Origin of the sequence: Mesomycoplasma ovipneumoniae ATCC 29419, from assembly GCF_028885435.1 — a bacterium.
Taxonomy (GTDB): Bacteria; Bacillota_I; Bacilli_A; order Mycoplasmatales; family Metamycoplasmataceae; genus Mesomycoplasma; species Mesomycoplasma ovipneumoniae.
In genome coordinates this window covers 1-115,343 of the sequence record NZ_CP118522.1, presented here as the reverse complement: position 1 = coordinate 115,343, position 115,343 = coordinate 1, and the positions used below count along the sequence as shown (strand labels likewise).

The window sequence follows — 115,343 nt, the reverse complement described above, 5'->3', positions numbered from 1 at the left end:
CATTGGCTTTTAGTTCTAATAAATTTTACGGACCAACTGGATTAGGTGTGCTTGCAATAAAAAAATATTTGATGGGGTCACTAGAACCTGTAAAATTTGGAGGGGGCATAATTCGAAAATTTGACAACAAAAATTTGCTTTTTTATAATGATTATCGTAAATTTGAAGCCGGAACACTAAATTTTGCTGCAATTTGGGGCTTAAATGCTGCTATTGATTTTATAAATGAAATCGGAATTGAAACAATTTATAAAAAAATTAAAATTCTGGCCGATTATTTATATGAAAAATTAGAAAAAATTGATGATATTGAAATTTTTTCTAAAAAAGGCGACCATATTATAATTTTCAATATTAAAGGTTTTAGTGCTCAAGATGTTGCATCATACCTAGGAAATAACGATATTTATGTTCGAAGTGGGAATTTTTGTGTTCCTTTACTAAAAAAAGTACTAAAAAATGATAGTTTCATCAGAGTTTCGCTTGGTTTTTACAATGATTTTGCTGATATTGACAACTTGATTGGCAACTTAGAAGAAAAGAGGTTTTTAGATTTTGTATAATGATTTTATTTTTCGACGAAATATTATTGTCGAAGCTAATGAAAAATTCAAAGAAAAGAAACGAATTTGTAAGTCAACAAGCTCTGAAATTAACAATAACTGTGATGATTGGGCTCAGTTAGACTTAGAAATTATTGGTCAAAAAATTAAAAAAATACAATTTTGCGCTTCTGGTTGTGCTCTTTTGCTCGCAAGTTGTTATTTATTTGAAAAAATTTTAATTAATAAAACCATAAGTGAAGCGCAAATTTTGCTTGAAAATTATGAAGAAATGATTAAATCTCAAAAAATTATCCCAATTTTAGGAGATTTAAATGCACTTTTTATGGTTAAAAGTCACCCAAACCGAGTAATTTGTATTAGCCTTCCTTTGTTTTTGTTGCAAAAACAAATTAAAAATCATGAAAACAGTTAGAATTCATAAATTTTTATCGCAAATGGGAATTGCCTCCAGACGAAAAGCCGAAATATTAATCAATGAAAAACGAATAAAAATTAATGGCAAATTTGCACAAATAGGCCAAAAAATTTCTGATCTAGATGTTGTTGAGTTTGACGGTCAAAAAATAAATAAAAAACCAAAAATCGTCTGATATGCGCTAAATAAACCAAAAAATTATATTACAAGTCGAACTGATCCACAAAATAGGCCAATAATAATGGAATTTTTTGATAAAAATTCCTATTTGTTTCCAGTAGGCAGGCTAGATTTTGAAACAACTGGTCTAATTTTGGTAACAAATGATGGCGAAACTAGCAATAAATTACTTCATCCTAGTTCAAAAATCCAGAGAACATATTTAGTCAAAACTGATTTTAATTTAAATGATGAGGAAATCAACTTTTTGAATAACAATGAAATTTATTTAGATAATGTAAAATCTATTCAAAAAGTTCAAAAAGTTGCTTCGCGGACATATATTGTCAAAGTTTGGCAAGGCTCAAACCATCATGTTAAAAAAATTTTTATATCTGTTTCCAAAAAAGTACTTATGCTCCGAAGATTAAGTTTTGCAACTATTGAACTTGGAAATTTAAAGCCAGGTGAAAAACGTAAACTGTCTCAAGCCGAAATTTTGTCACTAAAAAATATTTTTTAACAAATTAAATTTTAGCTAAGCAACTATTATATATAATTATTCCTGTAATACTTAAATGAAAAATGATTCAACTATGGAAAAAAATAATTTTGTAACTGATAAGCCAAAGAAAAAATTTTTTAATAAAAAAACTTTTTTATTTGTTTTGTCAGCTTTAGTCTTTTCAATTGCCCTAACAGTTTTTATTCTTTTTACTTTTATTTTTAGGTTAGTTGATGTTGAAGGTAACTCGATGTTCCCAACTCTTCAACACGGGCAAAAAATTTTTATTAATAGGGTAAAATCACCAAAAAGAAACGATATTGTCGCTTTTAATTACAAAGAAATAGTTTTAATTAAAAGGATTTTAGGTCTGCCAGGTGATAAAATAACTGTTAAAGAAAATGAAATTTACATAAATGATAAAAAAGTTGCAACTTTTATCAAAAGTGCAACTTTTTTGTTCAATGGAGTAGTGCCTGAAAATAAATTTTTTGGTGTTGGTGATAATTTAGAAAACAGTAGCGACAGCAGGGATTTTGGATTTTTTGATCTTGATGATGTCATTGGAATTTTATAGGGATTAGTGCTACTTTATATAAATTTATTAATTTATAAATATAGACAACTGTTAAAATAAAAAAATATAATTTTTTTACAAAATATTATGAAATTATATTTTTTTATTTTTTACTTTCTTGTTTTTGAAGATCATGATATAATTTGTTAAAAATATAAGAACAAATTATAAGGAGAATTTAATGAAGGTAACAACCAATTTTATCTGTTTTGGCAATTTTTGCAGATCATAGTGATTTAACCAAAAACAAAATTGGTTATTTTGAAGATTTGAAAAGCATCGGTCAGGCACTCCTAATTTTAAAAATATGTTAAAAGCTAGCAAAAATACTTACTTTATTGGAAACTAAAAGAAATTAGAAAAAGCAGAAAAAGCAGGTTACTATCAGATTTATGTCAAAAAATTTAAATTTGTAACTTTTGATAATTCTGTTGAAGATAAATTAGCACTTCCTTATTTGGTTAATGATGAAAAATAAACTAATTCTTACTAAATTTTTGGGAACAATTCTTTTAATTCCGGCATTTTTTTTAACTTCCTGTGGAAATTTAATTACTTTTATTACTAAACAGATTTTTAACATAGATGACGGAATTAACAATCCAGAAAATTACAATTCTTACTATTTTTTAAATTTACTAGCAAAACATTATGAAGAATTTAATACAAAAAACGGTACTTTTTCAGCCCTAAATCTGTTTTATAATCAACCCGAAAAACAACGGGACAACATTTGATTCCTTCGCGAACCTGATGATCTAATAATTGAAAACTTAGAACAATTTCAAAAAAATATAGTTGATAGAACTGAAGAAATTATAAAAAATAATCCTAATTTTGCAAATGTTAATACTTCTGGACTCAAGTCAGAATTTGAAGACAAATTTCTAAAAGGAGAACTTCTTGAAAAAGTCTTAGAAAAAAGCAATATTATAATAAACGAACATGGTAGATATTGAAAGCCAAGTCGTGTTAGCTACTATTATTTTGAAGAAAATGGTTCTTCAAACATTATAGCCACAAGATTTATACCAGATTATGTTATAGAAGGAGAATTAGAACAACCCGATGTAGTTTTTAAAGATTCGCCTTTTTTTAATGTTATAGTCTACCCTAAAAATAAAACAATCACCTTTAGGGACATTGACGAAGGAATTTACACCGACGATAATGATAACATTATAGATTATAAAGAACAGAAAAAAAGGAAAATATTAATTGAAACAGAAGCTAGAAAAATTTATAATAAACTCGCAAAAAAGTATAATTTGCCAAAAAACAAGATTAGTACTTCTTCCCCCTTTTTTATGTCTATTATTATCAATTTTAGCCGAAAAATTAATAATATTAAAACTTTAAAGCCAAAAATTCTTGATTTAATTACAAATAAAATCAATCCTTGATCTAATAGTTTTCTACCCAAAAAACACGCAATTATTAAAAATATTGAAGAATTTAAGACAACAATTATTGATCGAATTTTAAAATTGGATCCTAAATTAAAAATTGACCAAAATGATCTAATTTCTGATTTTGAACAGAAATTTCTAAAAGGCGAAAAACTTAATGAATTTCTAAAAAATAATAATATTTTTATTTACGAAACTTGAGAGCGAATTGGTTATGAACCATTTTGAGGAAGTGTTCTCCACCCTATATCGCCCCCTGCTAATTTTTCAAAAAGGACTGAAAGAGAAAAATTGATTCTTAGAAAAACAGAAAATAATAATATTTTTTTGACAGCAATTTTTCAAACGGATTTAACACTAAATTTTGTTAGAAGCCTTGAATCTAGTTTTGAGAAAGTTGCCTTCCAAATCATGGCTTTTCCTAAGAATAAGAATATCGTTTTTGATAAAAACGTTAGCCGACTTGAACTAATCGAGGATTTAAAAAACAATTATTTAGATAAGTATGAAGAAAAAGACAAACAAATAGCAAAAAACTACGTATAAGTTTAAATTAGTAGAAAAAATCAGACAAATAATTTTTTTCTATGATTTTGACTGCACCACTTTTGTTAATTTTTTCTAGCATGCTCATTTTAAAAGATTTGGACGAATAATTTACCTCATATAAAAACTTGTGCTTTTATATGACAAGTAACTTTTAAGGGTTTGGTTTAATTTTATTTTCTTTTATGTGGCAAAAGGTCAATAATTTATTGTGAGAATTTTAAAATTTTTTAGAATATTGAAAATTATTAATAAATAAAGCTCATGATTATTAGTCATAATTCGTTAATAAAAGTATAATGATAAAATATTTATTTAAAAGTAGAGTTTGGGTTTTCAATAAAAAAATTAAAGTGATAATAAAATGAATATAATTAAATTAAAAAGCCAAAAGATGTTATAATTTTTATAAATAATTTTAATTGGGTGTGAAAAATGAAATTAGCGAAATTTAAAAAAATAATTTTATTATTGGTGTTTTGGCCATCAATTTTTTTAATATATCACTCTTTTCTTATAAATTTTGATACTAAAAAATATTGATATTCTTCAAATTTTAGTAATAAAATTGATATAAGAGAGCCTTTTGCAAAACAGTTAAGTAACTCGGCAAAAATTGATGATTTTGATAATCAATTCGAATTAAAACTACTATTAAACCCTAATTTCTTGAGTACTGAGTCTAAAGAAATAAGCAATTTTAATCTTGAATTTATTAAAAAAATAGAAAAATCAGGATTAAAATTCAAAGAAGTGAAGAGTAGTAAAATATTACCAATTGTATGGTTTTATTTTGATACCGAGAATGATAGAGAGTTTTTTGTAAAAAATTCAATAGAAAACTCATTCATTAGTCGTTACATCGTATATAAAAATGAAGGAAATAAAAAAACAAAGCCTTTAAGTTGGTTTCATTATAATGATCAATTTCTAAATGGTTACAACTATTATTTATCTAAATATTTACCTAAAAGTGGATTTGACAAGTTTAAAGAATCAATGTCAAAAAATATTAAGATTGTTAATTTTGAAGAACAGGCTAAAAAGGATAAATCAACTTATAAAACACCACAAACAAAAGTTGGTGCAATTGAAGTTGAGGATGAATTTAACTATAATTTTAAGAGTTATTTTAATGATAATAACATTCATATTAACGACTTGGGATCTACTAATAAGTGAATTAAACCAATTACAACGAAGTATGATGAAAACGAACCATATCATTCAACTTTAGTATCATTAATATTAGGTAGTAAACTAGGCATTGATACCAAGTCAACTTCCTATTTGTCTATATTTACTACTAACAGTCAGTGACAAAAAGCAATTGAATGAATGGTTGAAACCAATAATGTTAGGGTAATAAATCACAGTTATGGGGCCACAGGGAAAGATTTTTACGATTATAAAGAAGACGCCTTTTTTCTTGATTTTTTAGCAAGAAAATATGGTGTTATTAACGTTTTTGCAGCTGGTAACGGTGCAAGGGAATATTCTGATGAGAAATATGAAGACCACCCTTGAATAGATAAGAAAAGTTTATCTTTAAATTCTATAGTTGTTGGCGCACTCGATGATAATTCTGAGCCTTGAAAAATTGCGAAAAACAAAATTGCTGACTATTCAAATTATAAAACTGGCCAAGAATATTATGAATTGGCTAAACCTTTAGTCGTCGCTCCCGGACGGATTTATAATCCTGTTACTAATTTTAAGGATCGTTTTGTTAGAGGAACTAGTTTTGCTGCCCCTATTGTCACTGGTTTAATATCAACATTCCTAAGAGAAAAACCAAATTTAGATAATGATGACAATAGACTAATAGCATTAAAAGCGATTTTATCTGCTTCGGCAATTTCCCCAGATTATAGCGATTTAACTATAAAGCGAAGTGGTTATTTTGAAAAATATGGCTCAGGCACTCCCGATTTTAAAAATATGTTAAAAGCTAGTGAAAATACCTACTTTATTAGTGACCAAAAAAAATCAGACCAGGAAACAATTTTTACTAGCAAACCATTCTGAGTAAATTCAAACGACAAAATTAAGGCTTCTTTGTCTTGAATGTTTAATGCTGGTCTTTTAAAGAATAAAGTAGCTGCGCCTAACGAGAGCAGCTACGTAAGTTGATGATGATTTTTAACACCTTTTACTCCGGTTGGTTTACCAGTTGCAGGCGCCGCTGCTATTTTAGATGCAAAATCTAAGATGAACCAACATAAAAATGACTTTGACAAATGGTCTGAAACACATATTAATTCTGAACGTTTAAAGCTAGAAACTACTAAAAAAAATCAAAATGGCAATTTTGTTTCAGATTATGATTTGTATTTGCAAAAACTTGATTCAAATAATAATTGAGTTGATGTTTCTTGGTCAACAAGCTCTAAAAGCAATGATGAATTAATCAATTTCAAAGCAAAAAAATCAGGCTACTACCGGCTTTATGTCAAAAAATTTAAATCTGTAATTTTCGATAATTCTGTTGAAGATAAATTAGCACTTTCTTATTTGGTTAATAATGAAAAATAAACTAATTCTTAGTAAATTTTTGGGAACAACTCTTTTAATTCCGGCATTTTTTTTAACTTCCTGCGGAAATTTAATTCATTTTATTAATAAACAAATTTTTAACAAAGATGACGGAATTAACAATCCCCAAAATTACAATTCTCACTATTTTTTAAATTTACTAGCAAAGCATTATGAAGAATTTAATGCAAAAAACGGAACTTTTTCAGCCTTAAATCTGTTTTATAATCAACCCGAAAAGCAGCGAGACAAATTTTTATTCCTTGGCGAACAAAGTAGAATAACAATTGAAAACCTCGAACAATTTCAAAAAAATATTGTTGATAGAACTGAAGAAATTATAAAAAATAATCCTAATTTTACCAAAATGAATACTTCTGAACTCAAGTCAGAATTTGAGGACAAATTTCTAAAAGGAGAACTTCTTGAAAAAGTCTTAGAAAAAAATAATATTATAATACGCGAACGTGTCAGATATTCAAGACCAACTCGTGTTACCTACTATTATTTTGAAGAAAATGGTTCTTCAAACATTACAGCCACAAGATTTGTACCAGATTTTGTTATAGATTCGAAATTAATTGAACCCGCTGTAGTTTTTGATGATTCGCCTTTTTTTAATGTTATAGTCTACCCTAAAAATAAAACAATCATCTTTAGGGACATTGATGAAAAAATTTATGCTGGTGATAATGATAAAATTATAGATTATGAAAAGGAGAAAATATTAATTGAAACAGAAGCTAGAAAAATTCATAATAAACTCGCAAAAAAGTACAATTTGTCAAAAAACGAGATTAGCACTTCTTCCCCCTCTTTTATGTCTATTATTATCGATTTTAGCCAAGAAATTAATAATATTAAAACCTTAAAGCCAAAAATTCTTGATTTAATTACAGATAAAATTAATCCTTGATCTAACAGTTTTTTACCCAAAAAACACGCAATTATTAAAAATATTGACGAATTTAAAACAACAATTATTGACCGAATTTCAAAATTGGATCCTAAATTAAAACTTGACCAAAATGATTTAATTTCTGATTTTGAACAAAAATTTCTTGACGGCAAGAAACTTGATGAATTTCTAAAAAATAATAATATTTTTATTTACGAAACTTGGGAACGAATTGGTTATGAATCATTTTGAAGATGGGTTCCCCATAGTATACCGGATCCTAATAATTATCCAAAAAGGGTGGAATGAGAAAAATTACTTCTTAGAAAAACAGAAGATAATAATATTTTTTTGACAACAATTTTTGAAACGGATTTAACACTAAATTTTGTTAGAAGTCCTGAATCTAGTTTTGATAAAGTGGCTTTCCAAATTCTGGCTTTTCCTAAGGATAAGAATATTGTTTTTGATAAAAACCTTAGCCGACTTGAACTAATTGAGGATTTAAAAAACAATTATTTAGATAAGTATGAAGAAAAAGACAAAAAAATAGCAATAAAACACACATAAGTTTAAATTAGTAGAAAAAATCAGACAAATAGTTTTTTTCTATGACTTTGACTGCACCACTTTTGCTAATTTTTTCTCTCATGTTCATTTTAAAGGATTTGGATAAATAATTTACCTAATATAAAACTTGGGCTTTTATATGAAAAGTAACTTTTAAGGGTCTGGTTTAATTTTGTTTTCTTTTTTATGGCAAAAGGTCAATAATTTATTGTGGAATTTTAAAATTTTTTAGAATATTAAAAATTATTAATAAATAAGGGTCATGATTATTAGTAATAATTTGTTAATAAAGTATAATGATAAAATATTTATTTAAAAGTAGAAGTCGGGTTTTCAATAAAAAAATTAAAGTGATAATAAAATGAATATAATTAAATTAAAAACATAAAACATGTTATAATTTTTATAAATAATTTTAATTGGGGGCTTTATGCCAAAAAATTTAAATCTGTAACTTTTGATAATTCTGTTGAAGATAAATTAGCGCTTTCTTATTTGGTTAATAATGAAAAATAAACTAATTCTCACTAAATTTTTGGGAACAACCCTTTTAATTCCGGCATTTTTTTTAACTTCCTGCGGAAATTTAATTCATTTTATTAATAAAGAAATTTTTAACAAAGATGACGGAATTAACAATCCAAAAAATTATAATTCTCACTATTTTTTAAATTTACTAGCAAAGCATTATGAAGAATTTAATGCAAAAAACGGAACTTTTTCAGCCTTAAATCTGTTTTATAATCAACCCGAAAAGCAGCGAGACAAATTTTTATTCCTTGGCGAACAAAGTAGAATAACAATTGAAAACCTCGAACAATTTCAAAAAAATATTGTTGATAGAACTGAAGAAATTATAAAAAATAATCCTAATTTTGCCAAAATGAATACTTCTGAACTCAAGTCAGAATTTGAAGACAAATTTCTAAAAGGAGAACTTCTTGAAAAAGTCTTAGAAAAAAATAATATTATAATACGCGAACGTGTCAGATATTCAAGACCAACTCGTGTTACCTACTATTATTTTGAAAAAAATGGTTCTTCAAACATTATAGCAACAAGATTTGTACCAGATTTTGTTAAAGAAGGAGAATTAGTTCAACCCACTGTAGTTTTTGATGATTCGCCTTTTTTTAATGTTATAGTCTACCCTAAAAATAAAACAATCACCTTTAGGGATATTGATGAAAAAATTTATGCTGGTGATAATGATAAAATTATAGATTATGAAAAGAAGAAAATATTAATTGAAACAGAAGCTAGAAAAATTTATAATAAACTCGCAAAAAAGTACAATTTGTCAAAAAACGAGATTAGCGGTTTATCCCCCTCTTTTATGTTTAAAATTATCGATTTTAGCCAAGAAATTAATAATATTAAAACTTTAAAGCCAAAAATTCTTGATTTAATTACAAATAAAATTAATCCTTGATCTAACAGTTTTTTACCAAAAAAACATGCAATTATTAGAAATATTAACGAATTTAAAACAACAATTATCGACCGAATTTCAAAATTAGATCCTAAATTAAAAATTGACCAAAATGATCTAATTTCTGATTTTGAACAAAAATTTCTAAACGGCGAAAAACTTGATGAATTTCTGAAAAATAATAATATTTTTATTTACGAAACTTGGGAACGAATTGGTTATGAACGATTTTGGGGAACAGTCCTCCAGCCCATATCGCCCCCTACTAATTTTTCAAAAAGGGCTGAATGAGAAAAATTGGTTTTTAGAAAAACAGAAAATAATAATATTTTTTTGACAACAATTTTTGAGACGGATTTAACACTAAATTTTAATACAATTCCTGAATCTAGTTTTGAGAAAGTTGCCTTCCAAATCTTGGCTTTTCCTAAGAATAAAAGCATTGTTTTTGATAAAAACGTTAGTCGACTTGAACTAATGGAAGATTTAAAAAACAATTATTTAGATAAGTATGAAGAAAAATAAAAAGAAAACGCAAAAGAAAAAACCATATATAAGTTTAAATTAGTAGAAAAATCAGACAAATAATTTTTTGTTTATAGTTTGTGGTAAAAACTCATTAGCATTTTAAGCAACCATTTTATAGACTTCTTTTAGTTCTAAAAGTAAAAAACCTAAAAAGCATAAAGTTAAAATCTAAAATAATAAACTTGCTTTTGGGTCACAAAAGCAAGAAAAACGCCCCGTTTTTGTACCTAAATTAACACAATAATTTAGATATTTTTAAAAATTAACTATTCTAAAAAAATTTTTTTAATGAACTTTAATTATCTTAAAAAATTAATCTAGTGTAATTTTTTGTTTGCCAATATGCATTAAAAATCACTTTCGGCAACGAGGCAAATCTAGACCGCTTTTATTTATAAAATTTTTATTTTTGCATAAAATCAACAAGTTTTCTTCAATTTCTGAATCAATTAGCGAGGGTTTTAGTTCTAAATCTGTTATGAAATTTGGATATTGTTCAGAAATTATTTTGTATGCTTCAATAAAAAGGTCACTAATATTTAGAATTTCTCACCTTATCAAACCAATAATAGCTAATTTTACGGCTAAAATTTGATCGTCCATTTTTGGCAATAGGATACCTGGGGTGTCAAGAAAAAGAAATTTATCATAGCTAATTCATTGATTATTTCTCGTTATTCCCGGTTGGTTTCCTACTTTTAATTGTGATTTTGTGATTAAATTTATTAGCGTTGATTTTCCAGTGTTAGGTACTCCGACAACAAAACATTTTAGACTTGGCGAAAAAAATTTAGTTGAATTTTTTTCTTGTTTTATTTTAAAAATTTTATTTAAATATGATATAATTTCTAATCTAGCTGAATAATCTCGCAAATTTACAAAGAGAACAAAAAATTTTTTATCCGTAAAAAATTTTTTTATTTTAGTGAATTTATTTTTATCAGCTAGATCAATTTTTGTTACTATTACTAGTGTCATTTTTTGTTTTGCAATTTGCAAAAAATTCTCATTTAGACTAGAAATAGGGCATCTGCCATCCGCAACTAAAATAAAAAGATCTGCTATTCGCGCTTTATTTTCTATGTCATTTATGCTTTTTGCCATATGGCCTGGAAATCAATTTATTTTCATGCAATAAATTATAAATCTTTTTATTAAAAAAGTGGTATAATTGTAAATTGTGGTCACGTAGCTCAGTAGGATAGAGCACGAGCCTTCTAAGCTTGTGGTCAGAGGTTCGAATCCTCTCGTGATCGCCATTTTTTTTATTTTTAAAAATAAAAAAAATAAATAAAAAAATTTTGCTTTTTCAAAAAATAGTGTATAATTATTAATTGGAGAAGTAGCTCAGCTTGGTAGAGCGCTACGTTTGGGACGTAGTGGTCGCAGGTTCAAATCCTGTCTTCTTCACCATTTGGGGGGGTAGCTCATCTGGCTAGAGCGCCTGTTTTGCACGCAGGAGGTAGAGGGTTCGACTCCCTTCCTCTCCACCATTGGCTCTATAGCTCAGTTGGTTAGAGCGTCCGGTTCATACCCGGAAGGTCATGAGTTCGAATCTCCTTGGAGCCACCAATTTTCATCATATAATATATAACAAAATCGCCTGGATCTATAGCTCAGCGGTTAGAGCATCCGGCTCATAACCGGTTGGTCATTGGTTCGAATCCAGTTAGATCCACCAAAATGGGCAATTACCCAAGTGGCTGAAGGGACTAGTCTTGAAAACTGGCAGGGGTGTGAAAGCCCGCGGGGGTTCGAATCCCTCATTGCCCGCCATTTATTTTAAAAATTTCTTAACACAGCGGAGTAGAGCAGAGGTAGCTCGTTGGGCTCATAACCCAAAGGCCGTAGGTTCGATTCCTACCTCCGCAACCAAGGTCTAGTAGTAAAGTGGTTAATACGCCTCTCTGTCACGGAGGAGATCGCGGGTTCGATCCCCGTCTAGACCGCCATGGCTCCGTAGCTCAGTTGGTAGAGCAACGGTTTGAAGCACCGTGTGTCACTGGTTCGATTCCTGTCGGAGCCACCATACCTAATTGCAACCTCCAATAATTTATAAGTAGTTATAATAAAAATGTCGTAGATTACGGCATTTTTTAATTTTTAATTTTTTTTTAATATTTTTTAGTTAAAAAAAATATTTATCTTGTAAAATTTAGTATTTATTTTTATGTAGAGAGAAGGTATTAACAATTTTTTACCAACATCCGGATTTTTATCTTTCCCTTACTGTAAATTTACTAATTTTCCTTTTAATTATTTTAGCAGTTCCGGTTTTCATCGTATTTTTAATTGCAATTGTTAAACCGCGAATTAAACGAACGTCAAATATTTATCTCTATTCACTCAGCACCGGACTCTTGTTAATGGTTGCAACAGTCGGACTTATGCAAGAAGGATTTAATGGTGCTGAAAATTTCGCTCATAGCTATGGTGATCTAGAAAACTTATTTAAAATTCTAATAATTGGCGGTGGTTCAATTTTAGGTCTGACAAGCGTTTTTATTGCCCGTTGATTTTTTATTCGCATTTTTAAAAAAGATTTGCACTTGGATCACAAACAGCACGATCATAGCGATCATATTGTAAATTTTTCTGACATTGACAGTCCAAAATCTGCTTGACTTGCAATTTTACTTCTACTTTCGCACCGAACAATTGATGGATTTATACTAGGATCTGTCATTGCCAGGGTGACTGCAGGAGAAGAAGTTAATTGATATTTAATTGGAACTTTTGTCGCTCATATGTTAATTGAAATTTTAATTATTCATTATCGGCAAGTTCAATATGGTCAAAGTATTAAAAAGTCCGTAATTTACAACCTTATTACAACCCTAATTTTAATTCCAATTATCGTAATAGGTGCTTTTTTGAATAGATTTTTTATTCAAACTGGTTGACTAATTCCATTTTTCAATGTTTCTGGTGGAGCAATTTTGAGTTTTGTGGTAATAATCGAATTAGTTCCTGAATTTATTCACCTCAGGAATAATTCCTCGAAACAATGGCATATTTCGCTTATTCTTTTTGCAGCCGGAATTGTTTTTGCTTTAATTCTTTTAACTCTTCACCAACACTAGTTTTTGAATAGTGTAACTTAATTTAGCAAGTTTTTTGCAAATTTTTAGAAAATTTCGAGCCTTACAAAGCTCGTTTTTTTATTTTTTAAAGGAATTTTCTTGAATTATTAGGACCAAAATTTTAACTATTACAGTTTTAGTTTTATTATAAAAATGCTGTATTTTACGACACTTTTTTAGTTGAGTGCTGTTTTTTATCTAAGGTTTGAATTTCAACTTTTTGTACAGAATCTTTTTGACACCAAAACTAAATTTATTATTATCTAAATCAAAATAATTTTTTTAATTATGTTGGCATGCATAATTAAAAATTTTCAAAGTTTTTCAACCAAAAATTCAAAAAAAGGCTGAAATTATGGTATAATTTTAAAATTAGTATTGCTTTAAAAGGAAATATATGATTGAGGACAATAAAAACCATAAAGATAACGAAGAAATCAAAGAAATTGATTCTAGCTTAAATAGTGAAGATGACAAATCGGATGACTCAGATAAAATTTACGAAGTTAAACCAACAATTTTAGAAACAGTAACTGACAATATTGTTCCAATTAAAATCGAAGATGAGATGAAAGTTTCATTTCTTGATTATTCAATGTCAGTTATTGTCTCAAGAGCTCTGCCTGATGTTCGCGATGGACTAAAGCCTGTTCATAGACGAATTTTATACACAATGAGCGAACTTGGAATAACTTCAGGAACTAGTTATAAAAAATCAGCTAGAATTGTCGGTGATGTTCTTGGAAAATATCACCCACATGGTGATGCTTCTGTTTATGATTCAATGGTTCGAATGGCTCAACCTTTTTCACTACGCTACCCACTTATTGATGGACACGGTAATTTTGGTTCAATTGATGGCGATGAAGCTGCGGCAATGCGTTATACTGAGGCGCGACTGTCAAAAATTTCTAATAAAATGATTGAAGGTATTAAAAAAAATACTGTAAATTTCAGACCTAATTATGATGCAAGTGAAATGGAACCCGAAATTTTACCAGCACGATTTCCAAATTTATTAGTTTCAGGGGTTTCTGGGATTGCTGTTGGGATGACCACCAAAATTCCTCCGCACAACTTAGGTGAAATTATTGAAACTTTCATTACTTTTGCAAGAAATCCAAATATTGACATTAATGAATTAATCGAAACTCTTCCTGGTCCAGATTTTCCAACAGGTGCAATAATTTCGGGAAAAAAAGGCATAAATCAAGCATATTTAACCGGAAAAGGTACTTTTTGAATTAGATCAAAAGCAAAAATTGAACATTTAAATTCAAGTAGATCGCGAATTATTTTTTACGAAATTCCTTATGAAGTTAAAAAACCTTCTATTATCGAAAAGGTTGCTTTTTTAGTAAAAAATAAGAAAATTCTTGGAATTAAAGATATTCGTGATGAAAGTACTCGTCACGGAATTCGTGTTGTTTTTGATATTAAAAAAGGATTTAATCCTGAAGTTATTTTAAATAAACTTTATCACAGCACCGATTTACAAATTAGTTATTCAATAAATATGCTTGCGCTTGTAAAAGGTGTGCCAAAATTAATGAATTTAAAGGAAATTTTATCTCATTATCTTGAACACCAAAAAGAAATTAATCTTCGAGCGCTGAACTTTGACCTGGAAAAAGCTAGCGAAAGACTTAATATTTTAAGCGGTTTAAAAATTGCTATTGAAAATATTGATAATGTAATTGCTATAATAAAATCTTCAAGTTCAGACCAAATTGCTCAAGAAAGATTAGCTCAAACTTATAATTTAAATCCTGTCCAAACAAAAGCAATAATTGACATGCGTCTTGGTCGGCTAACTAGTTTGGCAATCGAAAAATTAATTAGCGACATTGAAAGTCTAAAAATCGAAATTGACGAAATTAAGTCAATAATTGAATCTCCTGAAAAACTAATTGAATTGATTATTACCCAACACAAAGCAACCGCTGAACAATTCAGTGATCCACGAAGATCTGAAATTATTACCGAAATTATACGACTTAATGAAGAAGATTTTATCCCTAATGAAAAAGTAATTATTTCTCTGACGCAAAATAACTATGTAAAAAGGTTAAATTTAGAAGAATATCGTCTACAAAATCGTGGTGGTTTTGGTGCTTCAGTTTCAAATTTATACAAAGATGACGAGCTAAAATCTGTTTGCATTACAAACACCCACAGCGATCTTTTAATTATTTCTTCACGGGCTAAAATTTTCAAACTTCGGGCTCACCAAATTCCTGATAGTTCAAAACAAGGAAAAGGTCTCCCTTTCTTAAATCTTGTACAAGTGCAAAAAGATGAAAATATTAGCGCTTTAATTCCTTGAGATCAACAATACAATGATCATTGACTTATCACAGTTTCTGCTTTTGGTTATATTAAAAAAACGGAACTTTCAGAGTTTAGTTATATTCCAAAAAATGGAAAAATAGCTCTAAAACTTGTTGAGGGAGATTATTTAAAATCAGCCTTTATTGTACCAGCAAGTTCTGAAATCAATATTATTTTAGCCTCATCCCAAGGACTTGTAAATCGTTGGCCAATTAAATTATTACGAAATACCGGTCGGGCTTCAATCGGAGTTAAAGGAATCGCTCTTGAAGAAGGACACAAAATAGTTGGCGCTTGTTACACTTTTGGTAATGATTTTGTCTTTAATTTAAGTAAACATGGTTACGGGAAAAAAACTCCTGTTGAAGAATATCGATTAACTGGGAGAGCAACTAAAGGACTAAAAGGTCTAGACGACGAAAAGGCCGGAGATCTTATTTTTGTCGGCACAATTGGTCCAGATCAGGAAGCAATAATTATCACTAAAAGAGGTTTTGCAATTAGAATTGATCTTGATAGCGTTCCAATAATTAGTCGTAGGACAAAAGGGGTAAAATTAATTAAACTCAAAGGTGAAGACGAAATAAGTTTTGTTACTTTAATTAAAAAAGAGACAAATTAATCTATCAATTTTAGACAAATCACCAACAAATTCACAGTTAAAGAAAATTTAAGTGCATTAAAATTACAAAATCTAAAAACTTTAAAATCCTAATTTTGCATTTTACAGTGTAATTTAGACGCTGATTTAAGGTGTTAAATTCATCCCTTTGACATAATTTTCACCATCAAACTGGCAAACCCAGGAAAAATAACTATCAACCCAAACCCAAAAACACTAAATTTTAAATCTGACCATCACGAAAAAAAATACAACTACTATTTAAACTCAATGCAAATAGAAAGCTCGTTTTTACTTACATTGAGCCTAAAAAAAATATATGAAGTTTTGAAAGAACAATAATTAAAAGCCATAAATTTGTAGATTTCTAAACGGTCAAATTTATGGCATTCCATCATATTTAAAAATATAATGGAAAATTCGCATTTTCTGATTTTTTTATGGCAAAAACATAATTAATCCCCTTAATTCAATATCAAAATTTATTAATACATTCTTAGTTAGGATTATTATAACATAATTTTATTTTAGACCAAGCATTTTTTTAAAATTTTTTTGCAAAAGGTTAATTTCAAAACTATAAAAATTAAGATTTTAGCCTCAAAAACCCGTATTTACTGGTATTTTTGCGTATTTGTATTCAATAAAAATGAATTTTTGCCATCAAACTATCAAACTCAGGAATAAAATACTGAAAAATCAACTAAAACAATACAATCAAAATCATAGATAAAATGCAATAATCTGAATTTTTTGAACTAATTTAGAGCATTTAGATAAATTCCTTAAAAAACAGTTATATTGAATCTTGTTTTTCAGACTTAATTAGATTAGCATCAAAAAATCGCTTTTTGATGCGGCGATATGTTCACTCAATAAATATACGTTTTTGGATATCAACGAATTCAAAAATGACAAAAATAACAACTGCCATTGATGAAATTTTTCAGAAAAATGTCGGGTTATCAAGAAGAAAATGATTAAGGAATGCAAAAATTGTTGACAAAAGAAAAATTCAAATTGTTAAAATATAAAAAAATAAAATTTTAAATAAGTAGTAGTAAAACTTTTTTCTATTAAAATTTTTTTCCTTTTTATTAAAAATTGAAGCAAAAACAAACGTATAGAATCAATAATAGTTTTGTACATCAGTTACAACCCAGTCAAATTCACTAATTTCCTTGCGGTTCCTTAACTTAATATAATAATATTTAACAAAACGTCTAGTAAATAAAACATGTTTAGGGGACGGAATTTTTTCTCTTAAATTACTAATTCTTGTTTCCCAAGGTTGATATTTTCAGCAAATTTTTCTTGATTTCTTCCTCTTTTTTTTACAATTTTCAGTGTCAACAAGAACGGAATTTACAAAAGATTCTAAATTAAAATTTTGCAAAAATTCAAAAGTTGTAGCTTTATTTTTCAAATCATATTTTCGGTATAAAAATTTCTTAAAAAAGTAAATAACAAGTTTTGCTCAAAAAGCATTTAAAAAAAATCCAAAAAATGCAATGAAAGAATATATCACAACATTCATAATATTCGGAAATCAAATATTATAGTCATAAAAAAAATTATCTTTATTTTCCAAGCTAAAAACAAAATTTTTGCCTAAAGAAAAAAAATGAACTCTATAAACAAAAATTAACACAAATAATAAAATAGTTAAAATAATTGAAAATAAATTAAGAATTAAATAGAAAAGTCACGAAATTAACTTGGTTTTATAGTAAAAAATCGGCTCAAAACTGTTGTATTCTACAAGTAAATCAAATAATTTATAATAGCTATTAGTACCAAAAAATGGGATAAAAAAAATCCAATTATTGAATTTTAAATTGAAAAATTTTTCTAAACTTTCTTTATTAAACATTATCTAATTAAATTGATTAAACTCTATTTTTATACAAATTTCAAGTTGCAATTTGAATTATATCAATTATACTAAGTGTCCTTTAAATTTATTTGAAATATATAAAATTATAAATTGGGAGTGTTCATAATTTTGTGTTTTAGATTATTATGGATTTTTCAAATAGAAATCTAATTTGTGGCATTTAGATAATGTCCTTAAAAAAAACAATTATATTGAATCTTGCTCTTCAGACTTAATTAGATTAGCATCAAAAAATCGCTTTTTAATGCGGCGATATGACCACTCAATAAATATAGATTCTAGCATAACAACGGATATAAAAATGACAATAATAACAGATCCTAATGCTGAAATTTTTAACCAAAATGTTTGTTCATCAAGAAGAAAATGATTAAAGAATACAAAAATTACTGACAAAAGAAGAATTCATATTGATAAAATATAAAAAAATAAAATTTTAAATAAATAGTAGAAAAACTTTTTTCTATTAAAATTTTTTTCATTTTTATTAAAAATTGAAGCAAAAATAAATGTATAAAATCAATAATAGTTTTGAACCACAGTTACAACCCAGTTAAATTCACTAATTTCCTTGCGGTTCCTTAACTTAATATAATGATATTTAAAAGAACGTCTAGTACGCTTAGGGGAGTTGATTACTTCTGTGAAAAGGCTAATTATTGGGTAGTTATGTTGATATTTTCAACAAATTTTTCTTGATTTCTTCCTCTTTTTTTTACAATTTTCAGTGTCAACAAGAACGGAATTTACAAAAGATTCTAAATTAAAATTTTGTAAAAATTCAAAGGTTGTGGTTTTATTTTTCAAATCATATTTTCGGTATAAAAATTTCTTAAAAAAGTAAATAACAAATTTTGCTCAAAAAGCATTTAAAAAAAACCCAAAAAACGCAATGAAAGAATATATCGCCACATTCATAATATTCGGAAATCAAATATTATAGTCGTAAAAATAATTATGTTTATTTTCTAGGCTAAAAACAAAATTTTCACCAAAAGAAAAAAAATGAACTCTGTAAACAAAAATTAACACAAATAATGAAATGGTCAAAATGATTGAAAATAAATGAAGAATTAAATAGAAAAGTCTCGAAATTAGTCTGGTTTTATAGTATAAAATCCCCTCAAAACTGTTGTATTCTACAAGTAAATCAAATAATTTATAATAGCTATTAGTACCAAAAAATGGAATAAAAAAAATTCAATTATTAAATTTTAGATTAAAAAATTTTTCTAAACTTTTTTTATCAAACATTATCTAATTAAATTAGTTGTCCTATATTTTTATAATACAAATCTTCAAATTATATTTTGAATAACATCAATTACAGCAAGGGCAAGTTTAATTTTCCAATTCACTCAACTAGCAGAAACTAAAATTGGTCTAGTTTTTAATACTATTTTTCTTAAGACGTCAATTGTTTTAAGTATTGAATAAATACGCGTCTTAGCCTTTCTTACTTCTGGGATAAATACCCTCTTGTTTCAATCTTCAAATTCCTTAATTTTTTGATACCTAATCCTTAGTCATTCAGAATCATTAGTCATGTCGTTATAAGCTCGCTTATATTCAATAGCTAAATAAGTTAAGGTTCCAGCAGCTGTTGCTGATGCGGCGACAGCAAAAAAATTTCAAGAAAAGGCATAAGCGATTGTAAGAGCATAATTGATAGCAGCAAAAACTGATGATTTTACATGACCATTTCAAATCTCATTTGCTAATTGTTCAAAGGTCATAGAATCACTACTTGAATAAGAAGAAAAGTTAACCGAATTAATCTTGGTGTTTTTGGAAGATTCAGTTTTGAGATTTTTAGAGTTTTCTTTAATAATTTTGTCTAAATCCAACCCTTTTGTTTTTAACTGTGTTTTTGCTAATTGTTCTAAATCTGCACTAGGATTTTTTTCAATTTTATCAATGAAAGAATTAAAATCATTTTCAAATTTTGTAAAATCAGCGATTTTTATGGGATTGTTTTCCTCAGAATTAGCGCTAAAGTTTTCAGCATCTAATTTTCTAATATGATCTAATGTTTTTTTTGCTTCTTCGCGTAATAAAGAAACGTTTACTTTATCTTTTTTCGAATTCATATTAGCATATGAATTATAATTTTGTGTGTTTGGCTTGTTAATTGAAGCTGCTATAATGATTGGGCTTGCACTCAAGAGCATTAGCATCCCATAAGGTAATATTTTTTTCATAATTATCCTTTAAATTTGTTTAAACTATATAAAATTATTAAATTAATTTTAACATAATTTACTAATTTTAAAAAGAATAAATTGCAATTTAAAATAAATTAATAAAAAAAATAGACACACCTTTTTTGATGCGTCTAAATTAATGTGTTTGTTTCTTTATTTTTTAAGGTAGTTTTATTCTATTTAAAATTTCAGATTTTAAATTTTTCCTCATTTTTGTAAGGTTTTTTTGGTTTTAGCTGAAACTTTAATACGAACTTTTTGCCCTGAGGCAGTTTTTAGTACTATTTGTTGTAAATTTAAATTAAATTTACGTTTTGTTGCATTTAGGGCGTGAGAACGGTTATTTCCGCTCATTGGTCCACGTTGTGAAATTGGGTCTTTTCTTGCCATTTTTTTCCTCCTGTGATAAGAAAGGGATTATTTTTGACCTTTTTCTAAAGCAATTTTAATGATATTATCAAATTCAGTTTTGCGACTAATTGCCATTTCAGCAAGCATTTTACGATTAATTTCAATGTTAGCAAGTTTGATTTTATGCATTAATTGCGAATATGAAATTCCTTGGTCACGAGCTGCAGCATTTATTCTACTAATTCATAATTTTCGAAATTCACGTTTACGCTGTTTTCGATCACGAAAAGCATAGGTTCAAGATTTAATTACTGCTTGTTTTGCAACTTTAAATCCGATTGATTTATGCCCTCAATAACCTTTTGCTAATTTTAATCAACGACGGCGACGCTGGCGCGTTACACTTCCACCTTTGACTCTCATAATAAAATTTCTCCTTTTATATAATGTAGTTTCAAAAAATTTAGTGAATTCTTTGAATTAATTAAATTAGTTTTTTTATTCTTTTGTAATCTGAAGGATCGATTAAAGTAGCTTTTCTTGATTGACGCTTTTGTTTTGTAGATTTATTTTGCGCTAAATGTGAGCGATATGCATGTCCGTGTTTAATTTTTCCGGTTGCAGTAACCTTAATTCTTTTTTTCAAAGCTGACTTTGTTTTTAATTTGATTTTAGGCATTTTTTTCCTTATTTTGAATTTCTTCGTATTCTAAAAGTTCTTTTAGCTGTTTTGAAGAAGTGAATTTAGGTAGTTTTTTGCGATCACGTTCAAGATGCATAACTAAAAAATTACCGTTTTGTGAAATTTCCTTGCTTTTTTTGGCAATGTATTTCAATTGATCAAAAAATATCTCAAGTGTTATTTTACCTTGATCAATTCGGGTAATTTCACGACCACGAAAACGAAGAGCAATTTTTACACGGTCGCCATCAAGAATAAACTCTCTAGCTTTTTTTGATTTTACAAGAATATCTTGCTTGTTAATATTAAAACTAACCCGTATTTCGCGGTTATTAGTAAAGGATTGCTTTTCCTTTTCTTCCTTTTTTTTCTTTTTTATGTCGTATCGAAACTTACCATAATCAAGAATTTTCGCTATTGGAACTTTTTGAACTTTTTCATCTTTAGTTTTTACTTCTTTAATTGAAATTAAAACTAAGTCAAGTCCTTTGGATTTTGCAAGTTCAAGCGCTTCTTTAGTCGGAGTTTTTCCAATTTTTTCATTGTCAGATCCAACTAAAAAAACGTTAGGAAACATGATATTTTCGTTAATTTGGTGATCTTGTTGTGGCTTTCTTTGAAAAAGATTTTTAGGATTCAAAATTTAAATTTATCTCCATTTTCAATGGTTTTTACTATGTTTATACAAAAATCTTAAAAAGTATTAAATTATAATTTAAACAAAAAAATAATAATCTTTGTTTGCTAGGTAAACCCAAGATCCTGCGATCTTCAGGTGAGAGCAAATCTACTTTCTGCAAATAAAAATTTGCATTATAATTATACTTAATTTTTAAATTTTCAAAAGCAAATTTTTAAAAATTTAAAAATTAATAAACAAATTGCACCATTTTTTCGTTTTCAACTACTAAAAAGGTGTCTCCCTTTTCAGCTCCAAATGGTTTTAAAACATTACGCGCTAAATTAAAATCGCTTTTTATCGCGTTAAATTCAGAAATAGAATTAATTGAAACAAAAACTGAAGATGTTATTCCAAATCCTGAAATTAATTTTTCATTATTTACAACACCAATAACGGCGGTATTTGGACGAAACTTAGCTATTGCTTTTAAAAGTTCGCCAGTTCTTGATAAAACAACAGTATATTTTATTTCATTTTCATAAGCAAGGTGAGCTAATTTGTGAGCAATTTTTGCTCGAGGACCTTTTGAATTTTTAGTAATTACTGCCAACTGTTTTGTATAAAAAAGCTTATTATAGAACTCTTTTTCGGCTCTTTTATTAATTACGGCCATAACTTGAACTGACTCAACAGGAAATTGTCCTTGGGCTGATTCACCAGATAACATTGTCGCATCAGCACCTAATTCAGTTGCTCAATAAACATCAGAAACCTCAGCACGAGTTGGTTGAGAAGATTTTTCCATTGAATCAAGCATTTGTGTTGCCACAACAACAGTTTTACCTGCAAAACGACATTTTCTAATTATTCTTTTTTGTTGATAAGGAACTTCTTCATAAGGAACTTCGAGTCCTAAATCACCACGGGCTACCATAATTCCATCAGATAACTCGATGATTTCATCGATATTTTCAAGACCTAATGTTGATTCTATTTTTGAAATTATTTGAATGTGAGAACCACCGTTTTCATCTAAAAGTTTACGTAATTCCTTAACATTTTCAGCTGAATTTACAAAGGATGCAGCAACATAATTAATATTTTCTGAAATCCCAAAAAGCACGTCGTTAATGTCTTTTTGAGATAAAAAAGGTAATGAAAAAGGAACCCCAGGCATATTTAGGCGCTTGTTTGGTTTTAAAATGTGGGAATTTTTTGTCTTTACAACAACTTTTCCATCTTCAATTTCAACAACTTCTGATTGTAATTTTCCATCATCAAAAAGAACTCTGTCGCCAACTTTTAAGTCTTTATCAATTTCGTGTGAAACAGTTATTACTTGGTCAGTTCCTTCAAAATTTTCATAAGAATCTTTATCAGTTAGGACAGTTAAATGTTGATTTGCAAGAATTTTTTGCGAACCATTAAGAATTTTACCTACACGGATTTCAGGTCCTTTTGTGTCAAGCATAATTGAAATTGGAATTTGAAGTTCTTGAGAAGCTTTGCGAGCATTTTCGAATTTTTGACGTTGCTCTTCGTATGTTCCGTGAGAAAAATTAGCCCGAATTACGCTAACTCCAGCTAAAACTAATTGTTTTAAAACTTCATAATCTTGGGTTGATGGGCCGATTGTCGCAATTATTTTCGTTCTTTTTGAAATATAATTTTTCATTGCATTCATGATTTTGTTTGTGTCCTTGTTTTTAGTTTTCGAATTGTTGAAAATATATAAAAAATTATTTATAATTATAATATCAAACTAAAAAAATATTAGCAAATTTTTAATGTTTTTTTCAAAAAATCAGGCCCTGAACCTTCAAAATGAAGATTTTTATCTATTTTTGACTTGTTAATAAAAATTTCAAGCTCTTTTTCAGTTTGAAAATGAGACGAAATTAAGTTTATAGTCTCCAAATTTTCTCAGTTGAATGATAAGAAAATTTGGCTAACTTCAAAATTCTCAACAATAATTTTGAAGTTATTTTCAAATTTGTCAAAATTTTTAAAAAAATCAAATTTGACTTTATAGAAATTCAACAATTTACTATCATTTTTAAAAGAAAACTCACCAAAAATATCAATTTTTTTTGGTGAGTTTCCAACAAAAGAGTAAATATCAACATTAATTTTGTTTGAATTAAATTTAATGGTTTGGATCGCATTGTCGGCAAATGAATCAGATTTAATTTGGCTAACTCATTCAGGAATTAGGAGGTTTTCAATTTGATTATTTGCAAAAACTGAGCTATTTAATACAGTTACTTTTTCAGGAATTTTAATATTTTTTATTAAATTAGATTCAAAAGCTGAGTCTAAAATAATTTCAACATTTGGGCCAAAAACTACTTCCTCAATTTTATTTAACATGAAAGCAGACTCGCCAATTTTTAAAAGTGAATTTGGCAAAATTAGTTTTTTTATTTCTAAATTCATTCCTGAAAAAGCAAAATCACCAATTTCTTGAAAATTAAAGGATGATAAATTCAGAATTTTTCCTTGCAAAAATTCTGAATTTTTAATTATTTTTAATGCTTCATCGCGGGATAATATGAAAACTTGCACTTTTTTCCTAAATTTTTCCTTTTTTAGACCTATTTTGGACTTTTGACTAACTTTGGGTGAAAGGAGATACAAATAATGAAAAAACAACCAAACCAAAATTTCGTTAAATTAAGCGAAAAAGATAAACATGAAACTAGCGGAGCTGGTGCTTTTGCTGTTATTTCAAATGTAGCAACTGCAGTTGGAAAAATAGCACCTGCTTTACTCGGAATCGCCGCTGTTTATCGAACTTTTACAACAGGATCTGGTGAAATTAAAAGTGACGGTCATACTGTAAAATGAGATGACTCAAAACTTGCTAAAGCAGAAGCAGAAAAAGCACTAAAACAACCAATTTATTTTATTTATTAACTTAATTACTGTTAAATTTTAAATATAACAAAAAGAATTTTAAACTATTATTTATAAATTAATTGTTCATTTTCTTCTTGGCCAAATTCTAAAATAAAAGCCTCGATTAAATCAGTTGCAGCCTTAATGTCAGAAATACTAATTAGGCCATATGTTGAATGTAAATAGCGCTGTGGAATCGAGATGCTAACTGTCGGAGTTCCATATCCTGAATATTGGAGTTCTTCTGCATCAGTCCCTCCACCTTGAGAAACATATCGGTAAATTGGTATGTTTCTTTCTTTGGCAATTTTAAAAATAATGTCAACAAGTCTTGGATCCATGAGTGCGCCACCATCGGCAATATCAATAGCAACTCCGGCTCCTAATTTTTGCACGCCAGGGATTGCATCCTCAGTATCATGGGCAGCACCTGTATCAATTGCAAAAGCAACATCAGCTTTAATCATTTTTGCAACCATTTTTGCACCACGTGAACCGACTTCTTCTTGAACAGTTCCGACTAAAATTGGATTAGATTTTAAATTTTTATTATGCAAACGATGAGCAAGTTCGTCAATTACAACAACTCCAGCACGGTTATCTATCGCTTTTGATGCAAAATAATCTTGATTATGCATCAAAAAACTAGGGTTATTAAAGTAAATTCTGTTTCCTATTTCAACGGAAAGATCTTGGGCTTCTTTTTTTGATCTAAAGCCAAAATCAAAATAAAGATCTTTTACCATCAAAGCTTTTTCAATTTTCTGGCGTTCCATAATGTGAATCGAAGTATGACCAGCAACACCGTAAAATTCTTGGCCTAAAGAGTTTATTAACTTAAATTTAGCACCAATTACAGCGTTTCCTCAAATACCACCAACAGATTTTACTTTTATATAACCTTTTTCGGTAATGTCTAAAACGATGAAGCCAACCTCATCCATATGTGCTGCAACAACTATTTTAGGTCCAGAATTTTGCTTTTTTTGTTGCATAATTAATGACCCAAAACCGTCACGAGAATAATTTAGATCAAGATTAGCAGTTGACCTTTTTAATTCAGCAACAATTTCATCCTCATAACGGGACATTCCATCAATATCGCAATATTTTTTTAATTTTTCTAATATTTGCATAACAAATTCCTTTAAACGTTTTTGATATAAAATTATACACTTTTTTCTATAAATTCCAATTAATTTGCTCTTTATTTTTTAGTTTTAAAAAATCATTGATTTTTTCAAAAACTCTTGAATTTTCTAGCGACCTTCAAAAACCCAGAGGCGAAGGATGTGAATAAAAAAACACTTTTTGAACAGAAAAGTCCACATTTTTAAGGCAAGTTTTAGCCTTTTGACCTAAAATTAAAAAAACAATGTCTTTTTTGTTGGCCACAATAAAATTTATTAAATTAAGACTAAAAGTTTGTCATCCTATTTTTTCATGTGAATTAGGACTTGATTCTCTGACAGAAAGAACTGTATTTAATAAAAGAACACCTTGTTTTGCTCAATTTTGCAGATTTCCGTCTGTTTTTGAAAAGTTTGGATATGATTTTTTTATTTCAGAAAAAATATTTTTAAGCGATGGTGGTAAAATTTTTGCGCGACTGGAAAAAGCGAGTCCATCTGCTTGTCCTTTTTGATGATAAGGGTCTTGGCCGACAATTACTATTTTTAACTTTTCAAGACTTGTTAGCTCGATGGCACGAAATAAGTCTTGTTTTTGCGGGTATATTTGATAATTTTTGTATTCAATTTCTAGTGTTTTTTCAAGCTGTTGGAAATAAGTTTTGTTTCTTTCTTGTTCTAAAAAAGTGGAAAAAGTTAGGCTAGATTTCATAGGTCAAATTATAACAAACTAAAAAAATAATTTTTTTGCTTTTTTAATAAAAGTGGTATAATTTCTTTGTTTATTTTGTTAAACCATCCCATACCAAAAAGGTTAAAATCTAAATAATATCAGTATTTAGTGCCTTTAGGATGATTATTCATAGGAGCATCTTATGTTTGCAATTATTAAAACCGGTGGTAAACAGCTTTTAGTTGAAAAGGATCAAACAATTTTTATTGAAAAAATTGATAAAAATGAAGGTGAAAATGTAATTTTCACAGATGTTCTTTTTATTAATGGAAAAATTGGAACTCCTTTTGTTGAAAATGCAACTGTTGTTGGCGTTGTCGAAAAACAAGGCCGTGGTAAAAAAATTGTCGTTTACCGTCACAATCCAAAATCAACTCACAAACGTAAATTAGGGCACAGACAACCCTTTACCCGCGTAAAAATAACAGAATTGAAGGGATAATTTAGAAATGGCAAAGACCAAAGCTGGTGGTTCTACCAAGAATGGCCGTGATTCGATAGGTCGTAGACTCGGTCAAAAAATCGCTGATGGACAATTTGCGCTAACTGGTTCAATAATTTACCGCCAAAGGGGAACTAAAATTTACCCTGGATTAAATGTTGGAATTGGTGGCGATGATACTTTATTTGCACTTGCTGATGGAATTGTAAAATTTCATAAAACTAGAAAGCGCAAATATGCAACAGTTATTGTTAGCGATTAAAATTTAAAAAAGCTGACACTTCGGGTGTTAGCTTTTTTAAATTTTCAAATGCAACAAAAAGGAGAATACTAATGTCAAGACACTTTATAAAAGACGAGTTTGATATGATTTATAAAATTAACAGTGAATTTGGATTAAAACAAACAATAAATTATATAAATGATATTTCGCCAGATACAAATTTTATAACCAGAAAACATCTAGATCTAAGAATCGAAAAAAATATTCGATGCTATAATAATGGTATGCAAGATCAATTATTAAATAAAAAGGGTGCCAACAAAAAGCCGGGCAGTCGCAAACCTAAAAAACAAATTGAACCTGATTGAAACGAATTTACAATAGAAGAATTAATAGAAATAGCTAAGAGATATTACGAAATAACTAAAGATAAATCAGAATAAGGAAAACTTAGCGAACCAAAAAAACTAAATATTCCCAGAATTTCTTAAATAGAGATTATCTAAAATATCATCAGTAATTTTTTCTTTTGGAAGATCGGTAATTTTTTTAGATATATGCTCGCATGTTTGTGGTGAGTTGCAACACTTAACCACCAATTTTCCATTTTTGGAATCTCATGTAAATTTATTTCTATCAAACTGAGTATGTGAGTTTTTATCTAAAGCTATTAAATTATGAGCTTCTGTGATTTTTTTAACAAAGCGTTGTACTTCATGACTGGCAAGTTTATAGCTTTCCCTATTTACTAGTTTTACTATTTCATCTTTAATTCTTTCAACTGGGAAAATATGTGCCCTGTCTAAATAAAATTGTTTATCCAAATCAAGAATATTAATAGAATCTATCTTAATTTTTTGAATTTTTGTTCTTTCTTTTTCTACTAAAGAATTAATTTGATCTAATGATAAATACTTTTTAATTTCTGCTAAAACTTTCTTGCCACTTTCTTTACTGGATTTTTTGCTAGTGAGTTTTACTAATGATTGATAAACTTTATGAAGTTTTGAATTTTTAGGAGCATCTTTAAATCTATCAAAATAATTTTCACCATCTTCGAATAAATCATCATCCTTATAAATACCATAATATTCATCATATTCATAATTATTATTTTTAAAATCAGAATAATATGTGAAAAAGAGTGCAAAATAACTGATATTTTTATCAAAATTTTCCTCATCATCTAAAATAATAGGAGCATTTTCAGGTATAAATAATTCACCACCTGGGTTGGAACCATAGATAAATTTATATAAATTTTTAATTGTGGTTAAAAAATTTGGTTTTGATAATAGTTTATTTAACTCTGCAATTTCATCTTTATTTAAGATTTGTAAATCATCTTGATTATAAATTTTAGATCTAGGTGGTCTATCTTTTTGAACAACTTTTTGCTCAAGACTATTAAAAAAATCTTCCCTTTTTTTATAATAGCAACAACTTGTTTCATTAATATCGTGTTGTTCATGTTTTTCTCTATGACTTTTAGTTACTAATTTAGACATGACACAGCTATTAATTTTAATATAAAAATGATGAATTACTAAAGTTTCAATATCATAAACAAAAAATATTTCCCCTTTAAATTGTGGTTTATCTTTGTTTTCTGAAAAGTGTTTGCTTTTAATTTTTAATTTACTCCATCTCAAAGTTGCGCTCATCTATTACTCCTTTTCTAAAAGCAAAACAATTTTTTCAAATAGTGCTTTTAGAACTTCGATAGATATTGAATTACCAGCTAAAAATATTATAGATTTTGGTGGAACTAAATTTGTTTTATAAATTTTATGAGCATCACACGCTGTAAAACCCATATATTTAAAGGACTCATAGAAATTTATTTCTCTTATGTAGTTTTCTTGAATCAAAAATTTAAGTCTAGAGTTAGCCCCTGATGCTGTAAGTGTTGGCCCGAAAAAGTCAGGATAATAAATATAGTTTTCAGAATTAAATTTAGTAAAATTAATAATTTCCCTTTTCTTAATACTTGAGTTTGTTATTCTAGGGGTTGTTAGTTGATATTTAGAAATTTTGCTAGCTAGATTTTCTTCATTTGGTACATGAGTAAAATCTAAAATCTTCTTTAAATTATTGTTATGTTTTATTGGGGTTGGTCATTCAAATTTTTTATTAGTCAACCAAGAAACCATGAAAACTCTTTGTCTATTTTGAGATGAACCAAAATCAGTAGAGTTTAAAATTTTTCATTTACTTTTGTAGCCTAAAGTTTTTAAAAAATTAATTCAATTATTAAATTCAGCACGAAATTTTTGACTAGCTAAATTTTTTACATTTTCCATCAACAAAACTTTAGGTAAATTATCTAAATTATTTTCTAAAATTCTTTTGATTTGCCAAAGTAGCCCGCTTCTTGTTGAAGGATTAAGACCTTTTTGTAATCCTTGTGTCGATAAGTCTTGGCAAGGGAAAGAATAAGTAAAAATATCTATATTTTTAGGTATTTGATTAACTTGATGAATATCTGAATATCAAGGATAATAATTATTTTTATTATTCTTAGAAGGAGAGAGAGAGAGAGAGAGAGAGTGAGTGAGTGAGAGACGGATTATTGAGCATTTTTAAAAAATAAGGATAAATTTTACGCAATTTATCTTCCTTCATTTTTTGAAAATAATTTTTAGACACTAAATTTTTGCTATCTATTGAAAGGCTTAATGAAGAAAGTTGATCAATAATTACTTCTATTGGCGTTTTTGTATCTGCTGGTAAGACTTCATAATTAATAATTTGATAAGAAATAATAGCGTGAATATATCACTCAATAATTCCTAATGATTCAACTTCAAAATTTAGAGTTTTTCCTACCAATTTGAGCGCACGTAATTGTGATCCTAGACCAGCAAAAGCTTCAAAAATAGTTATTTTTTTCATAAATAACCTTTCTTCAAAAATTACTTTATATTATAACGCGTAATAAAAACTTAAAGTAAATTCAAAGACTATAGAAATCGTAAATTTTACAAAAAGTGTATAAATTTATAGAAAATTTTTGAAAAAACCAGGCAAAAATAAACCAAGACAAAAAAGTTAACAGTAAGGTGTTGGCTTTTTTTCCGAGTTTATTTTTTAATTTTGTTTATTTTTTAGAGCAAAAATCTAAAAAAATTAGTTAGATCAGCCTAAATTTTTAACTCCTGAGTTTGACAGTTTGATGGCAAAAATTCGCTTTTAGTGAATGTGAATTTGCAAAAAATACCCGTAAATGCTTGTTTTTTTTAGGCTAAAACCTTAATTTTTATAGTTTAGAAATTAACCTTTTGAAAAAAATGTTTGGCCTAAAATAAAATTATGTTATAATAAGACTCACTAAGAATAAATTAATAAATTTTGATATTGAATTAAGGGGAAATTAGTTATGTTTTTGTCATAAAAAAATTAGAAAATGCGAATTATCCATTATGTTTTTAAATATGATGGAATGCCTTAAATTTACCCGTTTAGAAATCTTTGAATTTATGGCTTTTGGTTATTGTTCTTTCAAAACTTCATATATTTTTTTAGGCTCACTGTAAATAAAAATGAGTTTTCTATTCGCATTGAGTTTAAATAGTAGTTGTATTTTTTCTTTCGTGATGGTCAGATTTAAAATTTAGTGTTTTTGCTTTGTAGTTATTCCCGAGTTTCCCAGTTTGAAGGCAAAAATTCACTTTTTAGTGAATATAAATATGAAAAAGACCCGTAAATCGGTGCTTTTTGAATGTAAAACCTTAATTTTAATTGGTAGCATTTGGTAGCATTTTAAGTAATTTTATGGTATAATTATACATTATGAAAAAACAAAATTTGTTTTTATTTAGTGTTTGAGGATCTTCAAAAGATAAACCATATAAATATGTTGGCTGAACACAAGGTTATTCCAAAGATCCAAAACGTTGATTTAGTTTAGGAAATGAGCGGAATTTGGAAAAAATTAATCCAAATGCTGTTCAAATTATCAAAGAAAAATTGAAATTGTTTTCAAATTTAGATGACAAAGATAAAGTCAAGGCTATTTTACTTGATTCTATTAAAAATTCAAGCATAATCGAAGGTTCGGTTTTTGTTGGCGGGGAATTAATTGAAAAACTTATTGAAAAGCACAATATTTTTGAATCACTTCCTAAAAGTAGACATAAAAATATGAAGGAAATTTTTAACTACTTAATTTCAAAACGGATCACTGATCCTGGCAGCATTATTAATGCTTTTGATAAAAAGGATGACTACTCAAATCAAATAAATACTTCCAAAAATAGCTTTTATAGACTTTTAGATCTTGTCTATGAGTCACAAAATCAACTTTTAAATAGTGTCAACAAAATGGTTATAAGCGAACTTGGAAAAAGGGACAGTGAATTTTATTTTGATTCATCAACAGTCTATTTTGAGACATTTGAAAGAAATGGATTAAGAATTCCTGGTTATTCTAAAGATGCTAAATTCAAAGAAGACCAAATTGTCATTGGCTTAGCGTGTGATAAAAATGGTATTCCTTTTCATATTAAAGTTTTTAAAGGAAATACCGGCGATTCTAGTACATTAATCCCTTTTGTATTAGATGTTGAATCCAAATATAATATCAAAAATATGACAATAATCGCTGATCGTGGCATGTCAACTGCCGCAAATATTCGATTTCTTGAATCAAGAAACTATAATTTCATTATTTCTTATCGTGCAAAGGTAGGAACTCAAAAATTCAAAAATTATTTACTAGATCCAAGCGATTATGTTAATGTAAGTGCGGATTTTAAGTATAAAAAGAAGAATTTTATTCATCTTATAAGAATAAAAGATACACCGAAAATATTAGAAGAAGAATTATTACTTACAGTGCAAAAAAGAGCGATAAAAGACAGCAAAGCTCGCGAAGAGCAAATCGAAAGTTTTATTAAAAAGCAAAATAAAGATGGTTTTATTGAAGTAAACAAATTGTTTGGCAAAAAACCTAAATATTTTAAGGAAATTTCAAACATGAAATTTGAATTAGATCAAAGTAAAATTGACAAAGACAAACAATTTGATGGTTACTATGTTTATGAAACAAATATACTAAATTCAAATGTCTTAGACATAGTTGAAAAATACCAAAAACAGTGGAATATTGAAGCTAATTTTAGAAGTCTAAAAGGTTTGTTGAATATTCTACTCGTATTTTTAAGAATTGACGAGCACATTCTAGCTCATACACTTTTGTGTTTTATCTCACTAGTTATTTTAAAAACTATAATATTTAAAATCAACAAACATATTAGTGATAACAAGTTATTTCAAAACAATCAATTAACTGAGGTTAGTTTAGTAACGATGTTGCAAAAATTAAGACAAAGGGTCGAATTTAACACTTTAGATCAGCAAATGATATTTAAAAATCGAGATGGTGTTCCTAGTGATCCGAATATTTGAAATAGGTATGATTTTTACTATGATGTGTTAATAAATCAGTAAAAAAATTGTTATTAACTTTTACCGAAAAACTTAAAAAAGTACCTAAAACCAGATGCTTTTTTAAAATTACCTTATGAAACTGGGAAACTCAGGAGATTTAAAATTTAGTGTTTTTGCTTTGTAGTTATTATTCCTGAATTTGCCAAAAAAGTTAAAAAAGTGCCCAAAAAATCGGACACTTTTTTAAGATTATCTCACCAAACTGGGAAGATCAGGAAAACGCTAAAAAATTACTTAGATCAGCCTAAATTTTTCACTAACTCTTTTTTGTAATCTTCAACGCCAGGTTGATTAAATGGATTAACACCGAGCAAATAAGCCGACATTGCGCATGCTTTTTCAAAAAACATTACTAAATGACCGAATGTTTTTGGCGAGCTGTCTTCAACTTGAATTACAAAATTAGGGTTATTTCCTTGTTCTGAATGCGCTAGTGTTGTTGCTAAAAATGCTTGATAATTAATTTCATTTAAGGTTTTTCCTGAAAGTGTGTTAATTTTTGTTTCAAAAGTTGGTAACTTCTGAATTTCAATGTCAAATTTTGGTTTCTTTATATAAATAACGGTTTGGAAAAAATTTTTAGTTCCAGATTGAATAAATTGACCAAGTGAATGCAAATCTGTAGTAAAAATTGCAGAAGCTGGAAAAATTCCTTTTAAATCTTTTCCTTCAGATTCACCAAAAAGTTGTTTTCACCACTCATTAAAATACATTAAAAATGGCTCATATGAAACTAAAATTTCAGTTTTATAGTCGTGATTTTTGTAAAGCAAAAAACGAGAAAGTGCGTATTTATAGGCTAAATTTTCTTCAACAAGCTCTTTTGAATAACTCTTGTGCGCTTGTTTTGCTCCTTCAATTACCTCAAAAACATCAATTCCAGCAAATATCATTGGAAAAAATCCAACAGATGAAAGAACGCTAAAACGGCCACCAATTGAGTCAATAACTTCAAATGTTTCAAAATTATTTGCTTTCGCTATTTCTAAAAGTTCGCCAGATTTAAAACCTGTTGTAATAAAAGTCCTATTTTTTGCTTCTTTTTCACCAACTTGATCAACTAAAAATTGGTATAAAATTTGAAATGTTACTGCTGGCTCGATTGTTGATCCAGATTTGGAAATAACATTAATTGCGAATTTTTTTGTCTTTAAATATTCAAGTTTTTGGGCTAAATCTGTTGATGATAGCGAATTCCCTAAAAAAATAACCTCAGGTTTATTATCAAAAGGGCCAAGACCAGCTGTAAAATCAATAGCAGCTTTTGCACCCAAATATGAACCACCAATTCCAATTACAACTAAAATATTAATAGAGTCTTCATGTAATTTTTGGATTTTTTGCTGCATTTTTTTGATTTCATCAAAATTAACAGCGGAATTAGGAAAATCATTTCACCCTAAAAAATTAATATCAGGACTAGATTTTGAATTAATTTTTTCGTGAATTTCAGCAACTTTTTGCTGAAATTCACTATAATTCAGGTTTATTTTTGACTTTATTTCTAAACTTAGACTCATAATTTATTTGCTCCTCGCATAATTTTTGTAGATTTTTAAATCCTGATTGAGTTTCTAAAAGATGTTCGGCTTCATTGTAGTAAATTACTCTACGGGTATCTAAAAGTGATGCTTTTTTGTTAAAATGAGAAATTGTCTCAATTTTTAGAATAAGTTGTTGGCCTATTTGGTAATAATTATCAATTTTTCGACCATTTGTTAGTTGTTTTGCATCTAAAAAAACAACGCCATCATAGCCATCAGGCATTGAAACCCAAAAATATTTTTTATGTAGAGATTTGATTTTACATAGCACTTTGTCACCGATATCCATATTTTACTCGCTTTTTGTTGTTTTTGTTTAATCAAATAATTTTACTTGTGTTATTTTAGAAATTTTACCAAAAACTCCAAGTTATATTAATTTTTTTAGTGTTATATTGTTTGTTTCTGTCCTGGTTTGAAAATCTTCAATTGGCAAAAAAGGCCGTAAATTACAGGCTTGAATGATTTTTCGGGCGTTAATATCACCAATTCCATCAACTGAAATAAATAGTGAAATTAATGAATTATTTTTTTCCATGGCTTTGCCAGTTTGATTGCAAAAAATAAGACAAAGGGTTGAATTTAACACATAGAATTAGCGATGATATTTAAAAATCGCGATGGTGTTCCTAGTAATCAAAATATTTGAAATAGCCATGATTTCTACTTTGATATCTTAATAAATCACTAATAAAATTTGTAATTAACTTTTGGCAAAAAAATTAAAAAAGCATAGAAAGCCCGAGACTTTTTTAAAATTATCTCATCAAACTCGTAAACTCGGGAAGACTCAAAACAAAATAAATTAGTAGAAAAATTAGCAAAAGTGGCACAATCAAAATCATAGATAAAAACTAGTTATCTGAATTTTTTCTGCTAATTTTAATAATTTTTACCCTTCAAAAAGTCAAAATGTCAGCGATGTTTTTGGGAAATAAAGAACCACAGGAATAATGACATAACCTAGAAAAAGAAATAAGAGTGGTAGTAATCAAACAGCAACATCTTCTCGAAAAAGTTCTTTATATAGATTCGCATTTAATTGGTCTCAATAATGATATCCAGCAACTAATCAAAGTGGATATCATGTAAATATAAAATGCAATGCTGTAAAAATGAAATAAAATATTAAAAAATATTTTCATTTTTTTGGATTGATTTTTGATTCTGAATTATTAGAATTATCAGAATTAAATAAAAACACTTCCAAAATTATATGAGCATAATATCTTGGTAGATAAGTATCTGTATATCATCCAGAATTATTTATTGACTTAATAATATTTTCAACAATTTGGTCATATTTATGTCAATCATTCATGTCAAAAAAACGTGAATAAAGTTTTCTTTGACACGCAAATTTATAATATCTATCATAATCAAAGCTAGTTAAAAAACCGAATTTATTTTCTGGATTTAGTCGACCTAATTTTTGTTTCACTTTTTTTATTAAATAAAAACGGAATATTTTTTGTAAAAAACTACAAACATATGAATAAGGGAAATAAAAAATTAAGTAAGTAATTATTTCAAACAAATGCAAAATAAAAAAATTGTTAAAAATTTTTGAATAAAAATGTCTTAAAAAATCTCCATTATGACTCAAACTTAGCATTGAAACAATTGCAAAATAAGGAAATGGATAGCTTATTAAAAAAAACAAAATAAGCAAAAAATAGTGCTTTTTTTGCTTATAAGGATTAAACAGAAAAACTAAAAAGAAAAAAAGTCTAAAATACAAAACATTAGACAAAAACGGGATTATTGAAAATTTTTTTGGTATTTTAAGGTTTAGAAATTTTTCAACTCTTGATCAAAAGTTCATTTTTTTAATTAATTAACCTAAGGAAGCCATTGATTGGAAAAAATCTATTGCAGATAACACAATAACAATTTGGGGATTAACCCATTTTACCGAATTTAGAATAACCATCACTGCTTTTTGTCCTAATCTTAATTTTTTCCACATTTCTAAAATTTTGAGTGGTGTTGATACGATACTATAACGAGATAATGCTTTAGATGCTTCTTTAGTATAATAAATAGCGTCTGTTTCTTTAATAGCATCTCAATTTTTGTCATACACAAGAGAATTATAAGCATCTTTGTATAGAACTGAAAGGTATGTTGAGACACCGCCAGCAATAGTGCTAGCAAATGCTGATCCCAACATTCAAATAACTCCATAAGCCACTGCAAGACCGTAATTTATTGCGGCAAATGCGGCATTGAAAACGTGTTGCTGCCAAAGTTTATCCGCAAATTCTTTCATTTTTAAATTAGGAGCACTCTTAGAAGAAAAGGATTGAGGCTTAATAAGTAATTCTTGATTTTGAATTTTATCATTTTTTAAATTTTTTGAAGCAAATATTTTTTCAATATTATCAGCGGTAACACCTTTTTTTAGTAATTTTTCTTTAGCAATTTTTTCCAAGTTTAAATTCGGGTTTTGTGAAACTTCATCGATAAAATCTTGAAAATCTTTTTCAAATTTTGAAAAATCCTTAATCCGTGCTTCAGTATTTTCGTTAGTAGAAGAAAAGGACTCGGCATTTTTTTGTTTTAAAGCTGAAATTACTTTCAGAGATTCGGATTTTAATGTTTTAGAGAAAGTTGTCTCAGATATATTTTTATCATTTTTGACAGTTTTTTGATTAATACTTAATATTAAAAAAGGCAAAGTAACAGCTGTCGCAAAAGTTGTTATTCCAAAAATGATTTTAAATTTGGATAATTTAAGCATTTAAAGCCTCCTTAAATTTATCATTAGATATAAAAAGTAGCTAATTATATTATACTATATTATATTAAAAAGCCATGATCAACTCGATGTTACTTGGGTTAGATTTAAAATTTAGTGTTTTTGCTTTTATAGTTATTTTCCGGGTTTGCCAGTTTGATTACAAAAATTAAGACAAAGGGTTGAATTTAACACTTTAGATAAGCAAATGATATTTAAAAATCACTTGGTATTCCTAGTGATCCGAATATTTGACATAGATATAATTTTTACTTTGATTTCTTAATAAATCGGTAAATTAGGTAAAAAGGTCAGAAATAAACTTTTGCCAAAATAGTTAAAAAATTGCGTAAAACACGAGACTTTTTTAAGATTATCTCATTAAACTGGGAAAGTCGGGTGATTTTATTTCTAAACTTAGACTCAGAATTTATTTGCTCCTGGCATAATTTTTGTAGATTTTTAAATCCCGATTGAGTTTCTAAAAGATATTCGGCATCATTGTAGTAAATTACTCTACGGCTATCTGAAAGTGATGCTTTCTTGTTAAAATGAGAAATTGTTTCAATTTTTAGAATAAGTTGTTGGCCAATTTGGTAATAATTATCAATTTTTCGGCCTTTTGTTAGTTGTTTTGCATCTAAAAAAACAACACCAACATAGTCTTTAGGCATTGAAACCCAAAAATATGTTTTGTGTAAAGATTTGACTTTGCATAAAACTTTGCCACCGATATTCATAATTTTACTCGCTTTTTGTTGTTTTTACTTAATCAAATAAATTTACTTGTGTTGTCTTAGAAATTTTATCAAAAACTCCCAATTGTATTAATTTTTTTAGCGCTGTATTATTTGTGTCTGTCCTGGTTTGAAAATCTTCAATTGACGAAAAAGGTCGTAAATTACGGGCTTGAATGATTTTTCGGGCATTAATATCACCAATTCCATCAACTGAAATAAATGGTGGAATTAATGAATTATTTTCTTTATTAACAATTCAATTTTGAGCATCTGACATTAAAAGATTAACATTTTCAATTTCAAATCCTCGTAGTTTTAGTTCAAGACTGATTTCTAAAAAGGGAATTAAATCCTTTTCTTTTGGGGTTAAAGCTTGGCCTGATCCGTTTTGATTTGTTTGCTTTTGTTGTAGTGTCAGAATTTTAGCCTCAATTTTGTCCGCCGGTTGAATTAATGTATCAATATCTTTAACATCAGGTCTGATAGAAAAATATGATGAATAAAATGCAAGTGGGTGATATAGTTTAAAATATGCAATTTTTCAAGCTTTCATTGCATAAGCAACCGCGTGGGCTTTTGGAAACATATAGCCAATTTTTTGCAATGAGTCAATATACCAAGTTGGCACCTTTTTTTCAGTTAAAATATCAATTTCGCCTTGTGTAAGTCCTTTTCCTTTTCGAACTTTTTCCATAATATTAAAAGCATCAAGATGATCTAGTTTCATTCTTAAAAGATAAATCATAATATCGTCACGACAGGAAATTACCTCGTTAATTGCGTGGTTTTTTTTGGAAATTAGCACTTCAGCATTATTTTGCCAGACTCCACCTCCGTGGGCAAGACCACAAACTGCAACAATATCAGCAAAAGATTTTACCTTTGCAACTTGAAGCATTCTTCTAACAAAAGGAGTCCCAAATTCTGGAATTCCAATTGTTCCTGTCTGCTCGCCAAGCATTTGACCTGGTTGTATACCTAATTCTTTTGCTGAGGTAAAAAGTGATAAGATTTTATGGTCACTTTTTGGAATTTGATCCGATTTTACTCCAGTAATTTCCTCTAAATGAAGCAAAATTGTCGGATCATCATGACCTAAAATATCTAGTTTTAAAAGGTTATCATGAAGCGCATTATAATCAAAATGCGTTGTTTTTCAGTCAGATTTTTCATTATTTGCCGGAAAATTAATAGGGGTAAAATCTTCTATTTCACGGTTTTGAGGGATGACTATAATTCCACCAGCGTGTTTTCCTGATGTTCGTTTTACACCTTGGGCTTTTGTGGCTAGAAAATCGAGAAATGTATTTGTAAAATATGAAACTTCACGGTTAAGATCAAATTTTGAATCATACATTGCCTTAAATTCGCCAAGTTTTCTCCCTAGACCAAAAACAGTTTTTTCGGCATTTGTCAAAATAGTTCCAGCACGAAATGTTTTATCTTTTCCAAAAAGGTCACGAACAAAATCATGCATTTTAAGTTGCGTTTCACCTGAAAAATTTAGATCAATGTCAGGAACTTTTTCGGCATTAAATCCTAAAAAAGTCTCAAAAGGGATGTTATGACCGTCTTTATCCATAAGTTGACCACAATTTTGACATTCTTTGTCTAGTAAATCATATCCTGATAAAAATTCTTGTGAGTCAAAAAATTCCACTTTAGAGCATTTTTGGCACAAATAATGCGGTAAAAGTGGGTTTACATCTGTAATTCCAGTCAAATATGCTACAATAGAAGAACCTACCGACCCACGAGAATCGACAATTGCACCTTGAGATTTGGCTTCATCGACTATTCGCTTTGAAATTCAATAAACAACGTGAAAACCGTGCTGAATGATTGGAATAAGTTCCTTTTCTATTCTAGTTTTGATTATTTCTGGCAATGGATTTCCGTATTTTTTATATGCATTTTTGTAAACAGTTTCTTTTAAATTAACTTCAGAATTATCAAATTCTGGCGGGTGAAGGCCAGGTTTGATAATTTCAATACTATCTGAAATTGAATTAGCAATTAAATTAGAGTTTTTTACCACAAATTCATCAACTAATTCAGGATTTTGCAAAAATTCAAACTGTTTTTTTAACTCATCAGTTGTAAAAAAATGTTTATCAGGAAAAATATGACTGTTTTTAGGGTCTTTTCGTTCTTTTTCTTGATGATCGAACAAATGATGGTTGACTCCGCCAACACCTTTTGCATAAATATAAAGTTCATGAAAAATTTTTTCACGAGACTGGCAATAACGAACATCACCAATTGCAACAGCTGGAATTTTTAATTTTTTTGCCAAATTCAACAGGTTTTTTATCAAATCTTCAATCTGATTTTGTGTAAAAATTTCGCGTTTTACTAAATGAACAAACGCAGTTGGAGGTGGAACTTCGATAAAATCGAATATTTTTTCAAATTTTTCAACACTGTCAGGTCCAAAATAGAGTAAATTCTGGATCAAAAGCGAATCGATTCCTCCTGAACCTACCAATAAATCAGGGTCTTTTTCCATTTTGTCATAAAAAATTAGCGGACGAGAAATTAAATTTTCTGTGTTTGCTAGCGATACTAATTTATAAAGTTTTTTTAGCCCGATTTGATTTTTGGCTAATATTGTCAACTGTTTTGGGAAAACTTTTTCTGGACGAATATCAAAAATTGAGTTTTTTACTGATGAAAGTTGCTCTAAATCATGAATATTTTGGTTTTGTAATGTATTAAGAAAATTTCTCCAAACATTGGATAAAATTTGAGCATCATAATCTGCCCGGTGAGCTACCTCATCATCATAGTAAATTTCAAATCTTTTTGCAACATTTTTAAGACTATGACTTTTTTCAGAAGGATTCAAAAAACGACTTACTTCGAGCGTATCAATAATCGGATTTTCTACTGATTTTTGTGCATGTTTTTTAAAAAATTGATTTAAAAAATTAAAGTCAAAATTTGCATTATGGGCCACTAGAACAGAATTTTTAATAATTTTTTCTATTTTCTCAACAGCATCACCTGGCAAAATCGCGAATTCATCAATCATTTCCTGGGTAATTCCAGTAATTTTCGTAATTAAATGTGGTATTTTTTGTGATGGTTTAATAAAAAACTGATGTTTTTCAATTTCAATTCCATCTTGAAAAACAAGCACACCAAATTCAATAATTTCATTATAATATGATGAAAGTCCGGTTGTTTCTAAGTCGAAAATGACAAATCTTGCTGAATTTAGTTGCTGATTTTTACCATTAAAATTTAAAACTTTTTCAATTTTTGATGGATATGTTGAAAAAGTTGAACCGTAAATAGGCTTAATATTTGTCGATTTAATAGCAGCATAAAACTCAGGAAAAGCTTGGACTGAATCTAAATCAGCTATTCCAACTGCCGAATATCCATTTTTTAATGCATGACGAACATATGCACTTGCACTTGCGATTCCGTCCATAGTTGATTTTCAAGTTCTAGCGGCAATTTCAACTCTTTTTTCATTAGCAGTATCAATATTTTGGTCAGGGAAAAAGTCAGATGTTTCTATTTTAGTAATGTCACACAAAGTTAGATCAATATTTGATTTATATCGCGAAGTTGTGTCTTTAATTTCAGCACGAATTTTTACTAAATCGCCAACTTTTAGGTCAACATTTTGATTTGCTCGCAAAAATTTATCAACAACAACTGCTTCTGTGTATTCATAGTCATTTACATAAATTTTTAAAATTTGACCACCGTTTTTTGATTTTATTGTTGAAATTTTATAAATTTCACCGTGGAATTCAACATTAGGATTCTTATGTGAGCGAATGAATTTTAAATTAATAAGCTCAAAATTACTATGTTTTTTAGAGGTTTTTTTCTTGCGAATAGAAGTTTGAGGTGGTGAAGTGTCCAAAACACTTTCTATAGGTATATTCAATTCTTTTTGAGGTGGTAATTGCCTGTTTTCAAGTATAAAAATTAGATCTAAATGAATTAGACCAATTTTTTTTATTATTTTCAGCAATTTATTTTCATGCTCTTTAAAAGAATTAAAGCTTTCTGGATCTGAAAAGAAAATTTTAAATTTAGCTGGACCGGCTATTACGATTTCTTTATCTGTAAAAAAATTCTTAGATTTTGAAATCTTTTCCATTAAACCATTTAGATACTCTAATAACTCATGTTCATGAAAATAATTCTGTTCAATTTCATAATCAAAATTAATTTTACAACTTGAAATTGAGGATTTTTTATTAATTGTCGAAATTAACTTAATAAATGAATATAAGTCAAAAAATTTTGGTAGGGTAGTTTTTTTAAATATTGCCGAAAATTCATTTGAGGTATTATCTTGGTTTGAATTTTCTTTTTGAATTATTCAAACATCATCTCAATCTGGCGGTATTTGCCAATTAACTCACTCACAAAATTTTTTGAATCGTACATTCATAGCCACCCTCATTCTTTTTTAAAAAAGAAAAAAATTAAATTATTAGAATAATTGTAAAAAATGATAAAAAAACAAAACTAATAGAGTCAAGACGGTCAAAAATTCCACCATGGCCCTTAATAATTTGTGAAAAATCCTTTATATTCAAATATCTTTTTATAACAGAAAAAAATATGTCACCAAAAATAGCTATAATTGGTAGAAAAATTATTGCCAAAATTTTAAACAGTAGTCAATTATTCAAACTAATTCCGAAATTTAGATGTAAAAAAATTAATAAAGTAAAAATTAAGGAAAAAATGAAGGAAAAAATGAATCCTTCCATTGATTTTTTGGGAGAAAAATCAAATTTTCAAGCAAATATTTTTCTTCCAAAGATTGAACCAAAAATATAACCAAAAATGTCGGAAATTACGGCAATTAAAGCCAAAGAAATAACTAAAAATACATTAAATGTGTTTAATATTCACAAAAATTTAAAAAATAATGTAACTATAAAAATAATTATAAATTTAAGTAAAATATCAGAGAAAAAACGAGAATTAGTTTTTTGTTTAGAATCCATAAATCTAATAACTATTAAAAAAGGTAAGGCAAAGAAAATATGATAATCTAAAACTTGTTCTCTTGCAAAAAATTCTACTGAACTTCAACTAAACTCGACGTCTTTAGAAAAATAGATCTGATTTAAATTAAAATTTGAAGGTAATAAAAACAGTAAAAAACCTAATGATGCAGATATTGCAGCAAAAATTTTTCTGGATTGAAAGTGAAAAAAAATTTCGTATAAACTATAAAATAAAATAAATGCTAAAACACCAAAGGAAATTATTCGTCCCCAAAAATGTCAATAATAACCTACAAATAAAATTGGAGCAATTATTGCGATAATAAAAACTGAGGATAAAAAGCGATATAAAAATTCCTTAGATGTAAAATTTGGGAAAAATGCCCGCATTTTTTAAATAGTTTGAATTTCTTTTACTTTTTTTTCATAAATTTCATCAATTTTTTCTATTTGTGAATTGATTGTTTTTTGAACCTGGTTGAGATAGTCTTTTTCTTGATCCTCGGAAAGCTCTTCTTTTTTTATTAATTTATTAACATCTTGACGAATTAGACGTATTTTAACTTTGGCTTCTTCGTGAATTTTCTTTAATAAATGAACGCTTTCCTGGCGTTTTTGCTGTGTTGGTTCAGGAAAAATTATACGGACTTGGTTAGCTTCTTTTTGAACTTGAGCATCAATTTTTGATGCAACTATTGCGGTTGCAATTTCCTTTACAAGTGACATTTCATACGGTCTTACTAAAAGTTGTAAAGGTACAGGGGTTGAAATTGATGCAATTTCATTAATTGGGGTTAATGTCCCGTAAAAACTAACTTTAATATGGGAAATTAATTGGGGGTTTGGTGCACCAACGCTTACTTTTTGGAAACTTTTCTCCAAATAGGAATAAACATCTTGCGCTTTTTGTTCTAGAATTTCTTTATAAAAATTGAATTCAATTTCAGATTTCATTTTAATAGACCTCCGTATGTTTGATTTGACCTTTTATTAATTTAACAATGCTGTTTTCTTCTTTAATGTCGAAAATTAATAATCTAATCTTGTTATCGCGCGCCATCGAAAAGGCTGTTGAATCCATTACTTTTAGATTTTTTTCAATAACTTGATCATAAGTAATTTTATCATATCTAATCGCATTTGGATTAATTTTAGGATCAGAATCAAAAACCCCGTTTACATTATTTTTTCCAACTAGAATTAAATTTGCATCCATTTCAGAGGCAAAAAGGGTAGCGGCACTGTCTGTTGTAAAAAATGGACGACCAGTTCCACCGACAAGAATTAAAACATGACCATCTGAGAGATATTTAATAGCTTTTTCTCGAACAAAATACTCACAAATTCGAGGATCCAAACTCATTGAAGACAAAACGCGAGTTTTAATTTGCAAATCGCGAAAGACTGAATCAAGTGCCAGTCCATTCATTACTGTCCCAAGCATGCCAATATAATCGGCAGTATTTCGATTTATTCCATTTTTTGCAGCGGAAGTTCCACGCCAAAAATTTCCACCGCCAATCACAATTAAAATTTTATAACCCAATGCTTGAATTTCTTTAAGTTGATGGCCAATTCGACCGACAAGTTCATAATCAATTGCGAGTGATTTTTGTTTGTTAGCTAGACTTTCACCCGAAAGTTTAATTAGAATAGTTGACTTCATGTTATCTCAAAAAATTTTATTTAATTATACTTTATTTTAATCGATTATTTACAAAAAAGGAAAAATTTAGGAAAAAAGTGTCGATTTTACTTTTTTTAGTCAAAAAGTAGCTTGATTATTTAATTATGTGTGAAGAAAAAGAAGAAGGAGATCATGATGAAAATTAAGGGAATTTTTAAGCGACTTATTTTGCCTAGTTTAACAATATTAAGTCCTTTTTTGCTTTTTAGCCAAAAATCTGGTAATTTTCACCAGTATCAAAACTCAAGTTTTGATTTTAAAAAGCTTGCCTCAAACTTAAATTTTGATGCAAATTTAAATAAAGTAAATAGAAATGTTAAAGTTGGAGTTTTTATTGAAGAAAACGGGGACGAAAATAACAATGATTTTAACAATTTACAGGCAATTTTTCAGTTTTTTGCCCCTAATTCAAATTTAATTATTTACCGTTTTAAAACTCAAGAACAATGAGCAAAAGGGCTTTCACATTTTGAAACCGTAGGGGTCGAGATGGTTTTACACTTGTATAAAGAAAAAAGAACTTTTTTAAATGAATATTTTTCAAATGGGAGAGACTTAATAAAATTAGGAGATTTTCTTGATTATTGAAGTGGTAAAACTGGAATAATAAATTTTTTTGACGGAAGCAGAACTCTAGGCGATGAAATTAACAGTAATTTCAGCTTTTTTGCAAAACAAGACGACAGATTCAAGAAAGATTCGCGACTTTTTAATTATGTCAAAAATTTTGGCAACAGTTCTGGAGTGGTAAAATCAAACCACTTTATACTTCCGGAATTAAAATTTGCCTATCAATTAAATATTCGTGATTCAAACATAAAATTTTACTCAGCTTTCCTAATTTCGGCTATTTTTAGCGCACTTTCATCTAGTTTTGACTCTTATGAAAGTTTAAAAGAAAGGAATCTAAAAATAATTTCAGCTTTATCATTAACGGCTCAACCCTCAGAAAATAGCAATTTAGGATTTAACGGTGCGCATTCAAGTGAAGGTTTTGGATTTATAAATTACAAAGATGCCTATTTTACCCTAGAACAAGACAATTATTTATACAATAATTATGACGGAAATGATTATGTAAGCGAGCCTGTTGAACTTCTAAAAGGTCAAAAATTTTCAGCACTTGTTTTTAGTGATAGATTTTCTGAGAAAGAAGTTGTGGGGGAATACTTATCGGGATTCAGCGGTTTTTTTTATAATTTTGGTAAAACACTCCGTGATGGAGCGAGTAATTTGATTTACGGCCAACCAAATTATAAAACAAATGATTTTGATATTTCAATCGAAATTTTTCACGGAAGTTGAGAAAAAATTATTGAAGCAAACTCAGATATAAGCCCGTTTGACAAAATTAGCTTTAAAGCTTTTGAAGACGGCAAATACCGAATTAGAGTTTCTAATGTAAATTTTCAACCTGATAAGCCAAGAAAATACTTTTTGACATGAAAAAGATACCCCGCAGAATTTCGTTCTAATGTTTATAGTTAAAATCAAAATTTTGTATTAAAATATACTTTTAATTATGAAATTTTTTATTGATAGTGTAAGTAAAGACCTAGTTTTAGCAATTTTTGACAAAAATTTTGAGCTTGTTGATTCTAATATAGTTGAAATTAAAAATAAAGCTGATTTGCTTCCTGAATTAGTTCGAAATATTTTGTCAAAAAATAATCTAAAAATTACAGATTTTAGCGATTTTTACATTAATTTAGGGCCAGGAACATTTACAGGATGTAGGGTTGGACTGACATTTTTTAGAACTCTTGCCCAATTAGGCGATATAAATCTTTGAACTTGTTCAACTTTTAGCCTTTTATCCTTTGAAAAAAAGGAAAAAAGACAATATTTTATTAGTTATAGTAAAAATTCACAGTTTAGTGCCTTTGCTCATGACGGCCAATTAATCTCTGAAATTTCAGATATTAAGAGCAAAAATGTGTCAGATGATCAAGTTGATTATCAAATAATTTTAAATAATTTTGCTCAAGCCCAAAAATTATTTAAAAAAGAAGAAAACTTAGTTAATGTTTTCCCTTTATATAACAATTAGTTTAAAAAAATTAATTAAATGGTGACTTAAGAGAGCTTAATTCAGGAAGGTTCTCGAAATTTTCGTTATTTTTTATAACGTTTTCTTTAAAAGCTGATGTTCCAATTGTAACTGGTTTTGCACTTTTGTTGAATTTTACGGTTTCAATTTTGTTAGATTCAAAAGCGCTAGTGAAAATCTCGATTAATTTAACATTTTGACTAAAATCAAGATTTTTAATTTTATTATCAAAAAAAGCGCCAGTTTGAATAATCTCTAAATTCTTAGAGTTTGAAAAATCGACCTGTTCTAAATTATTTTTAGCAAAAGCTTGCTTACCGATTGAAACTAAAGATGAAGGTAAAACTAATTTTGTGATGTTATTTCCTTGAAAAGCAAAATCACCAATTTTTTTCAAATTTGTAGCCTTTGAAAAATCAAGTTCCTGAATTTTTTCTTTATCAGTCAAATTTGCACTATCGGCATAAAATGCATAATCTTCAATTTCAGTTAGCGTTTCTGGAAAAATTATTTTTGACAAAAAATAAAAATTTACCTTTGTTTCTTGTGGTTTTTGAGTGTTTACACCATTAGTTTGATTAGTTTGATTATGATTTTGAAGAGTAGTTTTTTGATAAATCCGTGATTTTAGACTAAAAAATGCAGATTTGTCAATTTTTGTTAGCCCAGAATCTGTCAGGTCAAGCACAAAAGAATTTGTTGACTCATCAATTTTTACATATTTTGAATCAGTTTTATCTATCGAAGCAAGAAGTTGTTCTGCCTGAGATGGGGTTTGGCCGCATGCAGAAAGTGCAATCACTGGTGATAAAAGCGTTAGTGTTTTTAATATTTTTTTAAACTTGAACATAAGGTAAATTTTACAATAATATTTAGTAAAAATGTTAAATTAGAAACTTTTATCGATAAAAGTACTAATTTTTTGTCTTTAAATTATAGTAAGTGCGAATTTGAGAAGCAAGTCTTTCGTCCAAGGGCATTAAAAAAGTGTAATTTATCTGATATCTACCCTCGTCAGTGTTATTTTCAGTTGGCATATTCCCATAAAGAGTTTGTTCAGGTTGTTGAGAAAGGTACATATTTAAAGCTCGAAGCGATCTGTTTGATGAAGTTTCAGATTTTATATTGTTGTAATTTAAGTTTTTCTCATCATCAATAATTTCATCATTAAGGTCAACAAAAACTGATTGGTCTTCGCCATCAAGAGTTTCGCGAACAGTTTCAACTGCATCATTAAAGTAGAATTTCTTAAAGAATTCAAAGGATTTTTTAAATGTTGGGGTGTAATTTATATAGTCAAAATTTGCTAAAAAAGGAATAGATTCATAGTCAAAATAGAAACCTTTTCCCTTTTTAGGTTCAAATTTTTCTGTGTCACTATTTTGGACAAAAGCAAAATCAACCTCGACTTTTGCTTTTTGGACAATTTCTTCTAAGTCAAAATCTTCGCCTTTATAAATTCCTTCATAAAGTGAATTATAAATCTTGTCAGTCAATTCAGGCGAGGTGTCTTTCAAAATAATTCAGCCATCAAGCAAAGTTAAATTATTTTTTGGGCGGATAATTGCAATTGTATTTTCCTCTTCGAGTTCTTCATAATTATCTTTAGAATAATGAGCATCAAGAGAATCGCCATTATATAAAAAGCCAACATCTTGATTCAAAGAAGGATCAATTACTGAATTGGCCAAGTCAAGTCCTGAAGTTTTAAAAACATTGTGTCGCAAATTAAAATAGTCAAAACCGGAAATTTCACCGATATAGTCAATAAAGCCATCAACAAAAGATTTATAGTTATTTTCAGTTAATACTTGTCCATATTGATTAGTTTTTTCAGCCCCAATTAACAAATTATCTCTCATAGCTTCGGTTCACTCAAAAAAACTGTAGCCATTTTTTCGCAAAGTTTTGCCAATTCCGCTAAGGCTTTGATCTTCAAATTTAAGGCCTTTTTCTTGAATTTTTTCTTTTTGCTTAGCAGTTCAATTGTTCTGGAATTTACGGAGATTTTTTCTTTTACCATTAACATCATAATCACCAATTGTGTAGGCAATTACTTTGTCTTGGGTGTAATAAGGTATGAAAAATTCTCAAAAACGGTCCTGAATTCCGTCATTATCAGTGTCAAGATCTTTTTGGGGATCATAGGCATCTTTCATGAATTGGTCATATTTATCAATATGCTCAACAATTTCAGGGCGGAACATTTCTTCAAAAGCGGCCCTTTTTTTATTGATAAATTCTTGTCTTTGGGCCAAAGAAAAAGTGGCATAATTTTGCGGTTTTTGAAAAACTTTAGTTAGCTCTCAATTTGGAAAAAGTTTTGAATAGTCTATTTTTTGTAAAAGACCTTTTTGAGCCAAACGCGCAATTTGAAAATCTGAACCTACGCCAGCAATTGTGCGATTATCTTCAATTGCTTTAGTAAATTCGCTAACATCGCCAAACTCGCGATAATTAAAATCTTTGTTAATTACATCGCGACCAAAATCAGAAATGTAAGCTTCAAAATTGTAGACAACTGGTTTAAAAGGGAAGCTTGATTTTGAAAAAGATGCAATAAAAACAACACTAACTACCGAAAGAGCAAGTGCTATTTTGGCAAAAAAATTGACTAAATTCTTTTTCATGTTTTTTCCTTTTTATTTTTATAATAAAGTCAAATTAAATTAGAAATCACGGAAATAAAGAGCATAATTGTTCCCAACATTAGCGCTCAAGTTTTAAAAGTTCCTTGATACAAAAGCGTTCCAACTGTTTGGGTGTTTGATGTAATTTTTGTGATTATAAAATCATCAAAAGAAAGAAAAACAACAACTGGAAAAACCGAAATTATCGCTGGCAACATGTGTTTTAAATAAACCAAAAATCATGCCTTCATTTTTGAGTAGCCTAAATCTTGGGCAGCTTCATATAAACTCAGCGAAAATTTTTCACTTCTTGGATACATTATCAAAATTCCGTAAGGTAAAGTCATGACAATATGGGAAATAATTGCCCGATACAGACCTTCATAAGCCGCTGAAAGTGAACCAAATATGAAACCTAAAATAATTGCAAGTGAAACTGCAGTGATAGCATCTGGATTAATTAAAGGAATATTTGAGGTGACATTTACATAAATTTTTACTGATTTATTTTTTTGTCTTCAGAGGGCAAAAACTGTTAAAAGTGAAAGGAAAACAACGGTTACTGCAGCAAAAAATGCAATAATTAATGAGTTAATTAGCGCTGATGCAAAAGTATCTTTTGCAAATTCGTCAAATGCTTGCAGACTAAATTTGTTCCATGTTGAAGAGACAAAACCTTTTTTTGACGGACTGTTAAATGAAAAAATAGAACCAAAAATTATTGGAATATAAAAAATAATTATCAAAAATCAAACGTAAGTTTTTTTCAAAATCTCGTGTTTTTGAAAAAAATCAATAATTTTAGTCATATTTAAATCCTTTAAGTTTCATAATAACAATCGGCGTAAAATGAATTAGTGTATAAATTCCAATAAAAACTAAAAGTGTGACTAAAACAAGCGAGGAAACTCTAGCTAGATCAAAAGGGTTTGTTGTGTTTGCGGAATTATTAATTAAATTTCCAATTAGTTGATTTTGTGATCCGTTTGGTAACAATTTATCTGAGACAACTATTGAGGTTGCTGCCATTAAAAAAACAATCGCAAATCCAGAGCTAATTGCCCGAAAACTATAAGGAAGAACCACCTTAATCAAAACTCAAAATTTTGAGTATCCTAAATCTGTGCCAGCTTCAATTAAGTTTTTAGGCATATCTCTGAAAATTGTATAAAGTGGAATTACCATAAAAGGAAAATTGAGAAAAATTAGACCAAGAATCATAAAAGAGTTATTATTTAGCGATCCTTCGTCAAACATTGCCAAAAATAAAGCCCTTAATGAGAAGACTTTTGCAATTGTAAAAATAATTAAGGGGGTAATTATCAGTGATAAAGAATAAATTTTAAAAATACGTGATTTTGAATTTGCAACAATAAAAGCATAAGGAAAAGCTAAAATTAAGCAAATAAAGGCGCTGACTAAACCAACAAAAATTGAACGGGCAATAATTTGCCAAGTTGTCTGCTCTTTTACTAAAAGATGATTGTCAAATGGACTGCCGTTTGTCGAAAGTGGACTTACAGATTTAACAAAAAGTAAAATAAGTGGAATAACTATTAAAATTAGGGCAAATACAAAATAAGGGAGGACAAGACTGATGCGTGGATTTAAATTTTTTTTGAAATTTTGTCAAAATTTATCAAAAAAGCTAAGAGTTTCCACTTTCAATCTCCATTAAGTGAATTGCATCATCGTCTCATTTTAGATAAACTTCGGTATTAAGATCGTAAAAATCGTTAGTTTCAACGTAAATAATTTTTGATCCAACTTGAATATCTAGTCAGTAATATGAGCCTTTATAAATATTTTGAACCACTTTTCCCTTAAAATATCCAGAATTTAAGTCAATATCGATGTCTTCAGGACGAATAAGTGCATCCAGTTTTTGGCCATAATTAAATTCTGTGTGAATTGTATAGAGCTCAGTTCCAAGAATTTCAACCTTATTTTTCCCAATAAATTTTGCTTCAAAAAAATTTGAATCACCGATGAAATTAGCAACTCATTTATTGGCAGGATAGTCATAAATTTTCTTTGGCACGTCATATTGAGCGATTTTTCCGTTGCGAATTACGGCAATTTTATCTGATAATTGAAGGGCTTCATCTTGATCGTGAGTTACAAAAATGAAAGTTAGACCTAATTTTTGCTGAATTTTTTTGAGAAAAACTTGCATTTTTTGTCTAATTTTTGCATCTAAAGCTGATAATGGCTCATCTAATAAAACTATTTCAGGCTCAATAACAAGCGATCTAGCTAGTGCAACTCGCTGTTTCATTCCACCAGATAACTCTGAAATCGCACGGTTTTCGTTGCCACTTAGACCGACAAGTTCGATAATATCTTTAATTTCGTTATCAATTTCTGTCTTTGTTATTTTACGAGTAAGGTATTTTTTTTCAAAAGTTACAGATTTGTAAAAAACATAATTTTCCCAGTTAGAATATTTAAAATCTGAATCATCAAGTTTATCCTGTAATTTTTTACGGGTTTTGCTGTCTAAATTAGGATTTTCAAGCTGTTTTTCTAGGTTTGCTTGCAAATTATTAAGTTCTGTGATTTTTTTGTCCTGTTTTGCTTGCCATTTTTGCTTTAAATCTTCGAATTTTTTCCAAATTGACTGTGGAATTTCAGAGTCACTTTTCTTAATTCTTTTTAATTTTAGGCCAAATTCAATATTTCCTCTAACTGACAAATGTGGAAAAAGTGCATAATCTTGAAAAATAGTCGCTGTATCACGTTTATGGGCTGGAACATCTTTAATATCAACCCCATTAAATTTAATTTCGCCTCGGGTTGTTCATTCAAAACCACCAATTAGGCGTAAAATTGTAGTTTTCCCAGATCCAGATGGGCCTAAAAGAGTGACAAAATCACCTTTTTTGATGTCCAAATTTATTTGATTTAAAACTTTCTTATCACCAAATTCCTTATCAACATCAACAAGCGAGATTATTGTTTCACTTTTGTGAAATTTTTGCATTTTATAATTCCCTCTTGAGTAGATAAAATTAAAAACAATATCTAATTTAAATAAAAAAATGTAATTTTATTCTAAAAAAAATATGAAAACTTCATCTTTGAAGAAAAAAATCTTCTCTAATGAAGAGTGGTGGGGAATTTATCGAAAATATCTTCTGATGCAGATTCATGGAAAAAAGCAGCATCATCAAAGAGAGATGCCGCAAACATGTAATATTTTAGTAAATATAAATAGTATTTTCCAAAATCCATGATTATTGAAAAATTATACTATATTTTTAACTTTTCACAAGAATTTAGCAAAAATAAAATTTTATGCTGTTACTCCGGAAACTTTTAAAGCACTTTTTCCTAAAATTTTCCAATTTTGGTTCTTTATAGGCGCCGTTTTTTGCAAAACTGTTGTAATATAACCAGTTTTTGCGAATTTAGCAAAAATAAAATTTTGTACCGTTGTTCCAGGAACTTTTAAAGCACTTTTTCCTAAAATTTTCCAATTTTAGCTCTTTATAGACTCCATTTTTTGCAAAACTGTTGTAACATCGCCGATTTTTCCGATTATTGTTATCTCATCATTTTGGTGAATTATTGTCTCTGCTGCCGGCAAAATTGTTTCTTTATTTCTTTTAATTAAGACAACGTTGACATTATACTGACGTAAATTAGCGTTTTTTATACTTTTATTAATGTAGTTTGGTGATTTTACATTAACACTTCCAGCAAATATTCCATTTGCTATTTCTTTAAGATTATCTGCATAATTCAGGAAATTTTTATCAACACTTAAAAGCGCCATTTTAATTCCCGCTTCTTCTTCAGGACTAATAATTCAGTCGACACCGATCTGTTTTAAAACACGAGCATGTCTTTTATTAACAGCACGCGCGGCTATTTTTAAGTTGTTAAAAAAATTAATTTCTGTCTGTAATTCTAATAAAGTCGCAATAATTTCAATATTATCTGAAGTAGCAACGATTATTGTGTCTATATCTTCAAGTCCAACTTCATTACGAATTGCATTTATGTCGCTAGCGTCCATTATAATTGGTTCTACAGTTGCAAATTCACGAATAAATTTTAAATTTTCAGCTCTTTTATCAATGACAATAATATTGTGGCCTGATTCTGCTAGTTGGGTTATTGCTGCTCTACCTAGTCGTCCGGCACCAATTATACAAATATTTGCTCGTTTCATTTGCTTAAATTTTATCTAAAAAACAATAAATTAGTTCAAAAATCAGAAAATTTTTGAAGGTTTCTAAATGGAAATGTTTTATAGGGTAGTTTTTCTGTCTGTTTTTAAGTTTTTTTGTTTTTACTTGGTTTTTTTGAAAAAAAATGTATAATATAATAATTTAGCTTTTTTGTTTGTTTTATATAAGTAAATTACTAACTATTTTTAGTTTAGTCACCATTAAAACGAGGAATAATGAACTTGAAAATTAATATCAAAAATTTTCTGCGGTCCATTTTTTCTCTTAAAAAGATACATATTATTTTTACTTTTTACACGTTAGTTATTCTTCTTGGGGCCGGAATTCTAACAGGATCGTTTTCACACTCTGAAAATTCAGAAAAAATTAATTTTTTTTCGGCTCTTTTTACTTCAGTTTCTGCCTTTAGTGATACTGGACTTAGTTTGGTTGACACTGGCACAAGTTTTAATGTTTTTGGCCAAGCTATTATTGCAATTTTGATTTCTATGGGTGGAATTGGAATTTTTGCAATAAAATTCTACATTTTTAACCATTTATTTGGAAAAAAACTAAGCATTTTGTCACGTGAAATTTTAAAAATCGAAAGAGGTTCAAGTAAATTAAGCGAACTAAAGGGCGTAATTAAGGTTTCTATTAATTTTTTTATGATTCTTGTTTTGATTAGTAGCCTTACTCTTAGTCTTTATTTTTATTTTTATGATGCTGATCCACAAAAGTTTTCATTTCAAAAATCACCTTATAAAAATATATCTTTGTCACTAAGATTTGCTGTTTTTCATAGCATTTCTGCAATTAATAATGCTGGTTTTGATATAATCGGACCAAATAGTTTTGAACCTTATTATCACGCTTATTTTTTGCAAATTATGATAATAATTCTGACAATAATAGGAGGAATTGGCTACCCGGTAATTTATGACTTTTTTAGCTTTTTTAAACTTAAACTTTCTAAACAGAAAATAAAAAGATTTAGATTTTCTTTATTTACTAAAGTTTCAATTTTGAGCTATTTTGTTATTGCCCTAATTGGTTTTATTCTTTTAATTACTTTTGAGGCTAGTTCAAATTCTCCTTTTACTTTTTGAAATCAAAAGCAAAATGGCAACTGATTTGATAAATCATTTGCATTATTATTTCATAATTTTATGACTCGCTCAACCGGTTTTTTCACATTTGACTTAAAACAACTAACTCAACCAAGCACATTTTTAACAAGTTTATTAATGTTTATTGGATCTGTGCCTTCTTCTACAGGTGGAGGAATTCGCGTTACAACTTTTTGAATTTTTATAGCTGTGGTTCTGTCAAAACTTAGGGGAACTAGTGATGTTAATATATTTAAGCGAAAAATCACAACTGATAAAATTGTTTCAGCCGCGACTGTGTTTTTTATATCATTTATTTTAGTAATAGCGGTAGTTTTTCTCTCGAGTTTTTCGCTAGATAGTATTTCAAACCAGGAAAAAACTGGTGATTATAGAATTTATCATTTAATTTTTGAGGTCATGTCGGCCTTTGGAACTTCGGGTCTGTCGACCGGTTTGATTCGAGATTTATCTGTTGTTTCTCAAATTGGATTTATGATTATTATGCTAATTGGTCAGCTCGGAATTACTTCATTTATTTACGTTTGACAAGGTGATAATATCGGCAAACAGAATAAAACATACATAACTGAAGATATTTTAATCGGATAATTTTTTACTTAAAGTGTTTAATTTGAAATTTATTCTTTTTTAGATCAATTTTTTTTGCTATAATTTAAGAAAAATATAAATAAAAGAGGGGTGGAAAATGATTTATGACAAATTAGAAAATTTTAGCAAATATAGTTGTTTAAATGAAAATTTTGCAAAATTAGCAAAATATCTAAAAGAAACTGACCTAGCAAAATTACCACTAGGTAAAACTGTAATTGATGAAGACAGAATTTTTGTTATACATGTTGATTTTGAAAGTTTCGATGATACAAACGCTCTCTATGAATATCACAAACGATACGCAGATGTTCATGTAGTAATTGACGAAAAAGAACAATATTTCTTTGATTTTTCAGAGAAATTAGTCAATAAAGTAACTGATTATTCTGAAGAAAATGATGTAGCTCTTTATAAAAAAGATTCGACCCGAAATTTAATTAGACCGTTAAAAGGCGAATTTTTAATTTTTCTACCTGGCGATGCTCATTTACCAAAATATACTGGACAAATTGGTACAGTTAGAAAAATAATTTTTAAAGTTGAATATTAGTCTTATTAAGTTTAAATTTTTTTATTAAGTCTAGAGATTAAAAATTCATTTTTTAAGTATAAATAACATATTTTTATGGTATAATTTTTAGTACCGTTTTTTAAAGGGCTGAAATAAACTATTATATATAAATATAGGAAAAAAATGGCAAATATAAAATCCAAAATTAAATCAATCACCAAAATGCAAAAAGCAAGAGCAAGAAATAATGCAATTAAATCTCGTGTAAAAACAGCAATCAAAAAGGCTAAACTAGCTGTTACAAGTCATGCAGAAAATCAAAATGAATTAGTTGCAAAAGCTCATAAAGAAATTGCAAAGGCAAAATCAAAAGGTGTTTTCCACAAAGGAAAAGCATCACGAAAAATTTCTAGACTTCATTTGTTTGTTAATAAACATCAAAAAACAACAGTTTAATCTCTTTCCTGTTTTAATAATAAATTTTTGAAAATTTTTCGAAGCTCAAAAATAAAAAAACCCCTTAAATTTAAAGGGTTTTTTTATTTTATAGATTATTTTTTATTACAAATTGTCAAAGCGAATTTTAATTGAAGGACCCATAGAAGCTGAAACTGTTAAGTTTTTAAAATAATTTCCTTTAACTGAATTTGGTTTCAATTTACGGATTAACTGTAAAAGAGTTTTAGCATTTTGGACTAAATGATCGGCTTCCATGTTGGTTTTTCCAATTAATGAGTGGATAATTCCGTATTTATCAGCGCGATAATTTGCTTTACCTTTTTTAATTTCAGCAACAGCTTTTTCTGGTGTAGGGGTAACTGTTCCTGTTTTTGGGTTAGGCATAAGTCCTTTTGGCCCTAATTTTTTCCCATATCTTCCTAAAACTGGCATTAATTTAGGCTCAACAACAATAACATCAAAGTCAAAATTATCAATTTTTAAATTTTGCTCAAGTTCAGCTGTTGAATAAATTAAATCAGCACCTGCTTCTTTAGCTTTAGTTGCTACCTCTGAAGAATCAGTTGCAACAAGCACACGCACAGATTTCCCGGTTCCATAAGGTAAAACAACAGAACCTCTTAATTGTTGGTCAGCTTTTCGAGTATCTAAATTAAGTCGAATAGCTAAATCAACAGAGCCAGAAAATTTAGTATATGATGTTTTTTTAACCAATTCCATCGCTTCTTCAAGTGAATAATAATGATTTTTATCAACTAATTCACGAGACTGAGCTAATTTACGTGAAATTTTTTTCATTATTTAACTCCTTGTAAAAATTCTTCGATACCTTCAACTTCAACACCCATTTGTTTGGCGGTTCCATAAACTGTAAGAATTGCTTTTTCAATATTATCAGTATTTAAATCTGGTAATTTATATTCTGCAATTTCTTTAAGTTGTGCAAGAGTAATTTTAGCTACTTTTTCAGCTTTAGATTTTTTAGATCCAGATTCGATTTTTGCAGCTTGTTTAATTTTGTAAGAAGTTGGGCTTGTATATAACTGAAATTCAAAGCTTTTATCTTTAAAAACAGTAATTTTTACAGGAACTGGTTCGCTTCCACGATTTTTTGTTTCATCGTTAAATTTTCTTGTAAATTCAGGCATTACAATACCAAGACCTGCAAGAGCTGGTCCGGGTTTTGCTTGGCCGGCATTGAATTGCAATTTTGCAACTCTAACTACATTTTTTTTTACCATTTCGAGCATCCTTTTATTTTTTAGTTCTCTTAGTGGTTAACGGTTTTAAACCTTCCACAAAAATTTATTTAAAATTATACCACAAAAATTATTTATCTGATAATTTTTTGGACTAAAAAACCACGACGTGTGGCTTTTATTTCTTTAAATTAGTGTTCAGCGACAAAAAGATGTAATATTTTTATAAATAAAACAACAATTTCGTCAACCTTGACCACTGAAGACCATCAATTTAAAATTTTAATTTTAACTCAATTTAAGATGTTCCTCGATCTCATTGTTTCTAACCTCCGTAAATTTTTACCATTAAATTTTACCATAAAACTATTAAAAATCCAAAAATCAGTAAAATTTGCATGTTTTTAAAAATCATGATTTTGTATGATGTGCAAATTTATTTTGTGATAAATAAGATTTTAGAAGTCTAAACAAAATGAGCAAAAAATTACAAAAGTGTACATTTAAATAAAAAACAGCGAATTTTCGCTGTTTTTTGCACTAATAAGCCGCGTTCTGTATTAGTCAACCATTTATCTAGGTCTTTTACAACCTTCCAATTTAAGTTCGTTTCCCAAATTGGATTCCCCTACCAAAATTTAGGTTTCTAGCTCATGGAGTTTACCGCGTTTCACTTTATTTGTTAGGATTTTTTAGGAGTGAACAATGATTATGAAAAATTTATAAAATAATAAACAAATAAACTCGTCTCTGTGGCACTTGTCGTCTAGGCTTGGATTTCTTAGATCCAACATGAACACTACTACCATCGCAGGTAGTGCTAGCGCGGACTTTCCTCAAGTATTTTTAAATTAAAAACTTAAAAATACCAGCGGTTGACTTGTGCAAAATTAAATTATACCATACTTTAAAAATATTTGGTATAAAAATTTAAAAATTATTTACGTATATTTAAAGCTTCGATTGTCTCTTTGTAAGTTTCAAAACTTTTTTGTTTTAAATAAGAAAGTAATTTTTTACGTTTATTAACTTTTGCAATAAAACCTCGCATTGAGTGTTTGTCCTTTTTATTATTTTCAAAATGAACTTTTAATTTTTCAATATCTTCAGTTAATATTGCAATTTGAACGGCTGTATCACCGGTGTTTTTAGCGTTTTTTCCAAACTTTAAAATTAATTCTTGTTTTTTCGCTTTTGAAATCATTTCAATTCCTTTAAAAAATAAATTAATAACAAATTTAAACCTAGCAATAATTCGCGAAACTATTAAAACCAAGCATAAATTTAACTAATAAAACAGGCAAATTATTCGTCTAGATCGATATCATTACATCCACAATGACTATCGTCTTCTAAAATGCCAGAATTTAGTGGATCTGTTGGGCATGCATCAGAAAATTTTACCATTTCATAAAATTGTTTAGGATCTAATGATGCGCCACCAACAAGTATACCATCAATAAGTTCTGAATTTAAAAAATCTGCATAATTTTTCGAGTTAACAGAACCTCCGTAAATAACTCTAACATTTTTGCCAAATTCTTCTTTAATTAAGGACGAAATTTCATTGGCGATTGTAGCAGATGCAGTTTTACCGGTTCCAATTGCTCAAATTGGTTCATAAGCTATTATCGCTTTTTCGAAATTTAGCACGTCTTTTACGGCATTTATTTGTGAAATTATAACTTCCTTAGTTAATTTATTTTCATATTGCTCTAATGTTTCACCAACACAAAACACGGGAGTCATGCTGTATTTTTGTGCTTGTCAAATTTTTTGAGCTAAAACTTCATCAGTTTCATTAAAAAACATTCTTCGCTCAGAATGACCAATTATTATGTAACTAACACCTAAATCCTTTAACATTTTAGCGCTAATTTCACCTGTGTAAGCCCCAGATTCGAACTGGCTAACGTTTTGAGCAGCTATTTTTAATGTTTTAACCTCAGATTCAGAAATTTCACTTAATAAAGTAAAAGGAGGAGCAATTGCAAACTCCATTGATTTAGCAACTTTTCCTGGATTTTTTTTAAAAAGCTTCTCAAATTCATAAAGGAAATAATAAAATTCCTTTCTGATTTGATTCATTTTTCAATTCCCGATAACAATTTTTTTCATGATATAACTAAAAATTATAACATAAATTAACCAAAATAATAGCGTTATTTTTTTAAGTTTCTACTTTAAATAAAAAAAAATTGGCACTTAATTGCCACGAGTGACAAAAATATGTTATAATTATTTTTGCATTAATGTAAAAAATAAAAATAAGGAAGAAAAAAATGGAAATTAAACTCGAAAATCTTGAAAAATATGCAAGAAATTTAACTAAATTAGCAAAAGAAAACAAAATCGAGCCTGTAATTGGGCGAGATTCTGAAATTAGAAGAATTATAAAAATTTTGTCAAGAAAAACAAAAAATAACCCTGTTCTAGTTGGTGATCCCGGTGTTGGAAAAACAGCAATTGTTGAAGGAATGGCGCTAAAAATAATTGCAGGACAAGTTCCTGATAATTTAAAAAATAAGCAAATTTTTGAACTTGACCTTACAAGTATTCTCGCTGGAGCTTCATATAAGGGTGAATTTGAGCGAAGAATTAAGGCAATTTTAACTGAAATTGAACAAAAATCTGATGAACTTATTATTTTTATTGACGAAATTCACTTACTAATCGGAACAGGTTCATCTGGATCTGACTCAATGGATTTTGCAAATATTTTAAAACCAATAATGGCTCGAGGTGGAATTAAATTAATTGGCGCAACAACAAATTCTGAATATCGACTTTATATCGAAAAAGATGGAGCGCTCGAGCGAAGAATGCAAAAAGTTGAGGTTTCAGAGCCTTCAGTTATTGATACCATCAATATTTTGCGCGGAATTAAGGAGCGATTTGAAAATTTTCACCAGGTAAAAATTCTTGACTCAGCTTTAATTTTTGCAGCAAAAATGGCAAATAGATATATTTTTGACCGTTTTTTACCAGATAAAGCCATCGACTTGGTTGACGAAGCGGCTGCTTCTTTAAAAGTAGAAATTAATTACCAACCAGAAAAACTTGAAAAAGCAAAGCGCAAGTTAATTAATTTGAAAATGATGGAAATTAATTCGACAAATTCGGACAATAAAGATCTCAAAAAACAAATAGCTGAGGTTGAAAATCAGGTTGACCAAATGCAAAAAGAATGAAATGACTCGCGAAATTTAGCTTCAAAAATTGCAAATTTGTCAACAAAAGTTGAAGAATTAAAACACAAACAAAACACACTAATGGACCAAGGTGATTATCAGGGTGCTTCGCAAATAAAGTATGTAAAAATTCCTAAAATTATGGAAGAATTGGAAAAATTAAAGGAAAAACAGACTGAATTTTCAAACGTTCTTGATGAGAATCATATTGCAAAAGTTGTCTCAAATTGAACTAAAATTCCAATTGGCAAACTTTTAGAATCCGAAAGTCAAAAATATATTAATTTAGAGGAAAATCTTAGAAAAGTCATTAAGGGACAAAATCAAGCTTTAAAATCAGTTTCAGAAGCCATTTTAAGATTTAAAGCAAAAATTAATGACGAACAGAGACCAATTGCATCCTTTTTATTTGTAGGTCCTACTGGTGTTGGAAAAACTGAAGTTGCTCGTGCGCTTGCCCAAAATTTATTTGACAATAAAAATCAAATTATTCGACTTGATATGTCAGAATATATGGAAAAACATAGTATTTCTAAGCTAATTGGGTCTCCTCCAGGTTATATTGGTTTTGAACAAGGTGGAATTTTAACTAACAAAATTAGACAAAATCCATATTCAATTGTTCTGGTTGATGAAATTGAAAAGGCTCATCCTGAAGTTATTAATATTTTCTTACAAATTCTTGATAACGGTGAGCTTCTTGATAGCAAATCTATAAAAGTAAACTTTCGCAACACAATTATTATTTTAACTTCAAATATTGGCGCTAACAAAATTCTTGAAGGTAAAAAAATTGACGAATCTAACATCAAAAATGAATTATTAGTATATTTAAAACCTGAATTTATCAATAGAATTGACGAAATTATTGTCTTTAACCCTTTAAATCACGAGGTAATTTCTGAAATTATCCACCTAGAACTTGATACTTTCAAAAAAAGATTAATAGAAAATAATTTTGAGATAGATTTTAATGATTCTGTTGTTGACTGAATTATTCACTCTGGTTATGATAAAAATTTTGGTGCTCGTCCTATCAAAAGATTTATCAAAAAAAATATAGAAAGTTTTATTGCTCAAAAAATAGTTACAAAGGAAATAACAGAAAATTCAAAATATAGATTGTCTTATAAACAAAATAATCTATATTTGGAAAAAGAAAAATAGTTCCGAGTTTTCCTGTTTGATGAAATAATCTTGAAAAGTGTCCAGTTTTGGGCACTTTTTAACTTTTTTGGTAAAAGTTAATTACCTATTTTAAATCACTAGCAAAAATCAATTTATGGATAAAATAACAAAAATCATAAAAAATACAACTACTATTCAAACTCAATGCAAATACAAAACTCGTTTTTATCTGCATTGAGCCTAAAAAAACATATGAAGTTTTGAAAGAACAATAAACAAAACCCTAAATTTATAGATTTCTAAACGGGTAAATTTAAGGCATTCCATCATATCTAAAAATATAATGGATAATTCGCATTTTCTGATTTTTTCTATGCAAAAAACATAGCTAATTCCCCTTAATTCTAAAATCCAAATTTATTAATTATTCTTAAGTGAAACTAATTATAACAGAATTTTCTCCTAGACCAAGCATTTTTTTTCCCGAGTTTCCCAGTTTGAAGGCAAAAATTCACTTTTTAGTGAATATAAATATGAAAAAGACCCGTAAATCGGTGCTTTTTGAATGTAAAACCTTAATTTTAATTGGTAGCATTTGGTAGCATTTTAAGTAATTTTATGGTATAATTATACATTATGAAAAAACAAAATTTGTTTTTATTTAGTGTTTGAGGATCTTCAAAAGATAAACCATATAAATATGTTGGCTGAACACAAGGTTATTCCAAAGGTCCAAAACGTTGATTTAGTTTAGGAAATGAGCGGAATTTGGAAAAAATTAATCCAAATGCTGTTCAAATTATCAAAGAAAAATTGAAATTGTTTTCAAATTTAGATGACAAAGATAAAGTCAAGGCTATTTTACTTGATTCTATTAAAAATTCAAGCATAATCGAAGCGTTCGGTTTTTGTTGGCGGGAATTAATTGAAAAACTTATTGAAAAGCACAATATTTTTGAATCACTTCCTAAAAGTAGACATAAAAATATGAAGGAAATTTTTAACTACTTAATTTCAAAACGGATCACTGATCCTGGCAGCATTATTAATGCTTTTGATAAAAAGGATGACTACTCAAATCAAATAAATACTTCCAAAAATAGCTTTTATAGACTTTTAGATCTTGTCTATGAGTCACAAAATCAACTTTTAAATAGTGTCAACAAAATGGTTATAAGCGAACTTGGAAAAAGGGACAGTGAATTTTATTTTGACTCATCAACAGTCTATTTTGAGACATTTGAAAGAAATGGATTAAGAATTCCTGGTTATTCTAAAGATGCTAAATTCAAAGAAGACCAAATTGTCATTGGCTTAGCGTGTGATAAAAATGGTATTCCTTTTCATATTAAAGTTTTTAAAGGGAATACCGGCGATTCTAGTACATTAATCCCTTTTGTATTAGATGTTGAATCCAAATATAATATCAAAAATATGACAATAATCGCTGATCGCGGCATGTCAACTGCTGCAAATATTCGATTTCTTGAATCAAGAAACTATAATTTCATTATTTCTTATCGTGCAAAGGTAGGGACTCAAAAATTTAAAAATTATTTACTAGATCCAAGCGATTATGTTAATGTAAGTGCGGATTTTAAGTATAAAAAGAAGAATTTTATTCATCTTATAAGAATAAAACATACACCGAAAATATTAGAAGAAGAATTATTACTTACAGTACAAAAAAGAGCAATAAAAGACAGAAAAGCTCGTGAAGAGCAAATCCAAAGTTTTATTAAAAAACAAAATAAAGACGGTTTTATTGAGGTAAACAAATTGTTTGGTAAAAAACCTAAATATTTTAAGGAAATTTCAAACATGAAATTTGAATTAGATCAAAATAAAATTGACAAAGACAAACAATTTGATGGTTACTATGTTTATGAAACAAATATATTAAATTTAAATGTCTTAGACATAGTTGAAAAATACCAAAAACAGTGGAATATTGAAGCTAATTTTAGAAGTCTAAAAGGTTTGTTGAATATTCTACTCGTATTTTTAAGAATTGACGAGCACATTCTAGCTCATACACTTTTGTGTTTTATCTCACTAGTTATTTTAAAAACTATAATATTTAAAATCAACAAACATATTAGTGATAACAAGTTATTTGAAAACAATCAATTAACTGAAATTGGTTTAGTAACGATGTTGCAAAAATTAAGGCAAAGGGTTGAATTTAACACTTTAGATCAGCAAATAACATTTAAAAATCGAGATGGTGTTCCTAGTGATCCGAATATTTGAAATAGGTATGATTTTTTACTATGATGTGTTAATAAATCAGTAAAAAAATTGTTATTAACTTTTACCGAAAAACTTAAAAAGTACCTAAAACCAGATGCTTTTTTAAAATTACCTTATGAAACTGGGAAACTCAGGATATCTAAAAATATAATGGATAATTCGCATTTTCTGATTTTTCTATGCAAAAAACATAGCTAATTCCCCTTAATTCTAAAATCCAAATTTATTAATTATTCTTAAGTGAAACTAATTATAACAGAATTTTCTCCTAGACCAAGCATTTTTTTTTTTTTTTTTGCAAAAGGTTAATTTCAAAACTATAAAAATTAAGGTTTTAGCGTCAAAAAACCTGGATTTACCGGTATTTTTGCATATTTTTATTATCTAAAAAGTGAATTTTGCATCAAACTGGGAGACTGATGAATAACAAAAAATTCCAAATATAGATTGTTTTATAAACAAAATAATCTATATTTGGAAAAAGAAAAATAGTTTTATTTTAATGCTGTTGCAAAGGCTTTTTCAAAATCTTCTTTTTTGGAAAATTGGTTATTAAATTGTATAAAATATCTAAACAAAACCTCTGATTTATCGGAGTTTTTGTTGTTTTCTTCATCTCCAAAATGAAGGGTTAAAGTTTTTGCTGGGGTTGTAGGGGTTGTTGAAGAAGCGGGTGAAGAAGTTGTTGTTGTTGTTGTTGTTGTGGAAGCAGATGTTGTTGAGGCAGTTGGAACTGTTGTTGATGTTGAAGCTGGACCTGTTGAGGTTGTCAAAGAACCTGAAGTTGTTGAAGAACCTGAAGTTGTTGAAGAAGCATTTTGGGTGGATCAAAAGTTTTTTTCTAGTTCAATTTGAGGTTGATCTTTGGATTTTGAAGTTGCAATTTTTACAATTATCTTTTGAGGATTTTGAGTTTGAGTTCCCCCAGAATTTGAAGATAAATTCTCATTAAGAGCATTGTAAGAAAGAACAAAATTAGTAAATTGACCTTCATCAACAGGCAAAATACCAATAATTTTTCCATTTTGGTTTGTATTTGTACTACTTGTTTCGATTTCTGCCTTTTTTGAAACACCTATTAGCCAAACTGGCGTATTATCAGGAATTGAATCTGAATTTAAGTTTGTTAAATCACTTTTTTTAGATAGTTTTTTAACTCAAATTAAATTAGGATCTTGATTTGTTTGTTGATCAGAAGCCCCGTTTTGTTCTGTAATAAATTTAAGGACAATTTTAGATTGGTTAGGTTCTAAGTTATTTTGGACTGAGAATGAATAAAAAAATGGAGTATTTTCTTCAAAAGCTACAGTTCTTTCAAAATTTTCGTCACTTTTATAAAATAATTTTAAATAATTGTCGTTTAGACTTGGATATAAAATCCCTGAATTTCTGACAAGTTTAACTTTTTTATCACGCCTTTTTGAAGAGTCAAGGCCAAGCGAAACTTGAGGGTTTGTGATTGATTTTAGGCCTTTAATTTCTGAGTGAAATAAATTACTTTCATCAGATTCGCCAACATTATATCCGCCAGATCCGTCAATAAAAAAATTTGCTTGATTTTCTTTGGCTAATAATAATTGAGGATTTGTTGGTGACAGACCACTTATTTTTATATCTTTTTGACCTAAAATTTTATTAAATCTGTCATAAATACTAATTGTTATTGTTAATTGGCCAGTAGAACTTTCAAAAAATAAATTATATTTAACACCGTAAGAAAAAATTTGCTTAGAGTTAATTATGTCATTCATTTTAGCAAAAATTTTTGATAAAACTTCTTCAGGTTTCTCATTTTCATCAGTTTTTTTTCAGGACGGAAATGTTAATGAATCTTTAAAAAAGTCTTTAAATCACGTCACAATTGCTCTTTGACTAGTTAAACTATCATAAGTTGGACTGCTTTCTAAATTAACAATTTCCAAGCCCTTACTTGTGTTTCTATTTTCCTGAAAAGAATAAAAACTAGCATTAATTGACCTTAAATTATTAATAATTTCTGCGCCATCTAAATAATTAAACTTTTGTCTTACAATGTAGAGATCATTATCCTTAATCACAGAATCCAAATATCTTTGTGCTAAGTTTTTGAAAGGTTTTAAAGTGTAAATAAAATTAAATTTACGGTAATTTTCCTGAGTTTGAGCATCATTTAGATTTTCTTGACTTGAGTTTTGAGAATTATTTTCGCCAACATCTTGAAATAAAGATACCTGATTTTGAGCTAGTTTTTCAATTTCTTTAGCCTTAAAATCGATTTGAACCATAAGTTCAACTTCACCAATTCGGTCCATTTGAATATTTGTTCCAAACAGTCTTACATTAAAATTTGGTAAGGAATTTGTGAATAAATTTTGTAATTTTGATATATCAAAGAGATTGCTATGATCAGTTTGGGACACTAAAAAGGTAGATAAAGATACATTTTGTGTAACAATTTCTTGAATTTTTTCGTCTTTCAAGATGATAAGTTCATCATTAGTTTTAATTAAATTATTAAGATAATTAGTAACTTGTGCGTAATCTAGTAAATTTGAAACCTTTAAATCAAAAGTCCGAATTTTAGTTTTATTTGAGTCAAAAATCCCAAAGGAAATTCACAAATTACCACTTGAGTCGTCGATATTTTTAAAAATTATGTTTCCAGATGAGTCTGTTTCAAAATCAAAATAGGTGCCCGCAGGAAAATTTACTAAATTATCATTTGAGTCTAAAAATAAAAAAGAACCAAATTTTTCAAGGGTTTTTTTAGCATCTTTTGTATTTTTATACTCAGAATTTAGCACTTGAATAAACGAAAGTGCATTTCATTTTTGGTTTATTTGTGCTGTTTGTAAAATAAAAGCGGACTTTTGTTGGTCAATATTAAAGCTTATAAATGGAATATCACCTTTGCCATTGAAGCCACGAATTGAATGAACTTTTGAATAAGTTTTATTTGTAAATTGATCATGCGCCGAAAAAACAACGTTAATTAAATTATTATTAACAACTTTTGTAACTAGATCATCATTTTCAACATCAGATTTATTGATAGGGTTGATATTAAGTTTTAAAAAAGGATATTTTGAACTAAAATTGGTAAGGTTAAAAATTGTGGTAAGATGAAAATTAGACGCTGAATCACGAGATAAATCGAGAATTTGTTCGGCTGAATATTTGGAAAAATTCTCGTCAATTTGCATTTGATCAACAATTTTTCCAAATTCTTCATTTGAAAGTTGAATCCCTCTCTGATTAACTTCAGTTTTTTCTAAATTTCGCTGATCAACAACATCAAAATACTTTGACTCAACCAGCGAATAAGTTAAATAAGAAAAACCTAAAATTGCACCAATTGCAATAGGCCAAGTCGCCATAATCATTAAAGATCTGGTGTGTGAAACTTTTTTTACTTTTCTTACTATTTTAGTTTTTTTCATTTTTTCCTAATTTCGATTTAACTGCCTTTTTGGTCTGATTACTGTAAAAATAAGCGGATATTTTGCTTCATTGTCTTGTGGTATGAAAGGATCTAGATTATTTTTAAGTTGCGGCTGCGTGCTCTGAGTTGCAGGTTGTTGAGTTTGTTGCGGTTGAGTTGGTTGTGCTGGCGGGGTCGAAGGTGAAGCTGGAACTGACGGGGTTGGTGCTGGTTGTGAAGGTGAATCTTGAGGAGTAGAAGGATTTTGCACTGAATTATCAGGATTATTTTGCTCATTATTCACAGTGTTTGGAATGAAAATTTGAGATTTTTCAGTAGAATTTAGATTTTTTACGGCAAATCTAATTTTCAAATTTCCAAATTTATCTTTAAAAACACTATCTTTTTTATATATAAGGCCATGTCCGTTTAATAAAGGATAAATTTGAACAAAAGTAGAAAAACCAAAAAGTTTTTTCATACTCTCTAGTGTTTCTTTAAAATCTTTATCTTTATTATTAAACTCAGAATTTAGAACCTCTTCGGCGGTTTTAGAAAATGTAAGCGCGGTTGCAAAATTAGACTCATCAAGCTCTAATTTTAAAAGATTTTGTGGAAAATTTAGAACAACATTGGACAAGACTTCAATTTCACTTTGAGGATTTTGATCTGCAAAAACATCTAATTTTAGTGAATTAATTGGGGTTCTAAAAACAATTTTATTATTTGTAGCAGAAGTGAAAATATAATAATAACCTAGTGTAAAAATCTCTTTTTTGGGACTACTATCATTTTCAGAAGTTTCTTGATCAGCGACCTCAACTGGTTTTGGAGTTGAAGGTTGACCCTCAGAATCAAGTTGTTCTGATTGTTGATTGGCTAGAAAAACTATTTTATAAGAAAGATTTTCGCCAAGTGTTTCAAACTGCTTGACTAAACTATTATTTTTATAAGTTTCTATAAATAATTCAGAAAATGTTTGAGCATTTAGTTCCGCTTGTGACTGTCCATTTTTTTGGTTTAAGGCCTCAATTTTAGAAATTAAATCGCTAAATTCCGTAATTAGATATTGATTTTGAAGATTTGAAACAATTTTCTCATTAATAGTCTTAATTTTTGGGGCAAAATTAGTATCAGGAGTTTGACTTTCTGAGTTTTGTTGTTGATTTCCTTGATTTTCGGGTTGCTGAGAACCTTGAGAATTTGTGTTGTTTGTAGAATTTTCAGTTTCTGTTTCCTGAAATTGTGTTGCTTGTGCGGCAACAGTTTCATTTTTTGGGTTTGAATCAAGACTTTGAGTTTCAGAAGTTTGCTGATTTTCGTCAAATGTGTCAGATTTTAATTCTGCAAGGGAATTAAAAAGAATTCTAAGATATTTTTGAGCTTCTTCTTTAGGTAAGGTCAAAATATTTTTTACAAAATATATAAATTCTTGATTATTTTCAAAAAAAGCACGCGTATTTGTGCTATTTTCTAGTGTTTGTGGAGTTAATGTTCTTTTGGAAAACTCAGAAAGAGTTGGAAAATCGTACTTAAAAGTTCAGGAATTTAAAATCTGAGTTTCCGGAAAGTTAAGATTAAATTTTGAAGAGTTTATTAAAATATTATAAATTTCTTCGTGTGCATTTGAGTCAATTAATCTTTGAATTTCATCTTTTGAAACATAATCAAAAGATGAAAAGACTTCATCTTTTTTATTTTTATCGGTAGGATAATCTAAATTAACAACTGGAATTTGGCTAAAATTTTTAGGGTCAAATGTAGAAACATCTTGGGATTCAGAATTTTTAAAATTTCTTAAAACAAGTTCGGAACTTTTAGTTAATTTTTCTGAACCTTCATCATTAAGGGGATAAAAAATTTCAAACGGTATGCGAACTAGCGATGACTGCTCGTCTGAATCAAGTTGAATTTTTTCAACTATAATATTAAAACCAAATTTTTGCTTGATTTTTGGATCTAAGTCATCATAATCGGTAAAATCAAGTTGTAAATCTGAATTAATAAAAGAATTAAGAGCTATTTTTGCTTCTTCAGGTGTTTTTAATGCTTTTGTTTCTTCGTTGTATTTAAGGAAGTTATAAACTCAAGATATTGATTTTTGTGAAATATCAACTTTGTTTTCTTGATTTTCGTGTGAAAATTGATCAACTTTTAGATCTGTTAGTTTTGGAATTTGTATAAAAACTTTAGGATCAACGAAAGCAGACTTATTTTTAGCTGAATCAAAAAGTAAAAAAGTAAAATTTTTAGTTATATTTGTATTAAAATTTTTTGGAAATACTTGCTTAGCTTCCTCTGTGAAGCTAATTTTACCCTGTATTTCTAAAAAATCTGAGTTCAATTGTGAAGGTTGAACTCAAGTGTTTTTATTATTTTTTATAATTTCAATTTTGTAAGGAAAAACTAACTTATTTTCGTGTTTAATAGCAAAGTTTTTGTTAGTTAAAATTGACTCAAAGTCAAAGTCGAAAAAATCATGAACCTTTTTAATAAAACTTTCTGCACTTTGCTCAGAATTTGCTTCCGCTAAAAAGTCGCTTGCAAGCCAAATTTTAGGAGAGATTTTATTTTGCTCACCTCTAGAAAATGGTCTAATATTTTGAAGATTTATTTGTAGTGCTTGGTAAAAATTTTCCAGAAAAAAAGTTGAATTAGGACTTATAGAAATTTTGTCAGTTCTTATGTCAGATTTTATAATTCTCGAGTGATTATGAGTTTTGAGTAAAAATTCAACATTAAATTGTTGATTGGCATCATCTGGTTTTACATCTACAAACTCAAGTCAAATTCCGTTTGGTAACTTATATGGTTGCAATCTTTTATTTTCAAGGCTAAAAAGATCGAAAAAATCACCTTGGTTTGGTGAGTTTTGAATTTTTTTTCACTCTTCTTTTAGTGAGGCGTAAGTTGAAAAAGGAGAAACTTTTTGAGCATTAAAACTAAGAGCATTAATTTTAGTTATTGTTCTATTTAAATCCTCAACAGTTGTTTGATAAGAATTTTTTTTAATTAAGCCAAAACCATAAGAAATACCGACTGAAATTCCTAAAACACCAAGAAATGATGCGGATAAAGTAAGCCCTAGTAAAATTTTTGATTTTTTTGTTAAAAATTTCGTTTTGGAAAATTTCTTAACTATTTTCACTATATAGGAACCTTTTTTACTTAATTCGATTAGTTAAAATTTTACCAACAATTGCACCATCATTTGCGGCAGTAACAATTTGTCTAATTTCTTTTGTAACAACATCACCAACAGCATAAACGCCAGGAATTTTTGACTGTCCGTATTTGTCAACAGAAATAAAATTAAATTTATCAAGAATTTCTTTATGGTTTTTTTGCAAAAAGCTAGTAGCAGGCAAAAACCCAATGTATGGGAAAAGTGACTTAATTTCAAGTGTTTTTTGCTCACCGTTGTGATCAATAATTGCTGACTCAAGTGCACCGTCTCCACGGAGTTCTAAAACTTTAGCGTTAAATAAAATTTCAACATTTTTGTTTTTTTTGAGTTCTTCTATTAAAAGTGGCTCGGCAATAAATTTGTCATCACGAACTAAAACATAAACTTTTGAGGCTATTGAAGCTAAAAAACTTGATTCCTCAACAGCAGAATTTCCTCCTCCAATAACAATTGAAGGTTGATTGGCATAAAAAGGGCCATCGCAAACAACACAATAAGAAACACCTTTACCTTCAAAATCAAGGTAATTTTTAATATCTAACGGTTTTCTTTCGACCATTCCTGAAGCTACAACAACGGATTTTCCTGTGAAAGTTTTACCGTCTTTACAAATAACTTTATGGTCAAAAGGTGAGTTAGATTCAATATAATCAACTTCACAATAACGGTGTTTTGTTCCGAATTTTAGTGAGTGTTTATACATTCTTAGTGCTAAAGATGCACCATCAATAAACTCATCTCCAGGTCAATTTTCAATTTTAGATTGTGAAACAAGCTTCCCACCTGGCGCTCCTTTTTCCAAAATTAGAACTTTTAAATTACCACGAGAAGCATAAAGAGCGGTTGTTAGACCAGCCGGACCTGCTCCGATTATTATAACATCATAATTTTCCATGACTAGACCCCTTAAGAATAAAATTTTAACGATTATAAATAATTATATAATATTAAATTATAAAAAACATTAAAAACTAATGTTTTTCGTTGTAAAATTTCAATTTTGACTAAGCCTCTATGGTTTTTGGTTCTGATTTTGCAAGATCAGAAACATTACGATTCCATCTAATTCAAGGCAAACCAATATAGCGTCTGTTTTCTTTTGTGTATCTTTCAGAAAATGCTAATTTTAACTTTTTGTTTTCAATTTTTACATAGTAATTTGTGAAAAATTGAAAGCGGATGAACAACAAAATTCCCAGAATTATCATCAAAATTGCAATTACAAAATAATAAACATATGATTCTTGCCGTAAAAATTCCATAGAAGCCCGAACAATTCCGTAATATAAAATGTATAGCGCCCCTGTTGAACCTGGTTTGAGTCATGAAAAAAGATTTAAAACTCATACAATTACCAAGTAACCAAATAGCGAAGTTAGTGATTCATAGAAAAATAATGGAACACGGAGTTGACCATTTGGCGCATGTTTATCGGCAATAAACATATTTTTTCGAATAAAATCACCTAATCAATTTACGGTTTTACCTTCAGGATCAAGAAATCCATAGACTTCGTGATTTGTAAAGTTTCCTCATCTTCCTAAAAATTGGCCAATTAAAACCGCTGGCAAGATAAAAGAAAAGCCTTTTCGTCAGTCAAAACTAGCCCGTTTTCGATAAGCATAAATTAAATTTGCAACAGTTGGAAAAATAACACCTCATTGAATTGAAAGTCCACCTTGGCGAATATTTCATCACTGTTGTAATGATGTTAAATCCCCTACCACTAAACGCTCAAGAATATATCCAAAACGAGCTCCAACAATAGAAATAGGAATTGTGATAAAAATCAGCGCGGCTAAATGATCAAATTTGTAACCTTCGCGCTTTCAGAAAAAATAAATTGTGATAATTGACGCAACCATACCCAGAACGACTGTGAGGGCATAAATTGGAATTCAATCCTGAATTAACCAAAAAGCCTCACCTTCTTTAAAAGGGCGTTCATTTATTAGGTCAGCGGGAATTTTTGTAAGGTCATTCATTGTTATTCCTATTTTATTTTGTCTTATAAATTATACCACTTTTTTTATTTTTAAAAAATAAATAAAAAATACACAATTAAATGTGCATTTCTTGAATATGTAAATAAAAATTAATTTTTAAGTTTTTAGCAAAATTATGAAAGGTTTTGAAGATGTTTTTCTAATTGTTCAAAATTAATTTGATCGTGAACATCAGAATTAGGTTCAACAACTAAAACTTTTCCTTCAGAGTCAACAATAATATAACCACGATTTAATAAAAATACATCATCAATTAAAAATCCAGTAGCTAGTCCAAAACTACGCAAACGATAGTCAGAATATATCTCCATATTTTCGGATAAATTTGCATTTTTTCACTGAGCAATCGCAGAAGGAAGATCTAGTGAAACTGAAATAAATCTAAATTGTGAATATTTCCTTGATAAATCACGGATGGATGTTGTTTGTTCATCACAAATTTTGGTGTTAATTGACGGAAAAATCGAGATTAGTGTTGTTTTTCCAAAATTTTTAAAGTCAACAACATCAAAATTTATATCACTAACGGTAAATTCTAGTTTTTCTCCTGGTTGTATTAATGATGAAACTAAATTATATGCTTTGTTCTTGAATTTTGTTTGCATCTTGTCACCTTTCGTATTTTAAAAATAATTTTTTGGCGGGGGTTAAAGGATTCGAACCTTCACTGATGGGTTTGGAGTCCATGGTACTGCCATTATACTAAACCCCCTTGTTGCACAAACTAATTAAATTATACCCTAAAAAGTTATAAATAAAAACTAAATGCTAAATAAAAAATGTTTATGTTTACAGAAAAAATTTATATCCTAACCTACTAAATTTTTTAGCTAAATTAATAGAAAAATTCAGACAATTACTTTTTTATGTATGATTTTGATTCTGCCACTTTCGTTAATTTTTTCTTCTAATTTATTGATGGAAAAATTTTTTATAAATAAGTAGAAAAATCTCAGACAATTAGTTTTTTACCTATGATTTTGATTGCACCACTTTTGTTAATTTTTTCTAGCATGTTCATTTTAAAAAATTTGGACAAATAATTTACCTCATATAATAGCTTGGAGTTTTATATGATAAGCAACTTTGAGGCCTTTCATAGTTATACCAATCAATAAATTCACTTATTTTTTGATAAGCAATAGCTACATTTTCAAAATTTTCGCCCTCAATATTAAGCAATTCTCGTTGAAAAACTGCATAAAAATATTCAATAGGTCTGTTTGCAAGGGCATTGCCTTTTGGTGACATTGATTGTTGGATATTGTTTTGTTTTAAAAAATTAGCAAATTTGTAGTTCGCATATTCCACGCCATGATCTGAATGGAAAAATTTTGGTTTAATATTATACTTTTTGATTGTTTGTTTTACTAAGTTTATAGTTTCTTCTGAAAATCTTGTTTTAGAAATCGAAAAATTGAGCAAGTAATTGGATTTTGTTTCAATAATTGAGTGTAGGTAAAATCATTCGTTGTTAATTTTGATAAATTTAATATCAGCAAATCATTTTTCACCAAAATTTTCTGAGCTAAATTCACCTTTGATATGATCTTCAGTCCAAATTCGTGTAAACTTTTTCTCTTTTGGTGCCGGTTTTCCTTGCTTTTTATAAGCAATTGATTTTAATCCTAAAAATTCGTAGTGTTTTTGAAACACGTACGTGCTTACATAATTTCCCTGATTTATGTAAATATTATATAGGATGTCGCGGCCTTTTACCTTTCGATATAAATAGAAATTTTCACGAATTCACTCAAGTAAGTCTTCATCATAAATCATTTTCTTTGGTGGTTTTTTCACCCTTATTTTCTCATAAATAGAAGTGCGATTAACGTTAAAAACGCTACAAATTCTAGTGCAATTTTCGATTTTATCTTTATCTTTCTCTTGTTCTTGTTTTAATTTTTTGAGCTCCTCAAGAATAATTGCGGGGTCAATTCCGGATCTTTTAAGAACCCTCTCCACTATTTCTTGATAAATTCCACGATCATTTTCGGAAAGATCGTTAATTGTATATTTCTTTTTTGGTTTGCGTGGAGATTTGATTTTTCCACGAGTACTAATTAAACTTTTCATATCATTATTATAAAACTTTTTTGCCAATTTCTTATCAAATTATTAGCGTATATATGCAACATTCATTCTTTATCCGCTTTTTTACTTTTAGATTTGTTTTTGTAAATTTCTCTAAATTCTTCTGCAAAATCCAAAATTGCGTTTTTTAGCCCTTTAGATTCGGCAATTTTAATGTATTTAAATTTGTCTTCAACTGTAAATTTGTATTGTTTCATTTTAACACACCTTTTTTGAATGTGTCTGAAATTAATATATTAACTTAGGAAAAATTTTTTATTATTTTTTTTAAACTTGTACTTAATATTATAATATATAATAAGGTTTAATTATAGAAATAGTAAATGTAGAGGTGAAATGAAAAATTTAGAATTAATAAATATTTTAGCTGCAGGAAGGGCTTTAGAAAATGATCTTAAAGAAAAAATTAGAAAAATTATAGCTAATATAAATAAATTATCAGGAAATATAATAAATTTTCAAAATTTGATATTGAGGAAATACTTGCTTGAGGATATTAATTTTTCATGAAAGCAATAACTCTTCTTTTTAAATATCTTTTTTTTAACTGGGCAGTTAAATTGTTTTTCTTTTTAATTGTTTTTTTAGAAACATTTTTTTTAACACTCACTGCCGGTTACAACGATTTCCTTATTAATTATCCAACGTTATGAGGTAAAATTATTATTTGGGGTGTAATTTCAGCATTACTTATTTTATTTTTATATTATTTAATAAAATATGTTTGATTTATAAAGAAATATAAAAAAGAAGCGTTAAATTTAACTAACAATCAATTTGAAGAAAAATATGAAAAATGATCGTTAGAACCTCGCTGATGAATTATTATTCGTGATATGTGGAATTATCCTGATGAGATTGAATTCAAGAAGGAGAAAAAAATCTTTTTATTTCACGTTCATTATAGAATCTTTATTTTACAAATAATTTATATATTTATTTCATTTATTTCCTTGCCAATATTAACAATAATTATTGCAGTTCTTCCTATTAAAACTGGTTATTTCTCTATTCACTTTGCGATATTTGGGTTAGGTTTAATCATTATTGTTATAAGTCAATTGTTTTTGCATAAAATATCAGCTCTACTTATTAAAAACACAATTGAAGCAGTTTATAATAAATACAAAAATTCAATTGCAAGGTTTTTTATGCCGAAAGTAAATATCAAACCGTAGTTTTTAATGTTTAGTTGTTTGCTTGAAACGGGAGTGTTCATAATTTGATGAGATAATCTTAAAAAGTGTCCGGCTTGGACACTTTTTAACTTTTTTGGCAAAAGTTAATTACCTTTTTTATTAGTGATTTAATAAGAAGTAAAAGTAAAAATCACACCTATTTCAAATATTTGAGTAAATAGGAACACCACCAAAATGGCAAACTCAGGAAAAATAACTATCAAAGCAAAAACACTGAATTTTAAAACTAAACACTCATGAATGCAAAATCACTTATTAATCAAATAAAGCAAACTAAAAAAGCTAAATTTTTAACTTGAAAAGCTAAATTATGAAATTTTTAAACTGCTTTTTTAGTTTGAAACAGTAGCAAAAATTAATTTATGGATAAAATAACAAAAACATAAAAAAATACAACTACTATTTAAACTCAATGTAAATAGAAAACTCGTTTTTATTTAAATTGAGCCTAAAAAAATATGTGAAGTTTTGAAAGAGCCATAATCAAAAGCCATAAATTTGTAGATTTCTAAACGGTTAAATTTAAGGCATTCCATCATATTTAAAAACATGATGGATATTTCGCATTTTCTGATTTTTTTATGACAAAAACATAACTAATTTCTCCTTAATTCAATATCTAAATTTATTAATTCATTCTTAGTGACACTTATTATAACACAATTTTATTTTAGACCAAGCGTTTTTTTTTTTTTTTTTGCAAAACCTTAATTTCAAAGTAATAAAAATTAAGATTTTAGGTCAAAAACACGGATTTAGGGTATTTTTACATATTTGTACTCACTAAAAAGTGAATTTTTACCTTCAAACTAGCAAAGTCAGGTATTTGCTTAGACTTTAACAAAAGAAGTTATAAATTTTGACAAAAGGACTTGATAAATTTCCTATTAAAAGTTAATTGTATATTTTAGTCAAATAAAACTAATTTAAAACAAAAACCGCGAGGTTAATCGCGGTTTTTTACAAAAATATTCTAAAATTTAGAGACCAATTTTATTGTTTTTTGGTTGGTAATGATTGACCAACTAGCATTGGGAGTTGATTAATGTTTTGTAAAGGAACTTTAAATTCGAATTCCTTTTTATCTGACTCGTGAAGAATAACAACGATAATATCGGTATTTTTTATTCCTGATTGAGTTAAATAATCAAGATCAACGCTAGCAACTTTATCTCCAACACTAATATCTTGGCCAGCTTCAACAAAAACCTCAATACCTTGACCATGAAGTTCAACAGTATCAATTCCGATGTGAATTAAAACTTGGGTTTTATTGTCTTTAGAAGCAAATCCAATTGCGTGTTTGGTATTAAAGACCATTTTAATTTGACCATTAATTGGTGAAAAAATGTCTTTTTTACCGGTGCTTCCAACACGAATAGCAAAACCTTTTCCTAATTTTTCTTCAGAAAAAACGCCGTCTTTTACTTGTGCTAATTCAATTAATTCACCTGTTGCTGGAGAATAAATTTCTTCTGGCAAGTGGCAAGTTTTGTTTTCACACTTAGTCATTTCAACTTTTTCTGGCATAGGTTTAGCTGGTTTGTTTTTCAAAATTGCGTCAATTTCGTCTTGAGACATAGCTTTAATTAAATCACGTTGAGAATTAATTTTTGCATTCATTTGCTCAGCGATTGGCCCTAAAATTGCCTGAACATGGTGTTGTCCTTCAACTTTTATAGCAACAACGCCGGCAGCTTTTAATTTTTGTTCGTCAACAAGTGATAAATCTTTAATGTCATAACGAAGACGTGATGCACAGTTATTAAAATTGGTAATATTATCAATTCCACCATATCCATCAACGATCGCAAGAACTTGTGGGTCAACTGATGTGGCAGATTTTGAACTATCTTTACGTGCTAAATAATCAGATTTTGTAAATAATTTGGTGTTTGTTCCTCTTCCTGGAGTTTCAAGGTTTTTCCATTTGATAACAAAAAGGAAAACAAAGTAGTAAATTGGTGCATAAGCAAGTCCTACTACTAAAACTCACCAGAAATTAGTACCTTTTTGGACAGGAACGGCTCCATAAATTAAAAGGTCAAGAACTCCACCTGAGAATACCATTGGAATGTGAACTCCGGCTAAATTCGCAAACATGAAGGAAAGGGCCATCATAAATGCGTGGAATCCTCAGAAAAGTAGTGGAGATAAGAATAGGAATGTAAATTCAATCGGTTCTGTAACACCAGTTACAAATGAAGTTCCTGCTGCTGGAATAACAGTTCCTGCAGTAACTTTTCGATTTTCTTTTGGCGCTGCCATAATCATGGCTGCTGCAGCTGCTGGAAGACCGAACATCATTCCTGAGAATTTACCGTCAGCAAATCTACCAACTTTGAATCCATGGTTTTCTAAAAAGGTAAATAATGGGATTGAAACTGCTTTTCCATCTTCGGTGTAATCGATTGTGTTAGCAAATTTCAATAAATAAATTGATGCTGTTGAGTCACCAACAAATTTATCTTTATTTTGAGCATGGTCAAGTAAAATTTCTTTAAGTGAATCACCAGGAATTACTTTACCATTAGCAACTACTTCATAAATTACTTGTGTTGAATTTGCAGCTTCTGCAGTTTTTTGGATAACTTCAATTCCTTGATCTTTTGCTCAGTCAGCGATAGTTGCACCTGCGTCTCCTCCGGCTGATGAAAATCAAAGTGGTGCGTAGAAAACGTGGTGTAGACCAAAAGGAATTAGAGATCTTTCGATGTAACCAAAAATAAATGACTCAAATCCATAAGGAACTTTTGCAAGTGAAGCACCAAAGAGGTTAAGCCCAATTCCTATTCATGGTCAGAAAATTAGGAAAACAAAAGCTAAAAGCCCCATTACTGGAATTGTAATTAATGCAACAAATCTTTTACCACCATAAAATGAAATCATTTGTGGTAATTGAATTGTATGAAAGCGATTATATAGATATTGAACGACAAGTCCAACAGCTATTCCGCCAAAAACTGAGGTTTGAAGCGCCCTAAATCCGAGAGCGCCACCAACAAGCCTTGTTAATCCGGCTGGATCACGTCCTGCACCAGAGAATAAAATAGAAACCCCTTTACCAATGCTTTTTTTAGCATCAGCAGGATCAGGAATATCAACATCAGTGATAAAGACTGTTTGGACTGATGAGAAAACAAGATATCCAATTAATGTTGCAAAAACAGCCACACCGGACTCATCAGTAAAGGCAATAACAAAGGCAATCGCAAATAAAACTGGTAAACCGGCAAAAACAGCATCACCTAGGGCTTGGATAAATTGCCCAAATTGTTTAAGTGAGTCGGAATTGGCGTTGTTTGCAATCGCAGCACCTACTCCTAAGAGCAGACCAGCAATGGACATAACTGAGATTGGAAGCATAAAAGCGCCCGATAATTTGGACAAAATTTTACGCAATTTCCCAGCGCCAGAGTTGTTGGTGCTCTTTCTTGTTTTTTCACTAAAAATTGATTTAAGTGAAATGGACATTTTTCTCCTTTCTTTTTTTAATATAAAATAATTAATTTGATAAATTGGTAACGCAAAAATCAAATTAATTACCATAATTTTACATTATTTTATAGTTTTTGCTAGAAAATAATTGAAAAATATATTTTTTTTCAATTATGGCTAAGATTTGGCAAAATCTGTCAAAAAATAAAATAAGCCGACGTTTTGTCGGCTTATTTTATGCACGGTTTTTGCTGTTTATACAGTGTTTTTCTGATTTATTCAAGAATTAATTTTTCAGCAATAATTAGTTCTTTGATTGCTTTTGCAGCGTCAATTTCGTCTTCACCTGAAACTTCAATGGTAAAATCTGATCCCATTTTAATTCCAAGAGCCATTATATTCATGATTGATTTGGCATTACCTGATTTTTCACCAGATATGATTTTAATTTGTGATTTGAATGTTGTTGCTAATTTTGCAACTTTTGAGGCAGGGCGGGCATGAAAACCAAGTTTGTCTATTACTGTTCCTGAAATTATTTCCATTTTGTTCCTTTTTAAGAAATTAAATCTTTTTTAAATTATACATTATTTTGAAAAAATAATGTATAAAATGTTAATAAAAAAAGCGCCTTCGCGCTTTTTGTGAGAATTTGGACAACCTGATATGGAGCAAGTGAAGGGAATCGAACCCTCACAGTCAGCTTGGAAGGCTGAAGTTCTACCATTAAACTACACTTGCGCTTGCAAAAAATAATTTTACCACAAAAATTTGAAATAGTAGAAAAAATATTTTTTTTTTTTTTTTTTACAAGTTATGGCAGGCACGACAGCGCGCCTCGTATTCGGCGCTATCACCAATTAAGTTTTGTTTTTCTGATTTAACCAGGCGAGCCGTTGTTGTTGCAGCGCGCTTGCAAATTGTGCAAACTGCTTGTAATTTTGTCACATTTTCGGCAATTGCCATTAAATTTGGCAAAACTCCAAAGGGTTTGCGGCGAAAATCCTGGTCAAGGCCGCTGACAATCACCCGGATTCCTTTGTTTGCAATTTTATCCAAAAAGGGGATAATATCTTCGTTAAAAAATTGAATCTCGTCAATTGCAATTGCCCCGTATTTTTCTTTTGCAAATAGATCTTTTATTTCTTGAGTTGTCTTAGCGCTAAAAGTTGGAATTCTCAGACCTGAGCGCGAAACAATTTCGCAGTCAGAAAAACGGTTGTCAATTAAAGGTTTTATTACTAAAATCTTAATATTTGCATAAGTTAGAATTTTTATTCTTTTAATTAGTTCGTCAGATTTGCCTGAAAACATCGGGCCGGTAATAACTTCAATAATACCTTCGAAAAATTTTTTGTACATAATAAAACCTTGAAATATTTTTTCGTGAATGCTGTTTTTATTTTTTAATAAGGATTTAGAATTATACTATAAATTTTTAAGTTTTATTTTAAAGATTTATCATAAGGTATTCCAAGTGCTTTTGGCGCTAAGTCTTTTCTTGAAGTAAGGCCTAGAATTAAAATTGTAACTAAATATGGTGCTGCTTCAATAATTGCTAAAAAGTCACCAAAATTTCCGGCTAGACTAATTGAAATTGTGTATAAAAATGAGAAAATTAAGCCATAAATCACAATTAAAATTATTTTCCAACGGCCCATTATTAAAATTGTTAGTGATAAAAATCCTAGCCCCTGAACATCGCCTGTAAAAGAAGAGCCTAAATACTGGAAATAAAAAGCGCCTGCAATTCCGGCAATTAAACCTGAAAGAAAAACTCCAAGCCATTTCATTCTATTGACATTAATTCCGGCAGCAGCAACAGCATGTGGATTTTCACCGACAGCTGAAAATCTAAGTCCAAATTTTGTTTTGGAAAAAACAAACCAAGTTACAAAAATTAGCGCTGTTACAATTAGTAATTTTAGTGAAAAAATGTTTAAAAATGTTCTGTGCGGACCAAAGGCAAGTTCATTTACTGGTGACTCAAAGCGGCTACTGTTTCCATAAATTTTAAGCAGTGCAAATGCAATTGCTGGCGCCAAAATGTTAAGCGCTACCCCTGAAATAATATGATTTCCTTTCAGTTTTATCGTTAAAAACCCATGCAGTAGCGAAAATAATCCTGAAAAAAGCGCTGCAAGTGGGATTAAAATCAGTTGCATCGCCATGTTTGAAACATCAAAAAGAATTGAAAAAAGACCATAAACTGTAGCCCCAATAATCATAACTCCGTTGATTGCAATGTTTACAACCCCAGCTTTTTCACTATAGAGCCCAGCTATCGATCCGGTTGTTATTATTGAGAAAAAAACAAAGAAAAGTGCTAAAATTGGAATAATTGTTTCTCAGGTCATTATTTTTCCTCCGTTTTTAAAGGTTTTTTAGCTTTTTGGTCTAATTTAAAATTTTGAATAATTTCAGATTTTAGACTACGAAACTGCAAGTGATGTTCAATAATTTGCTGTCAAAAGGCATTAAAATTATTTTTAGCATCAAAGTAACCTAACTCATTTAGTTCGATATTTAATTTACGCCTTTTTTGGTTAATTTGCTCAAAAAAGGCTAATTTTTCCTCAACGTTTTTTGACTTAAGTGCAGAATCTAGTCCAGATTTGTTTTTTAATTCTTTCTTTTTTTGCTTTCAAATTTTAGTGTTGTCATAATTCTTAATTTTTAAGTATGCTCTTTTTAACAGAAAAAGTTTAATGTTTATTTTTTGAATTTTTCGGTAAATTCAAAAAATATTAACTTTTTGGTCTAAAAATAAAGTTAAAAGTTCTGCTTTAATATTTTCAAATTTAGTAATTTCTGTTTGCAAATTATTAAATTTTTCCTTTTTTTCAGGTTTTATGAACAATAAACTTAAATTACTGTGAACAGGGCTTGTTGGCTTAATGTTTATATTTTTTGCATTTTTAGCACTGAAAAATCGGCCCGTTCTGGATAAGTATCAAACATTCATCATTCATTTTAGAGGTTTAAAATGAATGAAAATAACGGATATAGCAGATAAATACACTATAATTCCAATAATAATTTGTGTTGTTTGTTGATTTAGGGCGATTGAATGAGCCTCAAGTGCATTTGTTCCAATTAGAAGAACTGAGTAAAAAAATGATATTGGGATTATTCCAAAAGGTGAATTAAAGGCTAAAAGTGCTAATAAAATAGCATCAAAACCTTCTCGTGGCATTCCGGCCTGAATTGTAAAGGATCTTCTGTAAAAAACATATCAGGCAAAACCGGCAATTCCGCCGACAATTCCGGAAAAAGTCATCACGGCTATAGTTGTTTTTTTGTTATTAATTCCGGCATAATTTGCAGCATCTTTATTTTGTCCAGTAATTTTTATTGAAAGGCCAATTGAAGTCTTTTGCAAAACAAATCAAATTAAAAATGCAAATAATAATGCTAAAAATAACATTATTATTGAAAAATTACGGGTTAAAAATATTGATGTTAAAAATGCCGGCTCGTTTATAGTTTGAGATGTTAGTGTTGTAGTTTTAAATCCAATGTCAAGACTTGTTGAAGTAAGGAAAAATTTACCAATATAAAAAATGATTCAATTTAATAAAATTGTTGAAATAACTTCATTTATTTTCAAATAAGATTTAAGAATACCAACTAGCGCACCCAGAATTCCACTTGTTAAAATACCTAAAAGCGCGGCTATTAATAGTCGAGCATAAATATTAATTGATGTCAAATTTAAAACAATCATCAAGGAAACTATCCCTGAAATCATCATTTGTGCCGGAAGACCGATGTTAAATAACCCTGATTTAAAAGGAATTGCAATTGCAATACTAGCAAAAATGAAAATTGATGTAATTAATAGCAAATTTCTAACTTCATTTCAGGCAAAAGCGATCTTAAAAACAATAGTATAATAAACTTTTAGCGGATTGTATCCAAATGATCAAATAAAAATAAAAGAAACTAAAATTCCAAAGAAAATTGCCCAAAAAGTAGACAAAATCTTTTCAGATAAGCTTTTAGAGGTGTTTTTTTCTAATTTTTTAAAGAAAAAATTAGAAAAAATAGAAAAATTAATTTTTTTCTTAATCATGATTTAAACCTGCCATTAGTCTACCTATTTTATAACGGTCAATTTCATTTGCAAAATATTTTTTAGAAATTTGCCCTTTGTTGATAACGCAAATTGTGTCAGCTAGAGCCAAAACTTCATCAAGCTCATATGAAATGAGTAAAATTGTTTTATTTTTGCTTTTTTCTTCAAGAATTTTTTGATGAACTAAATTTATTGCCCCTATATCAAGTCCACGAGTTGGCTGAACTATTAAAAGTACTTCGTGATCAGTTAAAATTTCGCGGCCTAGAACAAATTTTTGTTGGTTACCCCCAGATAAAAGTCGGGAATTTTTTTGGCCAGTTTTATCACCTCTTACATCAAAAAGTTCAACAATTTTATCGTATAATTCTTGAACTTTTTGAGTTTTTATATATTTTTTTGAAACATATTTTTCATTTCTCATGTTTCTTATTATTGAATTATCTAAATTTGGCAAATCTAAAACTATTCCGTATTTATGACGGTCACTAGGAACATAAGAAATTAAACCAAAACGAGAAGCAACACTTGAATTTTCTAAGTTTATAGGTTCGTTCTTTTGGTTATAAACCAAAATTTTACCTGTTGAATGAATTAGACCTGAAATTGCAAGCTCAACCTCAAGTTGACCGTTGCCTTCAATACCTGCAATTGCAAAAATTTCGCCTTTGTGAATTTCAAAGTTTAAATTTTCGATTTTTTTATCAAAAGAAGCGCTAAGATTTTCAACTTTTAGCCCAACTTGAGTGAAATCTTTTTTGAGTAAATTTTTTGAGCTAACAACTTTTTTACCAACCATTGCCGCAGTCATCTCGGAAATACTGATGTTTTCGAGATTTTCAAAATTAGCAACGACTTCTCCATGACGCAAAACGGTTGCAGAATTTGCAACCTGTTTAACTTCAGATAATTTATGTGATATAAAAATTATTGTTTTACCGGTTTTAATAAAAAATCTTAAAATATCTAAAAAGGAATCAATTTCTTGTGGCGATAGAATTGCTGTTGGCTCGTCAAAAATTAAGATATCTGAGTCGCGATATAAAATTTTTATAATTTCAATTTTCTGTTTTACAACCACAGAGGCATCGCCAGTTTTTTGGTCTAAATCAAATTCAATACTGTAAATTTGCTGTATTTTTTTAATTTTTTCACGGGCAGATTGTCGATTTAGAACACCGCGATGGGTAAATTCCTGTCCTAAAATAATGTTTTCAAAATTAGTATAAGCATCAACTAGTTTAAAATGTTGATGAACCATTCCTATTCCCAAGTCGCTTGCACGGTTAGGATTGTCAATAAACGATTGCTTTCCGTTTACTTTTATTTGTCCCTCATCTGGTGTATAAATTCCAAAAAGAGTGGACATAAGTGTTGATTTTCCGGCACCATTTTCCCCAATTAGTGCATGGATTGTGTTTTTTTTAACTTTAAAGCTAATGTTTTTATTAGCAAAAAAGTTGCCAAATTTTTTTGAAACGCCAATAAACTCAATTACATTTTCTTCTCTGTCCATTTAATTAAATTTTAGCAAAAAAATTTAAAAAATCCAGACAAAATAGCCTGGATTTTTTCTTGGTTTTAAAAAGGTCTGAAATTACTTATTAATTTCAGAAACAAGCTTATTAATTCGAGCTTGTTGATCTTTGTCCATTTCTGGAATTTCTAATGTTTTACGAACATCAGTGGAGTTTGCTGTTTTTTCCTCAAAATGTTTTTTTGCATCTTCGATTGCTTTATTGGCTAAAGTTTTATCTGAATCTGGTAGGGTTGAATCGGCAATGTCGACAAATTTATCCTTATATCCAAGTTTTACAAATGCATTTTTTTGAGATTGAACAAATCCGCCTAAATATTTTGAACTTGATTTTTTAGTATATAGATCGGCAAGAACTGAAAAAAGCGAATATCCTAAATTTTTCAAAATTGATGTGAAAAATCTTCTTGTTGCATTTGTATAAACAAGTGACTGATCAGTATCAACCCCTATTAAAAAACGATCATGATCTCCTGCGGCAATATCTGCAAAAACACCCGTTAGTGGACCGGCCACTGCTAGCAATGTTGAAGGAGAACCATTTGCCGCTAAACCTTCAAGTGTTTGTTTGCTTGTTGCATTGACAGCAAAATTTGTATCTAATTTGATTGTATTAGCGGTAATTTTAGTTTTTTTGGTAGGATTTGCGGCATTATATGCCTTAATTCCGGCCAAATATCCAGCAATAAAGTCAGTAACAGCGGCAAAAGCTCCACCACCTACAGTTATTGCAGAACGTTTATTTGCATCATTTGGATATTTAGCAGCTAAAAACGCTGCATTTGCATAACCTGCAAGATATCCTGCTTCTTCAGATTTATAATTTAAACGGATGTATTGACCTTGTGGAATTACATCATCCAAACCAGGTAAGTCAATTCCAATAACAATTATTTTTTTACTAGTAAATGATTGTTTATTTTCTGGAATAGCAAGTCAAGATTGTAAAGCTTCATTATGTTGAAATCCAGAAAGAACTCAAATGTTTTTATTTGTGTTAATTAAGGAATTATATTTTTGTGATAAACTATCAGTACTGCTATCAATGGAGGTGATTTCTCCGCCTGTTATTGCAGCCATTTGTTGAATCGCCTCTCAACTTGACTGATTAAAAGACTTGTCAGTAACAGTTCCATCAGCTGTTACAATTGCCATATTCATTGCAAAATGTTTGGAAGGATCTGCTTTTGCTGCACTTATTTCAGCTTTACGGGATGAAACTAATTCAGAAATCTTGGAAACATCGCTAATGCTTTGTGTTTGGCCTGAACCTGGGTTTGTTGGTGTTTCAGGAGTTTTTTTAGTTCCCTCATCATTTGAGTGACCATTACCGCAACTAGCAATAACTCCAATTACAGAAATTGGCATAACTAAACCTAGTTTTAAAAACTTGTTTCACTTAGTTTTCATATTCTCCTCTTGGGTTTAAATAATGTTTTTTGTTGTTTTTTTATTATATCATAAAAAAACACATTTTTTTGCTTTGCTAACAAAAAAATGTGTTTGGGTTATTTTTGATATTTTTCTGGGAATTTTTCTTGCATTGTTTTAAGAAAATCTTCTTTTGAATAATGGTGAAAATCTTCATAAAGTTTAGTGCAAGTTTCAAATTCTTTAATTGCCTCATCAAGAGAGATAAATTTTGAGACTTTTGTAATTCCGGGGCGTTTTCAATTTTTATAATTGCTAAAAAAATAATGAATTGAATCTAATCACTCCTGAGGTAGATCGTCCATTGAATTAATATGATCTAAACGATAGTCATCATGATGAACTGCAATTAATTTTGTGTCAATTTCACCGTCATCTATCATTTCAAGGGCGGCTAAAACTCTAGCATTTAATTGTGATCCAGGTAAAAATTTTTGGCTAGAATAAACTAAAACATCTAATGGATCGCCGTCTCAATCTAGTGTCTCAGGAATGCTTCCATAGTTAGCTGGGTAAACAAAATCACCACGAAGAATTCTATCAACAACTAATTTTTTAGTTTTGGGGTCAATTTCATATTTAATGTTCGAACCTTTGTCAATCTCAATATCAACTAAAATTACTTTTTTTTGCATAAAATCCTTAAAAAATATTTGAAAATAGAGCTAAATTATATATTTTAACGTCTGTTCAAAAATCTTAATATGTGCAATACTAAACGAAGGAAAGAAATATATAAACTAAGTGCATTTCAGATTGCTAATCTTAAAAAAACACGTTTAATTTCTGTATGACTATTGTAACTGGCTAAAATTGTAGATGCTTGATTTCTGATGCTTCAAAACTCATATCCGATCATTCCTAATGTAACTGTAATACCAACAAATGAGTATAAGGTGTCTACGAATGAAGAAAAAACAAAATAGGAAACAATTAAAAGAATTAATTCAATAAAAAGACCAATGAAAATTAAAGGTAGTAATTTACCAAAATTAATAACTTGGAAATAACCTAAAATTCCAATTAGGGCCATTAAACCACCAGCACCACCAACTGCAATCATTATATAGCTACCTTGTCCTAAGGCTATTTGATAAGCGAAGATCATTGGAATAAGGAAAGAATTAGCCATTACAAAAACAAAAAAGAGCAAAACAAGAACGATTGTTGGCGGGTTATCGGCTAATGCTCATTTACCTATATAATATGACAGTCCAAAATTTACTGCAATAAGTAAAAGAAAAAATAGTAAAAGACCAGTAAACCTTGATGTAATACTGTGAAGCATTCTTACATAAGCACCAAATAATGAGTCTATTGATAAAATTGCAAACGTAATTAAGCCAACAAGTAAAATTGCAACCCCTAATCACATAATGGAAAAAGACAACAATTTATTTGTTAGTTTTTTTGTAGCTTCGTCTGCTCGGCTATAAGCACGTCAGTCTTTGCGGTCAAAAATAATTCTATTGAGCATTTTTCACTCCTTTTTCTAAAATTTTATTAGACTTGACAAGCCAATAGTTTAGGCCTGCTTTTGTTCTAATAATATTATACTCTTTTTTTAGAATTTTACAAATTTCTTGCAAACTTAATTCAGGATTTTTTTGCCGGATTTCAAAGAAAATTAATTCTTGGTCGCTAAATTGCGATGTTAGATTGTATTTTTTAATTAAATTTCATTTTTTAATAAAGTTTGTTGATGATTCACTTATCTTTTTGGCATTTTTTATGTCAAAATTTGTGATTCTGTTAGCGTTAAGGTAATGATCGCGTTCAATTCTCAAAATTTCTAGTTTTGAAGCTTGTTCAAGTGCGCCGATAGCCATTAAAAAATAAATTATTTCGTTAACTTTTTTTAAGTAAATTTTTAAGCGGTTCTGATAAAAAATTTGCTTAAAAGTGAACTCTAATTGATTCTGGCGCAAAATATTTAAAACTTTTTCACATTTTGATTTATCCAAAAATGAAATTTCAAGGTGGTAAGATTTTGACCCTAGCGGTGAAATCGATCCTCCTCCTATGAAAAGTCCGGCAAAAAAATATTGAATATTCTCAGGTGTTTTATCAATTTTAATTAATTTTTTCTCAATACAGATCCAATTTTTGTTTTTTCTAGTTTCTGAAAAAAACAATTGAAATTTTTGAAAAATATCAATTAATCGAGAATTAATTTCATTTTTGTTGATTCTTAGTATAAAAAAGTTTGGATCATCATCGAGTGATGATGAAAAAATTAAACCTTTAACTAAGGAATTAAATTTTGGTCGAGTTAGTCGATTTGCTAAAATTTCAAGTTTTGCTTGTTGACTGAAAGTCATAATTTAACTCTTTTTGGGCTATTTTTAAGCGTTTTTTGGCTTATTTTAACTATTTTTTGTTATTTTACTGTTTTTTTATTTATTCAAGAAAATAAAAAAAACAGTAACTCCCTATTTTCCTATTTCTAGTATCGTCGGCGTAAAAAGGCTTAACTACTGAGTTCGGAATGGGTTCAGGTGATCCCTTTTGCTATTGTTACTGTTATGTTTATAATTATATCACAAAAAAAATTTTTTTGCAAAATATTTTTTTTTTTTTTTTTTACAGACAGGAAAACTATCTAGTTAGTTCCTTAATAAATGCATTTGTGAGTTCTTGAGAGATTGATTCTTGGTTTGCAGAATCTACAGAATCATAAATTGCTAGACCACGAACAGTTACTGTAGATTCATTTTTTGGGTTTGGACCTAAATAGCTTCAATCAAGGTGACCATTATATGTATCACGGAATGTGTCTTCTAAATTTAAATTAGATACAATTTTTTGAGACAATGGGTTACGAAATGAACTTAAAGTAAATGTGTAATTAGCATCTTTTTTAGAGATAGTTAAGAATAATAAGTCATCTTCTTTAAGTAAATCAAAATTAGCACTTTGATTAGTTAAATTGATGTTTTTTTGTGAAAAAATATCAAAACTTAGCGGTGCTGTGGTGCTTTTTTCAAGTTTAGACTGTTTAATTTCAAAAAGTCCAGCTGCATTACCTTGAACACCAGAAATTAAACCAACTACTGGGTGGGCGGCTTCACCTGAGGCAGCATTAGAACCGTTTTGGTCTAGACCAATTACTAAAGTCTCTTTATTATTAGAATCAACTTTTGAAATAAATAAGCCTTTACCTTCTTTAGATGAAAGTAAATGAGTTTTTTTGTTTTTAGCAATGTTTTTTAGGCTAAAAGCTAACATTACAACACCATTTTTAAGCGCGGGTTGATTATCTTTTCCTAAAATTACAGCCTTGTTTAGTATAATTCCATCTTCTGGGGTAGCGGTATTTTGAACTGGAGTTGAAGGAGCGGCGGCGGCAGTTTCGCTAGTTTGAGTAGTTTCCGCAACCGGCATTGAGGCTGGCATTGAAACTTCTTCCTCTTGCTCTTCAGGCTCTTCTGTTTCTTCACTTGTTTTACTATTTAGTTCAATTTCAACGTCAGTTCGATTTAATGATGAAATTTTTGAAACTTCTCCATTTTCAGTTTTTTGATTTTTTCTAAAATCAAAAAGAAGTAGCGGATTATGTTTAACTAAGTAATCATAAGATTGATTGTCTTCAAGATTTTGAATTGAAAAAATTAATTTTGCTGGTTTTGATGTAGTTTCTCCAGTTGTTTTTGGAGTAAAACTCATAACTACATCAATTTGGCTGTTAGAATTTTTAACAACATCATAAGAAATATCAGAATTTTCTGATTGTGGATAGTTAGATTTTTGTAAAAATGACCAGAGTTTAATACCTAAACCATCTGTAACTTCAGTTTTTTCTGGTGTTTTATCTTTTTCAGGTGTTGTGGTTGTTGTTTCTTGAGGTGGATCTTGAAGAGCAGATGCTTGTACAGGGGTTGCAGCAGTAGTTACTGCAGGAGCCGTTGTAGAAGTGGCAGCACCTGTTGATGCACCAGTTGTTGCTTGGGAATTTCCTTCAGTTGAAGTTGAACCTTGAGCTGGAGTTGAATTTGAAGCCGGAGGTGTAGTTGAAGTTTGATCTTGTGTTGATTTTTCTTCTTTTTTATCTTTTTCTTCAGATTTTTTCTCACTTTGAGAAAACATTGCTGAATATTTTTTATTGTATTCTTCTAATTTAGCAACATCTTCTGGTTGGTATCCGTGATCTAAGAAATAAAGTTTTCTAGCTACTTGATCAAATGTTTTTTGATTTTTAGCATCTTCAACAACTTCTGAAACTAGAGATTTAACATATTCTAAAGTTAATTTTGGGCCATTAGGATTTTCCTTGAATTCAAAAGTTTTAGCTAGAGGATTAAAATTTTGAATTTTTGGATCTTGAAAGTCAATTTTGTCAAGATTTGAAAAGTCAATTTGTGAATTTTGTTTTAGAGCGGAATTTAGAAGTTTTCGCTGATTTTCATCATAATCAAGTTGAACTTCAAGAGTAGATTTTGAAGAACCAAGATCAACTAAAACAAATTTAGAGTCATTTCCTTTTCCTAAACTGGCAAGTGAAGATTTAAGAACTTCCGGATAATTTGACTTAACAAATTCACTTTCAAGGTAAGGTGCTTGAATATTTAGTTGTTTTTTTATTTGAAAATCAACATCAAAAGAAACCTTATTTTCTTTTAAAAGTTTATCTTTTTGCTCTTGGGATAAATTTTTTGCTAAATCAATTTTGTTAATTTCAACAAAATAACCATCAAGTTCAGGAATTTGGATTCTATCAGACTTTGAATTGAAAAAAGTACTAAAATCTTGGCGGTTTATTTCAACTTTGTCATCATTAGCTTGTGAATTTTGCCCTGGATCTTGGAAAAGTTGGGTTGAAACTTGATTATGTCGTCCAATTTGTTGAGAGTTTTGCGTAATTTTACTCAAGAGTGCTGCGAGATTAACGGGCTTATTATCGGTGTAAATAGTTTGAGCCAAACTTTGATTATCTTTGACAAGCGCTAGTTGAACCAAAGGTTTTAATTGAACTAAATCACTAAATTGTGAAAGAATTTGTTTTTCAACATCTTTTACATCAACGCTTAATTTTTTAATTCCTAAAATTGGGAAGTCAAATTCCTTGACAATTTTCCCGGTTGGGTCAATTAGCTCAAAAGAAATTGAAAGAGTACCAACTTTATCGTCATGATTTTTGAAAACCAAGTTTTTAACATTCATTAAGCTATCAACTCTTTTGGTGTCTGAATCACCTATCATAACCATTTTTTCTTGTTTAGCTTTTTGGTTTTCAACTGTTTTTGGAGACAAAACATAACCTTTTTCCAAAATTGTTGGCAAACCTAATGTGTTAACTAAATTATAAGTTAAGCCATTTTGGAATAAAGCATCAGAAAATGCTTGAGATTTTGAGCGTGATATTTTGTATGAAGCTTGAAAATCATTGTCAAGTTTAAAAGCAACTTCTGAAGCTGTCAATTTAGAACTTTTTGCTGCAGAAAGTTCTAAATTTGATTTTTCAAGATCAATTTGGAATCCAACTAAATCACCATCAGACTTATCACTTTGAGCAAAACCTTTAAGGTCAACTTGTTTTGAATAAGTAAGTTTAAGTGGATCTGAATGAGCATAAACTACAACATTTTTCACTTCAGTGCCTGATGGATTTGCTTTTTCAATGTCTAAAACTACCCGGAAATTATGTTTTGTTATTGGACTAAAGTCATATGCATTTAAAAAATTAAATGCATATGAAGGATTTTTAGCCAGTGCAAGGGCTGTTTTTGCTGATAAATTTTTGTACTCATCGTGCAATTTTAGATTATTAAGGGCATTAATAAAATCTTCCTCGCTAAAAGTTGTCTGAGTTTTTAGACTAACAACCTCATTTTTATCAACATTACCAAAAATTTGTGAACTATATGAACGCTCAAAAATTGTTAGACCAATTGGAACTGCAACAATCGTTGTAAGAATTGCTGTAATCGAAAAACCTGTTGAAATTATTGTTTTTGCATTTTTTATTTTGTTTATTTTATTAAGCATGTCTTTCTACTTTCTAAAAATTATGTGGTTGTATTGGGTTATTTAGCTTGTTGAGCTTGTTTCTGAAGTTGTTGAACTTGTTTGGGTTGCTGAAGTTGTTGAGTTTGCTTCGGTTGTTGCGGCTGTTGCTTCTGAACCGCTTGGATTAGTCATTTCTGAAGCCTCTGGTTTAGCTGGTTCTGGAAGTTTTTGAATTCTAATTTGGAAATTAAGTTGAGATTTTTCACTACTTTGAGTTGAATTTTCGGTAGATTCAGTTTCACTTTGAACTTTTTTTGTAACTTCAAGGAGAACTATTTTTGTTGTGTCAGGATGGAAAATATCTTTTGTTTCAGATTTAACACTAAGGACTAAATTTGGATCTTGTTTTTTAATAATTTCTTGAATTTCTTTAAATTCTTTTGTTTCTTCAAAAGCTTTTTTTGAAGCTTGATCACCACTAGTTTGGGTAGCTATTTTTTCAAATTCAGCTTTTTCATATTGAATCAAAGAATAAGAAGGTGGAATACTCAAAACTGCTTGATTTAGGGTCTTTTTTTCTTCAGATTGTTTTTGATCTATTTTAGAAACTAATATTTTTAAAGCTGTTTTTGGACTTTGATATTCTTCAACCTTAGTTTCTTTATTGAAAATTTTGTAATAATAAGTAAGATTGTACCCTTCAGATCCGTCCGGAATATCGGTTCCTGTTGAATAATTTGCTGCTCCAGTTTGTTTTTCAAAAACTATTTGATAATCTAAACCTGAACTAACTTTTGCTCAAGCTCTAAAATTATTAAGTTCTTTAGCCTTAACATAAAATGCAAGTAATAAATCTTTTAAATTTGTCAGTTTTTCTGTTTTTGTTGAATAAAAATCTTTCACTAATTCTTCAACAGGTTTAGCGGCTTGTTGAGTTTGGGTAGTGTCGGTTGAAACTAATGCTAAGACTCCACCGCCTGAACTTGAATTGTTATTAGCTTGATTAATTTTTTTAGTGTTTTCGCGAATATCTTTGTAGATATCTTCGGCTGTGCTTGTGTTTGTTGAAGAATCTTGTTGAATTTTTGCTGGACTTATTTTGTTAAGTTCTTCAAAAATTTTGTCATCATCACGGTTGTCTTTGAATTTATCAGCGATAGTTTTTGGTAAAAATAAGTTAGAAATTCAACCTCTTTTATCGAAAGTTTTAACATGACCGTTAAAATCCAGACCCATAATGTTAGACTTAGATTTAAATTTTATACCTTCTGCAGTTCTAAAAATGTTACCTTCTTTAATATCATTTACATTTATTTTTTCATTAGGATCAATTAAGTTTGCTGATTTTGCAATCTCAAAAAGATATTCTAAAATTTCAGTTGGCTCCATACTTAATAAATAAGCATAAAAAGCAGCAACATCATGCTCGTTTGTGAAAAATTTCTTAGACTTTAAAGATTTAATTCCAAAGTGTGTGCTTGTTTGATCATCAGATTGAAAATCAGAAAAATCATGTAATTTAGGGAACTTTTGATTTCCTGTTCATGATTTTAGCATTGATTCATGAGGATTAAAGTCATATCCATACTGGAACTGATTTGATAAAATTTGCTTTAATTCTTCAGATTTTTGATTATCGTTTTCAATTAATTTTTCTAACTCAGTTTTGGAAATAAATGAAGTTGCGGTTACAATTTTTTCTTCATGAATTTTAGGTTGAGTTGATGAAGTGGTAGTAGAAGAAGTTTGTTCTGGTAAAGAATTAATAAAGTAAAAATCTTGACGATTTTTGTCAAGTTGATGAGTTGTACCAGTTGTTCCATCATTTTGTTTGAAATATTTTATTTCAAAAGTTTCTTTTTTTGATTTTAATAGTCTAGGATTTTTATCACCAAAAAAACTTGAATAAAGGTTAATATTTACCGGAATTTCAAGAGTACTTGATGTTGCTTTTGCACGATTAATATCAAGCTGAAAATCAACTCCTGACACTTTTTTTTGTGAAAAATATGGAGAAAATTCGCCAAAATCAAGAGAAATCGGATTTATTAAAAGATTATCTTCGATGGCTTTTACAACAGATTTAGATTGATCTTGATTTGATTTATATAGATCTTTATTTATTTTTTCTAAAAATTCTATCGAAGTAGTCGAATTAACGGTAAGTTTGTTAGCAAATTGTTCAAAACTGTCGGTTTTTGTTTCAGGAGCGGGAACTTGTTCTGAGGATTCGGGTTGGGGTTGACCACCTTCAGCTCCTTGTGCTTGAACTCCATCTTGTGCTTGAGCTTGCCCTCCATTTTGTGCTTGGTCTCCGTTTTGTGTTTGTGTTCCTGTTTGCCCTTGTCCTTCTTGTTGTCCTTGCACTTGCTCTTGAAATAATTGGACTGAATTTACTTGCTGAAGTTGTGCTAATGGCTCAGAAGTTGATGAAGAAAGTGAACTAGCCGCAACAGTTGTAGAGGTTTGTGCAATTTGCCCAGGAGCAACTTTAAAATCAAGAAAATTTAATTTTCTGAGTGAAATTTTAGATAAAATGTCATCTAAATCAGCAAAATAAGTTGCTTTTTTTACTTGTTTTTCGCCAGATTCATCGGTTTTTCCTTCATTATTTGCATCTTGACTTGATTCAGAACCTGAACTAACTTGGGGAACTAAGTCAATTTTTTCAATTAACTGAGCGTCCTCAATGTTGAAATTTTTAAGCTCAAATTTTGCATCATCAGTCAATTCAGCTTTAACTAAAAAACTTGGAACTGAGTTTGAATCAACTGAAATAAAATTATTTGTTCCAGGATGTTTTTCTAAACTAAAATTGTAAATTGTTCCTTGTTTAAAAGGGAAAGAATTATTTTGATCAAAATTTAACTCGTTAATTATTTTTTGAAAATCCGGGAAATATTGAGATATTTTTTCAACTGCCTCAAGTTGAGTTCCAGCTTTATTAACATCAGCGGCAAAATCCTCAACACGGGTTAAGGATGCGATTTTTTGATCAATTAAATTAGGACTTGAAAAATTGGAGCTAAATCCTGTTCTTCTTAAATTTTGGATGTTTTCTTTGAAGCTTTTAGTAATTTTTTCTAAATTGGAATTAAATTCGGCAAGAGCAAATTGTGAACGTTGTGCAAATGAAACTTTTTTAGAAATAATTGTTGAAAATGCTGTGTGATTATTGTCAATTTGGTGTTTTGCGCGGAAACGAAGCTCAAAACTTTGATCATTATCGTTTGGAATTAAGTCAACAAACTCTAAAAATGGTTTATTTGGTGCAAAAGTTGGCTCAAATTTGCGTAGTTTGGAGTTAACTTGTGTGTAAAAAGATATAAATTTATTTAAATCTGTGCCTGCTAATAATTTTCCACTGTCGTCAAAAAGTTGTGCTTTTATTTGACTATATGTTGTAGAATCATCAAAGACGTCGGATTTAAAGGCAACATTTTGGATTCGAGAAACTAAATTTTCTAACTCAGCTCGCGGATTTTCTCCTGTATAGCGAATTCGAGTTACAAGTCCAATCGTTGTCGCAAAAATAGCAACACCACCAACAGCGGTCAGTGCTAATATTAATGAATTTTTGTTTTTTTCGTGCATCCTTTCTCCTTATTTATTTTTGTTTATAGATACATAATTATATCATAAATCGCTGTTTTTTATATGTTTATATGTAATTTTAGGCAAAAAAATTCATTTAAAAATGATTTTATTCTTAAAGATTTTTTAACCATTCAGTCAAAATCAAATTTACTTTTTTAGGATCAGCATTACCTTTTGTTTTTTTGATTAATTTACCTATCAAAATTTTAAATAATTTTTCTTTATTGTTTTTATTTTGCTCAATTTGACTAGTTTCCTGACTAATAAGTTCAGCCAAAAGACTTTTAATCTCGTCATCAGATAATTTTTTGTCCAAAATTGTTTTAATAATGCTATCAAGTTCTAGGTTAGGTTCGTTATTTTTTATTTCAATTATTTGTCGAAAATCACTGTTAGTTATTTGATTTTCTAACAGTTTTTTGACTGAATTTCCAAAAAAATCAGAGTCAATATTAAGTTGGTCAAAGCCGTTTTTGTTAATAATTGGAACTATTTCAGCAAAAAATAATTTAACACTTTGGGATCAATTTTCTGGATTTGAATTTTTTAAAAAAGTTCAAAATTCAAAATTATTCAAAATTTGATTAATATAAAATGTAGAAACACCGTGTTTTTCAAGGTTTTTTTGGATTTCTAAAGGACTAAGCGGGACTTGGATAGAGTCAATAAATTCTTTTGTCAATTCAATATAAGGTAAATTTGGCTCAGGAAAATATTTATAATCTATGGCATCCGTTTTGGTTCTCAATGTTTGATTTTTTATTAGTTTATCATTAAATTTTTTAGTAACTTGAGAAACTTTTTGACCTTTTTCATAAGTATTAATTTGCTCTTCAATTTCAAGTTGGGCGGCTTTTTGGATGTTAGAAATTGAATTTATGTTTTTAATTTCAACTTTTGGGTTAAAAAATTCTTGATTTTTTTCACGAACTGAAATGTTTATGTCAGCCCGAAGTGAACCATTTTCTAGTTTTGCATCAGAAATACCTAAAAATAAAGCTAATTTTCTGATTTCATCAACATATTGAGCAGCTTTTTCGGCCGAATCTAGCACCGGATAAGTAACTATTTCAATCAAAGGAACACCACAGCGATTATAGTCAAAAAATGTCTGATTTTCTTTATGAATTTGCTTGGCCGTGTCTTCTTCAAGGTGAATTCTTTCAATCAAAACACTAAAATCGCCAACATTTATTGAACCATTTTTTCCAATTGGATAAAATTGCTGGGTAATTTGAAAACCTTTTGGCAAATCAGGGTAAAAATAATTTTTCCGGTCAAAAGCTAAAACTGACGGAATTTCCATTTTTAAGGATTTTGCTAAAATTATTGCTTTTTCGACAGCTTTTTTGTTTATTTTTGGCAATGTTCCAAGATAACCTAAGTCAAAAAGATTAAAAAATTTATTAGGTTGACCACTTGAATTTGGCGAATTTGAGAACATTTTGGCCTTTGTATTAAGTTCTAAGTGAATTTCGACCCCAATAGTTACTAAATATTTATTATTCAACATTAATGTCACCTATTTTTTCTTCAATATAAAGTGAAAAACCTAATAAACTTGCATCAGAATTAATTTTTGAATCAATGGCTAGATTAAAAGGTAAATTTTTGTGTTTTCCTAATGGGATTGTTATCGAAGGATTTCCGACTAAATTAGAAATTGCAAGTATAAAATTGGTAATTTGGTCACTTTTTTCACTGTTTTTTCCAAAAACATCAGGTGCAACGCCATAAAAAGCAGGGAAAAGCACTATATCAAACTGATTTAAAAGTGATTCATAATAATTTTTAATTAGGGTTCTAATTTTTTTTGCCTTAATGAAAAAATGTTCTTGATTTTTCTGCTCAAGGAAAAAAGATCCTCAAATCAGTCTTTTTTGAAGCATAAAGCCAAATCCGTCTGTCCTTGTTTTTAAGAAAATATCTTCTCATTTTAGATTTTTGTCTGTATTTCCAAAAGTTAAACCGTTTATTGCTGACAAATTTGAAGTAGCCTCTGAATAAGAAATAATTTCATAAACTGGTAAAATTGTTTTTAGTAAATTTAAATCAGGGATGATGTTTTCAACCAAAACGCCCTCAGATTGTAAAATATGCTGTAATTTATAGAGTTTTTCTTTAACATAAGATTCAATTTCGTCATCAAAATTCAAGAATAAAACTTTTTTTGGCTTAGTTTTTTCAACTTTTTGAATCTCAACTTCAACAGAAGTTAAGTCATTTTCATCTTGGTCAAAAACAGTTTGAGAAACCAAAATCGAATCACTAACATTGTGGGTAAGTCAAGCGACTGTGTCAAGAGAAGTTGCATAAGCAAACAAACCGTGACGAGAAACGGCTCCATACGAAGGCTTAAAACCGACTTTTCCGACAAAACTAGCCGGTCTTCTTATTGAATCACCAGTGTCTGAGCCAATTGCAAAATGGACAGAGTCAATTGTTGCCGCACTTCCTGAAGATGAACCACCAACTAACTTGGTTTTGTCAAGTGGATTTAAAATTTTACCAAAAAAAGAAAAAAGACCTTTCCCACCCAGACCTAATTCGTCGTTATAAACTTTAATTAATGGCTGAGCTCCTTGATCAATTAATTTTTGAAAAACTGTTGAATTATATCCAGGTCTAAAATTAATAAGCGAATTTGATGAACCATGTGAGACTCCTTCAACGGTGGCAAAATTTGATTTTATGCTAAAAAACATGCCTGACAATATTCCCTTTTTTTGATTTTTTAGCTCAAAAAAAGAAAAAACAGCATTATTTTCATCTTTTTTTAATTTTTCAGTCGCTTGGTCTATATTTAGTTCAAATTTAGTCATCAATCACCTTTTTGGTTATAATTTCATTTTGATTTGCATGGACTGAATTTGTAAAAAGTTGAGATCTAAAATCAGAAAAATTTGGCTCATCATCGAATAAAATTTCAATTCCTTTTGGAAAAGAGTTAATTTTTTCCAAACTAGGAACGTCTTTTGTATCAAAAGTATGCAAAAAATTAATTCGTTCTAGCATTTGATCTTTTTCTTGTAAAACGGTTTCAATTACTTTTTCACTAGGAACAAAATAAAGCGATTTTGCAAGTTTGATTATTTTTTCTCTATCCATTTTACCTCCAATTTTGTTATTTTAATTTATGTTAAATTTAAAATTATACTAGAAATTAGGGTTTAATTTGAATTTTAAATAAAAAATGATGAAAGTCTATGGTTTTCATCATTCTGGTTTTGAGACAAATTTTTTGCCGTTTAAATAAGATAAAAAGCCGTCTAAATTATCGAATTTTAAAGAAAATGAATGCAAAAATAAGCGATTTTTTTGCTCGCCATTGTATTTTTCATCGCCAAAAATTGGAAAACCTAAGTGTGATAAAGTTACTCGGATTTGATGTTTTTTGCCAGTATGTAAAATCGCAAAATTTCTGTTATTTTTAGAAAAAAATGTCGTAGAAATAAGCTGACATCCTGCTTCATTTTTGCAAACTTCCATTTTTTTATTAAGGTCATTTTTCCTTATAAAAAGATCGGTTTTTATAGGTTTTTTTAGCTTTATCTTTGATTCGAAGGTATAAATTTTCTCAAAAAATTTCTGCTTTTTATTAAGTTCAACAACACTTTTATAGTTAAGTCCGTATAAAATAATTCCAGATGTTTTTTTATCAAGCCGACCAACATGTGAAGGCATAAAAACGTCGGTTTTCTCTAATTTTAAATAATTTCAAACGGCTAAATCAAGGTTTCTGTCACCACCATGAACCTGTAAACCCTTAGGTTTTTCAACAATCAAAATATTTGAATCTTGATGAATTATTTTTAAATTTGTCTTTATTTTAGGCAACTTTTTTTGATTTTGAACTTCTTTTTTAGAGTTAAAAATCAAAACTCTGTCACCTAAAGCCAGCAAATATTTTTGTGATTCAGGCTTATTATTAACTTTAATTTTTTTATTACGAAAAAGCTTTTGAATTTCGTTGTAATTGAAATTCAAAAGCAATTTTTTGACTAATTGAATAAGTTTTTGGCCTACTTGATTTTCAGATACGCTAAATTCTATCATCCAAATTATGCTTGATTTTCTGAACCAAATTCGACAATTTTAGCCTCAACAAGTTCTTGGATCGCTTTTGTTCCTGGGGCTAATAATTTTCGAGGGTCAAAATTTTTGCCTTCTTTAATTTTTCCAGAAACAACAAAATCTGTTACAGCAGCCGCGTTGGCCTGTTGAAGTTCAGTGTTTACGTTAATTTTTGCAATTCCTAATTTGATTGCTTTTTGAATTTGATCTTTTGGAAGACCGCTACCACCATGTAAAACAAGTGGAAGTTGAGTTTTTTCAGAAATTTTGTCTAAAACATCAAAGTCTAACGATTTTCAACTAGGTGGATAAACACCGTGAATATTACCAATTCCGGCAGCCAGGCAAGTAATTCCAGTTTTGGAAATTTCGTATGCTTGATCAACGTCAGCAATCTCGCCATTTCCGACAATTCCGTCTTCTTCACCACCAATTTGGCCAACTTCAGCTTCAACTGTTGCATTTTTTGAATTTGCAAGTTCAACAATTTCTCTTGCTAGTTCTAAATTTTTTGAAAATTCTTCTCTTGAGCCATCATACATAACTGAAGTAAATCCTGTCTCAAGCGCTTTTTTGCAAGTTTCAAAACTTCCATGATCCAAATGAAGCGCAACAGGGACTGTTATTTCTAAAAATTCAATTAAATTTGTCACTAAATTATAAACGGTTTTTAAACCTCCCATATATTTTAGCGCACCTTCTGAAGTCGCGATTATTAAAGGAGATTTTTTAGCTTGCGCACCAAGAAGTGCGGCTTTTGTTCATTCAAGATTATTTATGTTAATATGTGGAATTGCGTATTTGTTTTTACGGGCTTTTTCCAACATTGCTTTTGTATTTTGTAGATTCATTTTACACCTTTAAAAAAATAAATTAAATTAAAATATCACTTCTAAGGGCTCAGTAATTATTGCCCAAAGCAACAAAACTACCATCAATTGTTAATAATTTATAGAGCTCACCTCTTTTTAAAGTTAAAATTTTATCTGTGGATAAGTTAGGTAATTGATTTTCTCATTTTGACATCAAGGCCACCTGAACTTCAAGAAAAATGTCGCTAAAATGGGCAGATTCTCGGTTTTTTAGAAAATTTATTGCTATTGAAATTATAGTTTTCATCTTTTAAATCCTTTCTTTTGCCTTTATTCCAAGTAATTTTAATCCATTTTTTAAAACAATTGAGACAGCTTTTGTTAAACATAAAAGATTATTTGTGTCTGAATTATTCAATATTTTTGTGTTAGAATAAAAAGAATTAAAGAGGTTAGCTAGTTCTAGTAAATATTTTGGTAGCAAATTAATTTTATAATTTTTTGCTATTTTTAAAACAATTTCCTCAAATTGGTTTAATTTTGAAATTAAATTAGTTTCATTTTCTAATTTAAATGTGCCTAAATTTTCGACATTTAAATTAGATTTAGCCAGCAAATTAACTGCACGAGCATGGGCATATTGGATTAAAAACAACGGATTCTGTGAATCTATGCTACTCGCTAAGTCTACATCAAATTCTACAAGCGAATTATACCCCCGTTCAGCAATAAAATAACGAATTGCATCAGCATTTGCAACTTGAAGAAGGTCTTTGATTGTAAAAGTTTGCCCTTTTCTTTTGGACATTTTGAATTCTTTGCCGTTTTTTACTAATTTTACAAGTTGATATAGCAAAATTTGCAATTTATTTTCTTGATTAGCAATTTTTAGGGCAGCTTTTACACGGTCAACATAACCAATATGGTCTGCTCCTCAAATATTTATTAAAATATCAGGCTTAAATTCTGAATTAATTTTGTGTAAATGATAGGCAATATCACTTGAAAAATAAGTGTAATTTCCGCCATTTTTTATCAAAACGCGATCTTTTTGATCGCCAAAATCTGATGTTTTTAGTCAAAGTGCGTTGTCTTTTTTATAGGTAAAACCTATATTTTCAAGGGTTTTTTGAACATTTCCGGATAAAAATAAATCACTTTCGGACGTGAATTTATCAAATTTAATTGATAAATTTGATAAATCTTTTTTTATTTCAGTGAGAAAAAAATCAAGAGCTTTTTGGCGAAAAATGCTGTAAATTTCAGGGGTTTCAAGACTTGATGACTCAAATTTATTACCATATTCGTCAAAAAAATTTTTGGCCATTAAAATAATTTCTTCACCAAGATAAGCTTCTTCTGGAAGAGGAATGTCTTTAAAAATTTGCTGATAACGGGCAAAAACTGAAGATACTAATTTGTCAATTTGAGACCCAAAATCATTTACATAATACTCACGAAGAACAGAATTACCTGAAAATTCAAGAATATTTGACAAAATATCACCAATAACAGCGCTTCTGAGATGGCCAAGGTGTAAAAATCCAGTCGGGTTAGCCGAAACAAACTCGACATTTATTTTTTTTGATAAAAAACTTCGACCAAAATTTTCATTTTGATCGATTATTTTTTTAACAATTTTTGAATATTCTGTTTTGGAAACAAAAAAATTCAAAAATCCAGGTGCGGCTATCTCGATTTTTTCAAGCCCTAATTCTTGCTGGTTCAATCAGTTTTTAATTTTTTCTGCAAGTTCCAAGGGCTTTAACTTGTTTTGTTTTGAAAAAATTAAAGCTACATTTGTGCTAAAGTCACCAAAATTCTTCGATTTTTCAACTATTATCTTGGTTTTATCAAAAATTAAATTATTTTTGATAAAAAATTCGGATATTTGGTTACTAATTTTTTTGTTCATTTGTGTTTCCAACAACTACAAGCGCTGTTTTTACAACTCGATCATGAAGTTTATATCCAATTGAAATTATGTCAGAAATTTTATCTTTTTCTCCATCAGAAACTTCATAAACTTCGTGTACTGAGGAATCAAAAAAACCTCCTATTTCAGGCGCTATTTTTGTTATTCCAAAATTTTCCATAACATTTTCAATTTGGCCAACAAGCATCTCAAATCCTTTTACATATGAAGAAGTTTCGGGATTTTCTGCGTTTAGACCATATGAAATTGCTTTTTTAAGGTTTAAAAATGGCGAAATAAACTCTTCAAAAAAGGGTTGTAAACTGTATTTTTTTATGTGATTTTGGTCGTTTTCAAATTTAGCTTGAAGTTCGGCTTTAATATCTTTAACTTTTTGAGCGGCTTTTTCCTCGAAAATTTTGACTTGAGATTTAAAGTCATCCTCAATTTTTTTGATTTTGTCTTTTAATTTTAAGGAATCAATTTCAAGACTAATGTTTTTTGTGGTTAGTGATTGGATTTGATTTTCAAGGTCTTTTAATTTAGATTCTTTTTTTAAAAAACGACGTGATTTTTTGCCGTTTTTTTCATTATTTTCTGTTTCAGTTTCTATTTTTTGGGCTGAATTTTCAAGGTTATTTTCGACTGACTCACTAGAAATTTTTTCAGATTCTTGTTGTTCACTGTTGTTTAGATTAGTTTTTTTATCTTCAGAATTCTCAAAAATCATTATTATTCCTTTCTATTTTTGTTTTTATTTGATAGAAAATCTTCTAAAAGTTTTATGCCTGTTCGCGCTGCAGAATAATTAATTTTTTTCGTTGATCCTATCATGCTAATTTCCTTGATTGCAAACGATTTTTCAAGTTTTTTCGAGATAAATGAGGTTTCAGGCGATTCAATACTGATTTTTAAGGTTTCATCTTCGGTGGTAGTTTTTTCGTCTAGCATTTCTCAAATCGACTTTTTTTCAATCAAATTAAGCAAATCAACAAGTCTAGTTCTAGAAATTTCGCTATCTAAGATTAACATATTTTTATTATAAACGTCTGATTTATTTTGGATTTGGAAGTTAAAAATTTTATGTATAAAATGATGCAAAAGTTCGTCACTATGTTTAATTTGTTTTTCTAATTCTTGTTTTAAAATGATTAATTTTGATGAAACTTCTGACAGTGGAGTATTTATTAGCCTTTGTTGAAATAGGCGAATTGCAATTTTGACATCCTGCAGTGAAATTGAAGGTGAAAATGTGATTTTTTTATTTTCAACGCTGCCGCTAGAGCTAACAACGACAACAATTCCTTCATTTTGTGATATTTGCGTCAAATTTATTGACATTAAACGGTCATTTTCGTTGCTTGTTGTGGTAATTATTGTAGTGCCAACAGATTCAGAAATCAAATTAAAGGCTTCAGAAATTGTATTTTCAATGCTGACACGTCGGCGGGCAAACAAGTCTTTTAGTTTATTTGCTAAAATTTCATTTTCGTCGAATGACAAAAATTCAGCATAATACTGAAACCCTCTTAGTGTTGGGATTCTACCACTTGAAATGTGAGGTTTTTCCAAAAAACCTTCTTTTTCAAGTTGATTCATTACCATTCTAAGGTGTGAAGAGGATTTTTTTATGCTGTAATTTTGTTTTAAAGCGTTTGAACCGATTGATTCTCCGGTTTTAATAAAATTTTCAACTATCTGCTTTAAATATTTTTCTTTTTTAGCATCTAACCTTGACATTGTTGTTAAATTATAACAAAAAAACTAAAAAATAATTAATTTTAGTAGTGTGAAAATTTAAATTTTGTTATTTATTTTTTTAAGGCTTCTTCAATTGTTTCAATCAGTAATTCTGCTGGAGCGTATTCAAATTTTTTGAAAATTGGCTTACCGTCTTTGAAAACGAAGTGAGTTGGCACGAAAAGAACTTCGTATTCAGTGTCTTTTTTTCTAAATAATTGCGCTTCTTCTGCATTAACTTGGATTAATTTTACGTCAGTTCTATTTTTAAAATACTCAGAAAGTTCTTCATTAACAGGCTCTTGCATTTTGCAATCACCACACCAGTCAACCGCAAATTCTAAGTAAACAACACCAGTTTTAATTTCTTCCTGGGCGTCTTTTCATAGCATTTTTTTCATTTTTAGCTCCTTTTCTTCTGGATAAATGTTATGAATTATAACAGAAACATTGGGTTCTTTATCAAAAATACGGAAAATCTTTTTTTTGATATTTTTTTGAGTTTTTTGTTGTAATTCTTTTAATATTTTATCATTTGTTTTTTTAATATTCGAAAAATTATCAAAAATAATTTTTCGAATTATTTCGTGATATGACTCGCGGTTTTCACGGCTTAAAATTCCGTGATCAGTTATTTCAACTTTTGAGACAATCTTTTTTAAAATAGGATTGAACAAAAAGGAAACAATTATTAGTCCATCTTGAGATAATGATTCGCGTTCTTTTAGCACTTCAAAAGAAACATCGCCAATTCCATAGCCTGAAATATAAATTTCATCTTGTCCTTTTGTCAGTTTTTTACGTGAAAATAAATTTCCGTCAATAAAATTAGCTATTCTTTTGTTTTGTAAAATAATTGTGTTTTGCCTATTTATTTTATTATTAGCCGCAATATTTGAAGCAACAACTAAATATCGATAAAGTCCTTGAATTGGAATAAAATATTTTGGCTTAAGAAGGTCAATCATATCAGAAATATCTTCTTTGTATGGGCGTGCTAGTCCAAAATCTGATTCAGAAATATCGACTATATTTGTTACAGATTTAGCAATTTGGTCTAAAACTTTAGCATAAAGTTGCTCCATCCCGTTAATTGGAGGGGTTAGCATAATTACATAATCTGACTTTTTTAGCTTAAAATAGGCATCATCATTCTGAAGAACACGGTTAAATCGGTGACAAATTCTTTCAGGACTAGATGTTATTAAAACAACAGAATTTTTTTGCTTATTTGCAAATTTATAGTCAAAAAAAGTTGGCAAACTCTTTATTTTATTTGTTGTTAATTTATCAAGCTTATAAATCATGTCGTATAATTTGTCATATTTTTTTCCATAAGCTGTAATTTGCCTGTTAAATTTCAAGGCAAGATCTATGATTTCCTGAATTGAAACCATTTCTTCATCATAAGCTGAAACGACAATTCGCGAATTTTTATCGGCTTGCAGGAAACTTTTTTCAAGAAAAGATTTAGCAAAAAGCTTGTTCATTGCTTTTCCAGGCACATTAGATTTACCTGAATCAGAGATAAACATTAAAACACCTTTTGGGTTCTGGCTAACTTTTTTGATTAAGTCAAAATTGGTTTCACCATAAACACCTAAATTTCCAACGACATAATTGGACATAAAAACAATCGATCCATCCTCGGTTTGAAAGCAAAAACCAATTGAACCAGGCATCGAACCTGCAACCGAAAAGGGAATTATAGTTATTTTTTCACTAATTTTTAGCTCAGATATTATTGGTTTTATCTCAAAAGTAGCATCTTCAATATTATATTTGCTCATTCGGTCAAGAATTAGCGCTTTAGTGAAAAAAGAGCTATAAATCGTTACGTTTTTTAGTTTCATAACTAGCCAAGGGATTCCTGAAAATGATTCATTTTTGGCGTCAGTTATAAAAACACCTTTTATTTTATGCTTGTTTTCTTCAATATAAGTGTAGTCTGGAATAATTGTATCAACACCAACTGAACTATCAAGCGGAATTTTAGCACCTGCGTTTATGACAAAAATATCGTCATCGATTTCTAAAATATAGCAATTTTTTCCGTTTTCATCTTGGCCGCCTAGTGCAAAAAAACTAATTTTAGCCATAATTTCCTTTTAATTTTTATTTTATTTATGTGAACTTTTCACATAAGGTTTATCTATTTTTTAACATTTTTAATTATTATTTTTGCAAGGGCTACAAATCTAAAGATTTGTCAAAATCCTTAGATTTGATATTGATTTTTTACTCCCTTAGTGATTGCAAAAATAAATAAATCTAGATCAAACGGCTGTAAGTCATCCATTCCTTCGCCTAGACCAACTAATTTTACACTGATATTAAGTTGATCTTTGATTGAAAAAACGATTCCTCCTTTACTTGTGCCGTCCATTTTTGTTAAAATTATACCAGAAATTGGAGTTGCTTTTGTAAATATTTCAGCTTGAGAGATCCCGTTTTGACCAGTTGTTGCATCAATTACCAAAAGTGATTCATGAGGTCCGCCTGGTATTTTTTGAGAAATTATTTTGTTAATTTTTGCTAATTCTTGCATTAAATTGACGTTATTTTGCAATCTTCCGGCTGTGTCAATTAAGACTAAATCCATTTTTTCTCGTATTGCAAAATCCAGACCGCGAAAAACTACAGAGCCTGGGTCTTTTTCGTTAGTTGCTGGTTTTACAATTGAAGCACCAACTCTTTTAGCCCATATTTCAAGTTGCTCAACAGCGGCCGCGCGGAAAGTATCTGCTGCAATAATTAAAACTTTTTTACCTTCAAGCACAAATTTACGGGCTATTTTAGAAATTGAAGTTGTTTTTCCAGAACCATTAACGCCAGAAATTAAAAAAACATTAATTCTATCGGGTTTTACGTTCAAATTTATGTTAACAATTGACCGGTTTGAATAAATTGTGTACATTTTATCCATAATAATTTCGGTAATTAATTCAGGATTGTCGATGTTGTGAAAACGAACTTCATCTTTTAGCGCATTTATTATTGTGTTTACAAAATTTGGAGAAATATCTGACATTATTAGTATTTCTTCAAGTTCATCAAAAAAATCATCATCAATCTTGATGTGTTTTTTTTGAAGTTGAACAATTTGATTCAAAAAAGAAAGTCTAGATTTAGACAAACCAGCCACGTATTTATCTAAATTAGCAGCTTTTTTTTCTTTTGAACCAAAAATTTTTTCTTTGATTTTTTGAAAAAAAGACATTTTGTGGTTCCTATAATTTTTAATAAATATATTATAAATTATAAGGGGTTTTAATTTTTTATTAAATGTTAAAAAAATTAAAAATCGGTTTTTAGCACATCTATTTCGCTGTCTTCAAGTATTGTTTCGTTAAGAATAATTTTGCTTGTTGGATTTGACAAGGCGGTTTTGTATGATTTTTGCTTGTAAGACAAATTCATTAATTCATTTGGACGCATTTTTTTCAACCGTTCAAAAACAAAGACAAAACAATCTCACCGTTTTTCTTGAGCCTCTATTTTTTGTTCTTCAGTAAAAGTTTCGCCATAATCGTGACTAAAGTCTTTCAAAAAATCGTTTTTTAATATGCCCTTGAATTCATCAATTATATCGTTTCTGTGATAATCTAAAATATCCTCAAGATTATAAGAGGTATTTTTAGGTGTCTGAAGGCTAAAAAACTGAGTTTTTAAAACTGTTCATGAAACAGGGCCGTATTTGTATGACTCAAAATCATCAGAAAAAAACGGTTCATTATAAAGTCTATAAAATTTTCAGTGCGTAAATCATAGTATTTTTTGAACTCAAGTTCGATAAAGTTCGGTTTCTCCGCTGTCAACGTGATAAAGCGCAAATAAATAATTTAAAAATTTTTTAATATCAATCCCATTCATAACAACCTCCATGGTGTGTTTGTGAATATTAATTTTTTTATGATTTTTAGCCAAAAAATGGAAAAATTTAGTATTTTTGTCTTACTTTTTCCTTTTTAAGCCAAAGAATTAGCTTTTCATTCTTCGTATTCTGCTTGACAATCCTGAACTAATAAATCTAATTTTTCAAGGTTTTCAAGAATAGTTCCTGAAGCATTAAGGTGACCACCCCCGCCTCATTTTAGGGCGATTTTTTGAACATTTGGACCTGCTGATCGAAATTCAACACGCCATGAATTTTGAGTTTCTTGAACTAAACAGAGTCAAATTTTATAATCATCGATGTTTGCTAATAAATTTGGTTTAACTGAATTTTGTGAATTTTTTTGTAGTTTTTGCTGTTCTTCGATGGATAAAATGTAATAAATTACATTTTTGTAAGTTTTTTTATTAGCAAAAATGTAACTATCAAATTCAAGGTCAGATAATCTTTTTGCATTTAATTTTTCATGAATTTTTGAAAAATTAAATCCAGTTTCAAATAAAACTGCTGTTAAAAAGTGGGTTCGCGCTGATGTATTTTTATATAAAAAGCGTCCTGAATCTGTGTAAATTCCTAGATAAATGAGTTCGGCTGATCTTTTTGAAATTTTTCAGTTTAATTCATGTGCTAAATCTGCAATTTGTTCACAAGCAGCAATATAAGTCGGGTCAACTCAGCGATAAGCTTCGCCTAAATCATCCTCATTTGGGTGATGATCAATTCTCAAAATTGATTTGAATCGAATTTGCTCAAATAAATGAGCAAATTCGATTCGATTTTTAAAGTTTGCATCAACAATTATTGCCAAAGATTTTTCCAAAATTTCTTTTTCAGGCACTAAATCCTCTTTTAAATCTAAAAACGAGAATGATTTCTTAAAATCTCCGATTGCAAAAACTTGCTTATCTGGAAAGTTTTCTAAAATAAGTGATTTCAAACCGTTTTGAGCACCAAGGCAGTCTCCATCAGGTCTAATGTGGTGAAAAATAACGATCGAGTCGTGATTTTCGATGAGATTTTTAATTTCTGTTGCTATTTTTTTATCCATTACGTGTAAAACCTTCGGCTAATTTTTCTAGTTTTTCTAGTATTTCGCTAATATTTTGATTAATTTTTTCGTTATTTTCTAAATTAATTCCAGCGGCAAAAGGGTGACCGCCCCCACCATATTCGGCCGCAATTTTATTAATAACTGGGCCATTTGAGCGAATTCTAACCCTAATTTGGTTTTCGTATTCAATCAAAAACAGCCAAATCAAGGCGTCACCTATATTTGACAAAAGATTAACTGCTGAAACCTGACTTGAGGACAAGTTGAATTTTTCCTGTTCACTTTTTGAGACATAATGTCATAAAACTTTGCCTTTTTTGTTGTAATTTCCTAAAACATGCGCTTGAAAAGCGACTTCATTTTCAGTTCTCTGAGCTAAAAGGCGATTTAATTCGCTGAAATTAAAATTGGTTTTCATTAAAAAAGCTACAATTTCAAAGGTTCTTGCTGTTGTTGAAGGAAAAGCAAAACGACCTGAATCTGTTAAAATTCCTAAATAAACAAAAAGTGCAATTTCCTCGTCAATGTGTCATTTTTCTTCTTTCAAAATAAAGCCAATCATTTCAGAAGCGGCACAAAAAGTTGGATCAATTCAAGTTTGATCGTAAATTTCTTCCTCTTTTTCAGGGTGGTGGTCAATTTTAACTCTTGTTTTGAATTTAGAATTCAAGAAAAAGTCTAATTCTTGAATTCTGTTAATATCAGCTGTATCAACTGTAATTGCAAGTGAATTTTGAAAAAATTCACTTGCAATTGAATCTTTATTATCAAAGTGAAAATTTAAAAAATCAAATTCTTTGTTGTTGTTTCCAATTAAAAAAACATTTTTTTGGGGGAAATTTTTTTTAATTGCTTTTGCAAAACCTTGTTGAGCTCCAAGACAGTCGCCGTCAGGTCTAATGTGGTGAAAAACAAAAATATTGTCGTGTTTTTCAATGTTTTTTATTATTTCTAAGTGTGGTTTTGAGTTCATTTTTTCCTTTTTTTAGTCATCATGGTGGTACTTTCGATTATATTTTATAGAAAGTCCGCGATAAATTTGTTCTAGAAGTACAAGTTTGAAAATTTTATGGGGGAAAGTTATTTTACCAAATGATAAAAGCCTAATATTTGGTACTTTTTCAAGAATCAAGGCTTCATCAACACCCCTTGAACCGCCGATTATGAGGCAAATATTTGCTGAATTTAATAGATGTGAAAATTCTGGGCTAGAAATCGTTTGACCACGCTCAGTAAAAAGAAAACAGCTGTAATTTTTCGGTATTTTTTCTAAAATTAGCTTAGTTTCAATAGTTTTTTTTAAACTTATGTTTTCATTTTGACTTTCACTAAGATTAATTAAATCAACTTGGTATTTAAATTCTTTAATTTTATTGATTTCTTTTTGATATAAAACTGAAAAATCTCTAGAATTGCTTCCAAAGCCAATTATTAAAATTTTCATTATGTTTTTGCTTCTTTTTGCATTTTTAAAAGATTAAGATGAAATAAAAGCATTTGAATATCTGCCGGATTTACGCCACTAATTCTACTTGCCTGGCCAATAGTTTTTGGTCTAACTTTTGAAAATTTATCGAGCGCTTCAGTTGATAAATTAGCGACTTTTTGATAATTTATATCTGTTGGAATGAGTAAATTTTCAAGTCTAATCATTTTTTCGGCCTCAGAATTTTGCTTTTGAATGTAGCCTTTTAAACGAGAAATGACCATTAATTCATAGCCATATTCAAAATCGGGCAAAATATCTTTAAAATCAACATCAGGTCGAGAAATTAATTTTAACTTTGAAATTCCAGTTTTTATACCGTATTTTTTTGCCAACGGATTTTTTGGCGACAAAAAATCTTTAGAAAGTTTTTCTATTTTTTTATCGATTTTTTTGTATTTTTCTTTAACTTTTAGGTAATAGTCTCTTGAAATCATACCAGAAACAAAAGCATATTTTAACATTCTGATATCAGCATTATCATTTCGAAGAATAAGTCGATATTCTGCTCTTGAAGTTAGCATTCGATAGGGTTCTTTTGTCCCTTTTGTTACTAAATCATCAATTAAAACGCCGATATAGCCGTCATTTCGCAAAATTTCAATTGGTTTTTTCTTTAAAATAAATTGTCCAGCATTAATTCCAGCAACCAAACCTTGGGCCGCAGCCTCTTCATATCCGCTAGTTCCGTTAATTTGACCGGCCATAAAAAGGCCTTTTATTTTTTTAGTTTCTAAACTTTTTTTCAATTCAAGTGGATTAATTGCATCATATTCAATTGCATAGCCGTATTTTGCGATTTTTGCATTTTCTAGACCCGGGATTGTTTTAATAATTTGGTCTTGGACTTCTTCGGGCATTGAGGTCGAAAGGCCGTTTATGTACATTATGTCTTGTTTTTTTGTTTCTGGTTCAAAAAATATTTGGTGTCTAGGTTTGTCTAAAAAACGGACAATTTTATCTTCAATTGAAGGGCAATAACGAGGCCCAACTCCCGAAATTAAGCCTGAATACATTGAAGATTTGTCCAAATTTTCGTTTATTATTTGGTGTGTTTTTGAGTTAGTGTAAGTTAAATAGCAGGAAATTTGTTTTTTTAGTTTGTGTTTTGACTGAAATGAAAAATTTATATTATAAAGTGGTAAAACTTCGCGTTCAACTTTGGAAAAATCAATGGTAGAGGTAAGAATTCTTGGAGGGGTTCCGGTTTTAAGTCGTTGTAATTCAAAACCGAGTTTTTTTAGGTTATTTGAGAGCAAATTTGAAGTTTCTTGACCATCAGGGCCACTTGAAATAGACGAAGAACCGCGAAGAACTTTTGAGTCCATGTAGGTTCCGGTGGTTATAATTACACTTTTTGCGAAAAAAACAGCACCTTTTTTTGTTTTTAGTCCAAAAATACGGTTTTTTTCAACCAAAAGTTCAGTTACTAAATCTTCAAAAATAGTCAAATTATCCTGTTGTTTTAGATCTTTTAGGATAATTTTAGAATATTTTTCTTTGTCAATTTGCGCCCGCATAGCTAAAACGGCAGGACCTTTTGACTCATTTAAATATTTAATTTGAATCATGGCAGCATCAGAAAATTTAGCCTGCACACCACCAAGAGCATCAATTTCTCGAGTTATTATTCCTTTAGCAGGTCCGCCGATTGCTGGATTACACGGCATTGATGCTAATTTTTTTTTATCAATTGTTATCAGCGCGACTTTAAAACCTTTTTTTAAAAGTGCGTAAACTGACTCAATTCCGGCATGACCGCCACCAACTACAATTGCATCAAACTCTAAATCACTTTTATTTTTTTCTTTTGTCATTTTAGACTTTCTAAATTCAATTAATTAAAAAATTATACTATATTTTTAGCTGTTTTTATTGATTTTTTCAACTAGAAAATTGCTTTTTACACAAGAATTAGACCAATAAGTTGGCTAGTTTCTGGACGCTCAGGTGATTTTATGAGCATTTTTGTCTTTTTGTCATTTATATAGATTTCAATAATGTTGTCAAAAACAGAAATTGCGTCTTTCAGGTAACGATAATTGACATTTATTTCTACAAAATCAGGATCATACTCGCCAGAATTAGCAAAATTTGGATTCATTTTAAAGTCAATAACATTTTTTGTTGAGACATTAGATTGCCCCGAATCTTGTCGCGAAATAAATCCTTTTAATTCGGTTTTTGACATTGTAAGATTAATTACATTATCTTTGCCAGGCGAAATTATCGTAGTTTTATCAATTAGATCGATAATTTCGCGCTTTTTTATAGAAAAGAAATATAAAATTTCGTCTTTTTTTGGCAAAACATTTGAAATATCTTTGTAATCTATTGTCAAAATTCTTGACTGAATAGTTAAATTATCGTAAATGTAGCTGATTTTTGTCGGTTCAATATTTAATTCAATGTCTGAATCAAGCTCTGGGGGTATAAAATCTTTCAAATTTTTAGCATTTACAGAAATATTTATTTTACTTTGGTTAAAAATTTCAATTTTTTCTGAGGCAAATCTAGTTGTGTCTGTTGCTGAAAAAAATAAATAACCCGAATCAGAACTAAGATTTATAGCTGATAAAACTGGTTGAGAAGGGTTGTTTGTCGTTGCAAAAGCTGTATTTTTTACGGCTTTTTTAAAATTTTTTGCATTTACAATTAATTTTATCCCTTTTTGGTCAAAGTCAATTTCTGGGAAAAAACTAGCATTAATAAGACTTTTTGTAAATGAAGCTTCTTCTCAGGAAACAATTAGTTCGTTGCCTTTTAATTCAAAGCTAATTTCTGAATCACATTTTTTGATAACATCACGTAAAAAAAATCCATCAATCAAACAAAAACCGACATCAATTATTTCAATTAAATTTTCTTTTTCGATAAAAACTTTATAAGAAAGTTCGCTATTTGTCGATATTATAAACAAACCTCCTCTTGTTAATTTCATAAAAAAAGAGCTCAGTGGTGAATTATTGTGACTAAGAATTGCTACTTGCATTCTTTCGATTTGTTTTTCAATAATGTTCTTTTTAATTCTAAATTTCATTTTTACTCCTTGCAAAATAAATAATAAATTTAGTTAAGTTTAGTTTTGTTAAGTTAGGTTATGTTTAGTTTAATAAAAATTATAATAATTTTGTTTAAAAGTTCAAAAAAACAAAAAATCTTTAATTTATAGCGTTTTTTTACCAAAAAACGGTGTTAATTTCTATTATTTTTTATGTTTAAAACTTCAGTTTAAATGTTTATATATTTGATTTAAGGCCAGTTCTAATTCGTGATTGTTGCTTTGTTTTAAATCATCGATTTTTCTAAGTGTAAAAATTATTGTTGAGTGCTTTCTGTTGTTGAAAAATGACCCAACCTCATTGTGAGTCAAGTCGAGAATATTCTTGATTAATCAAATGGCGATGTCACGGGCGTGAACTATATTTTTGTCTCTTTTTTCACTTTTTATATCACTAACAGGAATTCCGTAATATTTAGAAACGGACTGAATTATTAAATCTGGCGTAATTATCTGTTCAGTTTCATGTTTTTCTACAAAAATTTCAAGCATTTTTTGCTTGTCAAAATAAATTTCGCTCTGAAATTTAATTCTATTTGTCTGAATGTAGAAAACAATTGACTTTAGCGCACCCTCAAGTTCTCTGATTGAGTTTCGAAAGTGTTTTGAAAGAAATTCAAGCGCTTCAGTTGTCCAAATGTGTTTGTCCAAATTTTGCTCGCGCAATTTGTGTGTAAAAATCCGCAAAAAGTCCTCTTTTTTGGGTTTATTTAACTTTATATGCAAACCAGAACCAAATCTTGTTATAAATCTTTCTTCAAAACCACCTAATAAAGATGGTGATTTATCTGATGTTATAATTACAGTTTTATCATTTTCAATAAATTTGTTCAAAATTTCAAGAGCAACTATTGAAGTCTGATGTTTATGTCCCAAACCTTGAATGTCATCAAACAAAAAAACGTCAACTTGAGTCAGTCATTCTAAAAAATCACTGATTTTATTGCTTTCACCATTTTGCATTCAACCGGTTATACAACTTATAAACTTATAATCATTAATGTAGAAAACTTTTTTGCCTTTTTCAGCAAGCAAATTTCCGATGGCATTAATAAAGTGAGTTTTCCCTATTCCTGAGGGTCCTGAAATAAAAATCGGCGAAAAATTGAGCTTTGTGTCGCTTATAATCGAATCGTAAATGCTAAAAATCTGAAAATTATAGTTAGACCTTATAAAGTTTTTAAAGGTAAATTTATTCAAAAAATTGTTTATTTTAAAGCTGCAATACTTGTTTTTTATAGTAAAATCCTGTGCTTGTTTAGGTTTTTCTATATAATTATTTTCATTATTAAAAGTTAAAACCTTAGAAATTTCAAGGTTAGAAATCGCTTTTTCGACAGTGTCAATTCATCGAGAAATAACTTCTTGTTTTGCAATTTGGTCTGTAAAATCAATGATAATTTCGTTTTCGGTCTCGTTTACCACAAAAATTGTTTGAAAAAAATTGTTGTAAACCATTTTGTCATTTAATAGGTTTTCAATTTGTTGCCGAAGTTCTTGGGTTCTGATTTTTATATTACTATTTGCTTTCATTTTTTTTGATTTTTCCTTCTTTTGTGGTAAAATTT

General features: G+C 29.0%; 97 protein-coding genes, 11 tRNA genes, 1 rRNA gene, 1 other RNA gene and 1 pseudogene (1 of these 111 running past the window's edge). 34 read left to right on the top strand and 77 right to left on the bottom strand.

The genetic code is table 4. From position 1 onward, the window contains the following. From PWA39_RS00555 to PWA39_RS00520, 8 genes are all read left to right on the top strand, one after another. On the top strand, positions 1 to 563 hold the end of the coding sequence (locus PWA39_RS00555) for a cysteine desulfurase (protein WP_069099554.1). The gene continues 583 nt to the left of window position 1, outside the view; the window shows 563 of its 1,146 coding nt (coding positions 584-1,146); its start codon lies beyond the left edge, outside the window; its stop codon occupies positions 561 to 563. Further along, positions 556 to 978 (top strand): iron-sulfur cluster assembly scaffold protein, encoded by a 423-nt coding sequence (locus tag PWA39_RS00550; protein ID WP_069099555.1) that lies wholly within the window; start codon positions 556 to 558, stop codon positions 976 to 978. Before PWA39_RS00555 ends, PWA39_RS00550 begins: the two co-directional genes overlap by 8 nt. Further along, positions 965 to 1,663, top strand: a complete 699-nt coding sequence (locus PWA39_RS00545; protein WP_069099556.1) for a pseudouridine synthase — start codon at positions 965 to 967, stop codon at positions 1,661 to 1,663. The genes PWA39_RS00550 and PWA39_RS00545 overlap by 14 nt, the downstream gene beginning before the upstream one ends. 73 nt (positions 1,664 to 1,736) lie before the next feature. After that, on the top strand, positions 1,737 to 2,222 hold the full coding sequence (gene lepB / locus PWA39_RS00540; RefSeq protein ID WP_069099561.1) for a signal peptidase I: 486 nt from the start codon (positions 1,737 to 1,739) through the stop codon (positions 2,220 to 2,222). Between the two features lie 467 nt (positions 2,223 to 2,689). Further along, a complete protein-coding gene (locus tag PWA39_RS00535) occupies positions 2,690 to 4,177 on the top strand; it encodes a hypothetical protein (RefSeq protein ID WP_075949657.1) in 1,488 nt (495 codons plus the stop codon). Positions 4,178 to 4,612: 435 nt separating this feature from the next. Beyond that, entirely contained in the window at positions 4,613 to 6,712 is a 2,100-nt protein-coding gene (locus PWA39_RS00530; RefSeq protein WP_069099558.1) for a S8 family serine peptidase, read from the top strand. Further along, positions 6,702 to 8,180, top strand: coding sequence for a hypothetical protein (locus tag PWA39_RS00525; protein ID WP_274827460.1), 1,479 nt, complete (start codon positions 6,702 to 6,704; stop codon positions 8,178 to 8,180). The genes PWA39_RS00530 and PWA39_RS00525 overlap by 11 nt, the downstream gene beginning before the upstream one ends. A gap of 505 nt (positions 8,181 to 8,685) precedes the next feature. Continuing rightward, positions 8,686 to 10,137 carry a hypothetical protein gene (locus PWA39_RS00520; protein WP_274827459.1) on the top strand — a complete coding sequence of 484 codons (1,452 nt, stop codon included), beginning with the start codon at positions 8,686 to 8,688 and terminating at the stop codon, positions 10,135 to 10,137. Between the two features lie 315 nt (positions 10,138 to 10,452). Here PWA39_RS00520 and ylqF read toward each other — a convergent pair whose 3' ends face one another. Beyond that, positions 10,453 to 11,271 carry a ribosome biogenesis GTPase YlqF gene (gene ylqF / locus PWA39_RS00515; RefSeq protein WP_069099287.1) on the bottom strand — a complete coding sequence of 273 codons (819 nt, stop codon included), beginning with the start codon at positions 11,269 to 11,271 and terminating at the stop codon, positions 10,453 to 10,455. A 51-nt stretch (positions 11,272 to 11,322) separates the two neighbouring features. Between ylqF and PWA39_RS00510 the strand changes: the two genes are divergently transcribed. From PWA39_RS00510 to gyrA, 11 genes are all read left to right on the top strand, one after another. Next, positions 11,323 to 11,399: transfer RNA gene (locus tag PWA39_RS00510), tRNA-Arg, on the top strand. 77 nt (positions 11,400 to 11,476) lie between these two features. Beyond that, a tRNA-Pro gene (locus PWA39_RS00505) sits at positions 11,477 to 11,553 on the top strand. Between the two features lie 3 nt (positions 11,554 to 11,556). After that, a tRNA-Ala gene (locus PWA39_RS00500) sits at positions 11,557 to 11,633 on the top strand. A gap of 2 nt (positions 11,634 to 11,635) precedes the next feature. Continuing rightward, positions 11,636 to 11,712: transfer RNA gene (locus tag PWA39_RS00495), tRNA-Met, on the top strand. A 33-nt stretch (positions 11,713 to 11,745) separates the two neighbouring features. Beyond that, a tRNA-Ile gene (locus tag PWA39_RS00490) sits at positions 11,746 to 11,821 on the top strand. Between the two features lie 4 nt (positions 11,822 to 11,825). After that, positions 11,826 to 11,916 (top strand) — tRNA-Ser (locus tag PWA39_RS00485). Between the two features lie 24 nt (positions 11,917 to 11,940). Then, positions 11,941 to 12,015: transfer RNA gene (locus PWA39_RS00480), tRNA-Met, on the top strand. A gap of 1 nt (position 12,016) precedes the next feature. After that, positions 12,017 to 12,092 (top strand) — tRNA-Asp (locus tag PWA39_RS00475). A gap of 1 nt (position 12,093) precedes the next feature. Then, positions 12,094 to 12,169: transfer RNA gene (locus PWA39_RS00470), tRNA-Phe, on the top strand. Positions 12,170 to 12,506: 337 nt separating this feature from the next. Continuing rightward, positions 12,507 to 13,223, top strand: a complete 717-nt coding sequence (locus PWA39_RS00465; RefSeq protein ID WP_080684858.1) for a hypothetical protein — start codon at positions 12,507 to 12,509, stop codon at positions 13,221 to 13,223. A 397-nt stretch (positions 13,224 to 13,620) separates the two neighbouring features. Then, positions 13,621 to 16,176: a DNA gyrase subunit A gene (gene gyrA / locus PWA39_RS00460; protein WP_069099288.1), complete on the top strand. Its 2,556-nt coding sequence runs from the start codon at positions 13,621 to 13,623 to the stop codon at positions 16,174 to 16,176. Positions 16,177 to 16,972: 796 nt separating this feature from the next. Here the strand turns inward: gyrA and PWA39_RS00455 are convergent. From PWA39_RS00455 to PWA39_RS00415, 9 genes are all read right to left on the bottom strand, one after another. After that, complete coding sequence (locus tag PWA39_RS00455; protein WP_274827458.1) at positions 16,973 to 17,602, bottom strand: hypothetical protein; 630 nt, start codon at positions 17,600 to 17,602, stop codon at positions 16,973 to 16,975. Between the two features lie 657 nt (positions 17,603 to 18,259). Next, positions 18,260 to 18,880: a hypothetical protein gene (locus PWA39_RS00450; protein WP_274827457.1), complete on the bottom strand. Its 621-nt coding sequence runs from the start codon at positions 18,878 to 18,880 to the stop codon at positions 18,260 to 18,262. Positions 18,881 to 19,356: 476 nt separating this feature from the next. After that, positions 19,357 to 20,274: a hypothetical protein gene (locus tag PWA39_RS00445; RefSeq protein WP_069099639.1), complete on the bottom strand. Its 918-nt coding sequence runs from the start codon at positions 20,272 to 20,274 to the stop codon at positions 19,357 to 19,359. A gap of 198 nt (positions 20,275 to 20,472) precedes the next feature. Continuing rightward, on the bottom strand, positions 20,473 to 20,667 hold the full coding sequence (gene rpmB, locus PWA39_RS00440; protein WP_010321263.1) for a 50S ribosomal protein L28: 195 nt from the start codon (positions 20,665 to 20,667) through the stop codon (positions 20,473 to 20,475). Positions 20,668 to 20,694: 27 nt separating this feature from the next. Further along, on the bottom strand, positions 20,695 to 21,051 hold the full coding sequence (gene rplT / locus PWA39_RS00435; protein WP_044284349.1) for a 50S ribosomal protein L20: 357 nt from the start codon (positions 21,049 to 21,051) through the stop codon (positions 20,695 to 20,697). 61 nt (positions 21,052 to 21,112) lie between these two features. Next, positions 21,113 to 21,307: a 50S ribosomal protein L35 gene (gene rpmI, locus PWA39_RS00430; RefSeq protein ID WP_044284348.1), complete on the bottom strand. Its 195-nt coding sequence runs from the start codon at positions 21,305 to 21,307 to the stop codon at positions 21,113 to 21,115. Next, positions 21,300 to 21,950: a translation initiation factor IF-3 gene (gene infC, locus PWA39_RS00425; RefSeq protein ID WP_010321260.1), complete on the bottom strand. Its 651-nt coding sequence runs from the start codon at positions 21,948 to 21,950 to the stop codon at positions 21,300 to 21,302. The genes rpmI and infC overlap by 8 nt, the downstream gene beginning before the upstream one ends. Before the next feature lie 229 nt (positions 21,951 to 22,179). Further along, on the bottom strand, positions 22,180 to 23,616 hold the full coding sequence (pyk, locus tag PWA39_RS00420; protein WP_080684857.1) for a pyruvate kinase: 1,437 nt from the start codon (positions 23,614 to 23,616) through the stop codon (positions 22,180 to 22,182). Between the two features lie 89 nt (positions 23,617 to 23,705). Further along, positions 23,706 to 24,497, bottom strand: coding sequence for a leucine-rich repeat domain-containing protein (locus PWA39_RS00415; protein WP_069099640.1), 792 nt, complete (start codon positions 24,495 to 24,497; stop codon positions 23,706 to 23,708). A 75-nt stretch (positions 24,498 to 24,572) separates the two neighbouring features. Here PWA39_RS00415 and PWA39_RS00410 point away from each other — a divergent pair, with 75 nt between their 5' ends. Further along, on the top strand, positions 24,573 to 24,848 hold the full coding sequence (locus tag PWA39_RS00410) for a hypothetical protein (protein WP_069099641.1): 276 nt from the start codon (positions 24,573 to 24,575) through the stop codon (positions 24,846 to 24,848). Between the two features lie 47 nt (positions 24,849 to 24,895). On the opposite strand, the gene PWA39_RS00405 is transcribed toward PWA39_RS00410, so the two are convergent. Both PWA39_RS00405 and PWA39_RS00400 read right to left on the bottom strand, forming a co-directional pair. Further along, a complete protein-coding gene (locus PWA39_RS00405) occupies positions 24,896 to 25,966 on the bottom strand; it encodes a M20/M25/M40 family metallo-hydrolase (protein ID WP_069099642.1) in 1,071 nt (356 codons plus the stop codon). Between the two features lie 46 nt (positions 25,967 to 26,012). After that, entirely contained in the window at positions 26,013 to 26,672 is a 660-nt protein-coding gene (locus PWA39_RS00400; RefSeq protein ID WP_069099643.1) for a uracil-DNA glycosylase, read from the bottom strand. Positions 26,673 to 26,835: 163 nt separating this feature from the next. Here PWA39_RS00400 and rplU point away from each other — a divergent pair, with 163 nt between their 5' ends. From rplU to PWA39_RS00385, 3 genes are all read left to right on the top strand, one after another. Continuing rightward, the gene (gene rplU / locus PWA39_RS00395) at positions 26,836 to 27,135 is read left to right on the top strand and encodes a 50S ribosomal protein L21 (protein WP_044284344.1); all 300 of its coding nucleotides are present in this window, start codon (positions 26,836 to 26,838) and stop codon (positions 27,133 to 27,135) included. A gap of 7 nt (positions 27,136 to 27,142) precedes the next feature. Beyond that, complete coding sequence (gene rpmA, locus PWA39_RS00390; protein WP_010321253.1) at positions 27,143 to 27,397, top strand: 50S ribosomal protein L27; 255 nt, start codon at positions 27,143 to 27,145, stop codon at positions 27,395 to 27,397. Positions 27,398 to 27,468: 71 nt separating this feature from the next. Continuing rightward, on the top strand, positions 27,469 to 27,801 hold the full coding sequence (locus tag PWA39_RS00385; protein ID WP_075949671.1) for a transposase: 333 nt from the start codon (positions 27,469 to 27,471) through the stop codon (positions 27,799 to 27,801). Positions 27,802 to 27,825: 24 nt separating this feature from the next. On the opposite strand, the gene PWA39_RS00380 is transcribed toward PWA39_RS00385, so the two are convergent. From PWA39_RS00380 to dcm_N, 3 genes are all read right to left on the bottom strand, one after another. Further along, positions 27,826 to 29,022, bottom strand: coding sequence for an MAG4270 family putative restriction endonuclease (locus PWA39_RS00380; RefSeq protein WP_069099645.1), 1,197 nt, complete (start codon positions 29,020 to 29,022; stop codon positions 27,826 to 27,828). Positions 29,023 to 29,025: 3 nt separating this feature from the next. Next, complete coding sequence (dcm, locus tag PWA39_RS00375) at positions 29,026 to 29,805, bottom strand: DNA (cytosine-5-)-methyltransferase (protein WP_240534050.1); 780 nt, start codon at positions 29,803 to 29,805, stop codon at positions 29,026 to 29,028. 73 nt (positions 29,806 to 29,878) lie between these two features. Further along, positions 29,879 to 30,253, bottom strand: a complete 375-nt coding sequence (gene dcm_N / locus PWA39_RS00370; RefSeq protein WP_069099647.1) for a DNA (cytosine-5-)-methyltransferase N-terminal subunit — start codon at positions 30,251 to 30,253, stop codon at positions 29,879 to 29,881. Positions 30,254 to 31,150: 897 nt separating this feature from the next. On the opposite strand from dcm_N, the gene PWA39_RS00365 reads away from it, so the two are divergent. Beyond that, positions 31,151 to 32,809 (top strand): IS1634 family transposase, encoded by a 1,659-nt coding sequence (locus PWA39_RS00365; RefSeq protein ID WP_274827456.1) that lies wholly within the window; start codon positions 31,151 to 31,153, stop codon positions 32,807 to 32,809. A gap of 230 nt (positions 32,810 to 33,039) precedes the next feature. Here the strand turns inward: PWA39_RS00365 and PWA39_RS00360 are convergent, their stop codons facing one another. The 10 genes from PWA39_RS00360 to pyrH all read right to left on the bottom strand — a co-directional run bounded on the left by PWA39_RS00360 (position 33,040) and on the right by pyrH (position 44,487). Continuing rightward, positions 33,040 to 34,329: a glucose-6-phosphate isomerase gene (locus tag PWA39_RS00360; RefSeq protein ID WP_069099185.1), complete on the bottom strand. Its 1,290-nt coding sequence runs from the start codon at positions 34,327 to 34,329 to the stop codon at positions 33,040 to 33,042. Continuing rightward, positions 34,283 to 34,642, bottom strand: a complete 360-nt coding sequence (locus tag PWA39_RS00355; protein ID WP_069099184.1) for a hypothetical protein — start codon at positions 34,640 to 34,642, stop codon at positions 34,283 to 34,285. Before PWA39_RS00355 ends, PWA39_RS00360 begins: the two co-directional genes overlap by 47 nt. A gap of 81 nt (positions 34,643 to 34,723) precedes the next feature. After that, positions 34,724 to 34,891, bottom strand: a complete 168-nt coding sequence (locus PWA39_RS00350; RefSeq protein WP_158005234.1) for a hypothetical protein — start codon at positions 34,889 to 34,891, stop codon at positions 34,724 to 34,726. A 354-nt stretch (positions 34,892 to 35,245) separates the two neighbouring features. Next, entirely contained in the window at positions 35,246 to 35,794 is a 549-nt protein-coding gene (locus PWA39_RS00345; RefSeq protein WP_240534002.1) for a hypothetical protein, read from the bottom strand. Between the two features lie 396 nt (positions 35,795 to 36,190). Further along, entirely contained in the window at positions 36,191 to 37,096 is a 906-nt protein-coding gene (locus PWA39_RS00340; RefSeq protein ID WP_069099182.1) for a hypothetical protein, read from the bottom strand. Positions 37,097 to 37,362: 266 nt separating this feature from the next. Continuing rightward, complete coding sequence (locus tag PWA39_RS00335; RefSeq protein ID WP_124983464.1) at positions 37,363 to 37,767, bottom strand: hypothetical protein; 405 nt, start codon at positions 37,765 to 37,767, stop codon at positions 37,363 to 37,365. A gap of 94 nt (positions 37,768 to 37,861) precedes the next feature. Further along, complete coding sequence (locus PWA39_RS00330) at positions 37,862 to 42,253, bottom strand: PolC-type DNA polymerase III (protein WP_069099180.1); 4,392 nt, start codon at positions 42,251 to 42,253, stop codon at positions 37,862 to 37,864. 34 nt (positions 42,254 to 42,287) lie between these two features. Next, a complete protein-coding gene (locus tag PWA39_RS00325) occupies positions 42,288 to 43,211 on the bottom strand; it encodes a phosphatidate cytidylyltransferase (RefSeq protein WP_069099179.1) in 924 nt (307 codons plus the stop codon). A 3-nt stretch (positions 43,212 to 43,214) separates the two neighbouring features. Further along, the gene (locus PWA39_RS00320) at positions 43,215 to 43,775 is read right to left on the bottom strand and encodes a ribosome-recycling factor (protein WP_069099178.1); all 561 of its coding nucleotides are present in this window, start codon (positions 43,773 to 43,775) and stop codon (positions 43,215 to 43,217) included. A gap of 1 nt (position 43,776) precedes the next feature. Next, entirely contained in the window at positions 43,777 to 44,487 is a 711-nt protein-coding gene (gene pyrH, locus PWA39_RS00315) for a UMP kinase (protein WP_069099177.1), read from the bottom strand. Between the two features lie 156 nt (positions 44,488 to 44,643). Between pyrH and PWA39_RS00310 the strand changes: the two genes are divergently transcribed. Together PWA39_RS00310 and tsaB are read left to right on the top strand one after the other, a co-directional pair. After that, positions 44,644 to 45,996: a hypothetical protein gene (locus tag PWA39_RS00310; RefSeq protein WP_240534001.1), complete on the top strand. Its 1,353-nt coding sequence runs from the start codon at positions 44,644 to 44,646 to the stop codon at positions 45,994 to 45,996. A gap of 34 nt (positions 45,997 to 46,030) precedes the next feature. Next, entirely contained in the window at positions 46,031 to 46,558 is a 528-nt protein-coding gene (gene tsaB / locus PWA39_RS00305) for a tRNA (adenosine(37)-N6)-threonylcarbamoyltransferase complex dimerization subunit type 1 TsaB (protein WP_069099176.1), read from the top strand. Positions 46,559 to 46,568: 10 nt separating this feature from the next. Here tsaB and PWA39_RS00300 read toward each other — a convergent pair whose 3' ends face one another. The 5 genes from PWA39_RS00300 to PWA39_RS00280 form a co-directional block, all read right to left on the bottom strand. Continuing rightward, the gene (locus tag PWA39_RS00300; protein WP_069099175.1) at positions 46,569 to 47,408 is read right to left on the bottom strand and encodes a leucine-rich repeat domain-containing protein; all 840 of its coding nucleotides are present in this window, start codon (positions 47,406 to 47,408) and stop codon (positions 46,569 to 46,571) included. 64 nt (positions 47,409 to 47,472) lie between these two features. Continuing rightward, positions 47,473 to 49,188, bottom strand: coding sequence for a type 2 periplasmic-binding domain-containing protein (locus tag PWA39_RS00295; protein WP_069099174.1), 1,716 nt, complete (start codon positions 49,186 to 49,188; stop codon positions 47,473 to 47,475). Continuing rightward, positions 49,173 to 49,997 (bottom strand): ABC transporter permease, encoded by an 825-nt coding sequence (locus PWA39_RS00290; protein WP_069099173.1) that lies wholly within the window; start codon positions 49,995 to 49,997, stop codon positions 49,173 to 49,175. The genes PWA39_RS00295 and PWA39_RS00290 overlap by 16 nt, the downstream gene beginning before the upstream one ends. Further along, positions 49,990 to 50,850, bottom strand: a complete 861-nt coding sequence (locus PWA39_RS00285; protein WP_124983465.1) for an ABC transporter permease — start codon at positions 50,848 to 50,850, stop codon at positions 49,990 to 49,992. Before PWA39_RS00285 ends, PWA39_RS00290 begins: the two co-directional genes overlap by 8 nt. After that, positions 50,837 to 52,171, bottom strand: a complete 1,335-nt coding sequence (locus PWA39_RS00280) for an ATP-binding cassette domain-containing protein (protein WP_069099172.1) — start codon at positions 52,169 to 52,171, stop codon at positions 50,837 to 50,839. Before PWA39_RS00280 ends, PWA39_RS00285 begins: the two co-directional genes overlap by 14 nt. A gap of 82 nt (positions 52,172 to 52,253) precedes the next feature. Between PWA39_RS00280 and PWA39_RS00275 the strand changes: the two genes are divergently transcribed. Then, on the top strand, positions 52,254 to 52,583 hold the full coding sequence (locus tag PWA39_RS00275; protein WP_158005233.1) for a hypothetical protein: 330 nt from the start codon (positions 52,254 to 52,256) through the stop codon (positions 52,581 to 52,583). Positions 52,584 to 52,669: 86 nt separating this feature from the next. On the opposite strand, the gene PWA39_RS00270 is transcribed toward PWA39_RS00275, so the two are convergent. After that, positions 52,670 to 53,365, bottom strand: a complete 696-nt coding sequence (locus PWA39_RS00270; protein WP_044284323.1) for a potassium channel family protein — start codon at positions 53,363 to 53,365, stop codon at positions 52,670 to 52,672. A 234-nt stretch (positions 53,366 to 53,599) separates the two neighbouring features. On the opposite strand from PWA39_RS00270, the gene PWA39_RS00265 reads away from it, so the two are divergent. The 3 genes from PWA39_RS00265 to rpsT all read left to right on the top strand — a co-directional run bounded on the left by PWA39_RS00265 (position 53,600) and on the right by rpsT (position 56,054). Beyond that, positions 53,600 to 55,084 (top strand): TrkH family potassium uptake protein, encoded by a 1,485-nt coding sequence (locus PWA39_RS00265; protein WP_069099170.1) that lies wholly within the window; start codon positions 53,600 to 53,602, stop codon positions 55,082 to 55,084. A 97-nt stretch (positions 55,085 to 55,181) separates the two neighbouring features. After that, complete coding sequence (locus PWA39_RS00260; protein WP_069099169.1) at positions 55,182 to 55,637, top strand: NanQ anomerase/TabA/YiaL family protein; 456 nt, start codon at positions 55,182 to 55,184, stop codon at positions 55,635 to 55,637. A gap of 144 nt (positions 55,638 to 55,781) precedes the next feature. Continuing rightward, complete coding sequence (rpsT, locus tag PWA39_RS00255; protein WP_044285775.1) at positions 55,782 to 56,054, top strand: 30S ribosomal protein S20; 273 nt, start codon at positions 55,782 to 55,784, stop codon at positions 56,052 to 56,054. 105 nt (positions 56,055 to 56,159) lie between these two features. Here the strand turns inward: rpsT and rplA are convergent, their stop codons facing one another. The 6 genes and pseudogenes from rplA to tpiA form a co-directional block, all read right to left on the bottom strand. Continuing rightward, positions 56,160 to 56,855 (bottom strand): 50S ribosomal protein L1, encoded by a 696-nt coding sequence (gene rplA / locus PWA39_RS00250; RefSeq protein ID WP_010321232.1) that lies wholly within the window; start codon positions 56,853 to 56,855, stop codon positions 56,160 to 56,162. Next, a complete protein-coding gene (gene rplK / locus PWA39_RS00245; RefSeq protein WP_069099168.1) occupies positions 56,855 to 57,298 on the bottom strand; it encodes a 50S ribosomal protein L11 in 444 nt (147 codons plus the stop codon). The genes rplA and rplK overlap by 1 nt, the downstream gene beginning before the upstream one ends. 149 nt (positions 57,299 to 57,447) lie before the next feature. Then, positions 57,448 to 57,576: a hypothetical protein gene (locus tag PWA39_RS00240; protein WP_274827455.1), complete on the bottom strand. Its 129-nt coding sequence runs from the start codon at positions 57,574 to 57,576 to the stop codon at positions 57,448 to 57,450. Between the two features lie 219 nt (positions 57,577 to 57,795). Next, positions 57,796 to 58,143: RNase P RNA component class B (gene rnpB / locus PWA39_RS00235), an RNA gene on the bottom strand. Between the two features lie 50 nt (positions 58,144 to 58,193). Further along, positions 58,194 to 58,460 (bottom strand): 30S ribosomal protein S15, encoded by a 267-nt coding sequence (gene rpsO / locus PWA39_RS00230; protein ID WP_044285774.1) that lies wholly within the window; start codon positions 58,458 to 58,460, stop codon positions 58,194 to 58,196. A 197-nt stretch (positions 58,461 to 58,657) separates the two neighbouring features. Beyond that, a pseudogene (gene tpiA / locus PWA39_RS00225) lies at positions 58,658 to 59,374 on the bottom strand (triose-phosphate isomerase); the annotation flags it as partial. 164 nt (positions 59,375 to 59,538) lie between these two features. Here tpiA and PWA39_RS00220 point away from each other — a divergent pair. Continuing rightward, a complete protein-coding gene (locus PWA39_RS00220) occupies positions 59,539 to 61,614 on the top strand; it encodes an ATP-dependent Clp protease ATP-binding subunit (RefSeq protein ID WP_053240167.1) in 2,076 nt (691 codons plus the stop codon). A 597-nt stretch (positions 61,615 to 62,211) separates the two neighbouring features. Then, entirely contained in the window at positions 62,212 to 64,026 is a 1,815-nt protein-coding gene (locus PWA39_RS00215) for an IS1634 family transposase (RefSeq protein ID WP_274827454.1), read from the top strand. A 296-nt stretch (positions 64,027 to 64,322) separates the two neighbouring features. Here the strand turns inward: PWA39_RS00215 and PWA39_RS00210 are convergent, their stop codons facing one another. From PWA39_RS00210 to PWA39_RS00175, 8 genes are all read right to left on the bottom strand, one after another. Next, positions 64,323 to 67,247 (bottom strand): P110/LppT family adhesin N-terminal domain, encoded by a 2,925-nt coding sequence (locus PWA39_RS00210; RefSeq protein WP_075949689.1) that lies wholly within the window; start codon positions 67,245 to 67,247, stop codon positions 64,323 to 64,325. Between the two features lie 6 nt (positions 67,248 to 67,253). Then, positions 67,254 to 70,376 (bottom strand): P97 family adhesin, encoded by a 3,123-nt coding sequence (locus tag PWA39_RS00205; RefSeq protein WP_069099268.1) that lies wholly within the window; start codon positions 70,374 to 70,376, stop codon positions 67,254 to 67,256. Between the two features lie 16 nt (positions 70,377 to 70,392). Next, positions 70,393 to 71,310 (bottom strand): NAD(P)/FAD-dependent oxidoreductase, encoded by a 918-nt coding sequence (locus PWA39_RS00200; RefSeq protein WP_069099269.1) that lies wholly within the window; start codon positions 71,308 to 71,310, stop codon positions 70,393 to 70,395. A gap of 109 nt (positions 71,311 to 71,419) precedes the next feature. Further along, complete coding sequence (locus tag PWA39_RS00195; protein WP_069099270.1) at positions 71,420 to 72,400, bottom strand: prolipoprotein diacylglyceryl transferase; 981 nt, start codon at positions 72,398 to 72,400, stop codon at positions 71,420 to 71,422. Positions 72,401 to 72,534: 134 nt separating this feature from the next. Beyond that, positions 72,535 to 73,026 (bottom strand): peroxiredoxin, encoded by a 492-nt coding sequence (locus tag PWA39_RS00190; RefSeq protein WP_010321223.1) that lies wholly within the window; start codon positions 73,024 to 73,026, stop codon positions 72,535 to 72,537. 33 nt (positions 73,027 to 73,059) lie between these two features. Further along, positions 73,060 to 73,133: transfer RNA gene (locus PWA39_RS00185), tRNA-Trp, on the bottom strand. A gap of 332 nt (positions 73,134 to 73,465) precedes the next feature. Then, positions 73,466 to 74,497 carry a DDE-type integrase/transposase/recombinase gene (locus PWA39_RS00180; RefSeq protein ID WP_274827453.1) on the bottom strand — a complete coding sequence of 344 codons (1,032 nt, stop codon included), beginning with the start codon at positions 74,495 to 74,497 and terminating at the stop codon, positions 73,466 to 73,468. Continuing rightward, positions 74,485 to 74,712, bottom strand: a complete 228-nt coding sequence (locus PWA39_RS00175; RefSeq protein WP_274827452.1) for a hypothetical protein — start codon at positions 74,710 to 74,712, stop codon at positions 74,485 to 74,487. Before PWA39_RS00175 ends, PWA39_RS00180 begins: the two co-directional genes overlap by 13 nt. A 139-nt stretch (positions 74,713 to 74,851) precedes the next feature. Between PWA39_RS00175 and PWA39_RS00170 the strand changes: the two genes are divergently transcribed. Together PWA39_RS00170 and PWA39_RS00165 are read left to right on the top strand one after the other, a co-directional pair. Beyond that, entirely contained in the window at positions 74,852 to 75,034 is a 183-nt protein-coding gene (locus PWA39_RS00170) for a hypothetical protein (RefSeq protein WP_069099133.1), read from the top strand. A 41-nt stretch (positions 75,035 to 75,075) separates the two neighbouring features. Beyond that, on the top strand, positions 75,076 to 75,693 hold the full coding sequence (locus PWA39_RS00165) for a hypothetical protein (protein ID WP_124983454.1): 618 nt from the start codon (positions 75,076 to 75,078) through the stop codon (positions 75,691 to 75,693). A gap of 1,014 nt (positions 75,694 to 76,707) precedes the next feature. Here PWA39_RS00165 and PWA39_RS00160 read toward each other — a convergent pair. From PWA39_RS00160 to dnaA, 32 genes are all read right to left on the bottom strand, one after another. Next, a complete protein-coding gene (locus tag PWA39_RS00160; protein ID WP_069099135.1) occupies positions 76,708 to 79,188 on the bottom strand; it encodes a PTS sugar transporter subunit IIABC in 2,481 nt (826 codons plus the stop codon). A 239-nt stretch (positions 79,189 to 79,427) separates the two neighbouring features. After that, positions 79,428 to 79,697 carry an HPr family phosphocarrier protein gene (locus PWA39_RS00155; RefSeq protein ID WP_069099136.1) on the bottom strand — a complete coding sequence of 90 codons (270 nt, stop codon included), beginning with the start codon at positions 79,695 to 79,697 and terminating at the stop codon, positions 79,428 to 79,430. A 122-nt stretch (positions 79,698 to 79,819) separates the two neighbouring features. Continuing rightward, positions 79,820 to 79,893, bottom strand: a tRNA-Gly gene (locus PWA39_RS00150). A gap of 66 nt (positions 79,894 to 79,959) precedes the next feature. Beyond that, the gene (locus PWA39_RS00145; protein WP_069099137.1) at positions 79,960 to 80,514 is read right to left on the bottom strand and encodes a thymidine kinase; all 555 of its coding nucleotides are present in this window, start codon (positions 80,512 to 80,514) and stop codon (positions 79,960 to 79,962) included. An 83-nt stretch (positions 80,515 to 80,597) separates the two neighbouring features. After that, positions 80,598 to 81,509 carry an ABC transporter permease gene (locus PWA39_RS00140; protein ID WP_069099138.1) on the bottom strand — a complete coding sequence of 304 codons (912 nt, stop codon included), beginning with the start codon at positions 81,507 to 81,509 and terminating at the stop codon, positions 80,598 to 80,600. Beyond that, on the bottom strand, positions 81,509 to 83,227 hold the full coding sequence (locus PWA39_RS00135; RefSeq protein WP_069099139.1) for an ABC transporter permease: 1,719 nt from the start codon (positions 83,225 to 83,227) through the stop codon (positions 81,509 to 81,511). Before PWA39_RS00135 ends, PWA39_RS00140 begins: the two co-directional genes overlap by 1 nt. Beyond that, positions 83,220 to 84,746 (bottom strand): ABC transporter ATP-binding protein, encoded by a 1,527-nt coding sequence (locus PWA39_RS00130; protein WP_069099140.1) that lies wholly within the window; start codon positions 84,744 to 84,746, stop codon positions 83,220 to 83,222. Before PWA39_RS00130 ends, PWA39_RS00135 begins: the two co-directional genes overlap by 8 nt. Positions 84,747 to 84,827: 81 nt before the next feature. Beyond that, positions 84,828 to 86,177 (bottom strand): BMP family ABC transporter substrate-binding protein, encoded by a 1,350-nt coding sequence (locus PWA39_RS00125; protein ID WP_069099141.1) that lies wholly within the window; start codon positions 86,175 to 86,177, stop codon positions 84,828 to 84,830. 98 nt (positions 86,178 to 86,275) lie between these two features. Next, entirely contained in the window at positions 86,276 to 86,833 is a 558-nt protein-coding gene (locus tag PWA39_RS00120; RefSeq protein ID WP_069099142.1) for an inorganic diphosphatase, read from the bottom strand. Positions 86,834 to 86,877: 44 nt separating this feature from the next. Continuing rightward, a complete protein-coding gene (locus PWA39_RS00115; protein ID WP_069099143.1) occupies positions 86,878 to 87,675 on the bottom strand; it encodes an MAG0110 family membrane protein in 798 nt (265 codons plus the stop codon). Beyond that, complete coding sequence (gene whiA / locus PWA39_RS00110) at positions 87,665 to 88,519, bottom strand: DNA-binding protein WhiA (protein WP_211264763.1); 855 nt, start codon at positions 88,517 to 88,519, stop codon at positions 87,665 to 87,667. Before whiA ends, PWA39_RS00115 begins: the two co-directional genes overlap by 11 nt. A 98-nt stretch (positions 88,520 to 88,617) precedes the next feature. After that, a 5S ribosomal RNA gene (rrf, locus tag PWA39_RS00105) occupies positions 88,618 to 88,723 on the bottom strand. A 73-nt stretch (positions 88,724 to 88,796) separates the two neighbouring features. Beyond that, positions 88,797 to 92,183 (bottom strand): P110/LppT family adhesin N-terminal domain, encoded by a 3,387-nt coding sequence (locus tag PWA39_RS00100; RefSeq protein WP_069099145.1) that lies wholly within the window; start codon positions 92,181 to 92,183, stop codon positions 88,797 to 88,799. A 42-nt stretch (positions 92,184 to 92,225) separates the two neighbouring features. Then, complete coding sequence (locus PWA39_RS00095; RefSeq protein WP_069099146.1) at positions 92,226 to 95,738, bottom strand: P97 family adhesin; 3,513 nt, start codon at positions 95,736 to 95,738, stop codon at positions 92,226 to 92,228. A gap of 115 nt (positions 95,739 to 95,853) precedes the next feature. Next, on the bottom strand, positions 95,854 to 97,254 hold the full coding sequence (gene gatB / locus PWA39_RS00090; RefSeq protein WP_075949629.1) for an Asp-tRNA(Asn)/Glu-tRNA(Gln) amidotransferase subunit GatB: 1,401 nt from the start codon (positions 97,252 to 97,254) through the stop codon (positions 95,854 to 95,856). Then, on the bottom strand, positions 97,244 to 98,563 hold the full coding sequence (locus tag PWA39_RS00085) for an amidase family protein (protein ID WP_069099147.1): 1,320 nt from the start codon (positions 98,561 to 98,563) through the stop codon (positions 97,244 to 97,246). The genes gatB and PWA39_RS00085 overlap by 11 nt, the downstream gene beginning before the upstream one ends. Further along, entirely contained in the window at positions 98,556 to 98,849 is a 294-nt protein-coding gene (locus tag PWA39_RS00080) for a glutamyl-tRNA amidotransferase (protein WP_069099148.1), read from the bottom strand. The genes PWA39_RS00085 and PWA39_RS00080 overlap by 8 nt, the downstream gene beginning before the upstream one ends. A gap of 96 nt (positions 98,850 to 98,945) precedes the next feature. Then, complete coding sequence (locus PWA39_RS00075) at positions 98,946 to 99,797, bottom strand: pseudouridine synthase family protein (protein WP_069099149.1); 852 nt, start codon at positions 99,795 to 99,797, stop codon at positions 98,946 to 98,948. Between the two features lie 5 nt (positions 99,798 to 99,802). After that, positions 99,803 to 100,666, bottom strand: coding sequence for a class II fructose-1,6-bisphosphate aldolase (gene fba, locus PWA39_RS00070; protein ID WP_069099150.1), 864 nt, complete (start codon positions 100,664 to 100,666; stop codon positions 99,803 to 99,805). A gap of 22 nt (positions 100,667 to 100,688) precedes the next feature. Beyond that, a complete protein-coding gene (gene rpoE / locus PWA39_RS00065; RefSeq protein ID WP_044284293.1) occupies positions 100,689 to 100,934 on the bottom strand; it encodes a DNA-directed RNA polymerase subunit delta in 246 nt (81 codons plus the stop codon). A 3-nt stretch (positions 100,935 to 100,937) separates the two neighbouring features. Next, the gene (gene argS, locus PWA39_RS00060) at positions 100,938 to 102,542 is read right to left on the bottom strand and encodes an arginine--tRNA ligase (RefSeq protein ID WP_069099151.1); all 1,605 of its coding nucleotides are present in this window, start codon (positions 102,540 to 102,542) and stop codon (positions 100,938 to 100,940) included. Beyond that, positions 102,526 to 103,272 carry a nucleotide exchange factor GrpE gene (locus tag PWA39_RS00055; RefSeq protein WP_069099152.1) on the bottom strand — a complete coding sequence of 249 codons (747 nt, stop codon included), beginning with the start codon at positions 103,270 to 103,272 and terminating at the stop codon, positions 102,526 to 102,528. Before PWA39_RS00055 ends, argS begins: the two co-directional genes overlap by 17 nt. A gap of 2 nt (positions 103,273 to 103,274) precedes the next feature. After that, positions 103,275 to 104,282, bottom strand: a complete 1,008-nt coding sequence (locus PWA39_RS00050; protein WP_069099153.1) for a heat-inducible transcriptional repressor HrcA — start codon at positions 104,280 to 104,282, stop codon at positions 103,275 to 103,277. Between the two features lie 71 nt (positions 104,283 to 104,353). Further along, on the bottom strand, positions 104,354 to 106,381 hold the full coding sequence (locus PWA39_RS00045; RefSeq protein WP_069099154.1) for a thioredoxin domain-containing protein: 2,028 nt from the start codon (positions 106,379 to 106,381) through the stop codon (positions 104,354 to 104,356). Between the two features lie 119 nt (positions 106,382 to 106,500). After that, on the bottom strand, positions 106,501 to 107,502 hold the full coding sequence (gene ftsY, locus PWA39_RS00040; RefSeq protein WP_069099155.1) for a signal recognition particle-docking protein FtsY: 1,002 nt from the start codon (positions 107,500 to 107,502) through the stop codon (positions 106,501 to 106,503). 77 nt (positions 107,503 to 107,579) lie between these two features. Next, positions 107,580 to 108,155, bottom strand: coding sequence for a Panacea domain-containing protein (locus tag PWA39_RS00035; RefSeq protein ID WP_069099156.1), 576 nt, complete (start codon positions 108,153 to 108,155; stop codon positions 107,580 to 107,582). 95 nt (positions 108,156 to 108,250) lie between these two features. Then, positions 108,251 to 109,225 carry a bifunctional oligoribonuclease/PAP phosphatase NrnA gene (locus PWA39_RS00030; protein ID WP_069099157.1) on the bottom strand — a complete coding sequence of 325 codons (975 nt, stop codon included), beginning with the start codon at positions 109,223 to 109,225 and terminating at the stop codon, positions 108,251 to 108,253. Beyond that, positions 109,218 to 110,201, bottom strand: coding sequence for a DHH family phosphoesterase (locus PWA39_RS00025; protein ID WP_069099158.1), 984 nt, complete (start codon positions 110,199 to 110,201; stop codon positions 109,218 to 109,220). Before PWA39_RS00025 ends, PWA39_RS00030 begins: the two co-directional genes overlap by 8 nt. A 12-nt stretch (positions 110,202 to 110,213) precedes the next feature. Further along, on the bottom strand, positions 110,214 to 110,672 hold the full coding sequence (locus PWA39_RS00020; protein WP_069099159.1) for a 23S rRNA (pseudouridine(1915)-N(3))-methyltransferase RlmH: 459 nt from the start codon (positions 110,670 to 110,672) through the stop codon (positions 110,214 to 110,216). Beyond that, positions 110,672 to 112,531 (bottom strand): tRNA uridine-5-carboxymethylaminomethyl(34) synthesis enzyme MnmG, encoded by a 1,860-nt coding sequence (gene mnmG / locus PWA39_RS00015; RefSeq protein WP_069099160.1) that lies wholly within the window; start codon positions 112,529 to 112,531, stop codon positions 110,672 to 110,674. The genes PWA39_RS00020 and mnmG overlap by 1 nt, the downstream gene beginning before the upstream one ends. Before the next feature lie 86 nt (positions 112,532 to 112,617). Beyond that, positions 112,618 to 113,754, bottom strand: a complete 1,137-nt coding sequence (locus PWA39_RS00010) for a DNA polymerase III subunit beta (protein ID WP_069099161.1) — start codon at positions 113,752 to 113,754, stop codon at positions 112,618 to 112,620. A gap of 165 nt (positions 113,755 to 113,919) precedes the next feature. Then, positions 113,920 to 115,308: a chromosomal replication initiator protein DnaA gene (dnaA, locus tag PWA39_RS00005; protein WP_069099162.1), complete on the bottom strand. Its 1,389-nt coding sequence runs from the start codon at positions 115,306 to 115,308 to the stop codon at positions 113,920 to 113,922. Positions 115,309 to 115,343 lie beyond the last annotated feature (35 nt).